The following is a 112,737-nucleotide window of genomic DNA, read 5'->3' as shown; positions in this document are numbered from 1 at the left end:
CATGGTGACGGACTCCCTCGCCCTGGGGCTCGGCGCCCTCGCCTCGCGCCTCAGCCAGCGACCACCAAGCGAGCGCCATAGTTTCGGGTTCCAGCGCGCCGAGATCGTCGGCGCCCTGGTGAACGCGGGCTTCATGCTGGTGGTGGTCGCCTGGATCGCCTACGAGGCCGTCCAGCGGCTGATCCACCCGGTCGAGGTCCAGGGCGGCATGGTCCTGGTGGTGGCGGCCATCGGGCTCGCCATGAACGTCGTGGTGCTGCGCGTGCTACACGGCGGCGAGCAGAACCTCAACACCCAGGGCGCCATCCTGCACGTGCTCGGCGACCTGCTCGGTTCCGTCGCCGCGCTGGCGAGCGGACTGGTGATCGCCCTTACCGGCTGGTTCCCCATCGACCCGCTCCTCTCGCTGGTGATCTCGGCACTGATCCTGATCTCCACCTCGCGGCTGCTGCGCGACGCGATCCACGTGGTGATGGAGGGCGTGCCGCGACACATCGACCTCGAGCGGGTCGGCCATCAGCTGCAGGCGGTGGACGGCGTCGAGAGCGTCCACGACCTGCATGTGTGGACCATCGCCTCCGGGCACTACGCCATCGCGGCCCACGTGCGCATCCGCGACCTCGAGCACTGGCCCCTGCAGCTCGACGGCATGAAGCGGCTGCTGCGCGAACGCTTCGGTATCGAACACGTCACCCTGCAACCGGAGCCGCTCTACGACGTCGCCGTGATCCCGCTCACCGGCCGCGAACGCGCCCGCGAGGAGCACTAGCACGCCCCCCTGATTAAGGCCGGTGTAAGGACGGCGCCGGATACTGCCGGACAGGTCCCCGGGGGCGGGACCGCCGTCCGGGTCATCGGCCCGTGACTCCACCCCCCGGGTCAAACGGTACGGGCGGCGCCGGGGGCAGGCTCCCGGCCCGGGGAGGAGTCTGGAATGGAACGCATGCAGCTACCCGGCGTCCGGGAACGCCTCTGGCAACTGGCCTACCTGCTCAAGCACACCTTCGCTGTCGTAGGGCGCCACCCCGGGATTGTCCGGCCGTGGGTGTACATGGCGGTTTACGCGGCGGTCATGGTGTCCGTGTTCTTCGCCGGCATCGCCGCGATCGCGGTGGACCGCGGCGGGACGGGGACGCTGCTCCTCGTGCTCGCGGTCGTGCTCTTCTTCTACAAGTTCTTCTTCTACAACCGCCTGGAGATCCAGCAGAGCTGGCTGGTGGCGGAGGCGGTCCAGGGCCGGTCCCCCGAGTCCACCGAGGCCCGGGCCCATGCCCGTAGTTGCCGACACGGCTACCGCCGGCTGGCGCTGCTGGACATGGTCTTCGGCTTCGTCGCCTCCCGCCGCAACAGCAACAGCGAGAAGTCCGGGCTGATCTCGGGGCTGGTAACGGCCATGCTTGCCGGTCTCACCGAGGTCTGGGACCTGGTCAACCACTACCTGCTGCCCGCCATCGCGGTGGACGGCGTGGGCGTGCGCGAGGGTATCTCGCAGATGCGTGACCTCCGCGACCGCGTACCGGAGAGCCTGGTGGGCGTGTTCGGCATCGATCTCGCCGCGCGCGCAGCGGGCACGCTGGTGGCGCCGCTCTACCTCCTCGCCGCCGTGGTGGCCGTACTCTGGGGGCTGTGGATCGGTGACGGGATGTCCGCGTTCTACGCCGGCTCGCTGCGTGCCGCGCTGGGTGACTTCGGGGCCGGCTGGCTGCCGGATGGGCCGCTGCACTTCAACTGGCTGCCGGCGCTGGTGGCGATATGGCTGTGCAAGGGGTTCAGCGCCATGTTCGAACGCCTGGTGACGTCGGTGAAGGTGGTCTACTTCACCGTGTTCTACATGCGCATCACTCACCCCGGGGATCTCGACCCGGCGGTACGCGACGAGCTCGAGGCCTACCTCCGGCTGGAAGGCAACGGAGATTCGGCACAGCCGGCGACCGAGCCCCGGTGACCCCCTCCCCGGGGCCGGCGCGGCAACCCCCGCCGGCCCCGGCATCCCATCCGTTTTCCGGGACAGGGCGCTTGACCGTCCCCGCCGCCACGGCTATGTTGCTTCGCCAAACCGCGCTGTGAGGTAGTCGACATCCCGCAGACGCATGGTCACGCATCAGGGACGACCCATGGCCTCCGGTTACCTGCTCAGGCTCTTCATCGCCGGCCATACGCCACGCTCCCGGCGCGCGATCGCCGATCTGCGCCAGATCTGCCAGGAGGACCTGGGCGGCCGCTACGCGCTCGAGGTCATCGACGTGATCGAAAACCCGGAGGCCGCGGAGCACGAGCACGTGGTGGCGACCCCCACCCTCATCAAGGAGCTCCCGCCGCCGGTGCGCCGAATCATCGGCGATCTCTCCGATCACGACCAGGTCCTCCATAGCCTGGCCCTCATTCCCGTGGGCCGGGGACACGCGTAAGCGTGGCATAACGCACCGGCGCAGCAGGCGCCGCCGGCATCCCGGGGGCCCCCGGGAGACAGCGGAGAACAAGCAATGCCGAACTGCCAGATCCCGACAGGCCACTCACCGTCGCGGCGCCCGGTTCCCGGTCTGCCGCCGGCGCTGGGCATCGACGGGGGGCCGCCGGTCATCGCCGGCCCCGACGACGGCGGCCCGGAGCTGCTGCACCGCGTCGTCGAGCACAGCAGCGACGCGCTGGTGGTGATCGACCCCGACGGGATCATCCGCTATGCCAACCCCGCGGCGCTTCGTCTGTTCGGCCGTGGTCACAACGAACTCGTGCACTCGCCATTCGGCTTTCCCCTGACCGCCGCCCGCACGGAGATCGACGTCCTGCCGCCGGAACGGCCGCCCCGGGTCGCGGAAATGGCGGTAGCCGGCATTCCCTGGCAGGGACGGACGGGCTATCTCGCAAGCCTGCGCGACATCACCGAACGCAAACGCCTCGAGCACGACCTGCGCCTGTCGGACCGCATCTTCGAGAACGCCGCCGAGGGCCTGCTGATCACCGGCGCGGACAACCGTGTCCTGCGCGCCAACGCCGCGGTCACGGAGATCACCGGTATCGGGGCCGGCGAGCTGCTCGGCAGCGACATCCTCGGGGCCCTCGCCCCCGCACGGAGCGAAGCGCTCGCCGGCGAGGTGCACCGGGCGCTGGCAGCGGGCCGGCGCTGGCAGGGCGAGATCGCCTCGCAGCGCCCGGACGGCAGCACCTTCGTCGCCTGGGTGAATGTCATCGGCGTCCGCGACAGTGAAGCACCGAACATCCGTAACAACATCGTCACCATTACCGACGTCACCCGCTGGAAAGCCGCCGAGCAACGCCTGGATTACCTGGCACACTTCGACCCGCTCACCGGGGTACCCAACCGCGCCGCGCTGGAGGAACACCTGGCACTGAGTCTCGCTCGCCGGCGCACGGACCGGATGCTGGCGGTACTGTTCCTGGACATCGACGGCTTCAAGCGCGTGAACGACGCCTACGGTCACGACACCGGCGACCGCCTGCTCGCCCACTTCGCCACCACCCTGCGCAACACCCTGCGCGACGGGGACTTCGTCGCCCGGCTGGGCGGCGACGAGTTCACGATCGTGCTGGAGGACATCCGCGAGCTCCGGCACGCGGTGACGGTGGCCGAGAAGCTGCTCTACGCCATGGACTCCCCCGTGACAGTGAACGGCCATACCTTCCGCGTGGGCACCAGTATCGGTATCGCGCTGGCTCCCGGGGACGGCGAGGACGGGCATAACCTCATCCGTGCCGCGGACATGGCGATGTATCGCGCCAAGAGCGCCTCGGGCGACACCTACGCGATCTCGGCCCACCGCCATTGAGCCCGCTCCGGCGGGATCGCCGGTGGTGTTCAGACCGGCCTTTAAAAGGTATATTTGATACATCTTAAAACGTGTCGGTGATCCCATGCCCCGCTCCCATCTACTGGCCTATCCGTTCCGGATCTTCTTTCTCCTGACGGCGCTGTTCGCGGTCGTGGTCATCGCCGTATGGCTCGGTGTGCTCACCGGATCGATCCGGCTGCCGGCAGCGACCTCGCCACTGTGGTGGCACGCCCACGAGATGCTTTACGGGCTGGTGCCGGGCGCGGTCGCCGGCTTCCTGCTCACGGCGATGGCGAACTGGACGGGGGCTCCGCCGCCCACCGGGGCCCGGCTGCTCGGCCTCGCGGCGCTGTGGCTCGCCGGCCGGCTGGCGATGGCGCTGTACGGCGGCGTCATACCCGTGGTCCCGGCGGCCATCATCGACCTCGCCTTCCTGCCGGCCCTGGCCCTGGTGGCACTGCGCACGCTTTGGCGGCACGGCAACCGGCGCAACCTGCCGCTGGTGGCCGTGCTGGCCGTGTTCGCCCTCGGCAACCTGTGCCTGCACCTCGCCATGGCCGGGGTCGCTCCGGGACTGGCGCGCACCGGGGAGTACCTCGCTCTTGATCTCACCGCCATCCTCATGGCCGTGATCGGCGGGCGGATCATACCGGCATTCTCCGGCAACTGGCTGCGGCGTCAGGGACGGGACCCTGAGCTCATACGCCGCCAGCCCCGGCTCGACCGGGCGGCCCTGCTGGCGCTGGTCGCCGTGCTCGCTGCCGACGCCCTCGCCCCCGGCAGCCGCGTGACCGCGGTGCTCGCCCTCGTCGCAGCGGCGCTGCACGCGGCCCGGGTGATCGGCTGGCGGGGCTGGCACACCGTCGGCGATCCGCTGATGTGGATCCTCCACTTGGGCTACGCCTGGATCCCGGTGGCGCTGCTGCTCAAGGGCCTGACCCCGTTCGTCCCCGCCGTGCCGCCGGCGGCCTGGATCCACGCCCTGGGCGTCGGCGCCATCGGCACGCTCATCCTCGGGGTGATGACGCGGGTGGCCGTCGCCCACACCGCCCGGGGGCTGCTGCTGCGCCCGGGGGGACGCGCGATCTACGCGCTGATCACGCTGGCGGTGCTCGCCCGACTCACCTCCGCCGCCACTGGTGCCACCGGCGCCCTGCACCTGGCGGGGGCGGCCTGGATCGCCTCCTTCGGGATCTTCGTCGTCGCCTATGCCCCGGTGCTGAACGCGCCGCGGGCGGACGGCCAGCCGGGATAGCATGCGCCCGTATCGCCGGGTGGCAGCCGCGGGGCAACCCCGGCGGGCTAGGCGAAATCCCGGCTGCGGGTGACCAGCCGCCCGAGGAGCCGGGAGTGATCCTCGATGCGCCCGGCGACGAGGTGCATGACCTCGCCCCGGCGCTCCCAGGTGCCGATCACGCCGAGCAGCCGCCCGCCGACCACGGCGCGACGGAAACGCTCGGCGGTGGCCTGCCAGACGACGACGTTCACCACGCCGGTCTCGTCCTCCAGGGTAAGAAAGGTCACCCCACCGGCGGAGCCGGGCCGCTGGCGGGTAATGACGAGACCGGCCCCCCGCACCAGCCGGCCGTGGCCGACCTCCCGCAGCGCGGCGGCGGTGCGGAAGCGCCGCCGGGCGAGGTGCGGGCGCAGCAGGGCCAGGGGATGGCGGCCCAGGCTCACGCCGGTACTGGCGTAGTCCGCCACCAGGGTCTCGCCCTCGCCGGGGGGCGCCAGCGCCGGGGCCGGCTCCTCGATCGCCGTGCCCCGCAGCACCGGCAGCTCCGGCTCCACACCGAGGACCGCCCAGCGGGCCCGGCGGCGGTGACCGGCCAGCCCGGCCAGGGCCCCCGCCGCGGCCAGGGCCTTGAGATCCCGGCGTTCCAGCGAGGCACGCCGGGCGAGATCCGTGACGTCATCGAAGGCACACCCGCGCCGGGCCGTGAGCAGCCGCTCGATACCGCCCGCGGACAACCCCCGCACCAGGCTCAGCCCGAGTCGTAGCGCCGGCCCGTCGTCCGGCGACGGCTCCAGGGTACAGGCGGCCTCGCTGACGGCCACGTCCACCGGGCGCACGCCCACGCCGTGCTCCCGGGCGTCACGCACGAGCTGGGCGGGGCCGTAGAACCCCATGGGCTGGCTGTTGAGCAGCGCCGCGGTGAACGCCGCGGGGTAGTGGTGCTTGAGCCAGGCGGAGACATAGACCAGCAGCGCGAAGCTCGCCGCATGGCTCTCCGGGAAGCCGTACTCGCCGAAGCCCAGGATCTGCTGGAACACCCGCTCGGCGAAGTCAACGTCATACCCCCTCTCGCGCATGCCCTCCACCAGCCGCTCGCGGAACGGCCCGAGCCCACCCTTGCGGCGCCAGGCGGCCATGGACCGGCGCAGTCCGTCCGCCTCGCCGGGGGTGAAGCCGGCGGCCACCACCGCAAGCTGCATGACCTGCTCCTGGAAGATGGGCACGCCGTAGGTACGTTCGAGCACCTCGCGCACCGCCTCGCTGGGGTAGTCCACCGGCTCCAGCCCCTCGCGACGGCGCAGATAGGGATGGACCATGTCGCCCTGGATGGGACCCGGCCGGACGATGGAGATCTCCACCACCAGGTCGTAGAAGGTCTGCGGCCGCATGCGGGGGAGCATCGCCATCTGCGCCCGGGACTCCACCTGGAACACCCCCACCGTGTCCGCCCGGCCGATCATGTCGTAGACCGCCGGGTCGCCCTCCGGGATGTCGCCCAGGCCCAGGGACCGGCCGTGGTGGCGCGCGACGAGCTCGAAGCAGCGCCGGATCGCGGTGAGCATGCCCAGCGACAGGCAGTCCACCTTGAGCAGTCCCAGGGCCTCCAGGTCGTCCTTGTCCCACTGGATCACGGAGCGCCCGGCCATGGCGGCGTTCTCCGTGGGCACCAGCTCCGCCAGCGGCCCGCGGGAGATCACGAACCCGCCCACGTGCTGGGAGAGGTGACGGGGGAAACCCAGCAGCTCGCGGGCGAGCACGATCAGCCGGTGCACCACCGGGCTCTCGGGGTCCAGGCCGGCCTCGCGCACACGCTCGTCGCCGATGGTGCCCCCGTCCCACCACTGCATGGCACCGGCCAGCCGCTCGAGCTGGTCCTGGCCCAGACCGAGCGCACGGCCCACGTCGCGCAGGGCGCTGCGCGGGCGGTAGGTGATCACCGTGGCGGCCAGCGCCGCGCGCTCGCGACCGTAGCGGCGGTAGATGTACTGGATCACCTCCTCGCGGCGCTCGTGCTCGAAGTCCACGTCGATGTCCGGCGGCTCGCCCCGCTCGGGGGAGATGAAACGCTCGAATAACAGCTGCTGACGGGTGGGGTTCACGGCGGTGATGCCGAGGCAGTAGCAGACCACGGAGTTCGCCGCCGAGCCCCGCCCCTGGCAGAGGATGCCGCGGCGGCGGGCGAATTCCACCACGTCGTGGACCGTGAGGAAGTACGGCTCATAGCCCATGCCGGCGATGACCGAGAGCTCGTGCTCCACCTGCCGGCGCACCTCCCCGGGCACGCCGTCTTTCCAGTGATCCGCCAGTCCGGCCTCCACCAGCGCGCGCAGCCGTTCACCGGGCGTCGCGTATTCCCCTGTCAGCTCGTCGGGGTACTCGTAGCGCAGCTCCGTGAGCGAGAAGCGGCAGCGCGCCGCCACCCGGACCCCCTCCTCCAGCAGGGGCCGCGGGAACAGCCGCGCGAGCTCGCCGCGGGAACGCAGGTGGCGCTCGCCGTTACCGGCCAGGGCCGTGCCGAGCTCGGCCAGCGGACGGCCGAGGCGGATCGCGGTGAGCGTGTCCTGGAGGGCTCGCCGGCCACGGCGATGCATCAGCACCCCGCCGCAGGCGAGTCGCGGTACCCCGGTGGCCGCGGACAGCCGGGCGCTGACACGCAGCCGTTCGGCGTCCGAGCCGTCGCGCAGGGCCCCCACGCCGAGCCAGCCCCGGCCGGGGAAGCATCCGGCAAACCACGCCGCCGTCTCCTCCGTCAGCGCCGGGGTCACCCACAGGATGGCGAAGCAGTCCGGCAACGCCCCGGCCAGCTCCGCGCGCCCCAGGCGGTAGGCCCCCTTCGGGGCCAGGCTCCGCGCCAGGCTGATGAGCGCGCACAGCTGGCCGTAGGCACGGCGGTCGGGGGCGAGCACCACCAGCGTGGTGCCGTCCTCGAGCACGAACTCGCTGCCGACGATCAGCGCCAGCCCCGTCTCCCGGGCGGCCATGTGCGCCCGCACCACGCCGGCGACGGAGCACTCGTCGGTCACCGCCAGGGCCGTGTACCCCAGCTCGGCGGCGCGCGTCATCAGCTCGCCGGGATGGGAGGCCCCGCGGCGGAAGCTGAAGTTGCTCAGGCAGTAGAGCTCGGCGTAGGCGGCGGTCTCGTCGTCCATCACGGGGTTTCGCGGATTGCTGTATATATTTACAGTATTCCCATGAATGCCCGGTACTCAACCGGGCTTGCCAGCCGGCGAAGATACTGTATATTTATACAGTAACCGGAGGATGCATGAACGAACTGACCCCCCGACAGGCCGAGATACTGGCGCTGATCCGCCGCTGCATCGCGGAGACGGGCTACCCGCCGACGCGCAGCGAGATCGCCCGCGCCTGCGGCTTCCGCTCGCCCAACGCCGCGGAGCAGCACCTGCGGGCACTCGCGCGCAAGGGGGTCATCGAGATGCGCCGGGGGGCCTCCCGGGGCATCCGCCTGATCGGTATGGAGACCGATGAAGGCGACGCAGGCGACGACACCGGCGAGGGCCTGCCGGTGGTCGGCCGGGTCGCCGCCGGCAGCCCGATCCTGGCGGAGGAGCACATCGAGCGGCGCTACGCGATCACCGAGGCGCTGTTCGACCGGCGTCCGGACTACCTGCTGGTGGTCCGGGGCGCGAGCATGCAGGACGCGGGGATCCTGGACGGCGATCTCCTGGCGGTGCAGCGCACCGAAGAGGCAAGGGACGGCCAGATCGTGGTGGCACGCCTGCACGACGAGGTCACGGTGAAGCGCTTCCGCCGCCGTGGCCCCCACGTGGAGCTGCTGCCCGAAAACGACGCATTCCGCCCCATCGAGGTGGATCTGCGAGTCGAATCCCTTGCCATCGAGGGCATCGGGGTGGGTGTCATCCGCCCCGCGCTCTGAGGAGAGTCAGCCATGAGTGAAGCGGTCGAGGAGCTGCTCCGTCAGCCCGGTATCTGGCGGGCCGGCACCACGGGGGACGGGCCGGACGGACGTCATGTCACCACCGGCCACCCGGCCCTGGACGCGGTGCTGCCCGGCGGCGGCTGGCCCCGGGGGGCACTCACCGAGGTCCTCCACGAGCACCACGGCATCGGTGAGCTACGGCTGCTGATGCCCGCGCTGGCGGAGATCGCGCGCCAGGGGCGCTGGGTAGCCTTCATCGCCCCGCCCTTCGTCCCCTACGCACCGGCACTCGCCGCCCAGGGACTCGATCTGGGCCGGCTGCTGCTGATCCACCCCCGCAGCGGGACCGACGCCCTGTGGGCCGTGGAGCAGGCCCTGCGCGCCGGGACCTGCGGGGCCGTGCTCGCCTGGCCGCGCCAGGTGGACACCGCAAGCCTGCGCCGCCTGCAGCTCGCCGCCGAGGCCGGGGACAGCCTCGGGCTGATCTTCCGCCGCGAGAGCAACCGCAGCAGCGCCTCGCCGGCAGCCCTGCGGATGCACCTGGACCGGGACGACCGCGGCCTGCGCATGGAGCTGCTCAAGTGCCGCGGCGGCGGCCGGCGCCGGGTCCTCTACCCGGAGACGGACGCCGCCCCGGCGGTGCCCGCCGCGGTCAGCGCACCACCGGCGGCACGCGAGGCGGCCGGACCGGCCCCGGTACGCAATGCCGCGACACCGCGCCCGGCACCGCACCGCCGCGGCGGCGGCCGGCCGCGGGCCGCACAGATCGAGCTGGGGCTGGTGCCCCGGGGCTGAGCGCCGGATGCCGGCGGAGGATCGCCCCATGACGCTGTGGCTGTGCCTGCGGGTGCCGGAGCTGGCGCTGGAGGTCTTCCAGCGGGCCGGAGGCGACGACGATGCCCGCGTGGTCGCCGAAGGCGGTACGGTATCGGCGGCCAACCGGCCGGCCCGCCGCGCCGGGGTGGCACCGGGCCAGCGCGTCAGCGCCGCCCGGGCCCTGGTGCCCCGGCTGCTCTGCCACGAACGCGATCCGGCCGCGGAGGCTCGGGCCCTGCGTCAGCTCGCCGCCTGGTCGCTGCAGTTCACCCCGGTGGTAAGCCCCCAGCGCCCGGACGCCCTGCTGCTGGAGATCGGCGGCAGCCTGCGCTACTTCGGCGGACTGGAGCGGCTGCGCACCACGATCGCCGACGGCGTGGTGGGGCTCGGCTACCGGCCGCTGACCAGCCTCGCCCCGACCCCTACCGCCGCCTGGCTGCTTGCCCGCGCCGGCGACACGACGGCCGCGACGACGCAGACCGAGAGCGATGCGGCACTGACCCAGTTGCCCGTGGCGGTCCTCGCGCTGGAACAGCCCCGCCACCATGAAGAGCTCACCGGCCTCGGCTGCGAGACCCTGGGCGACGTCCTCGCCCTGCCCCGGGACGGCCTCGCCCGGCGCTTCGGCCATGCCCTGCTGCGCCAGCTCGACCGCGCCCACGGCCGTCACGCCGACCCGCGCCACCCCTGGCAGCCCCCGCCGCGCTACCGCGCCGAGATCGCCCTGCCCCGGGAAAGCGGCGACCGGGAGCTGATCGCCCGGGGCCTGGAACGACTGCTCGGCGAGCTCTGCGGCTACCTGAGCGGGCTCGGCCGGGGGGTCCAGCGCCTGGAGCTGCGGCTCCACCACGTCCCCCGCGGGGCGAGCACCGCCCGCGTCGGCCTGCTCGCCCCGAGCCGCGATGCCGCACACCTGCTCACCCTCGCCCGCGAACGCCTGGAACGCCTGGCCCTGTCCGGCCCCGTGCAGTCACTCACCCTGCTGGCCGGCGACCTCCAGCCACTGGCCCCGGAATCGCCGGCACTCCTGCCCGGCGCCCGGGAAGAGACGCCGTGGCACGGCCTGGTGGAACGGCTCTCCACGCGCCTGGGCGAGGAGACGGTCAACGGCCTGCACACCCGCAGCGAGCATCGACCCGAGCGTGCCTGGCATTACGTCGCCCCCGGCCGCGGCGGCGGGACGCCGGCGCCCAACCCCGCACGCCCGCTGTGGCTGCTGGACCCGCCCCGGGCACTGACCGTGAGCGGCGAGACGCCCGCATGGCACGGCCCCCTCACCCTCCACGACGGGCCGGAGCGCATCGAGTCCGGCTGGTGGGACGGCCAGGACGTGGCCCGCGACTACTACGTGGCCAGCAACCCCGGCGGGGAACGGCTGTGGGTCTACCGCGAAAGGGGCCATGCCCGCGGCTGGTTCCTCCACGGGCTGTTCGCCTGAGCCGCCCTATCCCGTCTCCGCGCTCTGGAAGCCACGGACCAGGTAGTCGAACAGCAGCCCGTAGGCGAGCCCCAGCGGGATCGCCACGATCGCCGTCGCCGCCATCAGCGAAGGCCAGAAGTAGACATCGCCGCGGATCAGCTCCGTGGGCACGCCGGCGCTGAGGTTGCGCGAGGCGCTCTCGCTGATGAAGGTCACGGAGTAGATATAATTCGACAGCGACAGCGAGAACGCGAACACCATGCATGCCCCGATGCCCGGCAGGGCCTGGGGCAGCACGACCTTGCGGAACGCGGTGAAGCGCGAGCAGCCGTCCAGCAGCGCCGCCTCGTCGAGCTCCCGGGGCACCGAGCGGAAGAAGCCCAGCAGCAGCCACGTACAGAAGGGCACCGTGATGGTGGGCAGGACCACCACCAGCGACCAGATGCTGTTCGCCAGCCCCAGCCACACCACGATGCGGAACAGCGGGATGAACAGCAGCGTCGGCGGGATGAGGTAGACGAGGAAAATCGCCATGCCCGAGCTCTCGCCCCAGCGCCCGGTGAGCCGCGCGAGGGCGTAGGCCGCCGGCACCGCCAGCACCACCGTGATCGCGACCACGAACACCCCGATCACCAGCGAGTTCCACAGGAAGGTGGGGAACGGCGTGCCCGTGAACAGGAACACCAGGTGCTTGAGGGTCGCGCCCTGCTCGTAGAGGAACGGGTTCGACCCCGGGTCGAAGAGCTCCGACTCCTTCTTGAAGATCGTGAGCACGGCATAGGCGATCGGCAGTATCGAGAACAGTACCAGCAGCACGACCGCCGTGTAGAACCCGGTTTTTCTCGCCTGCCTGCGCATGCCCGTCACCTCAGTCGCGGTGCAGCCGTGCGGCGAAACGCAGCGCCACGATCGCCGCCGCCGCGAGCACGGGGAAGAGAAACAGCGACACGGCGGCCCCCTGGGCGAGGTCGCCGCTCTCGATGCCCTTGAGATAGGCCCAGTAGGGCAGGATCTGGCCCGAGTGCCCCGGCCCGCCCCGGGTGAGCAGTGCCACCGTGGACATCTCGCCGATGACCAGCAGCGCAGTGAACAGGATGGCCACGATGAGCACCGGCGCCAGTGCCGGAATAATGATGCGCAGGAGCACCCGGAAGAATCCGGCGCCGTCGATCTGGGCCTGCTCCAGCCGCTCCCGGGGGATGGACAGCCGGCCGGCGAGGACAATGATCGTCGCCAGCGGCAGGGTGCGCCAGATATCGACGAACACCACCGAACCCAGCCCCAGCCACTCCCGGCCGAGGTAATAGAGGTGCTTTGCCGGCCCCAGCGGTGTGCCCGGCCCGAGCAGGCCGAGCTGTACCAGCAGCCAGTCTATCGGGCTGAACTGCGAGTCCAGCAGCCACAGCCAGGTGATGGCCGCGAGCGCCACCGGCATCGCCCAGGGCAGCATGAACAGCACCTGCACGAGCCGCCGGCCGGGGAATTCCCGCGCCAGGATCTCCACGGCGATAGTCGCCAGCACCACGATGCCCACGACGGTAGCGACGGTGACGATGATGCTGTTGCGCAGCGCGCTCATGAACGCTTCCTGCTGCATCACCGCACGGAAATTCTCCAGGCCGACAAAGCTGCTGATCGTGGGATCGCCGACGGTGGCATCGCTGAAACTCAGCGCGATGGCGATGCAGAACGGCACCGCCACGAAGGCGACGATATAGAGCACCGCCGGCGCGAGCATGACGGTGCCGAGGACCCGTGGCCGCTCCAGGGCGTCCCCCGCGCGGGCGAACCAGCCGCCCTGCGCCGCGGCACTCATGCCGCCACCCCCGACGGGGCAGACCGGCGCTCGCCGCTCTCGGCATCGAAGTAGCGCGCGTTCGCCCGGCGCACGACCAGGGTCCGGCGCTGACCGGTCTCCATGCTCGGCGGCTCCGCCTGCCGCAGCCGCGCGATCACCCGCGGACGCCGCCGCCCGGTCTCGGGGACGCCGGCGCACACGGCAGCGTAGATCAGCCACTCCGCACCGAGGAACTCCAGGTGCTCCAGCTCGACCTCGAGGCGCAGCGCCACCTCCCCGGGGTCCTCCTCGCCGTGCTCGAGAAGCAGGTGCTCCGGGCGCACACCGAGGATGACGTTGTCACCGAGATCGAGACGGTTCATGGGTGGATCACCGATAAAGCCGGCCACGAAGAGGTTGCCGGGATCCTCGTAGAGCGTTCGCGGTGTGCCCAGCTGCTGGATGCAGCCGTTGTGCACCACCGCCACCCGGTCCGCGAGCCCGAGGGCCTCGAGCTGATCGTGGGTGACGTAGAGCGTGGTGATCTGCGTACGGTCGTGGAGCTCGCGCAGCTCCCCGCGTGCCTGGCTCCGGATCTGGGCGTCCAGCGAGGACAGCGGCTCGTCGAAGACGAACAGCTCCGGGTCGCGCACCAGCGCCCGGGCCAGCGCCACCCGCTGCATCTGCCCGCCGGACAGCCGGGTGGGCCGGCGTTCGAGCAGATCGCCGATATCCAGGATACCGGTCACCCAGTCGATCTTCTCACGCTGCTCCGCGGCGGGTACCCGGCGCGCCACCAGCGGGAAACGGATGTTCTCCAGCACGCTCATGTGCGGATACAGCGCGAAGCTCTGGAAGACCATGGCGACGTTGCGCCGCTTGGGCGGGATGCCAACGATGGAGCGTCCGTCCACCAGGATGTCGCCGGCACTCGGCTCCTCGAGCCCGGCAACCATGCGCATCAGCGTGCTCTTGCCGGAGCCGGACGGTCCGAGGATGGCGAGGAGCTCGCCGTCCGTGGACGTGAGGTCGATGCCGTCCACCGCGCGGATGCGGCCGAAGTGCTTCTTGAGGCCACGAGTCTCGAGTACCGCCATGTCGCCGTTCGCCCCGTTAATACAGTCATGGATCATCGCCCGCCGCACCGGAACGGGCCGGCGCAGCGGGACTCATTTCGGGGGAGCCGGCCCGCCCCGGCCGGGGGCGGGCCATGGACATCGGCGCTGCTCAGCCGCCGCCCACGTAGCCGCGTTCGCGCCACTTCTCGAAGATGGCGCGGATCTCCCCGGCAGTGTCCTCCACCGCCTGCTCCGGGGTTTTCACGCCACGGGCGACGTCCGCCATCATGCTGGAGATCAGGTGCGACTGGTACACCTCGCTGACAGCAGGGTTGGCATAGCCCGGGTAGCCCAGCCACGCGGTCCAGTCCTCGGCGGTCTTCAACAGACCGAGCTTGTCCGGGGGCTCCGCGCCCCACGGATCGTCGTTCAGCCAGCTGTCATCACCGAAGAGCTGCGGCACCTGGGAGGTAAAGGCCGGGAAATTGTAGAACTTGGAGTAGTAGCTCGCGGACGGATAGTTGTGCTCGAGATCGAGCATGAACTTCTTCGCCGCCTGGATCTTGGTCTCGTCGGTGACGTACTCCGGCATGGTGTGGATGAACCACACGTGGGCCGGCATCTTCACGTCACCCCGCGGTCCCTTCAGGCCCGGCCGGAAGCCGGTGTCTGCGGCCACGTCCGGCGAGCTCTCCTGGGCACTGCGGTAGAAGGAGATGGAGTTCTGGATATAGGAGGCGGAACCGCCGATGAAAGTCTGGTTATTGGAGGCGGCGTTCCACGCGAAGACCTCCGGGGTCATCGCGTTCTCGAAGAGCTGCTTCTGGAACTTCACGGCCTCGACGACCTCCGGCGAGTCGAAGGTGACATTGCCGTTCTCGTCCTGGATCGAGCCGCCGAAGGACCAGATCAGCGCGCGGGCATAAAACTCGGAGTCGATCTCCGGCGACATCCCCACGGCAACCGGCGTGCCGGTCTTCTGGAAGATCTTGCCGCCGCCCTCGAGCAGGTCCGCGTAGGTCTGCGGGCCATCGGGGTAACCGGCGTCCTTCCACAGAGAGCGACGGTAGTCACCCGGGTCCGGCACCCAGCCGTGGCAGAAGCCGTACCACATGTCCTTCGCCGGCAGGTAACTGGAACGCTCGCAGGTGCCGGCACGCTCGCCGAACTCCGTCGCGGCGGCCTTGTTGACGTCGTTCAGCGGCTTGAGCCCGTCGATGAACGCGGTCGGCGGGGCCACCATCTCGAACAGCGTCGCCCCCTCGCCGGCGGAGATCGACGCGGACAGGGTCGAGGCCAGATCGGCGATGTTGATGAAATTCACCGTGACGTCGACGTTATGCGCGTCACCCCATTCCTGGGCGTACTGCTTGAACCACTGGTCATAGCGGGGCACGAAGTGGCTCCACTGGGTGATGCTGATGCTCGTGCCGTCGGGGAACTGCTCGGGGAAGCTCATGTCCCCGTACTGGGTCTTGGAGAAGTCGGGGGCCGGCGGTTCGCCGGCGGCCCATGCGGTGCCCGTCACCAGGCAGGCGGCGAGGAGCGCAGTGGCACAACGCCGCGGGAAAGAGGCGGATTCACGGGGATAGTTGGACATTTTTGTGTCCTCCTTCGCGAAACGAGGAGTACACTGTGAGTCTAGAATCGCGTGGTGCGCTGTCAACGAACGGCGGAGACAGCGCGAACATGCCATCCCCGGAAACCGTCTTTCCCGGCAATATGCGATGAACCAAAAAAAGGGGCCTTACGGCCCCTTTTTCGCATGTTTCAGAAACCGGCGCCCGTCAGGCGTCGGCCTCCTCCACCGCCTTGATGCTCAGCCGGATCCGGCCCTGGCGGTCCACCTCCAGGACCTTCACGCGCACCACCTGTCCCTCGGAGAGCTCGTCGGCGACGCTCTCGACACGGCGGTTGGAGATCTGGGAGATGTGCACCAGCCCGTCGCGACCCGGCAGTATGTTCACGAACGCGCCGAAGTCCATGAGCTTGATCACCCGGCCCTCGTAGATGCGGCCGACCTCGACGTCCGCGGTGAGCAGCTCGATGCGCCGGCGCGCCTCGTTGGCGGCAGCGGCGTCCGTGGAGGCCACGGTAACCACGCCGTCATCCGAGATGTCGATGCTCGTGCCGGTTTCCTCGGTGAGCTGGCGGATGGTGCTGCCGCCCTTGCCGATGACGTCACGGATCTTCTCGGGGTCGATGCGCAGGGTAAGCAGCCGCGGCGCGTGCTCGGACATCTCCTGGCGGGGCTCGGCGATCACCTCGTTCATCTTGCCGAGGATGTGCATCCGGCCTTCGCGGGCGCGCTCCAGCGCCTTCTCCATGATCTCGCGGGTGATCCCGTTGATCTTGATGTCCATCTGTAGCGCGGTGACGCCGTCCTCGGAGCCGGCGACCTTGAAGTCCATGTCGCCAAGGTGATCCTCGTCGCCGAGGATATCGGTGAGCACGGCGAAGTCGTCGCCTTCCTTGATCAGACCCATGGCGATACCCGCCACCGGCGCCTTGATCGGCACGCCCGCGTCCATGAGCGAGAGGCTGGTGCCACAGACACTGGCCATGGAGCTGGAGCCATTGGACTCGGTGATCTCCGAGACCACGCGGATCACGTAGGGACACTCCTCGCTGCTCGGCATCACGGCCTGGATGCCGCGCTTGGCGAGCTTGCCGTGACCGATCTCACGGCGCTTGGGGCTGCCCATGAAGCCGGTCTCGCCCACGCAGTACGGCGGGAAGTTATAGTGGAGCATGAACGGCTCCTTGCGCTCGCCCTCGATGGCGTCCACCACCTGGGCATCGCGCCCGGTACCCAGCGTGGTGATGACCATCGCCTGGGTCTCGCCGCGCGTGAACAGCGCCGAGCCGTGGGTACGGGGCAGCGCACCGACCTCGATGGTCAGCGGCCGTACCGTGTTGTTGTCACGCCCGTCGATCCGCGGCTCGCCGCGGATGATGCGCCCGCGCACGATCTGCTTCTCGAGGGACTTGAACGCATCGGCGACCTCGCGCTCGCTCCAGCCCTCCGGATTTTCCTCGGTGGCGGTCAGCTCGGCAACGACGCGGTCACGTACGGCACCGACCGCGGCCTGGCGCTCCTGCTTGTCCACCACCTGATAGGCCTCGGCGAGCTCACCGCCCGCGAGCTCCTGCATGCGCGAGACCAGCCCCTGATCCTTGGCCGGCGCCTCCCAGTCCCAGCGGGGCTTGGCGGCCTCGGCGGCGAGCTCCTTGATCGCGCCGATCGCGGCCTGCATCTGCTCGTGACCGAAGAGCACGGCATCGAGCATGGTCTGCTCGGGGAGGCGGTCCGCCTCCGACTCGACCATCAGCACCGCTTCCTCCGTGCCCGCCACCACCAGGTCGAGGTCGGAGGCCGCGATCTGGCTGAAGGTCGGATTGAGCACGAACTGCCCATCCTGATAGCCGACACGGGCCGCACCGATGGGCCCCTCAAACGGGATGCCGGAGATCGCCAGAGCCGCCGAGGTACCGATCAGCGCCGGGATGTCGGCGTCGACCTCGGGGTTCATCGAGATAACCGTGGCGATGACCTGGACCTCGCTCGTAAAGCCCGCGGGGAACAGCGGCCGGATCGGTCGGTCGATCAGACGGCAGACCAGTGTCTCCTTCTCCGAAGGCCGTCCCTCGCGCTTGAAGAACCCGCCGGGGATCTTGCCCGCGGCATAGGTCCGCTCCTGGTAGTTGACCGTCAGCGGCAGGAAGGGACGGGGCTCGCCATCGTCCTGCTTACCCACGACGGTGACGAGCACCACCGTGTCCGACATGTTGACGAGCACCGCGCCGCTGGCCTGCCGCGCGATGCGTCCGGTCTCGAGCGTTACGGTGTGGTCGCCGTACTGGAACGTCTTCTGGACGGGAGTAGGAATCACAGGCCTATCCATTGTCTGGGCAGCTTTCGTTCGGCTTACTTGCGCAGGCCGAGGCGTTCGATGATCGTCTGATAGCGCTCACGGTTCTTGCGCTTGACGTAGTCCAGCAGCTTGCGACGCTGGTTGACCAGCTTGAGCAGCCCACGGCGGGAGTGGTGATCCTGCTTGTGGGTCTGGAAATGCTCGGTGAGGTGCTGGATGCGCGCGGTCAGCAGCGCGATCTGGACCTCCGGCGAACCCGTGTCGCCCTCGGTGCGCGCGAAATCCTTGACGATTTCGTGTTTCTGCTCGGCAGAAAGAGAAGACATCAACTGCTCCTGGTTATCTCGATGTTCCCGAAAGACGCGTATTCTATCCCCGCGGCGGCCTGAGGAACAACCAAAACCGCGGGGAAACGGATCGTTACGTCACCCACGGGCCTCACCCGGTGGCGACGAGACGCTTGGGCGCGATGCGGCCGTCGTCGAGTACCGTGCCCATGCCGAGGAAGCGCTCGCCCTCGGCGAACAGCCGTACCCAGCCCTGCCCCGGCGCCCGCGGCACCCACACCGGCTGCCCCTGGCGGACGTAGGCCGCCAGATCGCCGCTGAGGTGGATGTCCGGCCAGTCACCGAGGGCCTGCTCCATGGGGATCAGGCGCTGCTCCAGCGCGGCACGCCCCTCGTCCCCGTCGAGCGTTTCCAGCGCCGGCAGGGTGACGAGCGCCGCCTCGTCGCGAAACGGCCCGAGGGCCGTACGGCGCAGGGCGGTGACGTGCGCGCCCGGGCCGACGGCCTCGCCGATATCCTCGACCAGGGTGCGCACGTAGGTGCCCTTGCTGCACGCCACCTCGAGGGTGGCGGTATCGCCGTCGATCGCGAGCAGACGCAGCTCGTGGATCGTCACCGGGCGCGGCGGGCGCTCGACCTCGCGGCCCTCACGGGCCAGCTCGTAGAGCCGCCGTCCCTCGTGCTTGAGCGCCGAGTACATCGGCGGCACCTGCTCGATCGCCCCCTCGAAGCGCACCATCGCCGCCCCCAGGGTATCGCGGTCGAGACCGATGACCGGCCGCTCCGCCACCACCTCGCCCTCGGCGTCACCGGTGTCGGTCACGCAGCCGAACCGGGCGGTGACCCGATAGCGCTTGTCCGCATCGAGGAGAAAGGCGCTGACCTTGGTCGCCTCGCCGAAGCACAGCGGCAGCAAGCCGGTGGCGAGCGGATCGAGGCTGCCGGTGTGGCCGGCCTTGCGCGCATCGAGCAGCCGGCGTACCCGCTGCAGCGCGTGATTGGACGTCACGCCGGCGGGCTTGTCCAGCAGCATGATGCCGTGGACGTTGCGTCCCTTGCGTCTGCGACCCATCAGCTGTCCGGGTTGTCGTCGTCCGTCCCGTCGTCCCGCGCGACGGCCTCGTCAATGAGGCGCGAGACACGGGCACCGCGGTCGAAGGATTCGTCGTACTCGAACACCAGCGCCGGGACCTGGCGCAGCCGCACGCGGCGCGCGAGCTGCGAGCGCAGGAAACCGGCCGCGTGATTGAGCGCCTCGACGGCATCAGCGGAGGCCTCGGCGCTCGCCCCGAGCACGGTGACCAGCACCCGCGCGTGGGCGAAGTCACGGGTCACCGAGACCTCGGAGACCGTGACGGAACCGACGCGCGGGTCGCGCACCTCGTCGCGGATGAGCTCGGCGAGCTCGCGCTGGATCTGCTCGCCGACCCGCCTCGTCCGGGAGAAATCACGTGCCATTAACGTCCCCCGTCCCGGCGATCACAGCTCACGCCGGATCTCGACGCGCTCGTAGCACTCGATCTGGTCGCCGACCTTGACGTCATTGTAGTTCTTCACGCCGATGCCGCACTCGGTGCCGGCACGAACCTCATTGACGTCGTCCTTGTGGCGGCGCAGCGACTCCAGCGCACCCTCGAAGATCACCACGTTGTCACGCAGCACGCGGATCGGGTTGTTGCGCCGGACCACGCCCTCCTCGACCAGGCAGCCAGCGATCTGGCCGAGCTTGGAGGAGCGGAAGACGTCCATGACCGCCGCCTGACCGATGATCTCCTCGCGCACCTCCGGCTCCAGCATACCGCTGATGGCGTTGCGGAGCTGATCGATGGCGTCGTAGATCACGCTGTAGTAGTGGAGCTCGACGTCGTTTTCCTGGGCCGCCTTGCGCGCCTTGCCGTCGGCGCGGACGTTGAAGCCGATGAGCAGTGCCTCGGAGGCCAGCGCCAGGTTGACGTCGCCCTCGTTGATCGCGCCCACTCCGCTGCTGACGACCTTGATCTTGACCTCGTCGTTGGAGAGGTTCTGCAGCGACTGGCCGAGCGCCTCCACGGAGCCCTGCACGTCGCCCTTGATCACGAGGTTGACGGTCTTGACCTCGCCCTCGCCCATCTGGGAGAAGAGCTCGTCCATCTTGGCGGCCTTCTGGGCCTGCAAACGCTTGTCGCGGCTCTTCTCGCGGCGGCCCTCGGCGATCTCGCGGGCCTTGCGCTCGTCCTCGAGCACCAGGACCTCGTCGCCGGCCTCAGGCAGACCGGAGAGACCGAGCACGACCACCGGGGTCGACGGACCGGCGTCGTCGACGCGGTTGCCGCCCTCGTCGAGCATCGCGCGGACGCGCCCGTACTCCGTGCCGGAGAGGATGACGTCACCGGTGTGGAGCACGCCGTTGCGCACCAGCACGGTCGCCACCGGGCCGCGCCCCTTGTCGAGGCTGGACTCGATAACCACGCCGTTCGCCGGGCAGTCCACCACGGCCTTGAGCTCGAGGAGCTCCGACTGGAGCAGCAGCGCCTCGAGGAGCGCGTCGATGCCCTGGCCGGTCACCGCGGAGACGTTCACGAACTGGGTGTCGCCGCCCCACTCCTCGGGGATGACCTCGAACTGGGTCAGCTCCTGGCGCACGCGATCCGGGTCGGCGCCGGGCTTGTCGATCTTGTTGACGGCCACGACGATCGGCACTCCGGCCGCGCGGGCGTGCTTGATCGCCTCCTGGGTCTGCGGCATGACGCCGTCGTCCGCCGAGACCACCAGGATGACCACGTCGGTGACCTGCGCACCGCGGGCACGCATGGCGGTGAAGGCCTCGTGCCCGGGGGTGTCCAGGAAGGTCACCATGCCCTGGTCGGTCTTCACGTGATATGCACCGATGTGCTGGGTGATGCCGCCGGCCTCGCCGGACGCCACCTTGGTGCGGCGGATGTGGTCGAGCAGCGAGGTCTTGCCGTGGTCGACATGGCCCATGATGGTGACCACCGGCGCCCGCGGCTCGCGCTCGCCCTCGGGCTCCTCCGCCTGGGCGAGGATCTCTTCCTCGGCGGCGTTCTCGTTGACCACCTTCGGACGGTGCCCCAGCTCCTCGACGAGCAGCACGGCGGTGTCCTGGTCGATGGCCTGGTTGATGGTGGCCATGACACCCTGCTTCATCATCTCCTTGATGAGATCCGCCGCCTTGACGCTCATGCGCTGGGCGAGATCGCCGACGGTGATGCTCTCGGGCACCTCCACCTCGCGGACCACCGGCTGGGTCGGACGCTCGAAGCCGTGCTGCAGCTGCTCGGCGGCGCCACCGGCACGACGCCCCCCCCGGCGACCGCGACCGCCGGCACCCTTGGTCTCGGCGCCCTTCTTACGCGCCTTGCCCTTGCCCTTGGCTGCCTTGCGCGCGGCCCGCTCCTCGGCCTCACGCTCGCGCTTCGCCTCCGCCTCGAGACGCTTGCGCTCCTTCTCTTCCTCGATTTCCTTCTGGCGCTGGGCCTCGGACTCGTTGGCCTCCTCCGTCTCCTCGGCCTCGTCCGCCGCGGTGGCCTCGTCAACGGGCTCCGGTTCGGCTACGGGCTCGGCCTCCTCCGCGGGAGTCTCCTCGGCGGCGGGCGCCTCCTCGGCCTCCGGCGTCGACTGCTCGTCGGCCTCGGCCTGCTCCGGGACGGACGCCTCGCCGGCCGCTTCGGTGGAGACGGCCGTCTCCGATGCCTGCGGCTGCGGCTCCGGCTGGGCGTCCGGACGCGCCAGGGCGTCGTCGAGTGCCTCCTCGAGGACACGGGCATCGCGCTCGTGCTGCTCCGCCTCGACGACACTTCGCTTGACGTACGTGCGCTTCTTGCGAACCTCGACGTTGACGGTGCGCCCGCCGGTGCTGCCCCGGCTGCCGCGCCCACCGGCACCGCCGGGCACGCGGATCTGGCTGTGACTCTTGCGCTTGAGCGTGATCTGCTTGGGACCGGGACCGGCCTCGCTGTCACCGCGACCCGCGGCCTTGCGCAGGTGCTCGACGAGCGTGGACATGTCCTCGCGGGAGAAGGTGGAACTCGCGTTCCGCCCCTCGATGCCGGCCTCATTGAGCTGGGTCAACAGGCGGTCCACGGGGATGCCAGCGGCCTCCGCGAAATCCTTGATCGTCGTATTCGCCATAAACTTCTACCTCCGGTCCACCTGTTGCCGAGCGCCGTTTCCGAGCGGGTAGCGACGACGCCTCCCGTCGCCGCGGGCCCCGTTCAGGACTCCCCGTCCTGCTGCTCGGCGAACCAGGGCTCGCGCGCCTTCATGATGAGCGCCGCGGCACGCTCCTGGTCCATGCCCTCAACCTCGAGCAGGTCGTCCACCGACTGCTCGGCCAGGTCCTCCATGGTGGTGATGCCCTGCTGCGCCAATGCCTGGGCCAGCGTCTCGTCCATTCCTTCCATGCCGAGCAGGTCCTCCGCCGGCACCTCGCCCGCGGCCTGCGCCCGCTCGGCCTCGCGCTCGGCCAGCACATCCCGTGCCCGCGCACGGAGCGCCTCGACGATATCCTCGTCGAAATCCTCGATCTCGAGCAGCTCCGCGGCGGGCACGTAGGCGATCTCCTCGAGGCTCGAGAAGCCTTCCTCGACCAGCACCGCGGAAATGTCCTCGTCCACGTTCAGCGTGTCGACGAACATCTGCAGCAGCTCCGCGGTCTCCTGTTCGCTCTTCTCGCGGGCCTCGTCGGCGGTCATCACGTTCAGCTCCCAGCCGGTGAGCTGACTGGCGAGGCGGACGTTCTGCCCGCCGCGGCCGATGGCCTGGGAGAGCTGATCCTCCGCCACCGCGATGTCCATGCTGTGACGATCCTCGTCGACGACGATGGACTCGACCTCCGCCGGCGCCATCGCGTTGATCACGAACTGGGCCGGGTTCTCGTCCCACAGGATGATGTCGACCCGCTCGCCGGCGAGCTCGTTGGACACCGCCTGCACGCGCGAGCCACGCATGCCGACACAGGCCCCGACCGGATCGATGCGCGGATCCAGGGCATGTACCGCGATCTTCGCGCGCATGCCCGGATCACGCGCCGCCGCCGGCAGCTCCAGCAGCTCCTGGCCGACCTCGGGGACCTCGAGCTTGAACAGCTCCAGCAGGAATTCCGGCGCGGTGCGGGAGACAAAGAGCTGCGGACCCCGATTCTCGGAACGGACCTCCTTGAGGTAGCCCCGCAGGCGGTCACCGGGGCGCACCGCCTCCCGCGGGATCATCTCCTCGCGGGGGATGAAGGCCTCGGCGTTGCCGCCAAGGTCCAGGTAGATATTGCCCCGTTCGACACGCTTGACAATGCCGGTGATGAGCTCGCCCTCGCGCTCGTGATAGGCCTCGACGACCTTTGCGCGCTCGGCCTCGCGGACCTTCTGCACGATGACCTGCTTGGCCGTCTGGGCGGCGATACGACCGAACTCCACCGACTCCATCGGTTCCTCGATGGTCCCGTCGATCTCGGCCTCCGGATCGCGCTCGCGGGCCTGTTCCAGGGTGAGCTCGCGGTCCGGCTCCTCGAGGGCCTCGTCCTCGACCACCGTCCAGCGCCGGAACGTGCTGTACTCGCCGGTGCGACGGTCCACGCTCACGCGCACATCCATCTCGCCGCCATGGCGCTTGCGCGTCGCCGAGGCGAGCGCCGCCTCGATGGCCTCGAAGATGACCTCCTTGTCCACGCCCTTCTCGTTCGAGATGGCATCGACAACCAACAGGACTTCTTTGCTCATTGATTACTCCAGCTCACCGGCCTTCGGGCTCCAGCTCGAGATTGGCGCGATCGACCACTTCCAGCGGCACGAGCACCTCCTCACCGTCTTCGTCGACCGCGACGGCGTCGTCACGCAGACCGCGCAGCACGCCGCGGACACTGCGCCGGCCGTCGTGGCGGCCGCGAATACGGATACGGATCCGCTCGCCCACGAAGCGGTCGTAGTCCGCGGGCTTGAACAGGGGACGCTCGAGCCCCGGCGAGGAGATCTCGAGGTTGTATTCCGCCGGGATCGGGTCCTCGACGTCGAGCACACCGCTGACCTGATGGCTCACCGCCTCGCAGTCGTCGACGTCGATGCCCTCCGGCGTGTCGATGTAGATCCGCAGCAGCCCGCGCTTGCTGTTCGGGTGGTACTCCAGGCCAACGAACTCGTAGCCCATCGCCTCGACCACCGGCTGCAGGATCTCGGTCAGTCTCTGTGCCGCCGCCATGCCGTCTGTATCGTCCCCACAAACAAAAAATGGGCCACGTCGGCCCATTCTTCGAAAAACCGCTGCGGCGGCGCCGTGGCTGCGCCACCTACAAAAAAAGGCCGCAAGCGGCCTTTTCGAAGATGCCTGGTAGCGGGGGCAGGATTTGAACCTGCGACCTTCGGGTTATGAGCCCGACGAGCTGCCAGACTGCTCCACCCCGCATCTGACAAACAGTATTCTAACCGCGGCGTTGCGCCTTTTGCAAGCCCTCTTGCGAGGATCCCGCGGGGCGTTGACCCCGCCGCGGAGGACGTATGATACGCCTCGCGACGGGCAATGCAACCCTCCCGTGCTACCCGCCGAAGGCCGCGCGACAGACCGCGAACAGCGCACCGGGGAACAGCCCGAGACCGAGGATCGCCACGCCGTTGAGCCCGCAGACCCAGCGCACGGTCGCGGAGGCGGGAATCGCCTCGGCCTCGCCCTCGATACGCTCGAAGTACACGGCCTTGAGCACGCGCAGATAGTAGAAGGCGCTGATCACCGCGAACAGCACCGCGACCACCGCGAGCCAGACATGCCCCGTATCGATCACCGCCTTGAGCACCGCCCACTTGGAGTAGAAGCCCACGGTCCCGGGCACACCGGTCATCGAGAACATCACCACCAGCATGACCAGCGCCATACCGGTGCTGCGATCGTTGAGACCGCGCAGGTCGGCGATCTCGTCGGCCTCGTGGCCCCGGCGCGAGAGCACCATGATCATCCCGAACGCCGCCGCCGACATCAGCGCATAGCTGATCGCGTAGAACAGCGACGCGGCATAGCCCTCTTCCGTGCCGGCAATGAAACCGAGGAAGAGGAAGCCGATGTGGGCCACCGTCGAGTACGCCAGCAGCCGCTTGAAGTTGTCCTGCACCAGCGCGAACAGCGAACCCACGGCCAGCGATGCCACCGCCATGAACGTCGCCATGACCTGCCAGTCGCCGTGCAGCGCGCCGAGCCCCTCCGCGACCAGGCGCAGGAACAGCGGCACGGCGGCGACCTTGGACACGGTGCCGATGAACATCGAGGTCGGGGTCGCCGCGCCCTGGTAGACGTCCGGCACCCACATGTGGAAGGGCACCGCGCCGAACTTGAAGGCCACGCCCACCAGCGCGAAGGTCAGGCCGAAGGCGAGGAGCATGTTGTCCGGGCCGCCCGCCGCCTGCGCCGCGATCTCCGCCAGCTCCAGGCTGCCGCTGCCGCCGTAGATCATCGACATGCCGTAGAGCAGCATGCCCGAAGACAGCGCGCCCAGGACGAAGTATTTCATCGCTGCTTCGGAGGCAATACGGCTGTCCCGGTCAAAGGCCACCATCGCGTACAGCGCCAGCGACATGAGCTCGAGGCCGAGATACAGCGTGAGCATGCTGCCCGACGAGGACATGACGAACCCGCCGAGCACCGCAAACAGCCCGATCAGGTAGAACTCGCCACGCAGGAGGTTGCGCTGGCGCAGATAATCACGGCTGTAGGCGAACGCCAGGAAGGCGAAGCCGGCGATGCTCACCTTCAGCGTCGCGGCCAGACTGTCGGCGACGTAGGTACCGTTGAAGTCAACGGTATCCACGCCCCACTGGCTCTGCACGGCGAACCACATGGCGCCGAGCAGCGCGATCTGGCTGAGATAGAACGCCGGGGCGCTCTCGCGCCCGGTGGCGAACAGATCCGCGACCAGGACCACGCAGATCATGGCGAGCAGCCAGATCTCCGGGAGTGCCAGCGAGAAGTTGGGGATCACGAACGACATAGAGTACCTCGAGCCTATTCCTTTGGACGCGCCGTCCCGTTCAACCTCTGGACACTAGTTGGCCGCCATGACGATATTCGCCAGGTGCGAGAGTGTCGGCTCCATGACCTCCACGAGTGGCTGCGGCCACACGCCGAGGGCCAGCACCGCCAGCGCCAGCACGCCCAGGATCAGGAACTCGCGGCGATTGATATCACGGAGCGCCGCCACACCCTCGTTGGCGACCTCGCCGTAGACCACCCGCTTGATCATCCACAGCGTGTAGCCCGCCGCGAGCACCAGCGTAGTGGCCGCCAGGAACGCGAACCAGAAGTCCGCCTGGAAGGCCGCGAGCACCACCATGAACTCACCGACGAATCCGGATGTGCCCGGCAACCCGGCGTTCGCCATCGCGAACATGACGAAGAAGCCGGCAAACATCGGCATGCGGTTGGCCACCCCGCCGTAGTCGGCAATCCGCCGCGAATGCAGTCGGTCATAAAGCACGCCGACGCACAGGAACATCGCCGCGGAGACGAAACCGTGAGAGATCATCTGCACCGCCGCGCCCTCGAGGGCGAGCACCACGCCGGAACCCGAGACCGCCTCGGAACCGGCGATGCGGAAGATGGCGAAGAACCCCAGGGTGACGAAGCCCATGTGCGCGATGGACGAGTAGGCGATCAGCTTCTTCATGTCACTCTGGACGATCGCCACGAGGCCGATGTAGACCACCGCGATCAGCGACAGCGAGATCATCAGCCAGTCGAGCTGCACGCTCGCCACCGGGGTGATCGGCAGGCTGAACCGCAGGAAACCGTACCCGCCGATCTTGAGCATGATCGCCGCCAGGATCACGGAGCCGCCGGTGGGCGCCTCGACGTGGGCATCCGGCAGCCAGGTATGCACCGGCCACATGGGCACCTTCACCGCAAACGCGGCGAGGAATGCCAGGAAGATCATGGTCTGGATGGCCGGGTCCAGGCCCAGTCCGTAGAAGTCCGGGATCGCGAAGCTGCCCGCCTGATAGCTGAGGTAGATCAGCGCGACCAGCATCAGCACCGAGCCGAGGAACGTATACAGGAAGAACTTCAGCGTGGCGTAGATACGGTTCGGTCCGCCCCAGATACCGATGATCAGGAACATCGGGATGAGCATGGCCTCCCAGAACACGTAGAACAGGATGGCATCCAGAGCGCTGAACACGCCCACCATGATGCCCTCCATCACCAGGAAGGCGGCGAGATACTGCTGCGGCTTGTAGCGGATGACCTCCCAGCCGGCGATCACCACGAGCACCGTGGAGAACGTGGTCAGGATCACCAGGGGCATGGAGATGCCGTCGACGCCGAGGAAGTACTCAATGCCGAAGGTATCGATCCAGGTCGTGCGCTCCACGAACTGCATGGCCGCGGTGCCACTCTCGAAGCCCGCCCACAGGGCGAGACTGAGAACGAAGACCACCACACTGATCGCGAGCGCGAGCCGCCGACTGAAATCGGCCGCCCGCTCGCCAGTCATCAGCACCGCCAACCCGCCGAGAATGGGCAGCCAGATCAGCAGGCTAAGCACAGGCCAACCTTCAAACATTCGCTCATTCCTTGCCGTCGTTGTATCGAGATGCGCCGTGCAGCGCGCCGGTCGCGGCGCGCACTAGGCGAACCAGCCCTGCCAGCCGCCCACGAGCCAGGTGAGCAGGATCAGCAGGCCGATGATCATCGCGAACGCATAGTGATAGAGGTAGCCGGACTGCGCGCCACGCACCAGCGCCGCCACCCGGCCGATGGTCCGCGCCGTGCCGTTGATCAGCACGCCGTCGATGAGCCCGGCATCACCGCCGCGCCAGAGCACCCGGCCGATACCGCGCCCGAGGCCAGCGAAGCCATTGATCCACAGCGCATCGAAGCCGTACTTGCGCTCGAGGATCCCCCCGACCGGCCCGAAGGCGCGCCGCACGCCGGGCAGCAGCCCCGGGCGTGCGATATAGAGCACCCAGGTCACCGCGACACCGGCCACGGTGAGCCAGAAGGCGGGGTTGACCAGCGCGTGCACGCCGAAGGAGACCGGGCCGTGCCAGACCTCCTCCGCCATGTGATGGAGGACGTCATGCGCCTCGGCGACGTGGATGGCACCGCCGAAGTAATCGCCGTAGAGCACGGGACCGGTGGTGAACCAGCCGATGACCACCGAGGGGATCGCGAGCAGGATCAGCGGCACGGTCACCACGCGCGGGGACTCGTGCAGGTGCTCGCGGGTATGGGCGTCCATGCGCTCCTTGCCGTGGAAGACGAGGAAGAACAGCCGGAACGAGTACAGCGCCGTGACGAACACCCCGAGGAGCACACACCAGTAAGCGAACTCGGCCCCCGGCCGGCCCTCGGTGGCGGCGAGATGCACCGCCTCGATGATGGCGTCCTTGGAGTAGTAACCGGAGAAGAACGGCGTGCCGATGAGCGCGAGTGTACCGACCAGCATGGTCCAGTAGGTCACCGGCATGTACTTGCGCAGCCCACCCATCTCGCGCATGTCCTGCTTGTGGTGCATGGCGATGATGACCGAGCCCGCGCCGAGGAAGAGCAGCGCCTTGAAGAAGGCGTGGGTCATGAGATGGAACACACCCGCCGCGTAGGCGGACGCCCCCAGGGCCACGAACATGTACCCGAGCTGCGAGAGCGTGGAGTACGCGATCACGCGCTTGATGTCGTCCTGAACCAGGCCCACCAGGCCCATGAAGAACGCCGTGATGCCGCCGATGACCAGGATCACCGACAGTGCGGTGACCGACTGCTCGTAGAGCGGCGACATGCGCGCGATCATGAAGATGCCCGCCGTGACCATGGTCGCGGCGTGGATGAGCGCGGAGATCGGCGTGGGACCTTCCATGGAATCCGGCAGCCACACGTGCAACGGCACCTGCGCGGATTTCGCCATCGCGCCAATGAGCAGCAGGATGCAGGCGACGGTCGCGACCAGCGCCTCCCCGCCGAACAGCGTCATGGTCTCGCCCGTGCTCTGCGCAGCCGTGCCGAACACCTGCGCGTAGTCCAGGCTGCCGTAGTACATGAACACCGTGGCGATGCCGAGCACGAAACCGAAGTCACCGACGCGGTTGACCAGGAACGCCTTGAGATTGGCGAAGGTGGCGCTCGGGCGATTAAGCCAGAACCCGATCAGCAGGTAGGAAACCAGGCCGACGCCTTCCCAGCCGAAGAACAGCTGCATGAAGTTGTTCGCCATCACCAGCATGAGCATGGAGAAGGTGAACAGATTGATGTAGCTGAAGAATCGCTGGTAGCTGGCGACACCGGCACCGCTGCCCGCCGGCCAATTGTGCTCGTCGTCCGCCATGTAACCGATGGTGTAGATGTGCACCATCAGCGACACGAAGGTGACGACCACCATCATCATCGCGGTAAGCCGGTCCACCAGGAAGCCGACCTCGACGGTCAGACCCTGGATCGCGGCCCAGGTATAGACCGCCCCGTTGAACGGCTCCGCCGCCCCGGAGAGCTGGCCGAACAGGGTCACGAACGACAGCGCGCAGGAGATCGCGACCGCGCCGATCGCCACCCGATGGGCCCCCACCCGGCCGAGCCGCCGGCCATAAAGGCCGGTGACCGCGGCCCCGATCAGGGGCGCCAGAACGATGAGCAGATATACCGTCTCCATTCGATCAGCCCTTCATGCTGTCAAGGTCGCCGACATTGATGGTGTCGCGGTTGCGGAACAGCACCACGAGGATCGCCAGTCCGATGGCGGACTCGGCAGCGGCCACCGTAAGGATGAAGAACACGAACACCTGTCCGTGGATATCCCCCAGGGCGCTGGAGAAGGCGATGAAGTTGAAATTCACCGCCAGCAGGATCAGCTCGATGGACATCAACAGGATCAACGCGTTCTTGCGGTTGAGAAAGATCCCGGCCACACCGAGGCTGAACAGGATCGCCCCGAGCACCAGATAATGCGACAGTTCCAGCATGCGTTCGTCCCGACCGTCTTGGGGTTTGCGAGGTCTATCTATCAGTCCCGTTTCTCGGGATTCATGCGCACCACGCGCAGCCGTTCGGCCTTCCTGGTGTGCACCTGTTTGGCGATGTCCTGATGCTTCGTGCCCGAGCGCCGGCGCAGCGTGAGCATGATCGCGGCGATAATCGCGAGCATGAGCACCACGGCGGCGACCTCGAACGGATAGACGTAGATCGTGTAGAGCACGTTGCCGATCAGGGCGGTGTTGCTCTGGGCCGTGCCCACACCGCCGAGCGCCTCACTGGCGCCGCCGGCGAGCCCGACCGCCGAGAGCTCGCCGGAGCCCAGCACGAGCAGCATCTCCAGCAGCATCGCCGCGCCCACCAGCACCCCGACGGGCAGATAGCGGGCAAAGCCCTCGCGCAGCGGTGCGACGTTGATGTCGAGCATCATCACCACGAACAGGAACAGCACCATCACCGCGCCCACGTAAACGAGCACCACGGCGATGCCGAGGAACTCCGCCTGCGCCAGCAGCCAGAGCACGCCGCTGTTGAAGAACGCCAGCACCAGGAACAGCGCCGAGTGCACCGGGTTGCGCGCAGTGATGACCATGGTGGCGGCAAAGATCAGCACCGCCGCGAATACGTAGAAGATGATCAGCTCAATCACGTCGCCTTCTTCCTCGTTGGCCTGTGACGCCCGCGGGGCTCACCGGTACACCGCGTCCGCGGCCCGGTCCCGGGCCAGCTGCGCCTCGTACTCATCACCGAACGCCAGCAGCTGCTGCTTGTTCACGATCTGCTCACCGCGCTCCTCGAAGTGGTACTCGAACTCGCGGGTCTCGACGATCGAGTCCACCGGGCAGGATTCCTCGCAGAAGCCACAGTAGATGCACTTGAACAGGTCGATGTCGTAACGCGTGGTCCGCCGCGTACCGTCCTCGCGCGGTTCGGACTCGATGGTGATCGCCAGTGCCGGACAGACCGCCTCGCAGAGCTTGCAGGCGATACAGCGCTCCTCGCCGTTGGGATAGCGGCGCAGAGCGTGCCGCCCGCGGAAACGCGGCGACTGGGGGGCGCGCTCGTCCGGGTACTCGATGGTGTACTTCGCGTCGAACAGATGCCGGCCGGTGAGCTTCAGGCCCTTGAGCAGCTCGACCAGCAGGAAGCTGTTGAAGAAGTCGCGAATCGCTTGCATGGGAGCCTCCAGCTCAGAACCAGGGGCCGAACCCGGTGAGAATGAACACCGACTCGACGACCAGCCAGACCACGGTCACCGGGATCAGCACCTTCCAGCCGAGCCGCATGATCTGGTCGTAGCGATAGCGCGGGAATGTGCCGCGGAACCAGATGTAGCAGAACAGGAAGAACGCCACCTTCAGGCAGAACCAGATCATGCCCGGGACCAGATCGAAGATCGGGCCGAGCACCGGCAGACCGTGAAACGGCGAGTACCAGCCACCGAGGAACATGATCGCCGCGAGCCCGGAGATCAGGATCATGTTGGCGTACTCGGCGAGGAAGAACACGGCGAACGCCATGCCCGAGTATTCCACGTGGAAGCCCGCAACGATCTCCGACTCGCCCTCGGCGACGTCGAACGGCAAACGGTTGGTCTCGGCAACGCCGGAGATCCAGTAGACGATGAACAGCGGCAGCAGCGGCAGCCAGAACCAGTTCCAGATCGGGCCGGCCTGGGCCTCGACGATCTCACTGATATTGAGGCTGCCCGAGGCCATGAGCACGCCCACCAGGGCGAAACCCATGGCGATCTCGTAGGAAACCACCTGGGCGCCGGCGCGCAGCGCGCCGAGAAGCGCGTACTTCGAGTTGGAGGCCCACCCGGCGACGATAACGCCGTAGACACCGAGCGAGGCCATCGCGAGGACATAGAGCAGGCCGGCGTTGACGTCCGCGATCACCAGCCCCTGGCCGACGGGCAGCACCGCCCAGGCCGCGAGCGCCGGCATGATCGAGAGCATGGGCGCGATCACGAACAGGCCGCGGTTCGCGTTCAGCGGCAGCACGATCTCCTTGAGCATGAGCTTGAGCGCGTCCGCGAACGGCTGCAGCAGTCCATAGGCCCCCACGCGGTTGGGGCCGCGGCGCAGCTGGATCCAGCCGATGACCTTGCGTTCGGCATAGGTCATGTACGCCACGGCGATCAACAGCGGCACCAGCAGCACCACGATTTTCGCCAGAATCCATACTAGCTCGAGTATTTCAGCCATGCCTGTCTCGCTTTGCCCTCGATGCAGCCGCGCATGCTCACACGCGCGTGACCGTGACCTCACCCATCAGCGGCCCCAGGGCCTCGCTGCCCTGCAGCCCGGCATCCACCCAGACGGTCTCCGCCGGGACCGCGGCGTCCACCGTCACGGTCAGACGGCTCGTCGCCTCGCCCTGGCGCACCTCAACGGTCTCGCCCTCGTTGATACCCAGCGCCGCGGCGGTCGCCGGGGCCAGCACCGCACTCGCCGGACGCGCCTGCGAGGTCCGCTGCAGGGCCTCGCCGCGGCGCACCAGCGCGTCGGTGCCATAGAGCGCGACGCCGCCGGCACGCATCAGCCCGGAGGGCGAGCGCGGTTCGAGGGTATCGTTTTCCCACGCGAGCATGTCCGGCTCGCCGCCGCGGACCCGCCCGCGCAGATCGGCGTGGATCTCGTCCGGTGCCTGGTAGTCGTAGCCGTCCAGATCCAGCAGGTTGCCGAGCACCCGCAGCAGACGCCAGGCCGGACGGGCCTCGCCCACCGGACGGCCGACGCCCGCGAAGGTCTGCCAGTCACCCTGGGCGTTGACCAGCGTTCCGGCGGTCTCGCCGAAGCTCGCCACCGGCAGGATGACGTCCGCCCAGGCCTTCATGCGCGGCGTCGCCCAGGGGCTGAGCGCCAGCGCGAACTCCGCCTCACCGAGCGCCCGCTCCGCGGCGGCGCCGTTCCAGAAATCGTGTTCCGGCTCCACGCCCAGGGTGATGAATCCGGACATGCCCTCGCGGATCATCGCCCCGGCATCCCGGCCGCGGCCCTGTCCGCCACCAACCTGACGGTGGGGCACGGCGCCCGCGAGCCAGCCGCCGGCACTGTTGCCCCCGGCCGTCAGGACACCGAAGGACGCGCCGGCAGTGCGGGCCACGTAGGCCGCCAGCGCGCGCAGCTCGGCGCCCGCCGGATGGCCCTCGACGAGCCCGCCGGTGAGCACGGCGGCATCCCCGGCATTGGCGAGCGCATCCGCAATGCGGCGGTGCTCGTCCCCGACCGTGGCACCATAGGCGGCGACCCACTGCGGCAGGGACTCGCCCCGGCTCTCTGCCAGCGCGGTCGCGACGGCCGCTGCCGCCTCGACCATGGCACCGGGATGGACCACGTGCTCCAGGGTCGGACGGAAGTTCCAGTCGTGAGCACGCGGGTTGAGGAACATGACGTCACCGCCGCGCAGGCTGGCCTGGCGGAGCCGGTGGTTGAGCAGCGGCACCTCCCAGCGGGGATAGCCACCGACCACGAATGCCGCGTCCACGCTCTCGAAGTCCGCGATGGGCCGCCCCAGCGACGGGCGCTCGGGGGCGTGATCATCGTCCCGGAAATCGGCCTGGCGCAGGCGATGATCGATGCTGTCGCTGCCCAGGTCACGGACCAGACGCGCCAGCAGGTACATCTCTTCGGTGGTGGCCGAGGGCGAGACCAGCGCGCCCAGGGCCTCGCCGCCGTGGCGCGAGACCACGGACTTGAGCGCCGAGACGGTGTGCTCCAGCGCCGTCTCCCAGTCCGTCTCGCGCCACTGGCCGTCGAGCTTGATCATCGGCCGGGCGAGTCGGTCCTCGCTGTAGACACCCTGGTAACCGAAGCGGTCGCGGTCGGCAATCCAGTTCTCGTTGACCGACTCGTTCTCCCGCGGCACGACACGCTTGATCGTCCCGCGCACGTGATGGAGGTTCAGATTGGCGCCGACGGGGTCATGGGGACTCACCGAGGGGTGACTGAGCATCTCCCAGGCACGGGCCCGGAAGCGGAAGGGCTTGTTGGTCAGCGCGCCCACCGGGCAGAGGTCGATGATGTTGCCCGAGAGCTCGGAGTGAACACCATGCCCGACCCAGGTGCCGATCTCCATGTGCTCGCCGCGGTACATGCCGCCGAGCTCCGAGGTCCCGGCGATTTCGTCGAGGAAACGCACACAACGGGTGCAATGAATGCAGCGCGTCATCTCCGTGGCAACGAGTGGGCCCAGGTCCTCGTCCTTGACCGAGCGCTTGCGCTCGACGAAGCGGGAGACACTCCGGCCGTAGCCCATGGAGACGTCCTGGAGCTCGCACTCGCCGCCCTGATCGCAGATCGGGCAGTCCAGCGGATGATTGATCAGGAGGAACTCCATCACGCCGCGCTGCGCCTTGAGCGCGCGCTCGGACTGCGTGGAGACCGTCATCCCGTCACCTACGGCGGTGGCGCAGGCGGGAAGCGGCTTGGGCGCCGGGCGCCCGTTCATCTCCACGTCCACCAGGCACATGCGGCAGTTCGCCGGCACCGAGAGCTTGCGGTGATAGCAAAAGCGCGGGATGTCGATGCCCTGCTCGTCGGCGACCTGGATGATCGTTGCGCCCTTGGGCGCGGCGACCTCGCGGCCGTCGATGGTGACGGTGACGGTGTCCGGCTTCGTTTCCTCGACCTTCGCGTTCATGCTGCCGCCTCAACCATGGAGCGCTTGTGCTCGATGTAGTACTCGAACTCGTGGCGCCAGTATTTGAGCACCCCCTGCACCGGCCACGCCGCCGCCTCGCCGAAGGCACAGATGGTATGCCCGGCGATCTGGCCCGCCGCCGCCTCGAGCAGCTCCAGGTCCTCGGCGCGACCACGACCCTCGTAGATGCGCTTGATCACCCGGTGCATCCAGCCCGTGCCCTCGCGACACGGGGTGCACTGACCGCAGGACTCGGCGTAGTAGAACCGGGAGATGCGCATCAGCATCTTGACCATGTCGGTGGTCTCGTCCATTACCACGACCGCACCCGAGCCCAGGCCGGACCCGGCCTTCTGGATGGAGTCGTAGTCCATGTTCATCTCCATCAGCACGTCGGCCGGGAGAATGGGCATGGACGAGCCTCCGGGGATCGCGGCCTTGAGCTTGCGCCCACCGCGCATGCCGCCGGCCATCTCCAGGAGGTCACTGAACGGCGTGCCCAGCGGGATCTCGAAGTTACCGGGCCGCTCCACATGCCCGGAGACCGAGAAGATCTTGGTGCCGCCGGCATTGGGGATGCCGAGATCCAGGAACCAGTCCGCACCGTTGCGGATCACGGAGGGCACGGAGGCCAGGGTCTCGGTGTTGTTGATCGTCGTCGGCCGGCCATAGACGCCGAACTGCGCCGGGAACGGCGGCTTGTTGCGGGGCTGGCCCTTCTTGCCCTCCAGCGACTCCATCAGGGCCGACTCCTCGCCGCAGATGTAGGCACCCGCGCCGAGGTGGTTGTAGAGCTCGAAGTCGAAGCCGGAACCGAGGATGTCCTCGCCCACGTAGCCCTGCTCGCGCGCCTCCGCCAGTGCCTGCTCCATGCGCTCGAACGGTTCCTTCATGAACTCGCCGCGCAGGTAGTTGTACCCATGGGTCGCGCCCATGGCGTAGCCGGCGATAACCATGCCTTCGATCAGCGCATGGGGGTTATAGCGCAGGATATCGCGATCCTTGCACGTACCCGGCTCCGACTCGTCGGAGTTGCACAGCAGGTACTTCGGCCCCGGGGCATCCTTGGGCATGAAGCTCCACTTCATCCCCGCCGGGAAGCCGGCACCGCCGCGGCCGCGCAGGGAGGACTTCTTGACCTCCTCGATGACGTCGTCCCGCGACATGCCCTCTTTGAGCACACGCTGCAGCGCCTGGTAGCCGCCGACCTTGAGGTAATTCTCGAGCGTCCACGGCTCGTCGAATTGCAGCGTCGCGTAACAGACCTCGTTAGCCATGGCTACTCCAGGTTCTCCAGGATCTCGTCCACTTTCTCCGGCGTGAGGTTCGTGTGATAGACCTCATCGACAAGCATCATGGGCGCGCCCGTGCAACCGGCGAGACACTCATCCTCGTGCTTGAGGGTGACGCGCCCGTCCGCGGTGGTCTCCCCCACCGTGATGCCGAGACGCTCCTCGATATGGGCGAGGAGCTCCTCGCCGCCGCGGAGCATGCACGAGACGTTGGTGCAGACGTTGACCTTGTGGCGGCCCACCGGCGAGGTGTCGAACATCGAGTAGAAGGTGGCGACCTCATAGACCTTGGTCGTGGGCAGCCCCAGGTACTCCGCCACCGCGTCGATGAGCTCCCGGGACAGCCAGCCGCCGTTACCCTCCTGGGCAATGTGCAGCGCCGGGATCACGGCGGAACGCCGCCCCTTGTCGTCGTCCGGGTACTTCGCGAGCCAGTGGTCGATTTCCTCGCGCTGGTGCGCGGTGAGGTACTTTTCCGCCAGTTGCTCCGAACTCACCGGTCGACCTCCCCGAATACGATATCCAGCGTGCCCATGATGGTCACGACGTCAGCGATCATGTGCCCGCTCGCGAGTTCATCCATCGCCGCCATGTGCGGGAACCCGGGGGCACGGAGTTTCACCCGGTAGGGCTTGTTCGCGCCGTCGGAGACGAGGTAGCAGCCAAACTCGCCCTTAGGGGCCTCGACCGCGGCATAGACCTCGCCCGACGGGACGCTGTAACCCTCGGTGAACAGCTTGAAGTGGTGGATGAGGGACTCCATGTCGTCCTTCATCTGCTCACGGGTCGGCGGCGTGACCTTGTGGTCCTCCAGCCGAACCGGACCGTCGTTGCGCCGCAGCCAGTCCACGCACTGCTTGATCAGGCGCACCGACTGGCGCATCTCCTCGATGCGCACCAGGTAGCGGTCATAGCAGTCGCCGTTGGTGCCCACCGGGATATCGAAATCGAGGCGGTCGTAGACCTCGTAGGGCTGCTTCTTGCGCAGGTCCCACTCGATCCCCGAGCCGCGCACCATCGGCCCGGTAAAGCCGAGCTGCAGTGCGCGCTCCGGCGAGACCACGGCAACGTCGACGAGCCGCTGCTTCCAGATCCGGTTGTCGGTGAGGAGGGTCTCGAACTCGTCGATCACCTTCGGATAGCGCTCGCAGAAGGCGTCGAGGAAGTCGAGCATCGACCCCTCGCGATCACGGTTCAGCCGCTTGAGGTCGGCCTCCGAGCGGTGTGGCGAGGGCTCGTAGCGGCTCATCTGCTGCGGCAGGTCACGGTGGACACCGCCCGGGCGGTAGTAGGTCGCGTGCATGCGTGCCCCGCTGACCGCCTCGTAGCAGTCCATGAGCTCCTCGCGCTCACGGAAGGCATAGAGAAAGACCGTCATCGCACCGACGTCCAGTCCATGGGCGCCGATCCACATGAGGTGGTTCAGGATCCGCGTGATCTCGTCGAACATCACGCGGATGTACTGGGCACGGACCGGCGGCTCGATGCCGAGCAGCTTCTCGATGGCCGACACGTATCCGTGCTCGTTGCACATCATCGAAACGTAGTCGAGCCGGTCCATGTAGCCGATACTGTGGTTGAACGGCTTGGTCTCGGCGAGCTTCTCCGTCGCACGGTGCAGCAGGCCGATATGGGGGTCGGCCCGGCGTACGACCTCGCCGTCCAGCTCGAGCACCAGACGCAGCACACCGTGTGCGGCCGGGTGCTGGGGACCGAAGTTGATCGTATAGCTGCTGATCTCAGGCATCAGCGCCACCCTCCTGCTGCGGCGCGGGCTGCGCGTAGCGATTGTCCTCGCGAACCACGCGGGGCACGGTCACCCGCGGCTCGATACTGACGGGCTCGTAGACCACGCGCCCGCGCTCCTCGTCGAAACGGACTTCGACATTGCCGATCAGCGGGAAGTCCTTGCGGAACGGGTGCCCGACAAAGCCGTAATCGGTGAGGATGCGCCGCAGGTCCGGGTGGCCGTCGAAGACGATGCCGTAGAGATCGAAGGCCTCGCGCTCGAACCAGTTCGCGCAGCTCCAGATCGGAACCACGGAATCGACGACCGGGAAGTTGTCATCCGCGGCATAGCAGCGCACCCGCACGCGGTGATTGTGGCTGAGCGAGAGCAGCTGGTAGACGGCCGCGAAGCGCCGCCCGGTGCTGGAATGGATCTCCTGCACCCCATAGATGCCGGTAAGGCCGAGCCGCCCGGTGGTAAACCCGTCGACACCACGACTGAAGCCCACCGAAGTGGCCTCCTCCGTTATCCACTCGTCGTCACCGTAGGCGGCGTAATCGACGCCGGCGATGTCGATGAGCTGCTCGAAGCGCAGCGACTCGTGGTCGCGCAGCTCCAGCATCGTCGCGTAGAGATCTTCGGGGCGGACCTCGATGTCCACCTCGTCGCGATCGATAACCAGCTTCGCAATCTTCTGCCCAAGCGCCTGCTCGAGACGCCCGGCGAGCTCTTCCGCGGAAAGGGCCATGAGAACGCGCTCTCCTCAGCGGGCGATGGTGTTGGTGCGGCGGATCTTCTTCTGCAGCTGAATGATGCCGTAGAGCAGCGCCTCCGCCGTGGGGGGGCAGCCGGGCACGTAGATGTCCACGGGCACGATGCGGTCACACCCGCGCACCACCGAATAGGAGTAGTGGTAATAGCCGCCGCCATTGGCGCACGACCCCATCGAGATCACCCAGCGTGGCTCCGCCATCTGGTCGTAGACCTTGCGCAGCGCCGGCGCCATCTTGTTGACGAGGGTACCGGCCACGATCATCACGTCGGACTGGCGCGGCGACGGCCGGAAGATGACACCGAAGCGGTCCATGTCGTAGCGCGCCGCACCGGTATGCATCATTTCCACCGCGCAGCATGCCAGCCCGAAGGTCATGGGCCAGAGCGACCCCGTGCGCGCCCAGTTGATCAGCTTGTCAGCAGAGGTCGTGACGAACCCCTGCTCGAGAACGCCTTCTACTCCCATTCCAGCGCCCCCTTCTTCCACTCGTAGAGAAACCCGACCAGGAGGATGCCGACGAACAGGGCCATGGCGCCGAAGCCGAACAGGCCGACCTTGTCGAGCACGATCGCCCACGGGAAGAGAAAGGCGATCTCCAGGTCGAAGATGATGAACAGAATGGCCACGAGGTAGTAGCGCACATCGAACTTCATGCGCGAGTCCTCGAAGGCCTCGAAGCCGCACTCGTAGGGCGAGAGCTTTTCGTCGTCCGGCCGCCTGGGCCCGAGGATGAACCCGAGCACCGGCAACAGCACGCCCAGCCCTACAGCGAGCACGATAAATACGAGGATCGGTAGATACGATTCAACCATGGACCGCCTGCCCCAACACTCAAGGAAAACGCCCGCGAGGATGGATGTGGGCGCCGGCAAACCGGGAGCAGTGTAGGGCAGGAGTGACGCCGCTGTCAACTTGCGGCCTCGCCTTTTTCCCTTTAAAAACAAGGAGATAGCGCGGGGCATAGGCCCCGCGCTCAAGGCGATGGTTGGTGCGGATGGCCGGACTCGAACCGGCACGGCTTGCGCCACTGCCCCCTCAAGACAGCGTGTCTACCAGTTCCACCACATCCGCTTCAGGAAAGCGTGATCGGCTCACCAGCCGAGGAGCGGGCAATATACCAAAGAGCCCGCCCGCCGACAACGCCTATTCGGACGGTGCCGGGGCCGGCGCCGGCTCCCCGCCGCCCGCTGCGCCCGACGAGCCGGAAGACGACGTTTCGGGCTGGGCCGGGGCCTGCTCCGCCGGCGCGGCCTGGTCGGACTGCATGACGCTACCGACCTCGTCGAAACTGCCGGAGAGCATCGCCAGCACCAGGCTGGTGACGAAAAAGCCGGCCGCCAGAACGGCGGTAACCTTGCTGAGGAACGACGCCGCGCCGCGGGCGCCGAACACCGTGCCCGACGCGCCACTGCCGAAAGCGGCACCGGCGTCGGCCCCCTTGCCGTGCTGCAGCAGCACGACCCCGACCAGCGTCAGGCAGACCAGTACGTGGACGGCAAGAAGGATGCTGTATAAGGACATGCGTTGCGCCCCAAGTTAAACGGGACCCGTCCGGTCGCCCTTGACGGCGGCCCGACAGATCGAAAGAAAATCATCAGCGTTCAGCGACGCCCCGCCGATCAGCCCGCCATCGACGTCATCGAGCGAGAACAGCGCCGCCGCATTACCCGGCTTGACGCTGCCGCCATAGAGCAACCGTACGGCGGCAGTGTCCACCCCGGCCGCGGCGAGATGGCGGCGGATCCCGGCGTGAACCGCCTGGACCGATTCCGGGTCCGCGCTGCGTCCGGTACCTATCGCCCAGACCGGCTCGTAGGCGACGACACCGCGGGCCACCCCTTCGGCGCCCACGGCATCAACAACGGCGTCGATCTGACGGGCGATGACATGCGCCGTCTTACCCGCGTCCCGCTCCGCGAGAGACTCCCCCACGCACAGGATCGGTGTCACCCCGGCCGCCAGGGACGCCCGGAAACGTGCGCCGACCAGGGCGTCGGACTCCCCGTAATGCTCGCGCCGCTCGGAATGGCCTGCGAGGGCGTATCGACAACCGAACTCGGCGAGCATCGACGCGCTCACCTCACCGGTGTACGCCCCCTCGTCCGCGTCGGCGACGTTCTGGGCGCCGACGTCCACGGCAGCCCCCGAGAGAAGCCCGGACACATCGGCGATGTGCACCATCGGCGGCAGCACCGCCACCTCGACGCCCCGGGGAACACCCGCCGCGACCGCATTCGCCAGGGCCCGGGCCCCGGAGCGGTCCCCGTTCATCTTCCAGTTGCCGACCACGAGGGGCTGTCGCATGGAGCCGTCCGAAACGAGGCTGAAAGCGCGCAAGGTTACCCAGCACGCCGGTCAAAATCAATCCGCACCCAGGCGCTCGCCGGCCATCTCCTCCGCCACCCGGTCCGCCAGCCAGCGCGCCGCACGCGCGACCGAGCCGGCGTCGGGGGCCTCCACCATCACGCGAATCAGTGGCTCGGTGCCGGAAGGGCGAAGCAGCACGCGACCAGTCTCTCCCAGAGACGCCTCGACCTCCTCGATCGCCGCCACGATGCCGCCAACCCCCAGGGGGTCACGGCGCTCGGCGATACGGACGTTGACCGTCTCCTGAGGCAGGCGCTCCATGCCGCGGCGCAGCTCCGCCAGCGACCGGCCGGTGCGCACGGCGTAGCCCAGGACCTGGAGCGCGGACACGACGCCGTCCCCCGTGGTGGTCCGGTCGAGGCAGACGATGTGCCCGGAGGACTCGCCGCCCAAGATCCCGCCCGCCTCGAGCAGCCGTTCCAGGACATACCGGTCACCGACCCGGGCACGTTCGAAGGCCACCCCGCGGTCACGCAGCGCCAGCTCCAGCCCCAGGTTGGACATCAGCGTACCCACCACCGGGCCACGGAGCTCGTCCCGCTCCTGGCGCTCGCGGGCGATGATCCAGAGCAGGTCATCACCGTCGAGGAGCTCCCCCTCACCGTCGACCATAATCACCCGGTCACCGTCGCCATCCAGCGCAATACCGGCGTCGGCACCGCGCTCGCGCACCTCGCGGCAGAGCGTTCCGGGGTGCAGCGAGCCGCAGTCGACATTGATGTTCAGCCCGTCCGGCTCGGCACCCAGCGCAGTGACCTCGGCACCGAGCTCCCGGAACACCGCCGGCGCCACTTGATAGCCCGCACCGTTGGCGCAGTCCACTACCAGGCGCAACCCGGAAAGGTCGCGATCCGCGCGCAGGGTGTGCTTGCAGAATTCGATATAGCGCCCGGGCGCGTCGACCAGCCGGTAGGCCTTGCCAAGACCCGCCGAGTCCACCGTCTCCAGAGGACGCTCCAGGTAGTCCTCGATGCGCGCCTCGGTGGCGTCGTCGAGCTTGCGCCCCTCTGCGGAGAAGAACTTGATGCCATTGTCGTAGTGCGGGTTGTGGGAGGCACTAATGACGATGCCCGCGTTCGCCTGCAACGTACGCGTTAGGTAGGCGATCGCCGGTGTCGGCATCGGGCCGAGGAGCTGGATGTTCACGCCCGCCGCCGACAGGCCCGCCTCCAGGGCCGATTCGAACATATAGTTCGACAACCGGGTGTCCTTGCCGATGACCACCTGGTTGTTCGCGCCGCGCCCGGCAAGCACACGCCCGGCCGCCCAGCCCAGCTTGAGCATGAAGTCCGCGGTAATGGGATATTCACCGACACGGCCCCGGATGCCGTCGGTCCCGAAGTAACGCCTGCTGTCCTCGCTCATGGGAGCACGCCCTCCGTAGGGTTCACCGCGCGGCCCTACCCGGCCGCCCTGAACGACGCGCCCCGCGACGCCGGATCAGCCATTCGCCGCCTCCGGCACCCCATCATCCGGAGCGGCGACACTGTTGACCACCTTAAGCGCGTCCACCGTGGCTGCGACGTCGTGGACACGAATGATGCGCGCGCCGGCAGCGGCGGCCAGCACCGCAGCGGCGATACTGCCGGCAACCCGCTCCTTGGGCGGGCGGTCGACGAGCTCGCCGATGAAGGACTTGCGCGAGAGACCGACAAGCACCGGGAGGTCCCCGCCGGTCAGCTCCGCGAGACGACGCAGCAGCCCGGCGTTGTGCTCATGGCGTTTACCGAACCCGAACCCGGGATCCAGGATCAGCCGCTCCCGCGGCACACCGCCGGCCACGCACGCGTCGACGCGCTCGCGCAGGAACCGGGCGACGTCGTCGACGATGTCGTCATAGTGGGGATCGCGCTGCATGTTCCGCGGCGTGCCCTGCATGTGCATCAGGCATACCGGCAACCCGGTGTCCGCGGCGGCCACCACTGCGCCGGGCCGCTGCAACGCCATCACGTCGTTGATCAATCCGGCGCCGGCGCCAGCCACGGCGCGCATGACCTCCGGCTTGGTCGTATCCACCGACAGCGGCACCGGCAGCTCGCCGGCCAGCGCCTCGACCACCGGGACGACCCGGGCCAGCTCCTCGTCCACCGGCACGTCCTCGGCCCCAGGGCGCGTGGACTCGCCGCCGATATCGATAATGTCGGCGCCCTCGGCGACCATCGCCCGCGCCCGGGCGAGCGCGTCGTCCCGGGCAACGAAATCACCCCCGTCCGAGAACGAATCGGGGGTGATATTGAGAATCCCCATGACCGCCGGCCGGGAGATATCCAGCGGCCGGCCGCCACAGTCGATGACCCGTCGTGTCATGTCCGTAGTTGCAATCCCCTTGGTGCGAACCACGGCACCGGGCGCGCTCGCCCGGTGCCGCCTACTGCTTCAGTGCTCGCTGGCCGGGCGCCCGACCTTGCCGGAGTCGGACTCCGACTCGCCGGCGCCCTCGCCGCCCGTGCTCGGCTGCGCCGGCCCCTGGGTATCCTCCGGGGGCCGCGGCGGGCGACCGTTCATGATGTCCTGGATCTGCTCATGGTCGATGGTCTCGTACTTCATGAGCGCATCGGCCATCGCGTGCAGCTTCTCCATGTTCTGCTCGAGCAGGTTCTTGGCGTGACGGTAGTTCTCGTCGATGATCCGCCGCACCTCCTCGTCGATCGCATGGGTCGTCTCGTCGGAGACCTGCTTGTGCTGCGTGACCTGATGGCCGAGGAAGACCTCGCCCTCGTCCTCGCCGTAGGACTGCGGCCCCATGCGGTCCGACAGACCCCACTTGGTCACCATGTTCCGGGAGATCTCCGTCGCGCGCTGGATGTCGTTCTGGGCGCCCGTGGTCACCCGGTCCGCGCCGAAGATGATCTCCTCGGCCAGCCGGCCGCCGAACAGGCTGGCGATCTGGCTGTTGAGACGGCGCTTGGTGTAGCTGTAACGGTCCTCCTCGGGGAGGAACATGGTCACGCCGAGCGCCCGCCCGCGCGGGATGATGGTGACCTTGTGCACCGGATCGTGCTCCGGGGAGAGCAGGCCCACGATGGCGTGGCCGGACTCGTGATAGGCGGTCAGGCGCTTCTCGTCCTCGGTCATGACCATCGACTTGCGCTCCGCGCCCATCATGATCTTGTCCTTGGCGTCCTCGAAATCGTGCTGGTCCACCACCCGCTTGTTGCGGCGCGCGGCGAACAGCGACGCCTCGTTGACGAGGTTCGCCAGGTCGGCACCGGAGAAACCGGGCGTGCCCCGGGCGATGATCCGCGCGTCCACGTCGTCGGCCACCGGCACCTTGCTGATGTGCACCTTGAGGATGTGCTCGCGACCGCGCACATCGGGCAGCGGCACCACCACCTGACGGTCGAAGCGGCCCGGGCGCAGCAGCGCCGGATCGAGCACGTCCGGACGGTTGGTGGCGGCGATGACGATCACGCCCTCATTGCCCTCGAAGCCGTCCATCTCGACGAGCATCTGATTGAGCGTCTGCTCGCGCTCGTCGTGACCGCCGCCGAGGCCCGCGCCGCGCTGGCGGCCCACCGCGTCGAGCTCGTCGATGAAGATGATGCACGGCGCGTGCTTTTTGGCCTGGGCGAACATGTCGCGCACGCGGGAGGCACCGACGCCGACGAACATCTCGACGAAGTCCGACCCGGAGATGCTGAAGAACGGCACCCGGGCCTCACCGGCGATGGCCTTGGCGAGCAGCGTCTTGCCCGTGCCGGGCGGACCGACCATGAGCACGCCGCGCGGGATCTGGCCGCCCAGGCGCTGGAACTTGGAGGGATCACGCAGGAACTCCACAAGCTCCATGACGTCCTGCTTGGCCTCCTCGACGCCGGCGACGTCGGCGAACGTGACCTTCACCTGTTCCTCGGACATCATACGCGCCCGGCTCTTGCCGAACGACATGGCACCGCGGCCACCGCCGCCGCCCTGCATCTGGCGCATGAAATAGATCCACACGCCGATGAGCAGCAGGAACGGGAACCAGGAGATGAGGATCTGCAGCAGGATGCTGCGCCCCTCCTGCGGCTCGGCGTTCACGGTCACGCCGTTGTCGAGCAGCGTACCGATCAGCGCCCCGTTATCCGTCTCCGGGCTGTACGTGGTGAACTGCTGACCGTTGCCCTGCTGACCGCGGATGACGGGGCCCTTGATGGTTACCCGCTCGATGTTCCCCTGCTTCACGTCGGAGAGGAACTGGGAGTACGGGATCTCCCCCGGGCTCATGCTGTTGCCCTGGAAATTGCTGAACACGGACATCAGCACAATGGCGATGACCACCCAGAGGATTAGATTTTTCGCCATGTCGTTCAAGGCTCGTCACCTCGATCTGGTGCCATGCGCATGCCGCGCAAGGCACAAAATGTCTGCCACCGGCCCGCACGCCGGGCCGCCTTCGGCGTTGCCGCAACGTTACTACGAGTGTAACTGACGCGCCAACAGAAAGACCTCCCGGCTGCGCCCCCTGGAGGCGCCGGGCTTACGTGTCGCCACGCTCGAGAAGGAGCGCCGCAGCTCACCGAGGAAGGCATCGAACCCCTCCCCCTGGAAGGTCTTGACCAGGAAGTCGCCACCCGGTTCCAGATTGTCCGTCGCGAACGCCAGCGCCAGCTCCGCGAGGTACATCGCCCGGGGCTGGTCCACGGCCTTCTGCCCGGAGATATTGGGGGCCATATCCGAGAGCACAAGGGAGACCGGTTCGCCGGCCAGTGCCTCATCCAGTGCCGCGAGGGCCTCGTCCTCGGTGAAATCCGCCTGGATGAAGGTGACATCCGGCAGCGGATCCATCGGCAGGATGTCCAGCGCGACCACCCGGCCGCGCCCCCGGAGGCGATGGGCGCAGTACTGTGCCCAGCCGCCGGGCGCCGCCCCCAGGTCGACGATATTCCGTCCGGGCCGCACCAGGCGGTCCCTGCCGTCGATCTCGGCGAGCTTGAACGCCGCCCGCGAGCGCCAGCCCTCCTTCTGGGCTCGCTGCACGTAGGCGTCGTCGAAATGCTCGCGCAGCCAGCGCCGGCTACTCTTGGTGCGTGCCATCGCCCGTCTCCGCCTGTTCGTCGGCCAGCGCCCGCTGCTCGGCGAGCCGAACCCGCACGGCGATCCAGCCCCCGGCGCCGAACCCCACGACGGCGAGCAGGACCAGCTCGACCCAGCGCCCGAGGTCCAGACCGACGATCAGCAGTGCCGCCACGACACCAAAGATCATGACCACGCCCAGCTCGTAGCGCAGACCGGCGAACGCCGCCGGTCGGCGATCGCCATCGTCGCGTGCTACCATCTCGTCACCGCGCTTTCCGGACATCGGGATCAATCACCAGCATGCAGTCTCTTACCGAAACCCAGCGCCGCTATCTGCGCCGCATGGGCCATGACCTCAAACCCGTCGTTCGCACCGGCAGCGCCGGACTGACCGAGGGTGTGCTTACCGAGCTCGAGCGCGCCCTGCACGACCACGAGCTGGTCAAGGTCAAGCTCGTCGCCGACGACCGCGCCCAGCGTCGTGCGTTCATCGAGCGCATCGTCGAGGCCACCGGCGCCGTCGAGGTTCAGGCCATCGGCCACGTCGCGCTGTTCTACCGCCGCAACCCCGAGCGGCGCGAGCCCATCGCGCTGCCCTGAGGCGGCGGCCCCGCCGCCGCGGGGCGGCGTCCGCTCACTCGTAGCGCACCGCCACGATCTCGTAGCTGCGGGTCCCGCCCGGGGCCTGCACCTCGGCGATGTCGCCCTCCTCCTTGCCGATCAGGGCGCGGGCGATCGGCGACTGGATGGAGATCAGGCCCTGCTTGATGTCGGCCTCGTCCTCGCCGACGATCTGATAGGTCTTCTCCTCGCCGGTGTCCTCGTCGGCGAGATCGACGGTCACGCCGAAGACCACCTTCCCGTTGGCCGGCAGGCTCGCGACGTCGATCACCTGGGCGTTGGCGAGCTTGCCCTCGATATCGGCGATCCGGCCCTCGATGAAACCCTGCTGTTCGCGGGCGGCATGGTACTCGGCGTTCTCCTTGAGATCGCCGTGCTCGCGCGCTTCCGCGATGGCCTGGATGACCCGCGGGCGATCCTCGTGCTTGAGGCGGTCGAGCTCGGCGCGGAGCTTCTCCGCGCCCTTGACCGTCAGCGGCGTCTTGCTCATGCGCTCGCCTCCTTATAGAGGTCCTGAAGGGCGTTCACGTCGCCGTGCTCGGAGTAGCCCAGTGCCTGGACGGTGGCGCGGGCACCCGACAGGGTCGTGGTGTAGCAGACCTTGTGGTGCAGCGCCTCGCGCCGGATCGAGAACGAATCGGCGATGGCCTGACGCCCCTCGGTGGTATTGATGATCAGCGCGATCTCGTCGTTCTTGATCGCATCGACAATGTGCGGCCGACCTTCCGTGACCTTGTTGATCACCTCACAGTCGATCCCGGCCTCCCGGAGCACCCCGGCGGTGCCCTGGGTGGCGACGATGGTGAAGTCGCGGCGGAGCAGATCGCGGGCCACCGCGACCACGGCCCCCTTGTCCGCATCGCGGACGCTGACGAACGCCTTGCCCCCGTCGCGGGGCAGCACCACGCCGGCGCCGACCTGGGACTTCGCGTAGGCCTCGCCGAAATCCCGGCCCACGCCCATGACCTCGCCGGTGGACTTCATCTCGGGGCCGAGGATCGGGTCGACCCCCGGGAACTTGATGAACGGGAAGACCGCTTCCTTCACGCTATAGTAGGCCGGAACCGCCTCCCGCGTGTAGCCCTGCTCCGCCAGGCCGCAGCCGGCCATGCAGCGCGCGGCGATCTTCGCCAGCGGCACGCCCGTCGCCTTGGAGACGAACGGCACGGTGCGCGAGGCCCGCGGATTGACCTCCAGGACGAAGATCTCCGGCCCCTTGATCGCGAACTGCGTGTTCATCAGCCCGACCACGCCGAGCGCCCGGGCCATCGCCCGGATCTGCTCGCGCAGGCGGTCGATGGTCTCCGGCGCCAGCGTGTACGGCGGCAGCGAGCATGCGGAGTCGCCGGAGTGCACGCCGGCCTGCTCGATGTGCTCCATGATGCCGCCGATGAGCACGTCCTCGCCGTCACAGATGGCGTCGACGTCCACCTCGACGGCATCGTCGAGGAAGCGGTCGAGCAGTACCGGCGACTCGTTGGAGACCTTCACCGCCTCGTTCATGTACTGCACGAGCTCGGACTCTTCGTAAACGATCTCCATGGCCCGGCCACCGAGCACGTAGGAGGGCCGCACCACCAGCGGATAGCCGATCTCGGCGGCCAGCCGCAGGGCCTCGTCGGCGCTGCGGGCGGTGCGGTTCGGCGGCTGCTGCAACCCGAGCTCGCCGATCATGCGCTGGAAGCGCTCGCGGTCCTCGGCGAGGTCGATGGAGTCCGGCGTCGTGCCGATGATGGGTGCCCCGAAACGCTCCAGGTCACGGGCGAGCTTGAGCGGCGTCTGCCCACCGTACTGGATGATGATGCCCTCCGGGCGCTCCGTCTCCACGATCTCGAGCACGTCCTCGAGGGTCAGCGGCTCGAAGTACAGCCGGTCGGAGGTGTCGTAGTCGGTGGACACCGTCTCCGGGTTGCAGTTGACCATGATGGTCTCATAGCCATCGTCGCGCATGGCGAGTGCGGCGTGGACGCAGCAGTAGTCGAACTCGATGCCCTGGCCGATGCGGTTGGGACCGCCGCCGAGCACCATGATCTTGGCCCGGTCCGACGGCGCGGCCTCGTCCTCCTCCTCGTAAGTGGAGTACATGTAGGCCGTGGCCGTGGCGAACTCGGCGGCACAGGAGTCGACCCGCTTGTAGACCGGGCGGATGCCCAGCCGGCGGCGGTGGGCTCGCACCTCGTGCTCGTTCCAGCCCACCAGGCGCGCGATCCGCGCGTCGGAGAAACCTCGGCGCTTGAGCTGGAACAGCCGCCGGGCATCGAGGGCGTCGGCGCCCTGCTCGGCGATATGCCCCTCCCAGGCCATCAGCTCCTCGAGCTGGGCCAGGAACCAGCGATCCACCCAGGTGTGCTGGTAGACCGCCTCCAGCTCGAAGCCGGCGCGGAAGGCGTCGGCGAGCCAGAGCATGCGCTCGGGCCCGGGCAGGCGCAGCTCCTGGGTAATGCGCTGGGCGGCGTCGTCGCGGCCCGCCTCGATGCGCGGGTCGAGCCCCTCCAGGCCGTTCTCCAGGCCGCGCATCGCCTTCTGCAGCGATTCCTGGAAGGTCCGGCCGATGGCCATGACCTCGCCCACCGACTTCATCTGGGTGGTGAGCACCGGCTTGGTCCGGATGAACTTCTCGAACGTGAACCGCGGGATCTTGGTGACCACGTAGTCGATGCTCGGCTCGAACGAGGCCGGCGTCCGGCCGCCGGTGATCTCGTTGCGCAGCTCGTCGAGGGTATACCCCACCGCGAGCTTGGCCGCGACCTTGGCGATCGGGAAGCCGGTGGCCTTGGAGGCCAGCGCGGAGGAACGCGACACCCGCGGGTTCATCTCGATGACCACCATGCGCCCGGTCTCCGGGTCGATGGCGAACTGCACGTTGGAGCCACCGGTCTCGACGCCGATCTCGCGCAGCACCGCCAGCGAGGCGTCGCGCATGATCTGGTACTCCTTGTCCGTGAGCGTCTGCGCCGGCGCCACGGTGATGGAGTCGCCGGTGTGCACGCCCATGGGATCGACGTTCTCGATCGCGCAGACGATGATGCAGTTATCCGCCTTGTCGCGGACGACCTCCATCTCGAACTCCTTCCACCCCAGAACCGACTCCTCGATGAGCAGCTCGTTGGTGGGCGAGAGGTCGAGGCCGCGCTCGCAGATGTCGACGAACTCCTCCTTGTTGTAGGCGATGCCGCCCCCGGAGCCGCCGAGGGTGAACGAGGGCCGGATGATCGTCGGGAAGCCGATCTCCGCCTGCACCTCCAGCGCCTCCTCCATGCTGTGGGCGATGCGCGCGGTGGCCGTGGCCAGGCCGATGTTCTCCATCGCGGCGCGGAAGGCCTCCCGGTCCTCGGCCTTGTCGATGGCGGACTTGGTGGCGCCGATCATCTCCACGCCGTGACGCTCGAGCACGCCGTAGCGGTCGAGGTCGAGGGCGCAGTTCAGCGCGGTCTGCCCGCCCATGGTGGGCAGCACCGCGTCCGGGCGCTCCTGCTCGATGATCCGCTCGACGGTTCGCCAGTTCACCGGCTCGATGTAGACACGATCGGCCATCTCGGGATCGGTCATGATGGTCGCCGGATTGGAGTTCACCAGGATGACCCGGTAACCCTCCTCGCGCAGGGCCTTGCACGCCTGCGCGCCGGAGTAGTCGAACTCGCAGGCCTGGCCGATCACGATCGGGCCGGCGCCGAGGATAAGGATGCTCTGGATATCGGTACGCTTGGGCATCGTCGCTCTCTGCTGTGCCGGCGGGCCGCCTCAGGCGGTCTCGCCGCGATAGGCGCGAATGAGGTCCACGAAGTGCTGGAACAGCGGTGCCACGTCACGGGGCCCGGGACTCGCCTCGGGGTGGCCCTGGAAGCTGAACGCGGGCCGGTCACTCAGCTCGATCCCCTGCAGGGTCTCGTCGAACAGCGAGCGATGGGTGACGCGCACGTTCGCCGGCAGCGTGGTCTCGTCGATGGCAAAACCGTGGTTCTGGCTGGAGATCATGACCCGGCCCGTATCGACGTCGAGGACCGGGTGGTTCGCGCCGTGATGGCCGAACTTCATCTTCTCCGAGCGCGCGCCCACGGCAAGGCCCAGGATCTGATGGCCCAGGCAGATGCCGAACACCGGCACGCCGGCATCCAGGAACGCCCGGGTCGCCTCGATGGCATAATCACAGGGCTCCGGGTCACCGGGCCCGTTGGACAGGAACACCCCGTCCGGCGCCATCGCCATGACCTCGGCGGCCGGCGTGGTCGCCGGCACCACCGTAACGCGGCAGCCGTAGTCGACCAGCAGCCGCAGGATGTTGCGCTTGATGCCGAAATCATAGGCGACGACGTGCCAGGAGAGCTCGTCGTCGCCACGGGGGCTGACCTCCACCTCGCCGTCGTCCAGCGACCAGGTGCCGAGGCGCCACTCGTAGGGCCGGGCCGCCGAGACCTCGCGCGCGAGATCCATGCCCTTGAGACCGGGGAAGCCCCGTGCACGGGTCACCGCCGTCTCGTGATCGGCATCGCCGGTGATGATGCAGCCGTTCTGCGCGCCCTTCTCGCGGAGCAGCCGCGTCAGGCGGCGGGTATCCACACCGGCGATCGCGACGATCCCCTGTCGCGCGAGGTAGGCCGGCAGGTCCTCGCGGGAGCGCCAGTTGCTCACCCGCGGCGGCAGGTCACGGATGATCAGCCCGGCGAGCTGAACACCGTCGGCCTCCTCGTCCAGCGGGGTCGTGCCCGTGTTGCCGATGTGCGGATAGGTCAGGGTCACGAGCTGGCGGCTGTACGACGGATCCGTGCAGATCTCCTGGTAACCGGACATCGCGGTGTTGAAGCAGACCTCGCCGACGGTCTCACCGTCCGCGCCGATCGCCTCTCCCTCGAAGACCGATCCGTCCTCCAGTGCCAGAATGGCAGGCGTGTTCAAGGGGGATCCTCCACTGCTCGCAAAAACGGGAGGGATCCGCCGTCAGATCGCCTCCCGTTGGCACAGGTTTGGCATTAGCGCCGATTCGGAGTGTAACGCCGTAATTTTACGGGGACACCGCCGAGGTGTCCATCCTGCCGGCCGCCCGCTTCCCGGGGCGGGCAAGTAGCCTTCTACCGGTCGAATGCCGTATGATCGCCGCTCATTGGCATTCCCCGCGGGCGTCCGCCACGTCCGTGCGGTGATGCCCATGCCCCGCACCCGAAACCCACTCATCTCGACCCCGGGACATCACGCATGAAGGCGCTATCGCTGCGTCAGCTCAACAAGACCTATGCCGGCGGCGTGGTCGCGCTGCGCGACGTCAACCTCGACGTCGAGCCCGGCGACTTCTTCGGCCTGCTCGGCCCCAACGGCGCCGGCAAATCGACCATCATCGGCATCATCAGCTCGCTGGTACGCAAGACCAGCGGCGAGGTGGAGGTCTTCGGCCACGCCATCGACCGCGACCCCTGGGGGGCGAAGACCAATATCGGCCTCGTGCCCCAGGAGTTCAATTTCAATCACTTCGAGACCGTCAGCCAGATCGTGCTCAACCAGGCCGGCTACTACGGTATTCCGCGGAAGGTGGCGCGTGAACGCGCCGGGCGCTACCTGCGCGAGCTCGGCCTGTGGGGCCGGCGCAACGTGGTCTCGCGGACCCTGTCAGGCGGCATGAAGCGGCGCCTGATGATCGCCCGCGCGCTGATCCACGAGCCGCAGGTGCTGATCCTCGACGAGCCCACCGCGGGCGTGGATATCGAGCTGCGCCGCTCGATGTGGGAGTTTCTGCGCAAGATCAACAGCGAGGGCACCACCATCGTGCTCACGACCCACTACCTCGAGGAGGCGGAGTCGCTGTGCCGCAACATCGCGATCATCGATGACGGGCGCATCATCGAGAACACCAACGTGCGCGCGCTGCTGCGCCGGCTGTCCACGCAGAGCTACATCCTCGACATCGACTGCCCGATCGAGCAGGTACCGAGCATCGAGGGCTACCGTGTGTTGCCGCTCGACGACGGCACCCTGGAGGTGGAGGTCCACGTAGAGCAGGGGCTCAACCCGCTGTTCCGCGCCCTGGACGCCGCCGGCGTCGGTGTGGTGAGTCTCAAGAACAAGGCCAACCGCCTCGAGGAGCTGTTCGTGCGCATGCTCGAACGCAATGCACCCGAGGAGTCCGGCGCCGCCGCGCCGGCGAACCGCTAGGGGGAGATCGCGTGCAACCCGCCTACCTTCAACAGACCCTGGTCGCACTGGCGACCATCGCCCACAAGGAAACCACCCGTTACCTGCGCATCTGGGTGCAGACCCTGGTGCCGCCGGCGATCACCATGTCGCTGTACTTCGTGATCTTCGGCAACCTCATCGGCTCCCGCGTCGGACCGATGGCGGGCTATTCCTACATGCAGTTCATTGCCCCCGGCATCATCATGATGTCGGTGATCACGAACAGCTATTCCAACGTGGTTTCCTCGTTCTTCGGCGCGAAATTCCAGAAACACATCGAGGAGATCCTCGTTTCGCCTACGCCGAACTACACCATCCTGATCGGCTACCTCGCCGGCGGTGTCGGCCGCGGCCTGCTCACCGGGCTGATTGTGACCTTCATCGCCACCGGCTTCGCAGATCTCAGCGTACACAATGTCTGGATCACCGGCTCGGTGGTCTTTCTCACCGCTGTGCTGTTCTCGCTGGGCGGCTTCATCAACGCCGTGTTCGCGCGCAAGTTCGACGACATATCCATCGTGCCCACCTTCGTTCTCACGCCCCTGACCTATCTCGGCGGTGTCTTCTATTCGATCCAGCTGCTGCCGGACTTCTGGCACGGGGTATCGCTGGTGAACCCGATCCTCTACATGGTCAACGCCTTCCGCTACGGGATTCTCGGCACCTCGGACATCCCGATCGGGACCGCGTATGGCATCATCATCCTGTTCATCGTCGGCCTCACCGCATTCAGCCTCTATCTGCTGAACCGCGGCGTGGGGCTGCGGACCTGAGTCCCGGCGGGCCACGCTGTTTGGGAGGACATTGATGGAACTGGAGCGTTCGCCGCTGCTCACCGACCTCTACGAGCTGACGATGCTGCAGACGTACTACGAGCACGGCATGACGCAGCCCGCCGTCTTCGAGCTGTTCCTGCGGCGCTCGCCCCGGCGCGGCTGCTTCCTCGCGGCGGGCCTGGAGCAGACACTGACGTGGCTCGAGGGCCTGCGCTTCGACGAACGCGAACTCGCATGGCTCGACGACAGCGGCCTGTTCAGCGCGGCGTTCATCCGCCGGCTCGCGGACCTGCGTTTCACCGGCGAGGTCCGCGCAATGCCGGAGGGGACGATCTGCTACCCCGAGGAGCCGCTGGTGCAGATCATCGCCCCGCTACCCGAGGCGCAGCTGGTCGAGTCGCGCCTGATGAACATCGTCCACTTCCAGACACTCATCGCCACCAAGGCGCTTCGCTGTGTCGAGGCCGCCGGCGGCCGGCGCGTGGTGGACTTCGGTCTGCGCCGCGCCCACGGCGGCGAGGCCGGTATGTGGGCGGCCCGGGCCTGCTATCTAGCAGGCTTCGGTGCCACCGCCACCACCCTCGCCGGGGCCGCCTACGGGATCCCGGTGACCGGCACCATGGCGCACTCGTTCGTGCTCGCCCACGATGACGAGGCGACCGCCTTCGAGCGCTTCGCCCGCAGTCACCCGGACAACGTCGTCCTGCTCATCGACACCTTCGACGTCGCCGAGGGGGCGCACAAGGCCGTCGCTCTCGGGCACCGGCTCGCCGACAGCGGTATCCGTGTCCAGGGCGTGCGCATCGACAGCGGCGACCTGAGCGCCCACGCCCGCACGGTGCGCCGGATCCTCGACGACGGCGGCCTCACCGACACCCTGATCCTGGTCAGCGGCGGCCTGGACGAGGAGCGCATCGCCGCGATCGTGGCCAGCGGCGCACCGGTGGACGGCTTCGGTGTCGGCTCCAAGGTCGACACCTCCGCCGACGAGCCCTTCCTCGACTCCGCCTACAAGCTCCACCACTTCGGCGAGCGGGCGCGCGCCAAGCATTCCGAGGGCAAGACGGACCTCCCCGGCCTCAAGCAGGTCTACCGCCGGTACGACGACGGCGGCCGATTCGCCGGCGACGTCATTGCACTGGCGGACGAGGGCTACGAGGGTGAGCCGCTGCTGGTGCCGGTGATGCGAAACGGAGAGCGCCTGGACGGCGGTGCGGAAAATGGACTGGAGGCGGCACGGGCACGCACCCGCGAGCAACACGGCCTGCTGCCTCCGGGCGCTGGCGCGCTGGCCGCGCCGGGGGAATCCCCGGTAACGGTCAGCCCGGCCCTGCAACGGCTGGCGGCGCGGACCTAGGCATCCCGCGCCATGCCGGAGGGCCGGTGTGGTGCGGCCCGGCCGCACCACACCGCGGCGGATCACTTGATCCGCAGATCCTCGAGTGAGCGGCCCGCGGCCTCCCATTCCTTGACCCAGACCGGCTTACGGCCGCGACCGGACCAGGTCTTGGTCTCGTCCTCGGGATGGCGGAACTGGGCCGGCGCCTTGCCGCCACTGCGGCGGCGCGTCTGCTTGGTGCCCTGCCCGGCCACCAGCTCGTTGAGATTGAAGCCATAGCGCTCGGCCACCTGCTTCAGCTCCTGCTGCGCCTTTTTCGCGTCGTCACGGCGACGGGACTCCAGCGCCTTGTCGATGTCCTTTTTCAGCTCGCGAAGCTGCTGGGAGTCGTACTTCGAGAGATCCAGATCCGCCATTTTGTTCTTTCCTCTGCAATAACCAGCCAGTGTGTTCGAAAAATTCGCCTCCCCACGCGATAACCGGCCGGCGGTATCCGGGGGTGACGAAATATGACCGTGGCGGCAACACCCCATACTCCCCGTTAAACGATCGAGTGAAGTGCCGGTTTCACGATCCGATCAATCCATGATCGCATATTATTAAATCGCAGACAGAGGCGGGAGACAATTGTAATTTTTTGAGATTGTTCACGTCCTTGAATTCCGACGCCCTGATTTCCATCAATTAGACGAAAAAGGACGAAACGCCCCGGGCATAATGCCGCGGTCCACGCAGGATACGGCTTAATTCGGCACGCGCAGGCGGGCATAATGGGTGCCGCTGATTCGGGGCCGCGCCGTTACGCCTGACCCCGACCACCGCCCAGATGCCGATCACGGAGATACGCCAGATCATGCAAGCCGCCCTGTCCGCGACCCCCGCCGTGCTCACCATCGAACTCGATCCGGAGGTCGTCGCCCGCGGTGCCCGCCCCCCGGAGCCGCTCAGCCGGGACGCCGCCGAGGTCCTCGGCCAGGCCGTCGCCGCCGACCTCCACCGCATTCTCGGCGAGACCGTGACCGAGGCCGGGCTCATCATCGCCGGCGGCCTGTACGACCTCACCGAGCTGCTCCAGCCCGGCCTGCCCATGACCGAGGCCCTGCTGGAGGTCTACCGCGGCAGTCTGCGCGGCGCGCCGTTCACCCCGCACCGGCTGAGCCTGGGCTGCGCCGGCGGGCGCTTTCCGCTGCCGGCAGTGGCGCCGCGCCGCAGCCCGGGCGCCGGCCCGATGCTCGCCCTGCCCTTTGCGCTGGTCGCGCCGGGCCCGACACTCGATACCGTGCGGCAGGTGGTCGAGGAGCGGCTGCTCGAGCGTGGCGCGCCGGCCCTGGCCACGGACCAGGTCGTGCGCCAGCAGTTCGGCCTGGAGCCGGTCAACCTCGCCTACGCGAGCTTTCACGACCTCAGCGCCCTGCTCAAGGTCCAGCTCGAGCACGCCGGGTTCGGATCACTGTGGGCCCTGCTGGAAGGCGCGCTCTACCGCCCGGACGAGCCGGTGGCGATACATACGGAAGAGGGTAATACCTTTCTCGGCCTCCACGGCCGTGCATGGACACCGTTCCTCACCCTGGACGAGTGGGCCCGGCACATGGGCAGCGACGACCCTGCCGGCTACGACGACTGGCTGCGGCGCCAGCGTCAGTACACCGCCGGACTGACGGCCCACGGCGTCGAGGTGACCCCGACGCTCCCGCGTCCGGGGGTGTTCAGTGATAATGCGGAGATGGCCATCACCGTTGCGGATCAGGCCTCGCTGGCGGATACCACACAGCGCCGCGAGCCCCGCGACGGGGACCCGGCCTTCGGGAACGCCACGGCGATCACGCTCACCGAGCAGCGCCTGCCCGGCGTCGGGCCCTTCGCCTACACGGTGCTCGCCCAGCGCGATGACGGCGCCATCGCCTATCTGGGTAACGACTACCCGATGGCGCCCGAGGCGGTGCCGGCGATCCAGGCCCACTGGCGGGAACGCGCCGAGGCCCTCGGCGCGGGCTTCCACGTGGAGCAGCCGGCCACGGCGGTCACCGGCGGCGAGCCGCCGCAGCTCATGCCCTGGCTCGATTACCAGGGCAGCGCCTGAGCGGGCGGGTCAGGGGTTGAGCAAGGTATGGTGCCAGGCGCTGTCCTCGCACCAGAAGCGCTCGCGGTGATGTAGCCGGCCGTTGCGCCCGGACCAGAACTCGATCATCTCCGGAACCAGGCGGTAGCCGCTCCAGTGCGGCGGCCGCGGCACTTCCCCGTCGGGATAGCGCTCCTCATAGTGGCGGACACGTTCGTCGAGCTCGGCACGGGTAGTCAGCGGCTCCGACTGGTGGGACGCCCAGGCCCCGATCTGGCTGAGCCGCGGGCGTGACGCGAAGTAGGCGTCCGCCTCGGCGTCCGTGACGGGCTTGACCGGCCCCTCCACGAGCACCTGCGCGAGTAACGGCTGCCAGAAGAAGGTCAGCGCTGCGACCGGATTCTCGGCGAGCTGCCGGCCCTTGCGCGAGCGCGTGTTGGTGTAGAACACGAAGCCGTCCTCATCCACCTGCTTGAGCAGCACGATACGCGCCGAGGGCCGCCCGTCCGCACCCGCGGTGGCCAGGGTCATCGCCGTAGGCTCGCCCACGGCCTCGTGGGCCCGCGCCCGGTCGAACCACTCCCGGAACTGGGCCAGCGCCCGCTCAAAGGTCTTATCGCTCATAGATCCTCGCTGTCTGCTGACTCGGCTGTGGAATCGGCCGGCTCCACGTGCAGGCGCAGTCCGTCGACGGCAACCACGCGCACCGGCGCGCCGGCGGTCATCGGCGTGTCGCAGTCGGCCCGCCAGAGCTCGCCGAACACGCGGACGTGACCCGCCCCGGGGAAGCCGCTGACAACCCGCCCGCGGGCGCCAACGAGCTGCTGCTGCCCGGAGACCACCGGGCGGCGGTACGCCCGCGCCGCGAGCGTACCGGTCGCGAACAGCAGTATCGCGCTACCCAGGGCCACACCGACCACCAGCGCCAACGATAACCGAAATCCCGGCGCCTCCGTGTCGAATAACATCAAGGAACCGGCGACGAACGCCACCGCGCCGCCCAGGCCGAGGATTCCGAACGAAGGCGCGAATGCCTCCGCGAGCATGAGACCGACCCCGAGCAGGATCAGCCCGAGCCCGGCATAGCTCACCGGCAGCACCTGCAGCGCGTACAGCGCCAGCAGCAGCGCGATGCCGCCGATCACGCCGGGCACCACCGCGCCGGGGTTGGCGAGCTCGAAGATCAGCCCGTAGATGCCGATGAGCATGAGGATATAGGCGAAATTGGGATGGGCGATAGCCGCCAGCAGCCGGGTCCGCCAGTCCGGGCTGCGGTCCACGACCGTGGCGCCACGGGTGTGCAGCGTCCGCTCGCCGGCGGCGGTCTCCACGCGCCGGCCGTCCAGGGTGGCGAGGAGCTCGTCGCGGTTGCCGGCGAGGAGCTCGACCACCCCGGCCTCGCGGGCGGCGCCGGCCTCCAGGCTGGCACCCTCGCGCACCGCCTTCTCCGCCCAGTCGCCGTTACGCCCGCGCAGCTCCGCCAGGCCGCGGATGTAGGCGACGGCGTCGTTCACCATCTTCCGGTGCAGCGCATCCCCGTCGCCGCTCCCGCCCTCGTCACCCGAGGGCGTGGCACCGCCGCCACCGAGACGCACCGGGGTCGCTGCCCCGAGGTTCGTCGCCGGGGCCATCGCGGCGACATGGGAGGCATAGAGGATATAGGTCCCCGCGCTGGCCGCGCGGGCCCCGGCAGGGGCGACCCAGGCAACGACCGGCGTGCGCGCGGCGAGGATCCTCTGCACGATCCCGCGCATGGCCTGGTCCAGCCCGCCGGGCGTGTCCAGGCGCAGGATGACCGCCTCGACGCCGGCCTCGTCCGCGGCCGTTATCTCCTCGTCCACGTAGGCGGAGGTGACCGGCCCGATCGGCCCCTCGACCGACAACTCCCAGACAGTGGACGCCGCCGCACGCCCGGCTGCCGCAAGGGCGAGCACGGTGAGGACCATTGCGATCAGGGCTGTACGACGACAGGCTTTCATGCCCCAATGATGGCACACGCGGCGCCGTCGGGTGCGGATATGACAGGGGCCGGAAAAACAAAACCCCCGGACGATACCGGGGGTCGGGTCCGCGAAGGGCGGCGGCAGGCGCCCGCCCTGCGGCCTCAGCCCACGGGGACGGGCTGATCGAAGGAGATCGGGGCGTCCTCGACCTCGTCGAAGGTCACGGCCTCCCAGGCATCCGCCTCCTGGAGCAGACGCCGGAGCAGGCGGTTGTTCAGTGCGTGGCCGGACTTGTAACCGGTGAAGGAGCCGACCAGGCTATGGCCGAGGAGGTAGAGATCGCCGATGGCGTCGAGGATCTTGTGCTTGACGAACTCATCGGCGTAACGAAGCCCGTCCTCATTGAGTACGCGATAGTCGTCCACCACGATCGCATTGTCGAGGCTACCGCCAAGCGCGAGATTGTTCTGCTGCAGGTACTCGATGTCCCGCATGAAGCCGAAGGTCCGCGCGCGACTCACCTCCTTGACGAAGGAGGTCGAGGAGAAATCGAACTCCGCGCGCTGGAGACCGTCGCTGAAGATGGGGTGATCGAACTCCAGGGTGAAGCCCACCTTGAAGCCGTCGAACGGCTCGAAGGCGACCCACTTGTCCCCTTCCTCGATGCGAACGGGGCGCTTGATCCGGATGAACCGCTTGGCGGCATTCTGCTCCTGCACGCCCGCGGAGCGGATCAGGAACACGAACGGGCCGGCGCTGCCGTCCATGATCGGCACCTCGGGGGCGGAGAGATCGACATAGGCGTTGTCGATCCCGAGGCCCGCCAGGGCCGAGAGGAGATGCTCCACGGTGGAGATACGCACACCGTCTTGGATCAGGCACGTGGAAAGCTGGGTGTCGCCGACGTTTTCCGGGTGGGCGCGAACCTCCACGGGCTCATCGAAATCGACACGGCGGAACACGATGCCGGTATCCGGTGCGGCCGGTCGCAGCGTGAGATAGACCTTCTCGCCCGTGTGCAGGCCGACACCCGTGGCACGGATGCTGTTCTTGAGCGTTCGCTGGCGGATCATTCGCTTGAGCTTCCCCCGGTGGCGCCGCGGTGGAGAGGGACATCCGTGCCGGCGCGTACGCAGATGCGGCCCGATACATTACGCAGACACATAATCACGCTAATTTAACAGACCGGTCCATAATTGTACACCTGGAAGGGAACGAGTTTCGTTCTCTTCCCCCAGAACGGGCCGGGTCCGCAAGGGGACCCGGCCAAGCGCTCGGAGAGACGACACTCAGGACAATTCGAGCCGGCCCGCCGCCTAGTCCGCCTGGCGGCGCAGGAAGGCCGGGATGTCGAGATAGTCCATGTCGCCCTCGTCCTGGCCCGACGGCCGGTCATTGGCCGCCTTCTTGCGAATCACCGTCGGACGATCGAGCTGCTGGTAGTCCACCTCGCCGGTCGAAGACCGCGCGACCGTGCGGGGCGCCTCCGCCGGCGTCTCGGCGGCGGGCTGGCCGGCACCGAGGCCGGTGGCAACCACCGTCACGCGCAGTTCGTTCTCGAGCTCCGGGTCGATGACGGTGCCCACGACCACCGTCGCGTCGTCGGAGGAGAACTCCTTGACCGTGTTGCCGACCTCCTCGAACTCGCCGATGGACAGATCCATGCCGGCGGTGACGTTGACCAGAATGCCCCGGGCGCCGGAGATGTTGGTGTCCTCGAGCAGTGGCGAAGCGATGGCCCGCTCCGCGGCCTCGCGTGCACGGCCTTCCCCGGAGGCGTAGCCCGAGCCCATCACGGCCATGCCCATCTCGGACATGATCGTGCGCACGTCGGCGAAGTCGACGTTGATCAGCCCGGGGCGGGTGATCAGCTCGGCGATGCCCTTGACCGCACCGAGAAGCACGTCGTTCGCGGATTTGAAGGCGTTAAGCAGCGTCAGCTCCTTGCCCAGCACCGAGAGCAGCTTCTCGTTGGGGATGGTGATCAGCGAGTCGACCTGGCGGCCGAGCTCCTTGATGCCCTCCTGCGCGACGCCCAGACGCTTGCCGCCCTCGAAGGGGAACGGCTTGGTCACCACGGCGACCGTGAGGATGTTCATCTCCTTGGCGACCTCGGCGACCACCGGCGCCGCCCCGGTGCCGGTGCCACCACCCATGCCGGCGGTAATGAAGACCATGTCGGCCCCGTCAAGGACCTCGGCGATGCGGTCGCGGTCCTCCATCGCGGCCTCGCGGCCCACCGTCGGGTCGGCGCCGGCGCCGAGGCCCTTGGTGATGTTCGCCCCGAGCTGGAGCGTGGTCTTCGCGGAGGTGTTGCGCAGTGCCTGGGCGTCGGTGTTGGCGCAGATGAAGTCCACGCCCTCGACGTCGGCGGACACCATGTGCTGGACGGCGTTGCCGCCACCGCCGCCGACACCGATCACCTTGATTACGGCGTTCTGGCTGAACGAATCCATGAGCTCGAATTTCATGTCGCGTCTCCTTTCCATTCGCAGCGTTTCAGCTGTTGTTCTGCTCTACCCGTGCCTCGTCAAAGATTCCCCTGGAACCACCCCTTCATGCGCGTCCAAAGCTGGTTGAATGCGCCACCCTCCGCCGTCTCGTCGGCGGGGAGTCCATGCCCGGCGTGGCGCTGCCGGCTGCCGAAAAGCAGCAACCCCGTTCCTGTCGCGTGGATGGGATTGCGCACGACGTCGGTGAGACCGGTGACACCCTGGGGCAGACCCAGGCGCACCGGCATGTGGAAGACTTCCTCGGCGAGCTCCACGGCGCCCTCCATCTTCGAGCTCCCGCCCGTGAGCACGACGCCCGCGGCCATGAGGTCCTCGAAGCCGCTGCGCCGCAACTCGTTCTGCACCAGCGTCATCAGCTCCTCGTAGCGGGGTTCGATCACCTCCGCGAGGGTCTGGCGCGAGAGCCGCCTCGGGGGCCGGTCGCCCACCGAGGGGACCTCTATGGTCTCCTCCGGACTCGCGAGCTGGGAGAGCGCGCAGGCGTACTTCACCTTGATCTCCTCGGCGTGCTGCGTGGGGGTACGCAGCGCCACGGCGATGTCGTTGGTGACCTGGTCGCCGGCGATGGGGATAACGGCGGTGTGCCGGATCGCGCCCTCGGTGAATACCGCGATGTCGGTGGTGCCGCCGCCGATGTCCACCAGGCACACGCCGAGCTCCTTCTCGTCCTCGGTGAGAACCGCCTGCGCGGAGGCGAGCTGCTCGAGGATGATGTCGTCGACGTCCAGCCCGCAGCGGCGCACGCACTTGACGATGTTCTGCGCCGCGCTGACCGCGCCCGTGACCATGTGCACCTTCGCCTCCAGGCGCACCCCGGACATGCCCACGGGCTCACGGATGCCCTCCTGGCTGTCGATGATGAATTCCTGGGGCAGGATATGGATGATGCGCTGGTCCGCCGGGATGGCGACCGCGCGGGCAGCGTCGATGACGCGGTCCACGTCCCCCTGGGAGACCTCGCGATCCCGGATGGCGACGATCCCGTGGGAGTTCAGGGAGCGCACGTGGGAGCCCGCGATGCCGGCGTAGACCGAGTGGATCTCGCAGCCGGCCATCAGCTCGGCCTCCTCCACCGCGCGCTGGATGGACTGCACGGTGGACTCGATGTTGACCACCACGCCCTTCTTCATCCCCCGCGAGGGATGCGAGCCGATGCCCACGACCTCCAGCTCGCCGGTATCCTTGAGCGCACCGACGATGGCGACCACCTTCGAGGTGCCCACGTCCAGGCCCACCAGCAGATTGCTGTCCTGCTTGCGACTCATCGCTTGGAATCCCCTCCGGTTGTCGGTTCCGAGGCCGGCGGTCCCCATTCCACCGCCAGGCCGTTCGGGTAGCGCAGATCCACGGCGGCAATGGCGCGGTCACCGGCGCGGCGTTGCACCGCCGGCCACGCTGCGAGCAGCCGCTGCAGGCGCTCGTCGAAGTCGTCCCGCCCGAAACGCAGGCGCATGCCGTTGTCCAGCCGCGCGACCCAGGCGCGGCGCTTGTCCAGGGTCAGGGCCACCGGCCGGCCCAGCTCGCCCAGGGCCTCGCGCAGCTGCTCGAAGCGCGCCCACACCAGCGACGCGCTACCCGCCGGCCCGCCGAGCTGCGGCAGTCCCTCGGGACGCTGCGGCGGAGTGAAACGCTCGCCCTTGGCGGAGAGCACGCCACGCTCGCCCCAGGCGGCGATGGGCTCGTGCTCCTGCACGCGGATCCGCAGCCCGGTGGGCCAGACCCGCCAGACCGCGGCGCTGGCGACCCACGGCAGGGCGGTTACCGCGTCGCGGATGGCGTCCAGGTCCACGAACAGCAGACCGTCACCCAGGTGCGGCGCCACGGCGGCACGCAGGTCCGCGTCCGCCACGTGGGCCAGGTCGCCCTCCAGACGCACCGCCTGGACGGGAAACGGGTCACTGCGGCGCAGGTGCGACCAGAACAGCGACGCGCCGGCGGCGACCATCACGGCCAGCACCGCACCGACGAGCCATCGCGTCGGTGTCCGCCGCCGGCCGGCGCCGCCGTCGACGCCGACCGGCCCGTTCATGCCCATGACCGCGCTCATCGCTCCCCGCCCCTCGCGCGGCTGGTGGCAAGGATCCGCCAGACCAGCTCACCCATGTCCAGCCCGGCCACCCGCGCCGCCGCGGGTACCAGGGAGTGGTCGGTCATGCCCGGCACGGTGTTGACCTCGAGCAGCCAGAACCGCCCGTCGCCGTCGCGCATCAGGTCCACGCGCCCCCAGCCTTCGGCTCCCGTCGCCTCGAAGGCGGACAGCGCCAGTTCGCCCAGGGCCCGCTCGGTGTCCGCCGGCAGACCGCAGGGGCAGTGCATGCGGGTATCCTCGGCGACATACTTGGCGTCGAAGTCGTAGAACCCGCGGGCCGACTCGATACGGATCGCCGGCAGGCACTCGCCGTCGAGGACCGCGACGGTGTATTCCTCGCCGGTGATCCAGCGCTCGGCGAACACCGCGGTGTCGTAGTCCGCGGCCCGGATCCAGGCCGCCTCCAGACCGTCGCGCTCGCCCACCCGGGACATGCCCAGGCTCGAGCCCTCGTTCGCCGGCTTGACCATCAGCGGCAGGCCCAGCTCGTCGACCACGCCGTCCCAGTCGGTGGCGTGGCCGAGCATGCGGAACGGCGGCGTCGCCAGGTCCAGGCCGCGCCAGATGAGCTTGGTGCGCAGCTTGTCCATCGCCACCGCCGAGCCGAGCACCCCACTACCCGTGTAGGGGATGCCCAGGGTCTCGAGGGCGCCCTGAATGGCACCGTCCTCGCCGCCGCGCCCGTGCAGCGCGACCAGGGCGCGGTCGAAGCCGAGCAGGTCCGGCAGTGCCCGGTCGCGCGGGTCGAAGGCATGGGCATCGACGCCGCGGCCGCGCAGCGCCTCCAGGATCGCCGCCCCACTCTTGAGCGAGATATCGCGCTCGGCGGACCAGCCGCCCATGAGCACGGCCACCCGGCCCGCATCGGCGGCGCTCTGCCACGTATGCTCAGTCATGACGCGCCTCCTCCCCGATGATGCGTACCTCCGGCTGCAGCGAGACACCGAAGCGCTCGCGCACGCACGCGGCGACATGACCGATCAGCGTTTCTATGTCCGCCGCGGTGGCCTCGCCGGTGTTGATGATGAAGTTCGCGTGTTTGTCGCTGACCCGCGCACCGCCGATGGCATGGCCCTTCAGGCCCGCCGCCTCGATCAGCCGCGCGGCGTGATCCCCGGGCGGGTTGCGGAACACCGAGCCGCAGCTCGCCTGCCCCATGGGTTGGCGCGCCGCGCGCTCGGCGAGAAGCTCGCGCACCCGATCGGCGAGCGCGGCGTTGTCGCCCCCCGGGGCGAATGCGAGACGCGCCCCCAGGAACCACTCGCCCGTCGGACCGGCCACACTGCGGTATCCGATCTCGAACTCCGAGCACGCCCGCCAGCGCCGCCCGCCGGCGTGGTCGACGGTCTCGACCTCGAGCACGTGGGCCCAGGTCTCGCCGCCCCACGCCCCGGCATTCATGGTCAGCGCGCCACCGAGCATCCCCGGGATGCCCGCAAAGAACTCCGCACCCACCAGCCCTGCCCGCCCGCAGGCCCGGGCGAGCTTGGCACAGGGCACCCCGGCCCCGGCCGTTACCTCGCCGGAGGCCTCCACATCCAGCCCCGCCAGCCCGCGGCCGGCCTGGATGACGACACCCGGCAGCCCTCCGTCGCGGACCAGCAGGTTGCTGCCGAGCCCCACCCAGTGCACCGGCGTGTCCGCCGGCAGCGCGGCGAGGAAACGGCACAGGTCGTCCGCATCCGCCGGGCGGTAGAGCCACTCCGCCGGCCCCCCGACCCGCCACGAGGTATGCCGGGCCATGGGCTCGTCGTGCAGGAGCTGGCCGGCCGTGCGGGTCATGCGCGCTCCTCCCCGTCACCGAACCGGGCGACCAGCGCCGGCGCGACGCCGCCGATGCTGCCCGCGCCCAGGGTGATCAGCAGGTCGCCGTCCCGGACCACGTCCGGGACCAGCGCACCCAGCTCCTCGACATCCGCGGCGAACACCGGATTCACCTGGCCCCGGGCACGCACGGCCCGGCACAGCGAGGCGCCGTCGACACCGGGCAGCGGCGCCTCGCCGGCGGCGTAGACCTCGCTGATCAGCAGCGCGTCCGCCTCCGAGAGCGCCCGCGCGAACTCGTCGAACAGCTCCTGGGTGCGGCTGTAGCGGTGCGGCTGGAACGCCACCACCAGTCGCCGCCCGGGCCAGCCCTCACGCACCGCGTGGATCACCGCGGCGATCTCCCGCGGGTGATGGGCATAGTCGTCCACCAGCAGCGCGCGGCCGCCGGGCAGCGCCAGCTCACCGTAGACCTGGAAACGCCGGCCGATGCCCTGGAAGTGCGCCAGCGCCCGCTGCATCGCCTCCTGCGGGATCTCCAGCTCGGCGGCGATGGCGATCGCCGCCAGCGCGTTCTGGGCGTTATGCCGGCCGGGCAGGTTGAGCGTAACCTCGAAGGGCTCGCCGTCCTCCACGGTGACCGTGAAGCGCGTGGCGATGCCGTCCTGACGGATATCGGTGGCGCGCACGTCGGCGTCCTCGGCGAAGCCGTAGGTCCGTACCGGGCAGGTCACCCGGTCCACGAGCTCGCGCACCTGCGGGTCGTCGATGCACATCACCGCCAGTCCGTAGAAGGGCAGGTGGTGCAGGAACTCCAGGAACGTCCCGCGCAGGCGCTGGAAATCGCCCTCGTAGGTGCCGAGATGGTCGGCGTCGACATTGGTCACCGCCGCGATCATCGGCTTGAGGTAGAGGAACGAGGCGTCGCTCTCGTCCGCCTCCGCCACCAGGTAGCGCCCGGCGCCGAGACGGGCGTGACTGGCCGCGCTGTTGAGCCGGCCACCGATGACGAAGGTCGGGTCCTGGCCACCCTCGGCGAGGATGCTCGCCACCAGGCTGGTGGTCGTGGTCTTGCCGTGGGTGCCGGCAACCGCGATCCCGAAGCGGAAACGCATCAGCTCCGCGAGCATCTCCGCGCGGGGCACCACCGGCAGCCGACGGCGCCGCGCCGCCTGCACCTCCGGGTTGTCCTCGCCCACCGCGGAGCTGATCACCACCGCGTCCGCGGCGGCGACGTGACCGGCGTCGTGACCGATGTAGACCGTCACCCCGAGACCGGCCAGCCGGCGCGTGATCGCATTCTCGCGCAGATCCGAGCCGGTGACCGTATAGCCGAGGTTGCACAGCACCTCGGCGATGCCGCCCATACCGGCGCCACCGATACCCACGAAATGCAGGTGTCGCACCCGGCCCATCGCGCCCGGCGCGTTCGGGTCCATGGCACCCTGCGGCATATCGCTCATGCCCCTACCTCCAGACAGACATCCGCCACCGCGCGCGCCGCATCCGGCCGGCCCTTCTCCCGGGCCCGGACGGCCATGGCGCGAAGACGATCGCGGTCGCCAAGCAGTTCCGAGAGCACCCGCTCCAGCGCCCCCCGCGCGAGCTCCGGCTCGCGCAGCATGAAGGCCGCCCCCGCGTCCACCAGGAACGCCGCATTCGCCGCCTGGTGGTCGTCCACCGCGTACGGATACGGCACCAGCACCGCCGCGCAGCCCGCCGCAGCGAGCTCCGCGACCGTGAGCGCACCGGCGCGGCAGATCACCAGGTCCGCCCAGGCGTAGGCGGCGGCCATGTCCTCGATGAACGGCATGACCTCGGCGTCCACTTCCGCCTGCTCGTAGGCCTGGCGGGCGACCGCGAGGGTGCGTTCGCCGGCCTGGTGCCGGACCTCAGGGCGCACCCCGCCCGGCAGGCCCGCAAGCACGCGGGGCACGGTCTCGTTGAGGGCCCGGGCACCGAGGCTGCCGCCGAGCACCAGCACCCGCACCGGTCCCTCGCGGCCGGCGAGACGCTCCTGCGGCGGCGCCACCGCGGCGACCGCGGCGCGTACCGGGTTGCCCACGAAGCGCGCTGCCGGCGCCCCCGGGAACGGACGGTCGAAACCGGTGAGCACCTGCGCCGCCATCCGGGCGAGGCGCTGGTTGGTCATGCCGGCGACGGCGTTCTGCTCATGGATGATCAGCGGCCGGCGCAGGAGCCAGGCGGCGATCGCCCCCGGCCCGCTGGCATAGCCGCCCATGCCGAGTACCGCGCGCGGCGAGCGCCGCCGCACCGCGGCGAGCGCCTGGAGCAGCGCCCGCAGGAGCATCCATGGCGCGGTCAGCGTGTCCCGCAGGCCGCGGCCGCGCAGCGCGCGCACGGTCACCGGCTCGAAGGGGATGCCAGCATTGCCGGCCACCCGCGCCTCCAGCCCGTGGGGCGTGCCCATCCACACCACCAGAACATCCGCCTCGCGCAAGGCCTCCGCCACCGCCAGGGCCGGGAACACGTGGCCGCCGGTACCGCCGGCGGTGATGATCACGGGCGCCGTCATGCCGCGACCCTCCCCGGCTCGTCCGTGGCCGCGGCCGCCGCGGCCCGACGCTCCCAGTCGACCCGGAGCACGAGCCCCACAGCGGCGAGGGTGACGACCAGGCTGCTCCCGCCATAGCTCATCAGCGGCAGGGTCAGGCCCTTGGTCGGCAGCAGGCCGAGGTTCACGCCCATGTTGATGAACGCCTGCGCCCCCAGCCAGAAGCCGACGCCCCAGCATACGTACGCGCCGAACGGCCGGCCCTCGTTGAACGCAGCCACGCCGATGCGCAGGATGCGCCAGACCATGAACGTGAACAGCGCCACCACCGCCGTCACGCCGAGGACGCCGAGCTCCTCGGCGAGCACGGAGAAGAGGAAGTCCGTGTGCGCCTCGGGCAGATAGAACAGCTTCTGCACGCTGTTGCCGAGCCCCACCCCGAACCAGCCGCCGCGGCCCACCGCGATGAGCGCCTGGGTGAGCTGGAAACCGCTGTCGAACGGGTCCGCCCAGGGGTTGAGAAAGCCGGTCAGTCGCTCCCAGCGGTACGGCGAGCTGACGATCAGCCCGGCCGCGGCAATGACGCCCAGGGCGGCCAGCAGCAGCATGCGGGACAGCGGCGCCCCGCCCAGGAACAGCACCACCGCACCGGTGGCGAGGATCACCGCGGCGCCGCCGAAATCCGGCTCCATGAGCAGCAGGCCCGCCACCAGCGCCAGGATCGCCACCGGCACCAGGAATCCGCTGAAGCGTGTGCGCAGTGCCTCGCCCCGGCGTACCACATAGCCGGCGAGATAGATCAGCACCCCGAGCTTGGCGACTTCGGAGACCTGCAGGTTGACCACACCGAGGGGCAGCCAGCGCACCGCGCCGTTGACCTCGCGGCCGACCCCGGGCAGCAGCACGACGACCAGCAGCAGCAGGCTCACGCCGAGCAGCCCCGGTCCGGCCGCCTCCAGGTCGGTGGTGCGGACCAGCATCAGCCCGAGGGTGACGACGATCACCCCCATGACGGTAAAGAACCCCTGGCGATAGAACAGCGAGAGGGCGGCCCCGGTCTCGCGCTCGGCCACGGCCATGGATGCCGAGGCGACCATGACCAGACCGAAAACCAGCAGCACCCCCACCGTCGCCACCAGCGGCCAGTCCAGCGCGGCCGGGATATCCCGCCCCTGCGGCGTGAATCGGGCCAGGGCGCGCTCAATCATGGCTCAGCCCCTCCACGCACGCCTGGAACGCACGTCCGCGCTCGGCATAGTCCGTGAACATGTCCTGGCTGGCGCACGCCGGGCTCAGGACCACCGCGTCCCCGGGACGGCTCAGTGCCGCCGCCCGGTGCACGGCCCCGTCCATATCCACCGCGGTCTCCACGGGGCAGACATCCGCCAGCACCGCCGCGATCGCCGCCGCATCGGTGCCGATGAGCACCGCAGCGCGAACCCGGCCGCGCAGGGCCGCCGCCAGCGGTGCGAAATCCTGGTCCTTCCCCTGACCGCCGGCGATGAGCACCAGCGGCTGCGCGATCCCGGAGACGGCGGAGACCGTGGCACCGACATTGGTGCCCTTGGAATCGTCGTAGTAGTCACGACCGGCCACGTGGGCGATGTGCGCCATGCGGTGCGGCAGCCCGCGGTAACGCGACAGGGCGCGGGCCATCGCCGCCCAGGCCAGGCCGATGGCGTCACCCAGCGCCAGCGCGGCCAGGGCGTTGGCACGGTTGTGCGTGCCCGGCAGCGCCAGCGCCTCCACCGGTGCGCACGGGCTGTGGCCGCGGGTGAAACGGCCGTCGGCAATCCCCCAGTCACAGCCCTGCGGCCGCCCCGTGGTAAAGCCCACGGAGTGCGGACCGTGGGCCATGGCGGCGACCACCCGATCGTCGCGGTTGATCACGGCGGTCGCCGCGCGCTCGTAGATCCGCGCCTTGGTGGCCGCGTAGTCGCCCAGCCCGTCGTAGCGGTCCATGTGATCGGCGCTGACGTTGAGTACCACCGATGCCGCCGGCGCCAGGCTGGTGACGGTCTCGAGCTGGAAACTGGAGAGCTCGAGGACGTAATAGTTCGGGACCGGACGCTCGAGCAGTGCCAGCGCCGCAGGCCCCAGGTTTCCGCCCGCCGCGGCATTCAGCCCCGCCTCCTGGATCATCGCGGCGACGAGCGTGGTTACCGTGCTCTTGCCGTTGGAACCGGTGACAGCGATCACCGGGGCCTCGGCCGCGCGGGCGAACAGCTCGATCTCGCCGATCACCTCCACGCCGGCGGCCCGGGCAGCGGCGATCGCCGGCACCCTGGGATCGACCCCGGGGCTCAGGACCACGGTGTCGCCCCCCCGCAGCAGCGCGGCATCGAGGTCACCGACGGCCTGGATGATCTCCGGGTGCTCGTCACGCAGCCGGGCCGCATACGGCGGCTCGGCACGTGTATCCGTTACCGCCACCCGCCAGCCCTGGCGCCGGAGATGGCGCGCACAGGCGTAGCCGGTCTCGCCGAGGCCGACCACCGTCGCGCGGCGCGCGTTCTCCGGGTTGTGGTCCTTTATTGCCATCATCAGCGCAGCTTCAGTGTTGCCAGACCGATGAGCACGAGCACGACCGTGATGATCCAGAACCGCACGATGACCCGCGGCTCCGGCCAGCCCTTGAGCTCGAAGTGGTGATGCAACGGCGCCATGCGGAAGATCCTCCGCCCGGTAAGCCGGTACGAGGCCACCTGCAGCATCACCGAGACCGTCTCGACGACGAACACGCCGCCCATGATGAACAGCACCAGCTCCTGGCGGACGACCACCGCGATGGTGCCCAGGGCCGCCCCCAGCGCAAGCGCGCCGACGTCGCCCATGAACACCTGCGCCGGGTACGTGTTGAACCAGAGAAAGCCCAGCCCCGCCCCCACCAGGGCACCGCAGAACACCACGACCTCGCCGACGCCGTGGATGAACGGGATGCCGAGGTAGGTGGCGAAGTTGGCATGGCCGGTGGCGTAGGCGAAAACGCCCAGTGCGCCGCCCACGAGCACGCTGGGCAGGATCGCGAGGCCGTCGAGGCCATCGGTGAGGTTGACCGCATTGGAGCTGCCCACGATCACGAAATACGCCAGCGGCAGAAACAGCCAGCCCAGCGGCAGCACGACGCTCTTGAAGAAGGGCACGATCAGCGAGGTCTCCACCGGCGTCTGCGCGCTGGTGAACAGCACCAGCGCGGCCACCAGGCCGACCGCGGACTGCGCCAGGTACTTCGCCCGGGCGGACAGGCCGTGGCTGCTGCCGCGGGTGAGCTTGAGCCAGTCGTCGGCGCCGCCGATGACGCCGAACGCCAGGGTGACCAGCAGTACCATCCACACGAAGCGGTTGGTGAGGTCGCTCCACAGCACCGTGGCCACGGCGATCCCCACCAGGATCAGCGCACCGCCCATGGTGGGTGTGCCTGCCTTGGAGAGATGGGTCTGGGGGCCGTCCTCGCGGACGTACTGCCCGATCTGGTAACGCACCAGACGGCGGATCAGGACCGGGCCGACGAGCAGCGCAATACCGAGCGCGGTGAGCGTGCCGAGGATGGCCCTGAACGTGAGGTACTGGAACACGTTGAAGCCGCTGTAGAAGCCCTCGAGCCAGTTCGCCAGTGCCAGCAGCATGGTCACGCCCCCCCTGCGATGCCGTAGCGCTGCCTCAGCGCCTCGCAGACGCGCTCCATCGCCGCGGAGCGCGACCCCTTCACGAGCACACGCACGCCGGCGCGCCAGTCGCGGGCCATGGTGTCGACCAGCGCAGCGACGTCATCGAAGGACCCGCCGCCCTCGCCGAACGCCGCCGCGGCCTCCGCGGCCAGCGGCCCGAGGGCGAACACCCGCTCGATACCCGCCCGGCGCATGGCTTCGCCGGCCTCGGCGTGCAGCCGCCCGGCCGACTCGCCGAGCTCGCCCATGTCGCCGAGCACCACCCAGGCCGGCGGTGTCTGCGCGAGCACCTCGACCGCGGCGCCCAGCGACCGGGGGTTGGCGTTGTAGCTGTCGTCAATGAGGATCACACCGCCCTGCAGGACCTCCTCGCTCCAGCGCCCCGGCACCGACGCCATGCGCTCGAGCCCCGGCACGATCCAGGCCGGCGAGGCGCCGGCGGCGAGCGCGGTCGCGGCCGCCGCCGCCGCGTTGAGCCGGTTGTGCGCACCGGGCAGCGGCAGGCGCACCCGCAGGTGCTCGCCGCCAGGCAGGACCAGGATCGTGGTGCCGTCCGCCTCCGCGGTGGCACGAATGTCAGCATCCCCTCGAGTTCCGAACATCACGCTGCGTCGTCCGTCCGCCAGTTGCCGCCAAAGCGGCGCATAATCGTCGTCGGCATTGATCACCGCAACCCCGTCACGCGCGATCCCGGCAAACAGTTCACCCTTTGCCCGGGCCACGCCGGCGATGTCTCCGAACCCCGACAGGTGCGCCGGCCCGGCATTGGTCACCACCCCCACGTCCGGCGCGGCGAGCGCCGCCAGCCGGGCGATGTCCCCGGGGGCATTGGCCCCCATCTCGATCACCGCGTAGCGGTGCCCGGCGTTGAGCCGGCACAGCGTCAGCGGCACGCCCAGGTCGTTGTTGAGGTTGCCGCGGGTGGCGAGCGTCTCCGCCCCCTGCGAGAGGATCGCGGCGATCATCTCCTTGACCGTGGTCTTGCCGTTGGAGCCGGTCACACCGATCACGGTCGCCGGCGCCTGGGCCCGCACCCGGGCACCGAGGCGCGCCAGCGTGGCGGCCGGATCCTCGACCACCCACTGCGGCAGCGGGTCGTCCACCACCCGGGCCACCAGCGCGGCGGCGGCGCCCGCGGCCCGGGCAGAAGCGATGAAATCGTGGCCGTCGACGTGGCGCCCCGGCAGCGCCACGAACAGCGTGCCCTCGCCGGCGATGCGGGAATCGATGACCACGCCGGTGACGATGGCGTCGGCGCCGCGGTGGCGCCCCTCACCGAGGGCCACCACGAGCTGCGAGAGCTTCACCGGCTCCATGGGCCCTCCCCGGCGGCCAGCGCCGCCTCGACCGCCTCGCGGTCGCTGAAGGCACGTACCTCATCACCCACGATCTGGTAGGCCTCGTGCCCCTTGCCGGCCACCAGCACGACGTCGCCGGCGTGTGCACCGACCACCGCCGTGCGGATGGCCTCGCCACGGTCCGGGATGGCCCGGGCCGCGTCCGGGGCCGGCAAACCGGCCCGGATCGCGTCTATGATCGACTCCGGGGGCTCGCCCCGGGGATTGTCGCTGGTGAGGATCACGTGGTCGGCGAGACCGGCTGCCGCCCGGCCCATCGGCGCACGCTTGCCGGTATCCCGGTCACCGCCGCAGCCGAACACGCACCACAGCGCCCCCGCGCAGTGCTGCCGGGAGGCGGCGAGGGCGGCCTCCAGCGCCGCGGGGGTGTGGGCGTAGTCGACGATGACCAGCGGCCGGTCACCGCCGCCGAGCGCCTGCATGCGGCCCGGGACCGGCCGGCAGGCGGCGAGCGTCGCAGCGATCGATCCGGCAGGTTCGCCCAGGGCCAGCAGCACCCCGGCCGTGGCCAGGAGATTGGCGACGTTGAACAGCCCGAAGACCGGGACCGCCACGTCGACGGCATCGCCGTCGATATCCAGGGTGAACGCCAGCCCCTCGTCACCGGCATGCACCCCGCGGGCCCGGATTCGGGCGCCAGGCGCATCAGCGAGGCTGTAACCGATCACCGCCGCCCCGGTACGCGCCGCCATATCCCGGCCGAAGGCATCGTCGAGGTTGAGCACGGCGGCCGCCGGCTCCGTGTCCAGGAACAGCCGCGCCTTGGCAGCGGCATAGGCCGCGTCGCTGCCGTGATAGTCGAGATGGTCACGGCTCAGATTGGTGAGCACCGCCACCTCGAAATCGAGGCCCTGCGTACGGTCCTGGTCAAGGGCATGGGAGGAGACCTCCATGGCGACCCCCTCGACCCCGTCGTCGACGAGCGCGGCGAGGCGGCGCTGCAGACCCACCACATCCGGCGTGGTATGGCGCGTCTCCCGCAGTGCACCAGGCCGGCCCCAGCCGAGCGTGCCGATGCTCGCCCAGGGGTGACCGGCCCGGTCCAGGGCAGCGGCGACAAACTGGGTGGTGGAGGTCTTGCCGTCGGTACCGGTCACTCCCACCAGGCGCAACCGCCGACCGGGATCACCGAAGAACCGCGCCGCCAGCTCGCCGACCCGGTCACCCAGCCCCGGCACCGCGACCGCGGCCACCCCGGCCCGTTCGCAGCGCTCCAGCACGGCGTAGGCGTCCGGCGCGCCCTCCGGGTCCCACAGCACCGCCGCGGGCTTGCGCGCCAGCGCGTCCTCCAGGTGCGCGAGGCCATGCCCGCCGGCGCCCCGCACCGCGAGGAACACGCCGCCTTCAGCCACCTCGCGGCTATCCAGGGCGAGGTCAGTCAGCGCGAGCGCCGGGGCGTCGATCCCCAGGGGCGCGAGCAGTCCGTCCAGGCGCCGCTCAGTCATGGCCGCGCCCTCCCGCGATCATCAGCGGCCCGAGGCCGCCGTCCTCGTCCGGCGGAATGTTGTACAGCCGCAGCGCCTGGGACATGACCTCGCGGAACACCGGAGCGGAGACGGTACCACCGTAGTAGCTGTCGCCCTTGGGCTCGCGCACCACCACGACGCACACGAAGCGTGGATCGCTCGCCGGGACGATGCCGGCGAACAGCGCGAGGTAGTCGTCGTCGGAATAGCCTCCGGCCACCGCCTGCTTGGAGGTGCCGGTCTTGCCCGCAACCCGGTAGCCGCTGATGTCGGCGCGCTCGGCGGTACCCTCGGGCGTGACCACCCCCTCGAGCATGTGCAGGACGCTGTCCGCGGTCTTCTCGCTCATCACCCGCTTCGCCGGCTCCTGGGAGCCGCCGCGCAGGAACGAGATCATCGGCATCCGCCCGTCGTTGGCGAAGGCCGTGTAGGCGTGGGCGATCTGCAGCGGCGTCGCCGACAGGCCGTAACCGAAGGCAAGCGTCGCCCGCTCGAAATGGCTGTCCGGTGGCACCGGTGCGAGGTGGCCCCCGGCCTCGCCGGGATAGCCGCTGGCGGTGGAACGCCCGAAACCGGCGGCGTCGACCATCCGCCAGATGCGGCCGCGCTCAAGCGACAGGGCAATCTTGGTGACACCAACGTTGCTGGATTTCTGGAGGACCGTGGCGACGTCGATGGCGCCATAGTTGTGGACGTCCTGCACCGTGTTGCCGCCCACCATCATCCAGCCGGGATCGGCATTGATGGGCGTGCCCGGCTCGAACTTGCCCGTCTCCAGCGCGGCGGCGACGGCGAACGGCTTCATCGTGGAGCCCGGTTCCACCACGTCGGTGACCGCACGATTGCGGTAGAGGGGCCCACGCAGCTGGCTGCGGTCGTTGGGGTTGAAGCCCGGCTGACTGGCCATGGCGAGCACTTCGCCGCTGCGCGCATCGAGCACCACGATCGAGCCGCTCCTGGCCTGGAAGCGCTGCACTGTCGACTTCAGAGAGCGGTAGGCGATGTACTGCAGGCGGCGGTCCAGACTCAGGGCCAGGTCCTTGCCGGGCTCGGGCTCACGCAGCTGCTCGATGTCCTCGATCACGCGCCCGAGGCGGTCACGCATGACCCGCTTGGCTCCGGACTGACCCGACAGCCAGGAATCGTACGCCCGCTCCAGGCCGGTCTGGCCGCGGTCGTCGATGTCGGTGAAACCGAGCACGTGACCGCTAACCTCGCCGGTGGGGTAAAAACGCTGGTACTCGCGCCGCAGCGAGACCCCCGGGATGCGCAGATCCATGACCTGCTCGCCGAGCGCCGGCGGAATGTGCCGGCGGATGTAGACGAACTCGCGGCCACGCTGCGCCTCCGCCTCCAGGCGCCGGCGCAGCTTCGCGGGATCGAGGCCGAGTGGCCTGGCGAGCTCGTCGAGGCGGTCCACGGCAGGCAACAGCGCGGAGGGATCGGCCCAGACCGAATCCACCGGCGAGCTGATCGCCAACGGCTCGCCGAAGCGGTCGGTGATCATGCCGCGGTGCGCCGGCACGGTATTCACACGCACATGGCGGGCATGCCCCTGCCCCTCGAGGAAGGCACGCTCGACCACCTGGATCTCCACCGCCCGCGCCACCAGCACGAAGGCGAGCAGACCCAGCACACCGGCGACGGCAACGAGCCGCCAGCGCCCGGAGCCGCGTGTGCTGTCTGTCCTGTGCGGCGTACCGCTCAATGCGTTGCCTCCCCGGCCACGCGCGTCGCGCGGATAATGACGATGTCGTCGCGCTCCGGCATCCGCATGCCGAGGCGTTCGCGGGCGATGCGCTCGATACGCCCGTGAGTCGCCACGGTGCCCTGTTCGATGCGCAGCCGACCCCATTCGACGTTCAGCGTGTCGCGCTCGCGCTGCAGCTCCTGCAGCGCCACGAACGCCTTGCGGCTCTCGTGGGTGCTGTACACCACCGCCACCGCGCTCGCGGCCACCGCCAGGATCAGCACACCGATCGCCCAGCCCGACCTCACGGCAAGCGCTCCGCACAACGCATCACCGCGCTGCGTGCGCGGCGGTTGTCACCGAGCTCGGCCTCGTCGGCACGGACCGCCCGGCCGATGCGGCGCAGCCACGGCTCGAGCTCCGGCGGCGCCTGGGCGACCCCCGGGGGGAGCTCACCCACCCGGCTGGCGTCGCGGATGAAACGCTTGACCCGCCGATCCTCCAGCGAATGGAAACTGATCACCACCAGCCGGCCTCCCGGGGCCAGGAGCCGGCGGACGGCAGCCAAGCCAGCATCCAGGGCACCGAGCTCGTCGTTGACCGCGATACGCAGAGCCTGGAATGTGCGTGTCGCCGGGTGCTTGTGGCGTTCATGGCGCGGCACCGCCGCCCCCACCAGCTCGGCGAAGGCGGCGGTGCGCGCCGGCAGCGTCCCCGCGTCGCGATGGCGCACGATCGTCGCGGCGATACGCCGGGCGAAACGCTCCTCGCCGTACTCGCGCAGCACGCGAACGATCTCGCGTTCCGGCGCCTCCATCAGCCACTCCCGGGCGGTCGGCCCGGCCCCGGTGTTCATTCGCATGTCCAGCGGGCCGTCGTGCTGGAAACTGAACCCCCGCTCCGGCTCATCGAGCTGGGGCGAGGACACCCCGAGGTCCAGCAGCAGACCGTCCACCGCGCCCCCCAGACCCTCCTCGTCGGCAAGCTCGGCAAGCCGCGCGAACGAGGTGTGGCGGATCCTGCAGCGCGGGTCGTCACCGAAGCGGGTGCGCGCGGCCTCGATCGCGGCCGGGTCCTGGTCCAGCAGCCACAGCCGCCCCCCCGGGCCAAGTCGCGCGAGCAGCTCGGCACTGTGCCCGCCGCGCCCGAAGGTCGCGTCGATATAGGTGCCGTCCCCCCGCACCGCCATCGCCTCGACGGCGGCGTCCCGCAACACCGGGCGGTGTGCGTCGTCACGGGGGGTTGCCTCGGCGGTCACAGCGACAGGGCCTCCAGTTCCTCGGGCAGATCCTCCTCCTCGGAGGCCTCGGCGAGCCATTCGTCACGACGGCGCAGCCATTCATCCTCGTCCCAGAGCTCGAACTTGTTGCCCTGGCCGATCAGCACGGTCCGCTTATCGAGCCCGGCGAACTCGCGCAGCGGCGGCGGCACCAGGATTCGGCCGTTGCCGTCCAGCTGACAGTCCGTGGCATGGCCGATGAGCAGCCGCTGCAGCCGGCGTGCGGTGCGGTTGAGCGCGGGGAGCTCCACAAGCTTGCGTTCGATGGTCTCCCACTCGGGCATCGGGTAGACGAGCAGACAGTGATCGCGGTCCACGGTCAGTACCAGCTCACCGTCACAAAGGGACTGCAGCCGCTCGCGGTAACGGCTGGGGAACGCCATCCGGCCCTTCGCATCAAGATTGATATGGGCGACACCGCGAAACACTCGCTACCCCTTTTCGGCCCGGGAGTTCCATTTCCCACCACTTTCTCCCACTTAGCGACACACTATAGGCACCCCCTATCGCACCGTCAAGGAGCGACGGGCGCGTTTTTCCCTTCCACTCAGGAACTTACGAAAGAAGCCACAGGGCGCACGACAGACGGTCGGGAAGCACCGAAAACCGGCGCTGAAACATGCCACTAGGAACGAAAAGGAGAGTCGACACTAAAGTGTTCGACGGAGTGCCGCGGAATAGCAGGAAAAAGAAGGCCACGACCGCAACGCCGATACCTCCGGGGACACCCCGGAAGCACCGTCATGCGGGGGAAAAGTGGGGAGCCGGCCTGTAAGCCGGGTTCTGTCGGGGACGATCATTCCTCTGGGATGTGCGTCACCGCACACCTCAAGCGACCTACCCGGGAGCCGTGCGGGCCACACGTACGCCCCCCTATTTGGTCTTGCTCCGGGTGGGGTTTACCGTGCCGCGGCATGTTGCCACCCGCGCGGTGCGCTCTTACCGCACCTTTTCACCCTTACCTGTGCCCCGCACGGGGCCATCGGCGGTGTATTTTCTGTGGCACTTTCCGTCGGCTCACGCCGCCCAGGCGTTACCTGGCACCCTGCCCTGTGGAGCCCGGACTTTCCTCCACGTCGAAGACGCAGCGACCATCCGGCCGACTCCCCGGCGCAAGGATACCAGATTCACCCGTCCTCCCGGGCGAGGCGCCGATAGAATGTATTGGCACTCCCACCGGTAAGCCGGGCGAGCAGCCGTGCCGCCCGGCGCGGCGGCATCTCCCCCGCGAGCTCATCGATCAGCGCATCCACCGTCACGGTGTCCGCAACGGCCTGAGCCTCGACACCGCGGACCATGAGCACGAACTCGCCACGCCGCTGGTTCGCGTCCGCCGCGACCCACGCGGCCAGCTCATCCAGGGTGGCGAGCCGGACCGTCTCGAAGCGCTTGGTGAGCTCCCGCGCCAGGCAGGCCTCCCTGTCGCCGCCGAACGACGCCGCCATCGCCTCCAGCGACGCCGCGATACGGTGGCCGGACTCCAGCATCACCACGGTGCGCGCCTCCGCGGCCAAAGCCTGGAGGCGCCGGGCACGCTGCTGCGCCTTCGCCGGCAGGAACCCCTCGTAGACGAAACGGTCACTGGGCAGACCGGCGACCGACAGCGCCGCAATCACACTGCACGCCCCCGGCACCGGCGTGACCGCGTAGCCCTGGTGACGCAGCTCGCGCACCAGGCGGTAACCCGGGTCGCTGATCAGCGGGGTGCCGGCATCGCTGACCAACGCCACGTCCTCGCCCGCGGCCAGGGCCGCGACCACCCGTTCCACCCGGACGGCCTCGTTGTGCTCGTGGAGGCTGAGCAGCGGACGGCGTATACCAAGATGACTGAGCAGCGCGGCGGTATGACGGGTATCCTCGGCGGCGATACGTCCCACCCCACCGAGAACCGCTACCGCACGGGCGCTGATGTCCTCGAGGTTGCCGATGGGCGTGGCGACGACGAACAGCCGTCCGGGGTTATTTGACACGCTGATTCCACCCTGCGGATACTCATACAGGCGACCGGCGGCGGCCGCCGCCAGGCGCAGTCTAACCATTGCGCCGGCACGGGGCGAGGGATCCGTGCCGCGCGGCACAACCCCAGGACACCCGCACAATGCCCCGGACCACCCCGAGCAGGCTACTGATCGCCGCCGTCCTTGCCGTGCTGCTCCATGGCTGCGCCACCACCCCGACACCGGGGCCGCCGACACCGGCGCCGTCGCCCGCACTCACCGAGGCCGCGCGGCTCGCCGGCGACGGTCGGATGGACGCGGCGGCGGCACGGCTCGAGCAGGCCGCCGGCGAGGCGTCGTCACCGGCACGGGCGAACGCACTGCGCCTGCAGGCGGCCATTCTCTATGCGCGCGCGGGCGACGACGCCACCGCATCCACTCTTCGCGACGATGTGGGCGACGCTGACGCCGGCGAGGCCGGCGCGGGCCTGCGGCTGCTGCTGCGCATGCGCCTGGACGGCGAGACGCTCGCCCCCGCCACGGTGATCCGCCGGCTCACGCCGGTACCGGACGGCCTCGCTCCGCCGGTAGCCGCGGCCTGGCTGGATCAGCGCGCCGAGGCCCGGCGTGCGGGCGGCGAGCCGCTCGCCGCCGCCCGGGATCTCATTCGCGCGCAGGTGCTCTCCGGGCGCACCGACGGTGCCCGCTCGGAACGCATCTGGTCCATACTCCAGCAGATTCCGCCGGACCGCCTCGAGCAGGCGGCAGGCCGCGCGGACAGCGGCGCAGAGGCCGGCTGGTTGTCACTCGCCAACCGTGTGCGTGACGCCGGGGACGACACCGATGCGGTGGCATCCGCGGTATCGTCATGGCATTCACTTTACCCGGATCATCCGGCATCGGACTTCGCCGACCAGCTGGTCGAGCGGCGGCGGGCGGCCCTCGCCCCGCCGAAACGCATCGCGCTGCTGCTGCCGCTGTCCGGCGACCTCGCGGAGGTCGGCAAGGCGATCCGGGACGGCTTCCTGACCGCTTACTACGCCGCGGGGGACGAACGCCCCGCCCTCGACATCCTCGACACCAAAGGCAGCGTCGCCGGCGCCGTCGCCGCCTACCAGCATGCCGGCAACGCCGACATGGTGGTCGGTCCGCTTACCAAGGCCGGCGTGCGCGCGGTGAGCTCGCGCCGCAACGACGACCGACAGGTCCTCACCCTCAATACCGTCGACGGCGAGTCGTCGCCGGAGGGCGTATACCACTTCGGCCTCTCGCCGGAGGACGACGCCCGTACCGCCGCACGCGCCGCCTGGGCCAGCGGCAAGGACCGCGCGGTGGTGCTCGTGCCCACGGGGGAATGGGGATCGCGCGTGGCCGGCGCCTATACCGAGGCGTTCGAGGACCTGGGCGGAAAGATCCTGGAGACTGCCCGTTACCCCGAGGACGAATCGGACTACAGCACGACCCTCCGTCAACTCTTCAACCTCGATGTCAGCGAGCGCCGCTACCGTGAGCTACGCCGGCTGCTGCGGCGGGACATCGAGTTCTCGCCGCGCCGCCGCCAGGATATGCAGGCGGTGTTCATAGGCGCGTTCCCCCGGCAGGCACGGCTGATCATGCCGCAGATCCGCTTCCATCACGGCCTGGGACTGGCGGTGTACGCAACCTCCCACGCCTACCCGCGCACGGCGGACGACGCCGTACGCCAGGACCTCGAGGGCCTTCGGCTGGTGGAGCTGCCCTGGCTGCTGGGCACCCTCGACGACCCCTCTCTGATGGCACTGCACACCAGTGCGGTCGACCAGTGGTCACAGAGCATGGACGCCCTGCCCGGGCTCCTCGCCTTCGGCGTGGACGCCTACCGTGCCATCGGCCTCGTGCGCGGCAGCGCGCGGGCGAGCGGGCTACCCGGCGCGACCGGCACCCTCACGATTGACGACGCGGGGATCGTTCACCGCACGCCCACCCCCGTACGCGTCGCCGCCGGCGGGCTTCGGCCGACCGCCCGGGAGAACATCCAGCGCCGGCCCGGGCCGCTCGATCCGCTGCCGCCGCTCCCGGGCCTTGCCCCGGCGTCCGGAGACGGCCAGGCACCCGCGGTCTGGACGACCCCCGCACCGCGACAATGAGGCCGCGCCGACCCACACGGGAGCGCGGCGCCGATGCCGAGGCACTGGCGCGACGACACCTGGAACGCCAGGGCCTGCGTTTCCGCGCGGCCAACGTTCACTGCCGCGGCGGCGAGCTGGACCTGGTGATGGACGACAACGGCACACTGACCTTCGTCGAGGTGCGCCAGCGCAGCCGCAACGACTTCGGCACCGCGGCGGAGAGCATCACGGCAGGCAAGCGCCGTCGCCTGGTAACGGCGGCGCGGTACTATCTCCACAGCAACGGCGCCGACGACGCCCCGTGCCGCTTCGACGCGGTCACCGTGGACGGCGACGGACGCATCGAATGGCTCCGCGACGCATTCCGCGCGGACGAGTGACGATCAGGCAAACAAGGCAAACGATGGATCTACACGAGCGCGTCTCGCAGCAATTCCACGAGAGCATCCGCACCAAGCAGATGGCGATGGACCGGCTTACCCCGGCCATCATCACCGCCGGCCAGCGCATGGCCGCCGCCCTGCAGGCCGAGCACAAGGTCCTCTCCTGCGGCAACGGCGGCTCCGCCGCAGACGCCCAGCACTTCTCCTCGGAGCTTCTGAACCGCTTCGAAATGGAGCGCCCGGGGCTGCCCGCAATCGCGCTGACCACCGACAGCTCCACCCTCACGTCGGTGGCGAACGACTACAGCTACCGGGACGTCTTCGCCCGCCAGGTCCGGGCACTCGGCCAGCCCGGGGACGTGCTGCTCGCGATCTCGACCAGCGGCAACAGCGACAACGTGGTTGCCGCCGTGGGCGCGGCGCGGGAGCGTGGCGTGCACACCGTGGCCCTGACCGGGCGGGACGGCGGCATTATCGCCGGTCAGCTGGGCGAGGGGGACGTCGAGATCCGGGTGCCGGCCACGGTCACCGCCCGCATCCAGGAGGTGCACCTGCTGGTCATCCACTGCCTGTGCGATCTGATCGACCACACCCTGTTCGGTACGGACTGAACGGGAAGGAAGCGCCGCCGGGGCCGGCGGCGCTGCGGGATCACTACTTCACGACGCGCAGCTGGGGCTTGCGGCCGCCGCCGTCCCCACCGGTGCCGCTACCGTCGCCGTCGCCGCCGCCATCCGGCGGCGGATCGTGATCGTCACCGCCTTCGTCCTCTTCACCGAAGAGCATGCCCTGGCCGTTCTCGCGGGCGTAGATCGCCAGGACCGCGGACACCGGCAGGAATACGTCCCGCGGAGCACCACCGAAGCGGGCATTGAAGCTGATCCACTCGTTACCGAGATCGAGCCCGCGGACCGCCCGGGGCGCGACATTGAGCACAAGCTTGCCCTTGTCCGCATACTCCAGCGGTGCCTCGATACCCGGCACGCTGGTGTCCACGAGGAGATAGGGAGTCAGGCCATTGTCCGCTATCCACTCGTAGAGTGCGCGGACAAGATACGGTCGTTTCGGGGTCATGAGCCCTCGTCGGTCGCAGTCGGCTAAACGGCCTGCATGGCCCGCTCGGCGTCGCTCAGGCTCTTCTGAAACGCCTCGCGGCCGAACAGGCGCTTGGCGTAGGCTTGGATGTGTTCCGCACTCGCCGGAATCTCCACCCCGTAGTGGTGAAGTCGCCAGAGCAGCGGCGCGAGGACGCAGTCCATCATCGACAGCTCCTCGCTGAGGAAGAACGGCAGGCCTGAGCCAAAGACCTCGTCGCTGGCGACGAGGCTTTCGGCCAGGGCCTTGCGGCCCTTCTCCGCGTCCTTCCCGGTGAGCTCGTCGAGCGCATCCAGGCTCTGCACCCAGTCACGCTCGATCCGCGAGATCACGAGCCGCGCCTTCGCCCGCGAAACCGGGTCCACGGGCATCAGCGGCGGATGGGGGAAACGCTCGTCGAGGTATTCCGCGATCACCTTCGTGTCGTAGAGCACGAGATCACGGTCCACCAGGGTCGGCGCCTCCCCGTACGGATTGAGATCCGCGAGGTCCTCGGGGATCGGCGCCCCGGGCTCGACATCGACGATCTCCACCGAGATGCCCTTTTCGGCGAGCACCAGACGGATCCGGTGGCTGTAGATACACGTCGGCCCCGAGAAGAGCGTCATCACCGAGCGTCGACTAACCGCTGCCATCTAGCGCTCCCAGGCCGGCACGCATGCCACACCAGCCATAATCAATGCACGTCCTTCCAGAACTCGCGCTTGAGCAGGTAGGCGAGTGCGGTGAACACCGCGATGAACAGCAGGACCCAGACGCCGAGCCGCTCCCGCTCAGCCTGCACGGGCTCCGCCGCATAGGCGAGGAAATTCGTGATGTCACGGGTGACCTGGTGATATTCCTCCTCGCTGAGCAGCCCGGCCCCCTCGGGGACCTCGACCTCCTTGACGTGCAGCGAACCACCGCTGCCCTCGCCGTAAACCGGCTCCGGCATGCCCTGCAGCTGCCACAGCACGTGCGGCATGGACGCCCCGGGCAGGGTCAGGTTGTTAACCCCGGTATCCGACTCGGGATCACGGTAGAAGGTGTTGAGATAGGTGTATACCCAGTCCGCACCCCGCGCACGCACGGTCAGCGAGAGGTCCGGCGGCGCGGCGCCGAACCAGTTCTTGCCGTCATCGCTGGCCATCGCACTCATCATCTTCGAGTGCACCTGCCCGCCGTCCCAGATCATGGTCTTCTCGACCACGTCCTCGGGGATGTTCAGGTCCTCGGCCATGCGGCTGTAGCGCAGGTACTTCAGGGAATGACAGCCCATGCAGTAGTTCGCGAAGTACTTCGCCCCGCGCTGCAGCGATGCCGTGTTGGAGACGTCGACATCGGGGTTCATCAGGTGCTGCCCGCCTTCCGCGCCGAGAGCGATCCCCGGCAGCAGCGCGATCAGCAGTGCCACGGCAAACTTTCTCATTAGTGCTTCACCCTTGCCGGCACCGGCTTGGTCTTCTCCAAACCGAAGAACGTGTAGACCCACAGGAACACGAAGAACGCGAAGTACATGACCCCGCCGATTCGTGCCCACCCCTTCACGGACAGCCCCATGATCATCATCGACGGGGACTGCAGCCCGAGGTAGCTCAGCACCACGAAGGCGACGGCGAACAGCGCCAGAGCGACCTTGTAGCTGAACCCACGGTAGCGGATCGAACGCACCGGCCCGCGGTCGATCCACGGCAGCACGAACAGGAGGAAGATCGCCGTGCCCATCGCGATGACGCCCATGAGCTTGTCCGGCACCGCGCGCAGGATCGAGTAGAAGGCGGTGAAGTACCACACCGGCGCGATATGCGCGGGGGTCTGAAGCGGGTCCGCCGGCTGGAAGTTCGGCGGCTCGAGGAACAGCCCGCCGAACGACGGCATGAAGAACACCACGGCGGCGAAGAAGAACAGGAACACGCCCACACCGAAGAGGTCCTTGACGGTGTAGTACGGATGGAAGGGAATACCGTCCTTCGGCACGCCGTTGGCGTCCTTGTTCTTCTTGATGTCGACCCCGTCCGGGTTGTTCGAGCCCACCTCGTGCAGCGCGAGGATGTGCGCAACCACCAGGAAGACCAGCACCAGCGGCAGTGCGATCACATGAAGCGCAAAGAAACGGTTCAGCGTGACGCCGGAGATGTTGAAGTCACCCCGGATCCAGGTCATCAACGCGTCGCCTACGCCCGGGATCGCGCCGAACAGGGAAGTGATCACCTGTGCGCCCCAGTAGGACATCTGGCCCCAGGGCAGCAGGTAGCCCATGAAGGCCTCCGCCATGAGCGCCACGTAGATCAGCATGCCGAAGATCCACAGCAGCTCGCGCGGCTTCTTGTACGAGCCGTAGAGCAACGCGCGGAACATGTGCAGGTACACGACCACGAAGAAGGCCGAGGCCCCCGTGGAGTGCATGTAGCGGATAAGCCAGCCCCACTGCACGTCGCGCATGATGTAGAGCACGGAGTCGAAGGCGCCCTCCGCGCTCGGGTTGTAGTTCATGGTCAGCCAGATACCGGTGAGGATCTGGTTGACCAGCACCAGCAGTGCCAGCGAGCCGAAGTAGTACCAGATGTTGAAGTTCTTCGGCGCGTAGTACTTCGACAGGTGGTCTTCCCAGAGCTGGGTCAGGGGGAAACGCCGATCGATCCAGCCCACGAACCCCGTCGTCTTCGTGCCTTCACTCATCAAGCTGCCCCCCCATCCTGATGCTCACCGACGATCAGCTTATTCTCCGCGGGATACCAGTACGGCGGCACCTGGAGGTTCAGCGGTGCCGGCATGCCCGAATAAACGCGCCCGGCGAGGTCGTACTTCGAGCCGTGGCACGGACAGAAGAAGCCGCCGGGCCAGGAAGCCTCGACGCTACCCTCCTCCGGGCGGTACAGCGGGATACAGCCGAGATGGGTGCAGATGGGGATGAGGACCCCGATCTCCGGGCGTATCGACCGGGTGATGTTCTGCGCGTACGGCGGCTGCTGGGAAGGCACCTTGGACTGCGGATCGCTCAACCGCTCGTTGAGCTGCGGCAGCTCATCGACCGCGGCCTCGCTGCGCCGGTATACCCAGATTGGTTTGCCCCGCCAGACAACGGATATGCGCTGCCCGGCCCTGAGCTTGCTGATGTCCACCTCCACCGGCGCTCCAGCGGCCCTGGCCCGCGCGCTGGGTTGCCAGTAGGACAGAAACGGGACAGCCGTCGCCACGACGCCCGCACCGCCCACGACGGTTACAGCGCCGGTGAGGAAGCGGCGTCTGCTCCTATCCGCGCCATCCTGATTCATGCACGTCCCCCTGACGTTGGGTTAAGGCTGGAGATCCAGCGACGCCGCGGTCTGCGCAAACGCGGCGCTCGGCTACAATCGCCCCATCGAAGGCGCCTTAGGATCCAATATCGACCGCGAAGCGTCAAGCGAAAAGGCCAAAGGTTGTTGTTTTTTCCCTTTTTATACAGATTCTTATGGTTCTTTCCAGATCCCCCGCTGGCTGTTCAGACGGGGTTGTCGTCCTCGATATAGCGATGTTCGAGGCCGAACACGTCCGCGAGACGGGCACCCAGGGCCTGCACGCCGTAGCGCTCGGTGGCGTGGTGACCGGCGGCGAAATAGTGGATACCCAGCTCACGGGCCTCGTGGGTGGTCCGCTCCGAGACCTCCCCGCTGATGAAGGCGTCCGCGCCGTGGGCGACGGCCTCGCCCAGGAAGCCCTGGGCCGCACCGGTGCACCAGGCCACCCGCCGCAGCTGCCCGGGTCCCGCCCCCACCTGAAGGGGCGCGCGCCCGGTGACGGTCTCGATACGGGAGGCGAGCGCTTCGGGCCCCGCTTCCGCGGGTGTGCCGAACCAGAGCAGCCCCGGCACGCCGCCGGCCGGCTGTACCGACTCGACCTGCAGGCCGAGACGCTCGCCGAGACAGGCATTGTTGCCGAGCTCGCCGTGGGCATCCAGCGGCAGGTGATAGGCGAGCAGCGAGATACCCGCGGTCATCAGCCGGCGCACCCGCTCCCCCTTCATTCCGGTCAGCGCCGCCGGCTCCCCCTTCCAGAAATAGCCGTGATGCACCAGTAGCGCGTCCGCGCCGGCGGCCTCGGCCTCCTCGATCACGTCCCGCGTGGCCGTGACCGCCGAGACGAGGCGGCGCACCGGCCGGGTGCCCTCGACTTGCAGCCCGTTGGGTGCATAGTCACGGAAATCCGCGCTCGCGAGCAGCTCGTCACAGTAACGAACGAGCTCCGGAATCTGTACCATAATGCCTCCCGTCACCGCGCAGACGGCCATGGTAGCGCGGCTGCCGGGTCCGGGCACACCAGGAGATATCGCTATGCCAGGCAGCCGCATCGGCCGCTTCGTACTACGCTACGTCGTCGTCGGCGTCCTCGCCGCGCTGGCGGCGGTATGGCTCGCCCCCGAGGTGTTCACACCGCCGGCACCGGTCGTGCGGGTCAGCGAGGCCCCGTCGGCGGACGGCTCCGCGCCCACGCCGCCGCGCCCGGCGTCATACGCCGACGCCGTGGAGCGCGCCGCACCCGCAGTCGTCAACGTCTATACCACCCGCGCACCAGAGCAGCGCCACCACCCGTTCTTCGACGACCCGCAGCTGCGGCGGTTCTTCGGCGCCCCCAAGGAACAGCGCCCGGAGCGCTCGCTGGGCTCCGGCGTCATCGTCAGCCCCGACGGCTACGTGCTGACCAATGAGCATGTGGTCCGCGACGCCGACGCCATCGAGGTCCTGCTCAGCGACGGACGCGCGGCAACCGCCGAGGTGGTGGGCAGCGACCCGGACACCGATCTCGCCGTACTCGACGTCGGCCTCGGAGAACTCCCCCACGCCACCTTCGGTGACTCGACGGCGCTGCGGGTGGGCGACATCGTCCTCGCCGTGGGCAACCCGTTCGGAGTCGGCCAGACCGTGACCCAGGGGATCGTCAGCGCCACCGGCCGGGACCACCTGGGGCTGGCGACCTTCGAGAACTTCATACAGACCGACGCGGCAATCAACCCGGGCAACTCCGGCGGCGCACTGATCAACGCCGCAGGCGAGCTGGTGGGGATCAACACCGCGATCTACAGCCGCTCCGGCGGTTCCATGGGCATCGGCTTCGCCATCCCGGTGAGCCTCGCCCGCGGCGTGATGCGCGAGCTCATTGAACAGGGGCATGTCACCCGCGGCTGGATCGGCGTGCAGGTCCAGCCGATGACGCCGCCGCTGGCGGATACGCTGTCACTGCCGGACGTCGGCGGGGTACTGATTGCCGGGGTGCTCCGCGGCGGCCCTGCGCACGAGGCCGGCATCCAGCCCGGGGACGTCATCCTCTCCATCGATGAACACCCGGTGGACGGACCGACCCAGCTGCTCAACCGTATCAGCGGACTGAGCCCGGGCAGCGAGGCCGTTGTCGCCGGGATCGGCCGGGACGGGCGCTTCAACCGGCGCGTGACCATCGGCCGGCGCCCGACGGGCGGGGGCTGAACGCGCCCCGCCGCCGGACCTACTCGCCGCGCATCTCTGCGGAGCGGGCGTGAGCGGTGAGCCCCTCACCGCGTGCGAGCTCGCTGGCCACCCGGCCGAGCGCGGCCCCGCCGGCCTCGGAGCACTCGATCAGGCTGGTGCGCTTCTGGAAGTCGTATACGCCGAGCGGCGAGGCAAAGCGCGCGGTGCGCGAGGTCGGCAGCACGTGATTCGGGCCGGCGCAGTAATCGCCCACCGCCTCCGGCGTGTAGCGCCCCAGGAAGACCGCTCCGGCGTGACGGATACCCGCGGCCATGCGCCGCGGTTCCACCACCGAGAGCTCTAGGTGCTCCGGGGCAACGTGGTTGGCGACCGCCGCCGCCTCGGCGAGGTCGCGCACGTAGATGAGCGCGCCGCGGGCAGACAGGGCCGCGCGGATGATCTCCGAGCGCTCCATCTCCGGGAGCAGCCGCTCCATCGACGCCTGCACCTGATCGAGGAACAGCGGGTCCGGACAGACCAGGATCGCCCGGGCGTCCTCGTCGTGCTCGGCCTGGGAGAACAGATCCATGGCGATCCAGTCGGCCTCGGTCTGGCCATCGCAGATCACCATGATCTCGGACGGACCGGCGACCATGTCGATGCCCACCCGCCCGAAAACGCGGCGCTTGGCCTCCGCGACGTAGGCGTTGCCGGGACCGACGATCTTGTCCACCGCCGGGATGGTGTCCGTACCGTAGGCGAGCGCCGCCACCGCATGCGCCCCGCCGAGACGGAAGACCCGGTCCACGCCCGCGATGCGTGCCGCGGCGAGCACCAGCGGATTGACCACGCCGTCCGGCGCCGGCACGACCATGATCACCTCGTCCACGCCGGCGACCTTGGCCGGCAGGGTATTCATGAGCACGGACGAGGGATAGGCCGCCTTGCCGCCGGGCACATAGACACCCACGCGCCCCAGCGGCGTCACCTGCTGTCCCAGGCGGTTGCCCTGACCGTCCTCGTAGTCCCAGGACTCGGCAAGCTGGCGGCGATGATAGTCGCGGATACGCTCGGCCGCGGTCTCCAGCGCCTCGCGCTGGGCCCCGGGCAGCGACGCCAGGGCCTGATCCTGCGCGACCCGGCCCACCTCCAGCGCGGCCACGCTGTCCACGCTCAGGCGGTCGAAACGCGCGCTGTAGTCGAGCAGCGCCGCGTCCCCCTCCGCCGCCACGCGGGCGAGGATCTCGGCGACGGCCTCCTCCACCCGGGCGGTCGCGCCGTCGTTCCACTCCGTGAGGGCGCCCAGGCTCGACCAGAAGTCGGGCTGGGTAGTGCTCAGGCGCGTGATCTCAAGCATCGGCAGATGGCTCCTTGCCCGGTCAGGGCGGGTGTTCGCTGCTGGACGCCGCCCGGGCTCACGCCGCGGTGGTCACCGCGCGGCGGAGATCCTCGATCAGCGGCCGGATCCGGCGGTACTTCATCTTCATCGAGGCCTTGTTGACCACCAGGCGCGAGCTGATGTCGGCGATCGGTTCCAGCGGCTCAAGGCCGTTGGCACGCAGGGTGTTGCCCGTATCGACGAGGTCGACGATGAGATCCGCCAACCCCACCAGCGGCGCCAGCTCCATGGAGCCGTAGAGCTTGATCAGCTCCGCCTGACGCCCGCGATCGGCAAAGTACCGCCGGGTGATATTCACGAACTTGGTGGCGACCCGGGGCCGGCGCAAGGCCTCGTTGCCCGGACGCCCCGCCACCATCAGCCGGCAACGGGCGATGCCCAGGTCCAGCGGCTCGTAGAGCCCCTGGCCGCCGTATTCCAGGAGCACATCCTTGCCCGCCACCCCGAGGTCCGCGCCGCCGTACTCGACATAGGTCGGCACATCGGTGGCGCGGACAACGACCAGGCGCACCGCCGGATCGTTGGTGGGCAGCACCAGCCGGCGGCTGGCCTCCGGGTCCTCCGCCGGCTCAATGCCTGCCGCCGCAAGCAGCGGCAGGGTCTCCTCGAGGATGCGCCCCTTGGAGAGCGCGATGGTCAGCATGTCTTGGTCGTGCATAACCGTCCGGTTGATCGGCCGCGGGCCTCAGGCCGGCACGCGGCGGATGTTGGCGCCCAGCTGCGCGAGCTTCTCCTCGATGCACTCGTAGCCGCGGTCGATATGGTAGATGCGGTCGACGCAGGTCTCGCCGTCCGCCACCAGGCCGGCGAGCACCAGGCTCGCCGAGGCCCTGAGGTCCGTGGCCATCACCGGTGCGGCGGTCAGCCGGGGAACGCCGGTGGATATCGCCGTGTGCCCCTCCAGGCGGACGTCGGCGCCCATACGCTGGAGCTCGAGCACGTGCATGAAGCGGTTCTCGAAGACCGTCTCGGTGACCATGCCCACGCCCTCGGCCACGGCATTGAGGGCACAGAACTGCGCCTGCATGTCCGTGGGGAAGGCGGGATAGGGTGCCGTGCGCACGTTCACCGCCCGCGGCCGGCGCCCGCCGGGCATTGCGAGGTCGATGGTGCGCCCCTCGACGGCGATCTCCGCACCCGCCTCACCGAGCTTGGCGAGGACCGCGTCCAGCAGCTCCGGGGCCGTATCCTTGAGCCGGACCCGCCCGCCGGTCATCGCCGCGGCCACAAGGTAGGTCCCGGTCTCGATGCGGTCTGGCAGGACGTCGTAGTGCGTGCCGTGGAGGCGCTCGACGCCGTGTATCTCGATGGTGTCCGAGCCGGCGCCGCGTACATCCGCCCCCATGGCATTGAGGCAGTTCGCCAGGTCCACCACCTCCGGCTCGCGCGCCGCATTCTCGATGACGGTCACGCCCTCGGCGAGGGTCGCGGCCATCATCAGGTTCTCCGTGCCGGTGACGGTCACCAGGTCCATGACCAGGCGCGCCCCTTTGAGCCGGCTGCAGCGTGCGCGGATATAGCCGCTGTCGACGCTGATCTCGGCCCCCATCTGGCGAAGCCCCTCGACGTGGAGGTTCACCGGCCGCGAGCCGATGGCGCAGCCGCCGGGCAGCGACACATCCGCCTCGCCGTAGCGCGCGAGCAGCGGCCCGAGCACCAGGATGGAGGCGCGCATGGTCTTCACCAGCTCGTAGGGCGCGTAGCACTCTCGGATGCCGGTCGGGTCGACCTCGATGCGCATGCGCTCGTCGACGGTGAGACGCACGCCCATGCGCCCGAGCAGCTCCATCGTCGTGGTGATGTCGTGCAGGTGCGGGATGTTGCCCACCATGGTGGGCCCATCGGCGAGCATGGTCGCGGCCAGGATCGGCAACGCCGCGTTCTTGGCCCCCGAGATACGGATCTCGCCGTCCAGCGGCTCGCCGCCGCGAATGATCAGACGCTCCATTACGCCCCGCCCGGCCGGCCGTGCCGGCCCCCGTCCATGGCCACCGTTAGCACGCCCTCAGCCATTGGACGCGTCGTGCTGTCCGGGCGTCCGGGTCACCAGCGAGATCGCATGCAGCGCCTCGCTGTCGATATGATCGCGCAGCAGCTCGTTGACCATCCGATGCTGTCGGATCCGTGGCACCCCCTCGAAATCGGGGCTCACGATCAGCGCCCGGAAATGCACGCCGTCCCCATCCACCTGCACGGTGGCATCGGTCAGGCCGGCCTCGATGATCTCGCGAATGCGTTCGGAATCCATGATGCTCGCTCGTTTGCTCTGCGGTGCGATTGCCGGTTACGGACCGCTCAGGCCCGCCCACCGGTATCGGACGGCGTATTCTGATCCAATGCCAGGATCTCATCCACCCCGCTCACCCGGGCGATCGCGCTGAGCTGCCCCGGAACACCCTGGAAGACGACACTCCGGCCCCGGGCCCGCGCGGTGCGCACCCATTCCAGGAGCAGCGCGAGGCCCGCACTGTCGACGCGCTCCACGGCGGAGAGGTCCGCGACCACGTCCCCATCCCCGGGCAACGAGGCCGGCAGCTGCGTCACCGTGTCGAAGCCGAGGGCACCGCTGACGCGGCACACCCCGGCGTCGTCGCTACTCAGCGACGCCGAACTCACCCCGGCACCCCCCGCTCGGCATTGCGTTCGGCGAGGCGTTTGATGAGCGCGTCCAGCCCGTTGCGGCTGACCTCGTCGCCGAAGCTGCTGCGGTAGTTCTGGACCAGGCTCACACCCTCGATGACCACGTCGAAGACCTTCCATTCCCCGCTGTCGTTCTTGTAGAGGCTGTAGTTCACGGGGACCGGCGGACCGTCGCTGCGCACGATCTCGGTGGGCACGGTCACCCGCCCGCGCGAAGTATCCGCGTTCATGGGCGGGAACTTCACCTTTTCGTTGCTGTACTCCGACAGCGAGGTGCCGTAGGTGCGGATCAGCAGGCCCTTGAACTCCTCGACGAAACGCGCGCGCTGCTCGGCGGAGGCGTCGTTCCAGTGGCGACCGAGCACGAACCGACTCATCAGCTGGAAGTCGAAGCGCGGCAACACCAGGTCCGAGACGAAGCGGTAGACCGCACCGGGATCACCCTTGATCTCCTGCTTGTGCGCCTCCAGCGCAGCGAGCACCTCGTGGGTGGTGTCCTTGACCAGATCCTGCGGGGACTGCTGCGCCGCACCGGCCAGAGCCGGTGCGAGCACGACCGGAAGCAGCGCGAGTGTCAGGCATAACCGTCGCAACATCACTTACCCTCCGTGCCGCCATCCGAGCCCGAGTCCGAGCCGGACGCCTTATTGTAAAGGAACTGCCCGATGATCTTCTCCAGCACGATCGCCGACTGGGTGAGCATCAGCTCGTCGCCGGGCTGCAGCGCGGTGGGCATGCCACCCGCCTCCAGCCCCACGTACTGCTCACCGAGCAGCCCCGAGGTCAGAACGCTCGCACTGGTATCCATGGGCAGGTCGTCGAACCGCGAATCGATGGTCAGCTCGACACGCGCCTCGTAGGTGTCGGTGTCCAGGCTGATGCCGCTCACCCGGCCCACCTGCACCCCGCCCATCTTCACCGGCGCGCCCTCGCGCAGACCGCCGACGTTGCGGAAGTGGCCGATCACCGTGTAGCCCTCGGTGGTCTGGAACGCCGTGATATTGCTCACCCGCATGGCGAGCACCGTCAGCGCCGCCAGGCCGGCGACCACGAACAGCCCCACTGCGATCTCTATGGCGCGTGTCTTATCCATGATGCCCCAAACCCGGAAATAGGCCGCCCTAGTCGAACATGAGGGCGGTGAGAATGAAATCGAGCCCCAGCACGGCCAGCGAGGTATTCACCACCGTGTGGGTCGTGGCCCGGCTGACGCCCTCCGACGTGGGCATGCAGTCGAAGCCCTCGAAAACGGCGATCCAGCTCGCCACGACGCCGAATACCAGGCTCTTGATGATGCCACTGGCGATGTCGTCGTAGAACGAGACATTGGCCTGCATCTGCGACCAGTAGGCCCCGGCGTCCACGCCGAGCAGCTCGGTGCCCACGACGTAGGCCGACAGGATGCCGAGCAGCGTGAAGATGGCCGAGAGCAGCGGCATCGCGATCACACCGGCCGCGAGCCGCGGCGCGACCACGCGGCGATGGGGATCGACGGCCATCATCTCCATGCTGGAGAGCTGCTCCGTCGCCTTCATCAGGCCGATCTCGGCGGTCAGCGCCGAGCCCGCGCGCCCGGCGAACAGCAGCGCGGTGACCACCGGCCCGAGCTCGCGGGTCAGCGACAGCGCCACGAGGGTGCCGAGGGAGTCCTCGGCCCCGAAGTCCACCAGGGTGTTGTGTCCCTGAAGCCCCAGCACCATACCCACGAAGATGCCGGAGACGACGATGATGACCAGCGAGAGCACGCCCACCGAGTAGAGCTGGTGGACGAGCAGGCGGAAGCGCGCGAGCAGCCCGGGCAGCCCCGCGAGCACCCGCAGCAGGAAAAGCGAGGCCCGGCCAAGCCGGGCCATGCGCGCGAGGGTCCAGGCCCCAAGGCCCTGCAGCCAGCGGATCACGGCGCCTCCCCGCCGAGGGTCTCGGCGGCCAGCGACGGTGCGGGATAGTGGAAAGGCACGGGACCATCGGGCCGCGCATCCATGAACTGGCGCACCCACGGCGAGTCCGTGTCGCGCAGCGCCTCGGGCGAACCCGAGGCGATCACCTCGCCATCGGCGATGACATGGATGCGGTCGGCGATGGCGGCCGTCTCTGCGACGTCGTGGGAGACCACCACGCTGCTGAGCCCCAGGGCATCATTGAGTTCGCGGATCAGCTTCACCAGCACGCCCATGGAGATCGGGTCCTGGCCGGAGAAGGGTTCGTCGTACATCACCAGCTCCGGGTCGAGGGCGATCGCCCGCGCGAGTGCCACGCGCCGCGCCATGCCGCCGGAAAGTTCGGCCGGATAGAGATGACGGGCGCCGCGCAGGCCGACCGCCTCGAGCTTGAGCAGCACGAGCTGGTGGATCAGCGCCTCGGACAGCCTCGTGTGCTCGCGCAGCGGGAAGGCGACGTTCTCGTAGCAGGTGAGATCGGTGAACAGCGCGCCGGCCTGGAAGAGCATGCCCATGCGCCGGCGCAGCCGGTAGAGGGCGCGGCGCGAGAGGCGGTCCACACGCTCGCCGGCGACCCGGATCTCGCCCGCGTCCGGGCGCAGCTGGCCGCCGATGAGCCGCAGCAGCGTGGTCTTGCCCGTGCCGCTGGGGCCCATGATGGCGGTCACCTCACCGCGGTAGACGGTGATGTCCACACCGCTGAAGATCGCACGCTCGCCGCGTGCGAAATGGAGGTCCCGGATCTCGATGAGCGGCTCCTCGGCCGGGGCGGTATCAGTACCCATCAGAATCCTTCCCGGAAGGGGCTGGCCGGAATGCGGCGCCCGGCGTGGCAAGCGGCGGGCAGTATCAGCCACCCTCGCGAACCAGTCAACACGCCCCACCACCCGGGCATACTGGCCCACGCGGGAGCCGGGCCGTATCATGGCCGGCTTTGAACACCCGAACCGGGACGACACCGCCCATGCTGCCAGCCCTGCTCACCATCGTCGTCGGCTTCATCGCCCTCACCTGGAGCGCCGACCGCTTCGTCATCGGTGCCTCCGGCACCGCGCGGCACCTGGGCATACCGACGCTGATCATCGGGCTGACCATTGTCGGCATCGGCACCTCGGCGCCGGAGATGCTGGTCTCGGCGATCGCCGCCTGGCAGGGCAACCCCGGGCTGGCGGTTGGCAACGCGCTCGGCTCGAACATCACCAACGTCGGGCTGATCCTCGGCGCCACGGCGCTGATGGTCCCCCTGCAGGTCCGCTCGCGGCTGCTGCGCCGCGAGATCCCGATGCTGTTCGCGATCATGGCCATCGCCTTTCTGTTCCTGCTCGGCGGACGGCTCGAACGGTGGGAGGGACTGCTCCTGCTCGCCGGCATGGGGGCCCTGCTCGCCTGGATGGGGATACAGGGCCGCAACGGCGAGGAGCCGGACCCGCTGAGCACCGAGTTCGAGAGCGAGATCCCGACGGACCAGCCCCTGGGCACCAGCGTCCTGTGGCTGATCATCGGCCTCGTGGTACTGCTCGCCAGCTCCCGCGCGCTGGTCTGGGCGGCGGTCAGCATTGCCGAGGCCCTCGGCGTGAGCGACCTGGTCATCGGCCTGACCATCGTCGCCCTCGGCACCAGTCTGCCAGAGCTCGCCGCGAGCTTTGCCAGCGCACGCAAGGGCGAGCACGACATCGCCATTGGCAACGTCATCGGCTCCAACATGTTCAACCTGCTGGGCGTGATGGGCGTCGCCGGGGCCATCAACCCGCTGGACAGCGACCCGGCGACCCTGTACCGGGACATCCCGGTGATGGCCGGCATAACGCTGGTGTTCGCGGTGATGGCGTTCAGCCGCTACGGTCACGGGCGGATCAACCGCATCGAGGGCGCGCTGCTGCTGGCAGCGTATATTGGATATCAGGCGTTACTCTACGTGTGTGAGACATAGCAGCATGAGCGAGAGACAGCTCCCCCGGGACGAGGACGCGAACCTCTGCAGCCTTGGCCAAGCGGTCATCGAGGTGGAAACCGAGGCAGTCCGCGCCCTCGCCTCACGCATCGACGCCGAATTCGCCCGCGCGTGCCGGTACATGCTGGCGTGCGAGGGGCGGGTGGTGGTCCTGGGCATGGGCAAGTCCGGCCACGTCGGCGGCAAGATCGCCGCCACCCTAGCAAGCACGGGAACGCCCGCGTTCTTCGTCCACCCGGGCGAGGCCAGCCATGGCGACCTCGGCATGATCACCCCGCGGGACGTCGTGCTGGCCCTGTCCAACTCCGGCGAGACCGACGAGATCACCACCATCCTGCCGCTGATCAAGCGCCTGTCGGTGCCGCTGATCGCCCTCACCGGCCGCCCGGAGTCCACCATGGCCCGCTCGGCGAGCGTACACCTGGACGTCAGTGTGGCCGAGGAGGCCTGCCCGCTGGGCCTCGCCCCCACCGCGAGCACCACCGCCGCGCTCGCCATGGGCGATGCCCTGGCGGTGGCACTGCTGGAGGCGCGAGGGTTCACCCGCGAGGACTTCGCGCGCTCCCACCCCGGCGGCCGACTGGGACGGCGGCTGCTGCTGCGCATCGAGGACATCATGCACGGCGGCGAGCGCATACCCCGGGTCCAGGCGGGGACCCCGCTCGGCGAGGCCCTGGTGGAGATGACCAACAAGGGCCTGGGCATGACCGCGGTGGTCGACGCCGAGGATCACCTGCTCGGCGTGTTCACCGACGGCGACCTGCGCCGTGCCCTCGACCACGAGGTGGACGTCCATCGCACCCCGGTGGACAGGGTGATGACCCGCGGCGGGCGGACCATCAGCCGGGACCGCCTCGCCGCTGAAGCCCTTGCCCTGATGGAGAATCACGGTATCAACGCGCTGCCCGTGGTCGACGAGCAACGCCACATCGTCGGGGCGCTGAACATGCACGACCTGCTGCGCGCGGGGGTGGTGTAGTGGACGCCTTCGAGCACGCCTACTGCGGCACGCCACCGGCGGCGGTGGCCGAGCGCGCCGCGCGTATCGGGGCGCTCGCACTGGACGTGGACGGCGTACTCACCGACGGCGGCGTCTACATCAGCGGCGACGGCGAACCCTTCAAGCGCTTCAACATCCACGACGGCAAGGGCATCGCCATGCTCCGGGAAGCGGGCATCGCGGTGGCCATTGTCACCGCCCGGCGCTCCGGCGCGGTCGAGGCCCGGGCCCGTGAGCTGCGCATCGAGCACGTCCACCAGGGCGTGCGCGACAAGGCCACCGCTCTCGCGGGGCTGGCGGATGCGCTCGGCCTGGCCACGGAATCATGCGCCTTCGTCGGCGACGACCTGGTGGACCTTGCCCCCATGCGCACCGCCGGGCTCGCGGTGGCCGTCGCCAATGCCCACCCTGCGGTGTGCGCCATCGCCCACTGGGTCACCCGGCGCGGCGGCGGGGACGGCGCCGTCCGCGAGGTCTGCGAGCTGCTCCTCGGTGCGCGCGGTGCCCTCCGGCCATGGCTGAGCGACGATGCGCGAGCGTAGCCGCCGGACATTCCCGCTGGTCGTCACCGCGCTGCTGGTGGCCTTGGCGTGGTTCTCCTTCGGCGGCCGCGACGACGGCGGCACCGGCACGGCACCGCCGGTACGCGAACCCGAGGCCCGCTATTACGCCACCGAGGTCCGCATCGTCGCCACCGACGCGGACGGCAACCCCAGCGACGAGCTCCGTGCGCAGCGCGCCGCCTACTTCCCCGGCGCCGATCGCTGGGAGATGCAGCAGCCGCGCTGGCAGGGGCGCCGCAACGGGCGGCCGTGGCACGGCCGCGCCCGGCGCGCGGAGGCAACGCCCATCGGCGATCACGAGCGCCGCATCGTGCTCAACGGCGATGTCGAGCTCCACCGCGAGGCGCCGGACCCACTCACCCTGCTCACCGACACCCTCACCCTGGAGCCTGCCCGGGACTATGCGGAGACCGACGCGGCGGTGACACTGCGCACCCCCGCGAGCGAGATGACCGGTGTCGGCGCGCGGGCCTGGATGGACCGACAACAAGTGAGACTCCTCGCCAAAGTCAGGGGGACCTATGCGACCGAATAGCCTGATTCGCCTGCTCGCGGCCTGCCTGCTCGCCGTGGCCGGCTGCGCCCTCGCCCAGCAGGACAGCAGCAAGCAGCCACTGCACCTGAGCGCCGACACCGGCGAGCTCGACAACGTGCGCGGTGTAAGCACCTACACCGGCAACGTCGTCGTCACCCGCGGCCAGATGCGCATCACGGGCGATGTCCTGCGGGTCTACCGCGGCGACGGCGACACCCTGGACCGGATCGAGGTCGAGGGTGAACCCGCGACCTTCCACGACGAGTCGCCGCAGCGCGAGACGCCGGTGGACGCCGAGGCGCCGACGATGACCTACTACTCCGGGCCGCCGGAGCGCATCGAGCTCTCCGGCGGTGCCACGCTCACCCGCGGGCGCGACGAGTTTCGCGGCGAGACAGTCAACTACGACATTGCCGCCGACCAGGTGAAAGCGGACAGCAGCAAGGACCAGCGCGTTCAGGTCACGCTCTTCCCCAAAAAGGACGACAGCGGCAACAACAGCGGCGACGGGCAGTGAGCATGGGGGAGACGGGACGCCTCGAGGCCACCGGCCTGATCAAGCGCTATCGACGGCGCAGCGTGGTCAGCGACGCCGCACTCGCGGTCGCCCCCGGCGAGATCGTGGGCCTGCTCGGGCCCAACGGCGCGGGCAAGACCACCTGCTTTTACATGATCGTCGGCCTTATCCGTCCCGATGCCGGACAGATCCGCCTGGACGGTCGCGAGATCGGCCGGCTGCCCATGCACCGCCGGGCCCGGCTCGGCCTGGGTTACCTGCCCCAGGAGGCGTCGATCTTCCGCAAGCTCTCCGTGGCTGACAATCTCCTCGGGGTGCTCGAGCTGCGCCGCGATCTCGACCGCGGCCAGCGCCACGACGAGATGGAGGAGCTGCTCGAGGAGTTCAGCGTCGGCCACCTCCGCGATCAGCCCGGTATCAGCCTCTCCGGCGGCGAGCGCCGCCGGGTGGAGATCGCCCGGGCGCTGGCGGCCCGCCCCCGCGTGATACTGCTCGACGAGCCATTCGCCGGGGTTGACCCGATCTCCGTGCACGACATCCGCCAGATCATCCGCCACCTGGCCGAGCGCGGTATCGGCGTGCTGATCACCGATCACAACGTGCGCGAGACCCTGGGCATCGTCGACCGCGCCTACATCCTCAATGCCGGCGAGGTGATTGCCGAGGGCGACGCCCAGACGGTGCTCGCCGACGAGCAGGTCAAGCGCGTCTATCTGGGCGAGGATTTCCGGCTGTGACCGCCCGCGCTCAGGTGCAAGGCCGCTGCCTGTTGCATTACGATGGCGGCAAGCGGGCGCGGGCCGCCCGGCCAGCGGAGAGCTGACGAACGACCCATGAAACAGACGCTCCAGCTCCGACTCGGTCAGCAGCTGACAATGACACCCCAGCTGCAGCAGGCGATCCGCCTGCTGCAGCTGCCGACGCTGGAGCTGCGTGCCGAGATCCAGGAAGCGCTCGACTCCAACCTCATGCTCGAGACCGAGGACGAGCACGAGGCGGCCACCACCGAAGAGGCCCTGCGGGACGCCGGCACCGGGGACAGCGCCGGGCAGGCGGACGGCGAGCCGGCCGCCGAAACGACGGACACCGAGGATACGCGCCTGGGCGACGACCTGCCGGTGGACGGCAGCTGGGACGACATCTACGACGGCACCACGGCCTGGAGCCGCGGCAGCGGCGAGGACGATGACTACGATCCGGTCTCCCGCCTGGCCGCCGCCAGCGAGAGCCTGCGCGAGCACCTGATCTGGCAGATCCAGCTCGGCGAATTCACCCCCCGCGCATTCGCCATCGCCGAGGCGATCATCGACGCGGTCAGCGACGACGGCTACCTGAACACCGACGAGGCCGACATTCTCGCGGCCCTGCCCGGGGACTGGGCGGTGGGCCACGAGGAATTCCTCGAGGTGCTCGGCGAGGTGCAGCGACTCGACCCCGTGGGCGTGGCCGCGCGTGACCCCCGGGAATGCCTGGCCCTGCAGCTCGAGCAGCTGCCGGAGGACACCCCGTGGCTCGCGCAGGCACGGTTGCTGCTCGACGAGCACCTGGATCTGCTGGTCAACCGGCAGCTCGCCCAGATCAAGCGCCGCATGCAGCTCGACGACGAGGCCCTGGGCGGCATCATCGAGCTGATCCGGGGGCTCGACCCCCACCCGGGCCTGCGCTACGGTAGCAACAATACGGAATACGTCATCCCCGACGTCTTCGTCCGCCGCGAGGACGGGCGCTGGCAGGTGGAGATCAACCCGGATGCCTTTCCCCGTGTCCGCATCAACGCCGACTATGCGGCCATGGTCCGCCGCGCCGACCGCAGCCGCGAGAACAGCCTGATGCGCGAGCACCTCCAGGAAGCGCGCTGGCTGATCAAGAGCCTGCGTTCGCGCAACGACACCCTCCTGCGCGTGGCCCATTTCATTGTCGACCACCAGCACGACTTCCTCGAACGCGGCGAGGAGTTCATGCAGCCGCTGGTGCTGCGCGAGGTCGCCGAGGCCGTGGAGATGCACGAATCCACCATCTCGCGGATCACCAACCGCAAGTACATGCACACCCCGCGCGGGACCTTCGAGTTCAAGTACTTCTTCTCCTCGCACGTGCAGACCGCCGACGGCGGCGAGTGCTCCGCCACCGCGATACGGGCGCGTATCCGCCGCCTGATCGCCGGCGAGGACCCGCGCCGCCCGCTCAGTGACAGCCGCATCGCCACCATCCTGCAGGACGAGGGGATACACGTCGCCCGCCGCACCGTGGCGAAATATCGCGAGGCCATGGCGATCGCGTCCTCGACGGACCGAAAGCGCCTCGCCTGAGAACCACAAAGGAGGCTCTATGCAGATCGACATCACCGGCCACCACATCGAAGTGACCGACTCGCTGCGCGACTACGTCAACGAGAAGTTCCAGAAACTCGAGCGTCACTTCGACAACGTCGTCGATGTGCATGTCATCCTCACGGTCGAGAAGCTGACCCACAAGGCGGAAGCCACCCTTGTCCTGAGCGGCGCCCGCTTGTTCGCCGACGCCACCGATGAGGACATGTACGCCGCCATCGATGCACTCACGGATAAACTCGATCGCCAGGTGGTCAAACACAAGGAGAAACGCGCGGATCATCGCCGTAACGAGGGGCCGGTGAGCCAGGCCCTCGAGGAATGATCCATCGTTGCCGGCCGGGGTGGCCGGCAGACCAGTGACCACGCCGGCGGCGGGCCTGCCAGACCGGGCGCAGGGAGGTGCCTCGGGCCCGTACCGCCGCCGACGTGCCGGACAACGCCAGTTCAGGGCCGGGGCACCATGAACATTGCAGCACTGCTCTCCCCCGAGCGGGTTCGCTACGGGGCGCATGCCACCAGCAAGAAGCGCAGCCTGGAGCTGCTCTCGGAACTGCTCAACGAGGATGCGACCGGTCCGGACACCCGCAGCATCTTCGAGAGCCTGATCGGACGCGAGCGGCTCGGCAGCACCGGTCTGGGCCGGGGCGTCGCCCTGCCACATGCCCGGCTGCCGGGCCTGGATGCCCCTGTGGCGGCGGTGCTCAACCTCGACACGGGCGTGGATTTCGACGCCGTCGACCGTCAGCCGGTGGATCTGCTCTTCGCGCTGCTCGTGCCGGAAGAGTCCACCGACGAGCATCTGCGCATCCTCGCCACGCTGGCGGAGATGTTCAGTGACACGGCCTTCTGCGAGCATCTCCGTGCCAGCGGCACCGACCGTTCCCTCTACGAGCAGGTGTCACAACGGCTGGTGGACGGCGCGCCGGCATGACGCCTCGGCTGCGCATCCCCCGCACCGCCCTGGCACGGGCGCTCGGGGCCGCGGCGCACGGCGGCGGCGAGACCGTCGAGCTACCCGTGGATGCACCGCGCTGGCTCGGTGGCGACGCCCCGGTACGCCGTGGCACCACCGACGCGGACGGCGCCTGCCTGATCGTCTGCGAGTCCGCCGACGCCGCGCCGGCCGACGGCACGCCCTGGATGACACTGGAGGCGGACGACGAGGCCCTGGCCTGGCGAATCGATCGCGCCCTCGTCCGCCTTGCCGGGCGCCCCGGAGTCCCCGGCACCCTGGTTCGCATCCATGGTCACGGGGTCCTGCTCAGGGGGGCCGAGGGCACGGGCAAGAGCCACACGGCACTGGCCCTGCTCGATCGCGGGCACGCCCTGGTGGCCGACGACCTGGTGACACTCGCCGCCGCCAGCGCCACCCCCGAGGGCCGCGCCCCCGACGAGGGCCCCCGCGGACGGCTCGCCGTACGCGGCCTCGGCGTGATCCGGGTGGACGAGCACTTCGGGGATGCGGCGCTGGCACGGCGTGCCCCGGTGGTCCTGGAAGTGGTACTCGCGCCCGGGGCGAGTGCGGACCCGCTGACCGGGGGCTGGGCCACCGGCGGACTGCTCGGACGCCCCCTGCCCCGGCTGACCCTGGCCCCGGGCCCCATGACCGCCCTGCTCATCGAGGCAGCGGTACGCGAGTGCCGTCAGGCCGGCGGCATTACGCACGGCCAAGCGAGCGCGGAGGACCGACTGAATGCGGCTCGTCATCATTAGCGGGCTGTCCGGATCGGGCAAGAGCGTGGCACTGAGCACGCTGGAAGACACCGGATTCTACTGTATCGACAACCTGCCGGTGGACCTGCTGGAGGCCTTTGGCCGCCACATTACCGCCGTTGCCGGGGACGAGCCCGGCAACGACCGCTACGCCGTGGGCGTGGACGCGCGCAACCGCCCATCGGACCTGGCACGCATCCCGGCGATACTGGATCAGCTGCGCGCCAGCGGCATCAACTGCGAGATCCTCTTCCTCGACGCCGAGCGCGACACCCTGCTCAAGCGCTTCAGCGAGACCCGCCGGCGACACCCGCTGAGCGGCGAGGACACCTCCCTGGACGAGGCCATCCATCGCGAGCGCGAGCTGCTCGAGCCGCTGCTCGAGCGCGCGGACCTGACCATCGACACCACGCGCACCACCGTCCACGAGTTGCGTGACCTGGTCCGGGCCCGCCTGGTCCGGGCCCCCTACACCCTCTCGCTGATGTTCGAGTCCTTCGGCTACAAGCACGGCCTGCCGCCGGATGCGGACTTCGTCTTCGACGCGCGCTGCCTGCCGAATCCCCACTGGAACGCCGAGCTGCGCCCGCTCACCGGACGCGACGAGCCGGTGGCGGCATTCCTCGAGGCGCAGGAGACGGTCACCGCCTTCCACACCCAGGTGCGGGATTTCCTCGCCGAATGGATTCCGCGCTTCCAGCAGGAGAACCGCAGCTACCTGACCATCGCCATCGGCTGCACCGGGGGACAGCACCGCTCCGTCTATCTCGCCGAGCGGCTGTGCGGGGACTTCCGCGGCCGCCTCGGGCAGGTCAACGTCCGTCACCGGGAGCTGCCATGAGTGTCGGGCTGCTGATCATCACGCACAACCGTGTGGGCCAGGAGCTGCTCAACACCGCGCGCACCATCCTCGGCGCGTGCCCGCTGGAGACGGCGCACCTCAACGTCCCCCAGGACAGCAGCCCCGAAGCGATGGTCCACCGGGGCACCGAGCTGCTCACCCGCCTCGACAGCGGCGACGGCGTGCTCATCCTCACCGACGCCTTCGGCGCGACCCCCAGCAACGTGGCGGTGCGCCTGGGTGAGCGCATGGGTACGGCGGTGGTTTCGGGGCTGAACCTGCCGATGCTCCTGCGCGTGCTCAACTATCCGGACCTGCCGCTGGCGGCCCTTAGGGACAAGGCCTACACCGGCGGTCGCGACGGCGTGCTGCTCGTCGAACCCACCCCCGCGGAGCAAGACAGGCACCATGAGCGACACCGCTGAACCGACCCGGATCCGCCGCGAGGTGGAGATCGTCAACCGCCTCGGCCTGCATGCCCGCGCGGCCGCCCGGTTCGTGAGTACCGCGGGGCACTACGACGCCGACATCCAGGTCACCCGCGACGAACGCACGGTCAACGGCAAGAGCATCATGGGCATGATGATGCTCGCCGCCGCCCAGGGCAGCTGCATCCTCATCGAGGCCGAGGGCAGCGACGCGGCGCAGGCAATGGAGGCGCTGGAGGCCCTGATCGCCGAGCGCTTCGGCGAGGACAGCTGAGCCGGCCACCCGCCTCTCAGCCGGCGCCGCCGACGAGCTCGCGGAAGGCGGCCTCGTCCAGCACGCTCACCCCCAGGCGCTCTGCCTTGTCCCGCTTGGAGCCCGGGTCCGCGCCAGCGACGACGTAGTCGGTGCGCCCGGAGACACTGCCCGTCACCTTGCCGCCCAGGGCCTCGATCCGCGCCCGCGCCTCGTCGCGGGTGAACCCCTCCAGGGTGCCGGTCAGCACGAAGGTCCGGCCCGCCAGGGGCGCCTCATCACCGTCACGCCCCTCCGGGGCCGGCCAGTGGACACCGGCGTGGAGCAGGCCGTCGATGACCTCCTGATTGTGGGGCTGGGCGAAGAAGTGCGCCACGCTCTGCGCGACCACGGGCCCCACGTCCGGCACCGACTCAAGGGCCTCCTCATCCGCCTGCCTGATGGCATCGAGCTCGCCGAAGTGGGCCGCCAGGGCCTTGGCGGTGACCTCACCCACGTGATTGATCCCCAGGGCATAGAGGAACCGCGCCAGGGTCGTCTCGCGGGAGGCGTCGATGGCGCGCAGGAGGTTCGCGGCGGAGCGCTCGCCCATGCGCTCCAGCCCGCTCAGGCGCCGGGCATCGAGGTGATACAGGTCGGCGGCGGTGCGCACCAGGTCGCGCTCGACGAGCTGCGCGACGAGCTTCTCGCCGAGCCCGTCGATGTCCATGGCCCGGCGCGAGACGAAGTGCAGCAGCGCGCCCATGCGCTGGGCCGGGCAGTACAGCCCGCCGATGCAGCGGTGGGCGGCCTCCTCGTCCAGGCGCAGCACCTCGGAGCCGCATACCGGACAGGCCTCGGGCATCTCCCAGGGCTCGACGCCGGCAGGCCGCCGCTCGGTGATTACCGCCGTGATCTCGGGGATGACATCACCGGCACGGCGGACCATGACGGTGTCCCCCTCGCGCACGTCCTTACGGCGCACCTCATCGAGGTTGTGCAGCGTGGCGCGGCTGACGGTCACACCACCGACCTCGACGGGCGCCAGCTCGGCCACGGGGGTGATCACGCCGGTGCGTCCCACCGAGGCCGCAATGGTCTCGACCACCGTGGTCGCCTCCCGCGCCGGGAGCTTGTGCGCGGCGGCCCAGCGGGGTGCACGGGCGGTGAAACCCAGGCGCTCACGCAGGGCTAGATCGTCGACCTTGTAGACCGCGCCGTCGATCTCGTAGCTCAGCGTCTCGCGGTTCTCCAGCAGCCACTGGTAGTAGTCCAGGCAGCCGTCCACGTCGTCGACGCGCTGGACGTGCTCATTGACCCGGAACCCCCAGCCCTCGAGCCGCGCGAGCACATCGCTGTGGGTAGCTGCCAGCGCCTCGGAACTGGCCCCGGTGCCGAAGGTGAAGAAGGTCAGCGGCCGGCGCGCGGTGATCCGGGAATCGAGCTGGCGCAGGCTGCCGGCGGCGGCGTTGCGGGGGTTGGCGAAGGTCCGCTCGCCGGCGGCCTCGCGCCGGGCGTTGAGGCGTTCGAAGTCCGCCTTGCGGATGACGACCTCGCCACGGACCTCCAGCAGCGACGGGGCCTCGCCGGTGAGGCGCAGGGGCACCGAGCGGATGGTGCGCACGTTGGCGGTGATGTCCTCGCCGACCTCGCCGTCGCCCCGGGTGGCGGCACGCGCGAGCAGGCCGTCCTCGTAGCGCAGGTTCACCGACAGGCCGTCGAGCTTGGGCTCGCACACGTAGGCGACCCCGTCACCGGCGGCACGCTCGTGCACCCGGCGGTCGAACTCGCGCAGCTCCTCCTCGCTGAAGACATTGCCCAGCGAGAGCATGGGCTGCTCGTGGCGTGCCGGCTCGAAGGCCTCCAGCGGCAGCGCACCGACCCGCTGGGTGGGCGAGTCCGGGGTCGCCAGCGACGGCCATCGCCGTTCCAGGTCCTGGAGCTCGCGCAGCAGCACATCGTACTCGGCGTCGGAGACGGCCGGCTCGTCGAGGACGTAGTAGCGATGGTTGTGGTAGGCGAGGGTCTCGCGCAGCTCGGCGGCACGGCGTTCCGCCTCGGGGAAGGCGTCGTTGGACTCGCTCATGGGTTCGGGGTGGTCACTCTCGGTGCTGCCGGCGGGCGAGATGCGCGCGCCGGCGGTATTCGATCATCTCCTCGCGCAGGTGCTCCACGGCCTGGTGGGTGAGGTCGCAGCGGCGCGCGTCCAGAAGCTGGCCGTCGAGCTCGCCGGCCACGTGGCGCGCGGCCTCCAGCATCTCCTCGAAGGCCGTCACGGCGTCGAACGGCCCCGGCAGGCGGAGAAAGAACGCGAGTCCCGGGGTCTCGAACCCCTCCATGCGCTCCAGGTCGAACCAGCCGGGGTTGAGGATGTTGGCGACGCTGAACTCCGCGACCCGGCCGCGGCTGCCCTCGATGTAGCGATGGAAGATGCCGTGCTCGCCGAAGGTCAGGCCGGCGGACTGCAGGGCATCCTGCACCGCGGGCCCGAGGAATCGCTCGCCGTTGGGGGCGAGCACGTTGATGACGACGATCTTCTCCTCCAGCCCCGGGGGCACGTCCGCCTCGGCCTCGCCCCCGCCACGGCTGCCGTCGCCACCGCCGTCCGTGCCCAGGGCCCGGCGCAGGCGCTCGGCGAGCCGGCCACGGCGGGCGGGCTCGCGTTCGCCGCCACCGTCGCCGAGCGCACCGGCGTCGCTGCCCTCGACACCCTCCTCGATTTCCGGCGCGTCCGGGCTTCCGTCATCCGGCGTGCTGCCAACGGGAAGGTCATCGTCCGGCCACCAGTCGTCGTCGTCCGCCTCCGGCACGGGCCACTCCTCGGCCCGGGAGCGTGAGCCTTCGACGCGGCTGTGGGCCCAGGCGGGGAAGTCACGTTCGTCGCGGCCGGCGGGGAGGTCGTCACCTTCGTCCATGCCGGCTTCGGGATCGGCCTCCGCCCCCACGTCGTGAAACGGCGACACCCGGTCGTCATCGTCACCCTCCCGGCCCAGGTCCCCGGTCTCGCGCCCGGTTTCCAGCTCCGGATCGAACTCGGGCAGCTCGTCGTCCAGGTGGGGCTCCTCGACACCACCGCCGGCGAACGGCTCGCGCTGGTTGCGACGGTTCCGGGACCAGGGCAGGCCGTCATGGCGCCAGTTCTGGAACGTGCCATGCAGGTAGATGGCCACAATGACCAGGGCACCGAGAATGATCAAAAGCCAGCGCAGTTCGTCCATCTTCCCGTCCGATCGCTCACCTGGATGCCATGGCCGAGGGCGCTCGCCATGCTCGGAACAGCCTGCATGGCGCGTGCATGAAGCTCAAGCCCCGTCCCCCGGGGTGTCCACCAGCGCGGTCGCCGCCTCCATATCCACGGCCACCAGCCGGGAGACTCCGGGCTCGTTCATGGTCACGCCGGCAAGGTGGCTGGCCGCGGCCATGGTCACCTTGTTGTGGGTGATGACGATAAACTGCACCCGGTCCGACAGGGCCTGGAGCATGTCGCAGAAACGCCCGACGTTGGCCTCGTCCAGCGGTGCGTCCACCTCGTCGAGCATGCAGAACGGCGCCGGGTTGAGCTCGAAGATGGCGAACACCAGGGCCACTGCCGTGAGCGCCTTTTCGCCGCCGGAGAGCAGGTGGATGTTGCTCACCCGCTTGCCCGGCGGGCGCGCCATGATCGCCACACCGGTTTCGAGCAGATCCTCGCCCGTGAGTTCCAGGTAGCCGCTGCCGCCGCCGAAAAGCCGGGGAAAGAGACGCTGCATGCCCTCGTTGACCTTCTCGAAGGTCTCCTTGAAACGCTGGCGCGTCTCCCGGTCGATGCGCCGGATCGCGGACTGCAAGGTTTCCAGGGCCTCGTTGAGGTCCTCGTACTGGCTGTCGAGGTAGCCCTTGCGGGATTCGAGCTCGCGGTACTCGTCGATCGCCGCCAGGTTGATCGGCCCCAGGCGGCGGATGCGCTCATCCAGGCGCTCCAGCTCCGCCTCCCAGCGCTGCTCGTCGGCGTCCTCCGGCAGCGCCGTGGCGGTCTCGGCGCGATCCACCTCCATCTCCGCGAGCTGCTCGGCCTGGGTCTGAATGCGGATCTTGAGCTCGTAGCTGCGGTAACGCGCGGACTCCGTGCCCTCGCGCAGCTCGGTGACCGAGCGCTCGGCCTCGCCGCGGCGGGTCTCGAGATCGCGCAGCCGTTCCTCCGCGTCACCCAGGCGGGTGCGGGCCTCGCCGAGCTCGTGTTCCACGGACTGGCGACGCTCCAGCAGGCGCTGGCGTTCGGCCTCGGCGGCCTCGTCGTCGACCTCGGCGGGCTCGTCGTCCGCTGCTGCGAGCTCCGCGAGCCGCGCCTCGAGGCGTTCGCACTGGGCCTTCTGGCGCGAGACGGACTCCGCCAGGGACTGTCTGGCCGTGGTCGCGCTCTCCAGGCGCAGTGCCACGTCGTGCCGGCGCGAGCGCACGTCGGCCAGGCGTTCGCGCGCCGCATCCAGCTGGTCCTGCAGACCGAGCTTCTCCTCGTTGAGCCGCTCCCGGGTCTCGTCCAGGGCCTCACTGCGATCCAGCGCCTCGGCTTGGCGCTCGCGAGCGGCACGGACGTCCGCATTGATCTCCTCGATGGCCTCGGCAAGGTCCTCGAGCTCCGCCTGGCGGGCGCGGCGGCGCTCCCCGCGCTCCTGCTGCTGGGCCCGCTGGTTGTCCACCTGCGCCTGCAGGCTGGCGCGCTCGCGTTCGGCCTCGTGGAGGGCATCGCGGTCGTCGTCCCGTCGTTCGGTGAGATCGGCGATGCGCTCACGCAGCTCGCCGCGGCGGGCCTCCTGTTCGGCGAGCCGGGCATCCAGCGTCTCAAGCGCCTCCCGCGTCTCCGAGAGGTCGCGCTCCCGTGCCAGCACGCCGGTGTCGTCACGGGCCTCGCCGCGGGCGTGCACCCAGTCCGGTCCGAAACGGGTGCCGTCCGGCGTGACGATCTCCTCGCCGGGCGCGAGGTCGGGGGCTCGGGCCAGTGCGGCATCCACATCCTCGGCGGTATGGACCCCCGCGAAGAGCCCCGCCACCGGCCACGGGGCGCTTACCCGCCGCGCAAGCCCGTCGCCGGGCGATGCCCCATCCGGCACCCCGTCCGCGGGCCGCTGGAGCACGATCTCGTCACCCTCCAGGGCCGCTAGGGCGGCCACGTAGCGCCCGGGATCCGTGACCAGGACCGCCTGCAGGTGGGCCCCGAGGACCGCCTCCACGGCCCGCTCCCAGCCCGGCTCGACGTCGAGGCGGCGGGCCAGCCGCTCGCCGTCGTCCAGGCCCTGCGCGGCAAGCCAGCGCCCCGCCGCCTCGCCCTCGCCGAGGGCGGCCTCCTGCAGGGTCTCCAGGGAGGTGAGCCGTGCCGCGGTACGGTGGCGCTCTTCCCGGGTCCCTTCCAGGGACTCGTCCAGCTCGGTGGCCTCGTCCTCGAGTGCCGTCAGGGCCTCGTCGCGTTCGTCCAGGCGCTCGCGCAGGCCCTCCAGGCGCTCCTCCAGGGCCTCCAGACGCTCCGCGCCGGCCTCGTCCGACTCGCGGGCCAGGGCCTCGTCCAGGGACTCGATCGCCTGGGCGAGGCGCTCTCGCTGACGGATCCGCTCCTCACCCTGACGTTCGAGCTGCTCGATACGGGCACGCTCGACTTCGGCGGTACGCGCCGGCTGCTGGGCGTCCTCGTTGAAGCGCTCCCATCGCTCGCGCCAGTCCTCCAGTGCCTGCTGGGCCTGCTGCACGCCCTCGTCGGCACCGGCCTCGGCCTCGGCAAGGGCCTCGTGTTCCGGCTCCAGCTCGGCGACGCGCTCCTCGGCCAGGCGCAGCTTCTCGCCGTCCTGCTCCAGGCTGGCCCGGTGCTCATCCAGCGCCTCACGGGTACGCGCCTCCTCCGCGCGGCGTGCCTCACGCATCTCACGCTGGTGCTTCATGCGCTGCTCGAGGCGGGTGATCTCGGAGCCAACACCGTAGTACTCGGCCTGGATCTCGTTGAGGCGGTCGCTGTCCTCGGCGTGGCGTGCGCGCACGCTCTCGGTCTCGCGCTCGAGCCGGCGCTGCTCGGCGACCGCGGCCTCGACCTCGGTGTCGCGGCGCCGCAGCTCGCCTTCCAGGCGCTCGCGCTCGGCCTCCAGACCCTGCAGGCGCAGGACGTGCAGCTCCGCCTGGCGCTGGCGCTGCTCGGCCCGCAGGCCCTTGTAACGCTCGGCGGTGTCGGCCTGGCGCTTGAGCTTCTCGAGCTGGCGCGCGACCTCGTCGCGAACGTCCTCGAGCCGCTCCAGGTTCTCCAGGGTGTCGCGGATGCGCCGCTCGGTCTCACGCCGGCGCTCCTTGTACAGGCTGATGCCCGCCGCCTCCTCGAGGTAGCGGCGCAGCTCCTCGGGGCGCGCCTCGATCACCCGCGAGATCATGCCCTGCTCGATGATCGAGTAGCTGCGCGGCCCGAGACCGGTGCCAAGGAAGATGTCGGTGATGTCGCGCCGGCGGCAGCGTGTGCCGTTGAGGTAGTACGCGGACTGGCCGTCGCGGTTCACCTGGCGGCGCACCGCGATCTCGTTGTAGCCGGCGTACTGCCCGGTGATGGTGCCGTCGCTGTTGTCGAAGACGAGCTCGATCGAGGCGGCACCCACCGGCTTACGGCTGCCGGAACCATTGAAGATGACGTCCGCCATCGACTCGCCGCGCAGGTGCTTGGCCGAGCTCTCGCCCATGACCCAGCGCACGGCATCGATGATGTTGGATTTGCCGCAGCCGTTCGGCCCGACGATCGCCACGAGATCGCCGGGAAGCGTCACCGTGGTGGGGTCCACGAACGACTTGAAGCCGGAGAGCTTGATCTTCGCCAGCCGCATTACGCGTTCCCAGCAAGCGCGGGTACCGCCGTTGGCCTGCCCCCCCGGGTGGCGGGGGCATCAGACCACCATGCGCTGCCTGCCGGGACGCACTCGCCCGGCAGGTCCGTCCTCGCCGTCACTCGCGGTGTCAGAACGGGATGTCGTCGTCGAAATCGTCCTGCGGCGGCTCCGGCTGACGGCCGCCGCCGCCACCGTAGCCCCCGTCACCGCCCTGGGGCTCGGGCCGCGGGCCGCCTCCGCCGCCGCCACCACCGGTGGTACGGGTATCGAGCATCTGCATCTCGCGCGCCACCACCTCCGTGGTGTAGCGGTCCTGACCGTCCTGCCCCTGCCATTTGCGGGTCTGGAGCTGGCCCTCGATGTAGACCTTAGAGCCCTTGCGCAGGTACTCCCCGGCGATCTCTGCCAGGCGGTTGAAGAACACGACGCGGTGCCAGTCCGTGCGCTCCTGGCGATCGCCGCTCTGGCGATCCCGCCACTGCTCGGTGGTCGCGACCCGGATGTTGGTGACCGCGCTGCCCGAGGGCGCGTAACGCACCTCCGGATCCGCCCCAAGATTGCCGATCAGGATGACCTTGTTGACCGAGCCGCTTGCCATTATTCCCTCTCCGCGAATTTCCGACGTGATGGCCTGTCCGTGGCCGTTGAAGACAGGCCGTCACTGTACCTGATTTACCTCTGCCAAGGGAGGCGCGCACACCTGGCTGCCCCCATCCCGTACGAGCCGGGGTAAACCAATTACGCCGGCCGCGGGGCAGTATCCGGGGCCGAGGGGCCCCTGCGGCGTACCGCGGCACCTGACAAATTTGCATAAAAAAACCCCCGGCCATTAATGGCCGGGGGTTTAGGGATAAGAGCCTGGCGATGACCTACTTTCGCACCACAGCGAGGCGGCACTATCATCGGCGCGGAGTGGTTTCACTTCCGAGTTCGGTATGGGATCGGGTGGTTCCCACTCGCTATATTCGCCAGGCGAGCCGGTTGGCCTGAGCGCGGTTTTTTGGGCCGCGCGGGCCGTTTGATCGGGAAGTCGCACGCGCACTTGGACATGCGCATTGGTCTCAGACTGCTTGGGTGTTATATGGCCAAGCCGCACGGGCAATTAGTACCGGTTAGCTTCATGCATTACTGCACGTCCACACCCGGCCTATCAACGTGGTGGTCTTCCACGGCCCTTCAGGGGGATCGAGTCCCCGGGGAGATCTTATCTTGAGGGGGGCTTCCCGCTTAGATGCTTTCAGCGGTTATCCCGTCCGTACGTAGCTACCCGGCAGTGCCACTGGCGTGACAACCGGAACACCAGAGGTACGTCCACTCCGGTCCTCTCGTACTAGGAGCAGATCCTCTCAAATCTCCGACGCCCACGGCAGATAGGGACCGAACTGTCTCACGACGTTCTAAACCCAGCTCGCGTACCACTTTAAATGGCGAACAGCCATACCCTTGGGACCTGCTACAGCCCCAGGATGTGATGAGCCGACATCGAGGTGCCAAACTCCTCCGTCGATGTGGACTCTTGGGAGGAATCAGCCTGTTATCCCCGGAGTACCTTTTATCCGTTGAGCGATGGCCCTTCCATGCAGAACCACCGGATCACTAAGGCCGGCTTTCGCCCCTGCTCGACGTGTGTGTCTCGCAGTCAGGCACCCTTATGCCTTTACACTCAAGGCGCGATTTCCGACCGCGCTGAGGGTACCTTCGCGCTCCTCCGTTACTCTTTGGGAGGAGACCGCCCCAGTCAAACTACCCACCACACACT

The 112,737-nt window shown here is 69.1% G+C and carries 106 protein-coding genes, 2 tRNA genes, 2 rRNA genes and 1 other RNA gene (1 of these 111 only partly in view); 30 read left to right on the top strand and 81 right to left on the bottom strand.

Annotation, left to right across the window (positions count from 1 at the left end; translation table 11 throughout):
* From C516_RS0107360 to C516_RS0107340, 5 genes are all read left to right on the top strand, one after another.
* A protein-coding gene (locus tag C516_RS0107360; protein WP_018717720.1) for a cation diffusion facilitator family transporter crosses the window boundary here: on the top strand, nt 1-769 show its 3' portion. It extends 191 nt beyond the left edge of the window; only the last 769 of its 960 coding nucleotides appear in the window; its start codon lies off the left edge, out of view; its stop codon occupies nt 767-769.
* A 165-nt stretch (nt 770-934) separates the two neighbouring features.
* On the top strand, nt 935-1,945 hold the full coding sequence (locus C516_RS20455) for a hypothetical protein (protein ID WP_018717719.1): 1,011 nt from the start codon (nt 935-937) through the stop codon (nt 1,943-1,945).
* Nucleotides 1,946-2,114: 169 nt separating this feature from the next.
* Nucleotides 2,115-2,408: a circadian clock KaiB family protein gene (locus C516_RS0107350; RefSeq protein WP_018717718.1), complete on the top strand. Its 294-nt coding sequence runs from the start codon at nt 2,115-2,117 to the stop codon at nt 2,406-2,408.
* Between the two features lie 75 nt (nt 2,409-2,483).
* Complete coding sequence (locus C516_RS18890; RefSeq protein ID WP_018717717.1) at nt 2,484-3,785, top strand: diguanylate cyclase domain-containing protein; 1,302 nt, start codon at nt 2,484-2,486, stop codon at nt 3,783-3,785.
* Between the two features lie 85 nt (nt 3,786-3,870).
* Nucleotides 3,871-5,043, top strand: a complete 1,173-nt coding sequence (locus C516_RS0107340) for an NnrS family protein (protein WP_018717716.1) — start codon at nt 3,871-3,873, stop codon at nt 5,041-5,043.
* A gap of 47 nt (nt 5,044-5,090) precedes the next feature.
* Here C516_RS0107340 and C516_RS0107335 read toward each other — a convergent pair whose 3' ends face one another.
* Nucleotides 5,091-8,174 (bottom strand): error-prone DNA polymerase, encoded by a 3,084-nt coding sequence (locus C516_RS0107335; RefSeq protein ID WP_018717715.1) that lies wholly within the window; start codon nt 8,172-8,174, stop codon nt 5,091-5,093.
* A 116-nt stretch (nt 8,175-8,290) separates the two neighbouring features.
* On the opposite strand from C516_RS0107335, the gene lexA reads away from it, so the two are divergent.
* The 3 genes from lexA to C516_RS0107320 are packed head-to-tail and all read left to right on the top strand — an operon-like array spanning nt 8,291 to nt 11,180.
* Nucleotides 8,291-8,923: a transcriptional repressor LexA gene (lexA, locus tag C516_RS0107330; protein ID WP_026321010.1), complete on the top strand. Its 633-nt coding sequence runs from the start codon at nt 8,291-8,293 to the stop codon at nt 8,921-8,923.
* A gap of 12 nt (nt 8,924-8,935) precedes the next feature.
* Entirely contained in the window at nt 8,936-9,721 is a 786-nt protein-coding gene (imuA, locus tag C516_RS0107325; RefSeq protein ID WP_018717714.1) for a translesion DNA synthesis-associated protein ImuA, read from the top strand.
* Between the two features lie 28 nt (nt 9,722-9,749).
* Complete coding sequence (locus C516_RS0107320) at nt 9,750-11,180, top strand: Y-family DNA polymerase (RefSeq protein ID WP_018717713.1); 1,431 nt, start codon at nt 9,750-9,752, stop codon at nt 11,178-11,180.
* Between the two features lie 6 nt (nt 11,181-11,186).
* On the opposite strand, the gene C516_RS0107315 is transcribed toward C516_RS0107320, so the two are convergent.
* From C516_RS0107315 to C516_RS0107150, 34 genes are all read right to left on the bottom strand, one after another.
* Nucleotides 11,187-12,020, bottom strand: coding sequence for a carbohydrate ABC transporter permease (locus tag C516_RS0107315; RefSeq protein WP_018717712.1), 834 nt, complete (start codon nt 12,018-12,020; stop codon nt 11,187-11,189).
* A gap of 10 nt (nt 12,021-12,030) precedes the next feature.
* A complete protein-coding gene (locus C516_RS0107310) occupies nt 12,031-12,978 on the bottom strand; it encodes a carbohydrate ABC transporter permease (RefSeq protein ID WP_018717711.1) in 948 nt (315 codons plus the stop codon).
* A complete protein-coding gene (locus C516_RS0107305; protein ID WP_026321008.1) occupies nt 12,975-14,036 on the bottom strand; it encodes an ABC transporter ATP-binding protein in 1,062 nt (353 codons plus the stop codon). The genes C516_RS0107310 and C516_RS0107305 overlap by 4 nt, the downstream gene beginning before the upstream one ends.
* A gap of 130 nt (nt 14,037-14,166) precedes the next feature.
* Nucleotides 14,167-15,597, bottom strand: coding sequence for an ABC transporter substrate-binding protein (locus tag C516_RS18885; RefSeq protein ID WP_018717709.1), 1,431 nt, complete (start codon nt 15,595-15,597; stop codon nt 14,167-14,169).
* Between the two features lie 187 nt (nt 15,598-15,784).
* Nucleotides 15,785-17,902, bottom strand: a complete 2,118-nt coding sequence (pnp, locus tag C516_RS0107295; RefSeq protein WP_040409327.1) for a polyribonucleotide nucleotidyltransferase — start codon at nt 17,900-17,902, stop codon at nt 15,785-15,787.
* Between the two features lie 23 nt (nt 17,903-17,925).
* Nucleotides 17,926-18,198: a 30S ribosomal protein S15 gene (gene rpsO, locus C516_RS0107290; protein ID WP_018717707.1), complete on the bottom strand. Its 273-nt coding sequence runs from the start codon at nt 18,196-18,198 to the stop codon at nt 17,926-17,928.
* 112 nt (nt 18,199-18,310) lie between these two features.
* Nucleotides 18,311-19,231, bottom strand: coding sequence for a tRNA pseudouridine(55) synthase TruB (gene truB / locus C516_RS0107285; protein ID WP_018717706.1), 921 nt, complete (start codon nt 19,229-19,231; stop codon nt 18,311-18,313).
* Nucleotides 19,231-19,617: a 30S ribosome-binding factor RbfA gene (gene rbfA, locus C516_RS0107280; protein WP_018717705.1), complete on the bottom strand. Its 387-nt coding sequence runs from the start codon at nt 19,615-19,617 to the stop codon at nt 19,231-19,233. Before rbfA ends, truB begins: the two co-directional genes overlap by 1 nt.
* Before the next feature lie 21 nt (nt 19,618-19,638).
* Nucleotides 19,639-22,287 carry a translation initiation factor IF-2 gene (gene infB, locus C516_RS0107275; RefSeq protein WP_018717704.1) on the bottom strand — a complete coding sequence of 883 codons (2,649 nt, stop codon included), beginning with the start codon at nt 22,285-22,287 and terminating at the stop codon, nt 19,639-19,641.
* 83 nt (nt 22,288-22,370) lie between these two features.
* Nucleotides 22,371-23,870: a transcription termination factor NusA gene (gene nusA, locus C516_RS0107270; protein WP_018717703.1), complete on the bottom strand. Its 1,500-nt coding sequence runs from the start codon at nt 23,868-23,870 to the stop codon at nt 22,371-22,373.
* A gap of 13 nt (nt 23,871-23,883) precedes the next feature.
* Nucleotides 23,884-24,345 carry a ribosome maturation factor RimP gene (rimP, locus tag C516_RS0107265; protein WP_018717702.1) on the bottom strand — a complete coding sequence of 154 codons (462 nt, stop codon included), beginning with the start codon at nt 24,343-24,345 and terminating at the stop codon, nt 23,884-23,886.
* Between the two features lie 127 nt (nt 24,346-24,472).
* Nucleotides 24,473-24,549: transfer RNA gene (locus tag C516_RS0107260), tRNA-Met, on the bottom strand.
* A gap of 130 nt (nt 24,550-24,679) precedes the next feature.
* Complete coding sequence (gene nuoN / locus C516_RS0107255; protein WP_018717701.1) at nt 24,680-26,119, bottom strand: NADH-quinone oxidoreductase subunit NuoN; 1,440 nt, start codon at nt 26,117-26,119, stop codon at nt 24,680-24,682.
* A gap of 54 nt (nt 26,120-26,173) precedes the next feature.
* The gene (locus C516_RS0107250) at nt 26,174-27,688 is read right to left on the bottom strand and encodes an NADH-quinone oxidoreductase subunit M (RefSeq protein ID WP_026321007.1); all 1,515 of its coding nucleotides are present in this window, start codon (nt 27,686-27,688) and stop codon (nt 26,174-26,176) included.
* Nucleotides 27,689-27,751: 63 nt separating this feature from the next.
* The gene (gene nuoL / locus C516_RS0107245; protein WP_018717699.1) at nt 27,752-29,767 is read right to left on the bottom strand and encodes an NADH-quinone oxidoreductase subunit L; all 2,016 of its coding nucleotides are present in this window, start codon (nt 29,765-29,767) and stop codon (nt 27,752-27,754) included.
* Nucleotides 29,768-29,771: 4 nt separating this feature from the next.
* The gene (gene nuoK / locus C516_RS0107240; RefSeq protein WP_018717698.1) at nt 29,772-30,077 is read right to left on the bottom strand and encodes an NADH-quinone oxidoreductase subunit NuoK; all 306 of its coding nucleotides are present in this window, start codon (nt 30,075-30,077) and stop codon (nt 29,772-29,774) included.
* Nucleotides 30,078-30,118: 41 nt separating this feature from the next.
* On the bottom strand, nt 30,119-30,733 hold the full coding sequence (locus tag C516_RS0107235) for an NADH-quinone oxidoreductase subunit J (RefSeq protein ID WP_026321006.1): 615 nt from the start codon (nt 30,731-30,733) through the stop codon (nt 30,119-30,121).
* A 42-nt stretch (nt 30,734-30,775) separates the two neighbouring features.
* Nucleotides 30,776-31,264: an NADH-quinone oxidoreductase subunit NuoI gene (gene nuoI / locus C516_RS0107230; RefSeq protein ID WP_018717696.1), complete on the bottom strand. Its 489-nt coding sequence runs from the start codon at nt 31,262-31,264 to the stop codon at nt 30,776-30,778.
* 13 nt (nt 31,265-31,277) lie between these two features.
* Nucleotides 31,278-32,297, bottom strand: coding sequence for an NADH-quinone oxidoreductase subunit NuoH (gene nuoH / locus C516_RS0107225; RefSeq protein WP_026321005.1), 1,020 nt, complete (start codon nt 32,295-32,297; stop codon nt 31,278-31,280).
* Nucleotides 32,298-32,334: 37 nt separating this feature from the next.
* On the bottom strand, nt 32,335-34,734 hold the full coding sequence (gene nuoG / locus C516_RS0107220; protein WP_018717694.1) for an NADH-quinone oxidoreductase subunit NuoG: 2,400 nt from the start codon (nt 34,732-34,734) through the stop codon (nt 32,335-32,337).
* A complete protein-coding gene (nuoF, locus tag C516_RS0107215) occupies nt 34,731-36,011 on the bottom strand; it encodes an NADH-quinone oxidoreductase subunit NuoF (protein WP_018717693.1) in 1,281 nt (426 codons plus the stop codon). Before nuoF ends, nuoG begins: the two co-directional genes overlap by 4 nt.
* Nucleotides 36,012-36,013: 2 nt before the next feature.
* Entirely contained in the window at nt 36,014-36,523 is a 510-nt protein-coding gene (nuoE, locus tag C516_RS0107210; protein WP_018717692.1) for an NADH-quinone oxidoreductase subunit NuoE, read from the bottom strand.
* On the bottom strand, nt 36,520-37,773 hold the full coding sequence (locus tag C516_RS0107205) for an NADH-quinone oxidoreductase subunit D (protein WP_018717691.1): 1,254 nt from the start codon (nt 37,771-37,773) through the stop codon (nt 36,520-36,522). Before C516_RS0107205 ends, nuoE begins: the two co-directional genes overlap by 4 nt.
* Entirely contained in the window at nt 37,766-38,503 is a 738-nt protein-coding gene (locus C516_RS0107200) for an NADH-quinone oxidoreductase subunit C (RefSeq protein ID WP_018717690.1), read from the bottom strand. The genes C516_RS0107205 and C516_RS0107200 overlap by 8 nt, the downstream gene beginning before the upstream one ends.
* Nucleotides 38,504-38,518: 15 nt before the next feature.
* Nucleotides 38,519-38,995, bottom strand: coding sequence for a NuoB/complex I 20 kDa subunit family protein (locus tag C516_RS0107195; protein WP_018717689.1), 477 nt, complete (start codon nt 38,993-38,995; stop codon nt 38,519-38,521).
* A complete protein-coding gene (locus C516_RS0107190) occupies nt 38,986-39,342 on the bottom strand; it encodes an NADH-quinone oxidoreductase subunit A (RefSeq protein ID WP_018717688.1) in 357 nt (118 codons plus the stop codon). The genes C516_RS0107195 and C516_RS0107190 overlap by 10 nt, the downstream gene beginning before the upstream one ends.
* Nucleotides 39,343-39,516: 174 nt before the next feature.
* Nucleotides 39,517-39,601, bottom strand: a tRNA-Leu gene (locus C516_RS0107185).
* Between the two features lie 72 nt (nt 39,602-39,673).
* Nucleotides 39,674-40,051: a preprotein translocase subunit SecG gene (secG, locus tag C516_RS0107180; protein WP_018717687.1), complete on the bottom strand. Its 378-nt coding sequence runs from the start codon at nt 40,049-40,051 to the stop codon at nt 39,674-39,676.
* Nucleotides 40,052-40,066: 15 nt separating this feature from the next.
* A complete protein-coding gene (gene tpiA / locus C516_RS0107175) occupies nt 40,067-40,834 on the bottom strand; it encodes a triose-phosphate isomerase (protein ID WP_018717686.1) in 768 nt (255 codons plus the stop codon).
* Nucleotides 40,835-40,891: 57 nt separating this feature from the next.
* Entirely contained in the window at nt 40,892-42,262 is a 1,371-nt protein-coding gene (glmM, locus tag C516_RS0107170) for a phosphoglucosamine mutase (RefSeq protein ID WP_018717685.1), read from the bottom strand.
* Between the two features lie 75 nt (nt 42,263-42,337).
* Entirely contained in the window at nt 42,338-43,204 is an 867-nt protein-coding gene (folP, locus tag C516_RS0107165) for a dihydropteroate synthase (protein WP_018717684.1), read from the bottom strand.
* 69 nt (nt 43,205-43,273) lie between these two features.
* The gene (ftsH, locus tag C516_RS0107160) at nt 43,274-45,184 is read right to left on the bottom strand and encodes an ATP-dependent zinc metalloprotease FtsH (protein ID WP_156831160.1); all 1,911 of its coding nucleotides are present in this window, start codon (nt 45,182-45,184) and stop codon (nt 43,274-43,276) included.
* Nucleotides 45,185-45,295: 111 nt separating this feature from the next.
* A complete protein-coding gene (gene rlmE / locus C516_RS0107155) occupies nt 45,296-45,916 on the bottom strand; it encodes a 23S rRNA (uridine(2552)-2'-O)-methyltransferase RlmE (protein WP_018717682.1) in 621 nt (206 codons plus the stop codon).
* Entirely contained in the window at nt 45,897-46,157 is a 261-nt protein-coding gene (locus C516_RS0107150; RefSeq protein WP_156831159.1) for a hypothetical protein, read from the bottom strand. The genes rlmE and C516_RS0107150 overlap by 20 nt, the downstream gene beginning before the upstream one ends.
* A 41-nt stretch (nt 46,158-46,198) precedes the next feature.
* Here C516_RS0107150 and yhbY point away from each other — a divergent pair, with 41 nt between their 5' ends.
* Entirely contained in the window at nt 46,199-46,498 is a 300-nt protein-coding gene (yhbY, locus tag C516_RS0107145) for a ribosome assembly RNA-binding protein YhbY (protein ID WP_018717680.1), read from the top strand.
* A 34-nt stretch (nt 46,499-46,532) separates the two neighbouring features.
* Here the strand turns inward: yhbY and greA are convergent, their stop codons facing one another.
* From greA to carA, 3 genes are read right to left on the bottom strand one after another with little or no spacing between them, the layout of a single operon-like run.
* A complete protein-coding gene (greA, locus tag C516_RS0107140; RefSeq protein ID WP_018717679.1) occupies nt 46,533-47,009 on the bottom strand; it encodes a transcription elongation factor GreA in 477 nt (158 codons plus the stop codon).
* Complete coding sequence (gene carB / locus C516_RS0107135) at nt 47,006-50,230, bottom strand: carbamoyl-phosphate synthase large subunit (protein WP_018717678.1); 3,225 nt, start codon at nt 50,228-50,230, stop codon at nt 47,006-47,008. Before carB ends, greA begins: the two co-directional genes overlap by 4 nt.
* A gap of 30 nt (nt 50,231-50,260) precedes the next feature.
* Complete coding sequence (gene carA / locus C516_RS0107130) at nt 50,261-51,412, bottom strand: glutamine-hydrolyzing carbamoyl-phosphate synthase small subunit (RefSeq protein WP_018717677.1); 1,152 nt, start codon at nt 51,410-51,412, stop codon at nt 50,261-50,263.
* Nucleotides 51,413-51,709: 297 nt separating this feature from the next.
* Between carA and C516_RS0107125 the strand changes: the two genes are divergently transcribed.
* Genes C516_RS0107125 through C516_RS0107115 form a run of 3 tightly spaced genes read left to right on the top strand, consistent with a single transcriptional unit; the run spans nt 51,710 to nt 54,814 of the window.
* Nucleotides 51,710-52,660 carry an ABC transporter ATP-binding protein gene (locus C516_RS0107125; protein WP_018717676.1) on the top strand — a complete coding sequence of 317 codons (951 nt, stop codon included), beginning with the start codon at nt 51,710-51,712 and terminating at the stop codon, nt 52,658-52,660.
* A gap of 11 nt (nt 52,661-52,671) precedes the next feature.
* The gene (locus tag C516_RS0107120; RefSeq protein WP_018717675.1) at nt 52,672-53,454 is read left to right on the top strand and encodes an ABC transporter permease; all 783 of its coding nucleotides are present in this window, start codon (nt 52,672-52,674) and stop codon (nt 53,452-53,454) included.
* 34 nt (nt 53,455-53,488) lie between these two features.
* The gene (locus C516_RS0107115; RefSeq protein WP_018717674.1) at nt 53,489-54,814 is read left to right on the top strand and encodes a nicotinate phosphoribosyltransferase; all 1,326 of its coding nucleotides are present in this window, start codon (nt 53,489-53,491) and stop codon (nt 54,812-54,814) included.
* A gap of 62 nt (nt 54,815-54,876) precedes the next feature.
* Here C516_RS0107115 and C516_RS0107110 read toward each other — a convergent pair whose 3' ends face one another.
* Nucleotides 54,877-55,212: an H-NS histone family protein gene (locus tag C516_RS0107110; protein WP_018717673.1), complete on the bottom strand. Its 336-nt coding sequence runs from the start codon at nt 55,210-55,212 to the stop codon at nt 54,877-54,879.
* A 437-nt stretch (nt 55,213-55,649) separates the two neighbouring features.
* Between C516_RS0107110 and C516_RS0107105 the strand changes: the two genes are divergently transcribed.
* On the top strand, nt 55,650-56,876 hold the full coding sequence (locus C516_RS0107105) for a hypothetical protein (protein WP_156831158.1): 1,227 nt from the start codon (nt 55,650-55,652) through the stop codon (nt 56,874-56,876).
* A gap of 9 nt (nt 56,877-56,885) precedes the next feature.
* Here C516_RS0107105 and pdxH read toward each other — a convergent pair whose 3' ends face one another.
* The 21 genes from pdxH to rsmI form a co-directional block, all read right to left on the bottom strand.
* Nucleotides 56,886-57,479 (bottom strand): pyridoxamine 5'-phosphate oxidase, encoded by a 594-nt coding sequence (pdxH, locus tag C516_RS0107100; RefSeq protein ID WP_018717671.1) that lies wholly within the window; start codon nt 57,477-57,479, stop codon nt 56,886-56,888.
* Entirely contained in the window at nt 57,476-58,834 is a 1,359-nt protein-coding gene (locus tag C516_RS0107095) for an NfeD family protein (protein ID WP_026321004.1), read from the bottom strand. Before C516_RS0107095 ends, pdxH begins: the two co-directional genes overlap by 4 nt.
* 125 nt (nt 58,835-58,959) lie before the next feature.
* Nucleotides 58,960-59,871 carry a UDP-3-O-acyl-N-acetylglucosamine deacetylase gene (gene lpxC / locus C516_RS0107090; protein ID WP_018717669.1) on the bottom strand — a complete coding sequence of 304 codons (912 nt, stop codon included), beginning with the start codon at nt 59,869-59,871 and terminating at the stop codon, nt 58,960-58,962.
* Between the two features lie 243 nt (nt 59,872-60,114).
* Nucleotides 60,115-61,269, bottom strand: coding sequence for a cell division protein FtsZ (gene ftsZ, locus C516_RS0107085; protein WP_018717668.1), 1,155 nt, complete (start codon nt 61,267-61,269; stop codon nt 60,115-60,117).
* A gap of 59 nt (nt 61,270-61,328) precedes the next feature.
* Nucleotides 61,329-62,576 carry a cell division protein FtsA gene (gene ftsA, locus C516_RS0107080; RefSeq protein WP_018717667.1) on the bottom strand — a complete coding sequence of 416 codons (1,248 nt, stop codon included), beginning with the start codon at nt 62,574-62,576 and terminating at the stop codon, nt 61,329-61,331.
* Nucleotides 62,573-63,358, bottom strand: coding sequence for a cell division protein FtsQ/DivIB (locus C516_RS18880; protein ID WP_018717666.1), 786 nt, complete (start codon nt 63,356-63,358; stop codon nt 62,573-62,575). The genes ftsA and C516_RS18880 overlap by 4 nt, the downstream gene beginning before the upstream one ends.
* Nucleotides 63,355-64,296: a D-alanine--D-alanine ligase gene (locus tag C516_RS0107070; protein WP_018717665.1), complete on the bottom strand. Its 942-nt coding sequence runs from the start codon at nt 64,294-64,296 to the stop codon at nt 63,355-63,357. Before C516_RS0107070 ends, C516_RS18880 begins: the two co-directional genes overlap by 4 nt.
* Nucleotides 64,289-65,182 (bottom strand): UDP-N-acetylmuramate dehydrogenase, encoded by an 894-nt coding sequence (gene murB, locus C516_RS0107065; RefSeq protein WP_018717664.1) that lies wholly within the window; start codon nt 65,180-65,182, stop codon nt 64,289-64,291. Before murB ends, C516_RS0107070 begins: the two co-directional genes overlap by 8 nt.
* A complete protein-coding gene (gene murC / locus C516_RS0107060) occupies nt 65,179-66,627 on the bottom strand; it encodes a UDP-N-acetylmuramate--L-alanine ligase (protein ID WP_018717663.1) in 1,449 nt (482 codons plus the stop codon). The genes murB and murC overlap by 4 nt, the downstream gene beginning before the upstream one ends.
* Complete coding sequence (murG, locus tag C516_RS0107055) at nt 66,624-67,700, bottom strand: undecaprenyldiphospho-muramoylpentapeptide beta-N-acetylglucosaminyltransferase (RefSeq protein WP_018717662.1); 1,077 nt, start codon at nt 67,698-67,700, stop codon at nt 66,624-66,626. Before murG ends, murC begins: the two co-directional genes overlap by 4 nt.
* The gene (gene ftsW / locus C516_RS0107050; RefSeq protein WP_018717661.1) at nt 67,697-68,887 is read right to left on the bottom strand and encodes a putative lipid II flippase FtsW; all 1,191 of its coding nucleotides are present in this window, start codon (nt 68,885-68,887) and stop codon (nt 67,697-67,699) included. Before ftsW ends, murG begins: the two co-directional genes overlap by 4 nt.
* Nucleotides 68,880-70,223, bottom strand: a complete 1,344-nt coding sequence (murD, locus tag C516_RS0107045) for a UDP-N-acetylmuramoyl-L-alanine--D-glutamate ligase (RefSeq protein ID WP_018717660.1) — start codon at nt 70,221-70,223, stop codon at nt 68,880-68,882. The genes ftsW and murD overlap by 8 nt, the downstream gene beginning before the upstream one ends.
* Nucleotides 70,223-71,305: a phospho-N-acetylmuramoyl-pentapeptide-transferase gene (mraY, locus tag C516_RS0107040; RefSeq protein WP_026321001.1), complete on the bottom strand. Its 1,083-nt coding sequence runs from the start codon at nt 71,303-71,305 to the stop codon at nt 70,223-70,225. Before mraY ends, murD begins: the two co-directional genes overlap by 1 nt.
* Before the next feature lie 2 nt (nt 71,306-71,307).
* A complete protein-coding gene (locus C516_RS0107035) occupies nt 71,308-72,663 on the bottom strand; it encodes a UDP-N-acetylmuramoyl-tripeptide--D-alanyl-D-alanine ligase (protein WP_018717658.1) in 1,356 nt (451 codons plus the stop codon).
* Entirely contained in the window at nt 72,651-74,150 is a 1,500-nt protein-coding gene (locus C516_RS0107030) for a UDP-N-acetylmuramoyl-L-alanyl-D-glutamate--2,6-diaminopimelate ligase (protein WP_018717657.1), read from the bottom strand. Before C516_RS0107030 ends, C516_RS0107035 begins: the two co-directional genes overlap by 13 nt.
* Nucleotides 74,143-75,879 (bottom strand): peptidoglycan D,D-transpeptidase FtsI family protein, encoded by a 1,737-nt coding sequence (locus tag C516_RS0107025; RefSeq protein WP_018717656.1) that lies wholly within the window; start codon nt 75,877-75,879, stop codon nt 74,143-74,145. The genes C516_RS0107030 and C516_RS0107025 overlap by 8 nt, the downstream gene beginning before the upstream one ends.
* The gene (ftsL, locus tag C516_RS0107020; RefSeq protein ID WP_018717655.1) at nt 75,876-76,169 is read right to left on the bottom strand and encodes a cell division protein FtsL; all 294 of its coding nucleotides are present in this window, start codon (nt 76,167-76,169) and stop codon (nt 75,876-75,878) included. The genes C516_RS0107025 and ftsL overlap by 4 nt, the downstream gene beginning before the upstream one ends.
* Complete coding sequence (gene rsmH, locus C516_RS0107015) at nt 76,166-77,119, bottom strand: 16S rRNA (cytosine(1402)-N(4))-methyltransferase RsmH (protein WP_018717654.1); 954 nt, start codon at nt 77,117-77,119, stop codon at nt 76,166-76,168. The genes ftsL and rsmH overlap by 4 nt, the downstream gene beginning before the upstream one ends.
* A complete protein-coding gene (gene mraZ / locus C516_RS0107010) occupies nt 77,116-77,568 on the bottom strand; it encodes a division/cell wall cluster transcriptional repressor MraZ (RefSeq protein WP_018717653.1) in 453 nt (150 codons plus the stop codon). Before mraZ ends, rsmH begins: the two co-directional genes overlap by 4 nt.
* A 328-nt stretch (nt 77,569-77,896) precedes the next feature.
* An RNA gene (gene rnpB, locus C516_RS20460) (RNase P RNA component class A) lies at nt 77,897-78,247 on the bottom strand.
* Between the two features lie 20 nt (nt 78,248-78,267).
* A complete protein-coding gene (gene rsmI, locus C516_RS0107005) occupies nt 78,268-79,110 on the bottom strand; it encodes a 16S rRNA (cytidine(1402)-2'-O)-methyltransferase (RefSeq protein WP_240466050.1) in 843 nt (280 codons plus the stop codon).
* Between the two features lie 128 nt (nt 79,111-79,238).
* Between rsmI and C516_RS0107000 the strand changes: the two genes are divergently transcribed.
* The 3 genes from C516_RS0107000 to C516_RS0106990 are packed head-to-tail and all read left to right on the top strand — an operon-like array spanning nt 79,239 to nt 82,179.
* Nucleotides 79,239-81,203: a penicillin-binding protein activator gene (locus tag C516_RS0107000; RefSeq protein ID WP_018717651.1), complete on the top strand. Its 1,965-nt coding sequence runs from the start codon at nt 79,239-79,241 to the stop codon at nt 81,201-81,203.
* On the top strand, nt 81,200-81,565 hold the full coding sequence (locus C516_RS0106995; protein WP_018717650.1) for a YraN family protein: 366 nt from the start codon (nt 81,200-81,202) through the stop codon (nt 81,563-81,565). Before C516_RS0107000 ends, C516_RS0106995 begins: the two co-directional genes overlap by 4 nt.
* Nucleotides 81,566-81,588: 23 nt before the next feature.
* Nucleotides 81,589-82,179: a phosphoheptose isomerase gene (locus C516_RS0106990; protein WP_018717649.1), complete on the top strand. Its 591-nt coding sequence runs from the start codon at nt 81,589-81,591 to the stop codon at nt 82,177-82,179.
* 43 nt (nt 82,180-82,222) lie between these two features.
* Here C516_RS0106990 and C516_RS0106985 read toward each other — a convergent pair whose 3' ends face one another.
* The 6 genes from C516_RS0106985 to C516_RS0106960 form a co-directional block, all read right to left on the bottom strand.
* The gene (locus C516_RS0106985) at nt 82,223-82,642 is read right to left on the bottom strand and encodes a ClpXP protease specificity-enhancing factor (RefSeq protein ID WP_018717648.1); all 420 of its coding nucleotides are present in this window, start codon (nt 82,640-82,642) and stop codon (nt 82,223-82,225) included.
* A gap of 23 nt (nt 82,643-82,665) precedes the next feature.
* Complete coding sequence (locus tag C516_RS0106980; protein WP_026320999.1) at nt 82,666-83,298, bottom strand: glutathione S-transferase N-terminal domain-containing protein; 633 nt, start codon at nt 83,296-83,298, stop codon at nt 82,666-82,668.
* Nucleotides 83,299-83,339: 41 nt separating this feature from the next.
* Nucleotides 83,340-84,071, bottom strand: a complete 732-nt coding sequence (locus C516_RS0106975; protein WP_018717646.1) for a cytochrome c1 — start codon at nt 84,069-84,071, stop codon at nt 83,340-83,342.
* Nucleotides 84,071-85,321 carry a cytochrome b gene (locus C516_RS0106970; protein WP_018717645.1) on the bottom strand — a complete coding sequence of 417 codons (1,251 nt, stop codon included), beginning with the start codon at nt 85,319-85,321 and terminating at the stop codon, nt 84,071-84,073. The genes C516_RS0106975 and C516_RS0106970 overlap by 1 nt, the downstream gene beginning before the upstream one ends.
* Nucleotides 85,321-85,917, bottom strand: coding sequence for a ubiquinol-cytochrome c reductase iron-sulfur subunit (gene petA / locus C516_RS0106965; protein WP_026320998.1), 597 nt, complete (start codon nt 85,915-85,917; stop codon nt 85,321-85,323). The genes C516_RS0106970 and petA overlap by 1 nt, the downstream gene beginning before the upstream one ends.
* Nucleotides 85,918-86,123: 206 nt before the next feature.
* Nucleotides 86,124-86,879, bottom strand: a complete 756-nt coding sequence (locus C516_RS0106960) for a Nif3-like dinuclear metal center hexameric protein (RefSeq protein WP_018717643.1) — start codon at nt 86,877-86,879, stop codon at nt 86,124-86,126.
* A 73-nt stretch (nt 86,880-86,952) separates the two neighbouring features.
* On the opposite strand from C516_RS0106960, the gene C516_RS0106955 reads away from it, so the two are divergent.
* The gene (locus C516_RS0106955; RefSeq protein WP_018717642.1) at nt 86,953-88,101 is read left to right on the top strand and encodes a trypsin-like peptidase domain-containing protein; all 1,149 of its coding nucleotides are present in this window, start codon (nt 86,953-86,955) and stop codon (nt 88,099-88,101) included.
* A gap of 19 nt (nt 88,102-88,120) precedes the next feature.
* On the opposite strand, the gene hisD is transcribed toward C516_RS0106955, so the two are convergent.
* The 9 genes from hisD to C516_RS0106910 are packed head-to-tail and all read right to left on the bottom strand — an operon-like array spanning nt 88,121 to nt 94,823.
* The gene (gene hisD / locus C516_RS0106950; RefSeq protein WP_018717641.1) at nt 88,121-89,419 is read right to left on the bottom strand and encodes a histidinol dehydrogenase; all 1,299 of its coding nucleotides are present in this window, start codon (nt 89,417-89,419) and stop codon (nt 88,121-88,123) included.
* A gap of 58 nt (nt 89,420-89,477) precedes the next feature.
* On the bottom strand, nt 89,478-90,119 hold the full coding sequence (hisG, locus tag C516_RS0106945; RefSeq protein WP_018717640.1) for an ATP phosphoribosyltransferase: 642 nt from the start codon (nt 90,117-90,119) through the stop codon (nt 89,478-89,480).
* A 27-nt stretch (nt 90,120-90,146) separates the two neighbouring features.
* Nucleotides 90,147-91,409 carry a UDP-N-acetylglucosamine 1-carboxyvinyltransferase gene (gene murA, locus C516_RS0106940; protein WP_018717639.1) on the bottom strand — a complete coding sequence of 421 codons (1,263 nt, stop codon included), beginning with the start codon at nt 91,407-91,409 and terminating at the stop codon, nt 90,147-90,149.
* Nucleotides 91,410-91,466: 57 nt separating this feature from the next.
* Nucleotides 91,467-91,709: a BolA family protein gene (locus C516_RS0106935; RefSeq protein WP_018717638.1), complete on the bottom strand. Its 243-nt coding sequence runs from the start codon at nt 91,707-91,709 to the stop codon at nt 91,467-91,469.
* Nucleotides 91,710-91,756: 47 nt separating this feature from the next.
* Nucleotides 91,757-92,077 (bottom strand): STAS domain-containing protein, encoded by a 321-nt coding sequence (locus C516_RS18875; RefSeq protein ID WP_018717637.1) that lies wholly within the window; start codon nt 92,075-92,077, stop codon nt 91,757-91,759.
* Nucleotides 92,074-92,697, bottom strand: a complete 624-nt coding sequence (locus C516_RS0106925; protein ID WP_018717636.1) for an MlaC/ttg2D family ABC transporter substrate-binding protein — start codon at nt 92,695-92,697, stop codon at nt 92,074-92,076. The genes C516_RS18875 and C516_RS0106925 overlap by 4 nt, the downstream gene beginning before the upstream one ends.
* Nucleotides 92,697-93,194, bottom strand: a complete 498-nt coding sequence (gene mlaD, locus C516_RS0106920; RefSeq protein ID WP_026320995.1) for an outer membrane lipid asymmetry maintenance protein MlaD — start codon at nt 93,192-93,194, stop codon at nt 92,697-92,699. Before mlaD ends, C516_RS0106925 begins: the two co-directional genes overlap by 1 nt.
* Before the next feature lie 28 nt (nt 93,195-93,222).
* Nucleotides 93,223-93,999, bottom strand: coding sequence for a lipid asymmetry maintenance ABC transporter permease subunit MlaE (gene mlaE, locus C516_RS0106915; RefSeq protein WP_018717634.1), 777 nt, complete (start codon nt 93,997-93,999; stop codon nt 93,223-93,225).
* A complete protein-coding gene (locus tag C516_RS0106910; RefSeq protein ID WP_018717633.1) occupies nt 93,996-94,823 on the bottom strand; it encodes an ABC transporter ATP-binding protein in 828 nt (275 codons plus the stop codon). Before C516_RS0106910 ends, mlaE begins: the two co-directional genes overlap by 4 nt.
* A 179-nt stretch (nt 94,824-95,002) precedes the next feature.
* Between C516_RS0106910 and C516_RS0106905 the strand changes: the two genes are divergently transcribed.
* The 13 genes from C516_RS0106905 to C516_RS0106845 all read left to right on the top strand — a co-directional run bounded on the left by C516_RS0106905 (nt 95,003) and on the right by C516_RS0106845 (nt 104,193).
* Nucleotides 95,003-95,968: a calcium/sodium antiporter gene (locus C516_RS0106905; RefSeq protein ID WP_018717632.1), complete on the top strand. Its 966-nt coding sequence runs from the start codon at nt 95,003-95,005 to the stop codon at nt 95,966-95,968.
* A gap of 4 nt (nt 95,969-95,972) precedes the next feature.
* Complete coding sequence (locus tag C516_RS0106900; RefSeq protein WP_018717631.1) at nt 95,973-96,968, top strand: KpsF/GutQ family sugar-phosphate isomerase; 996 nt, start codon at nt 95,973-95,975, stop codon at nt 96,966-96,968.
* Nucleotides 96,968-97,531, top strand: coding sequence for a KdsC family phosphatase (locus C516_RS0106895; protein WP_018717630.1), 564 nt, complete (start codon nt 96,968-96,970; stop codon nt 97,529-97,531). Before C516_RS0106900 ends, C516_RS0106895 begins: the two co-directional genes overlap by 1 nt.
* On the top strand, nt 97,518-98,087 hold the full coding sequence (gene lptC, locus C516_RS0106890; RefSeq protein ID WP_018717629.1) for an LPS export ABC transporter periplasmic protein LptC: 570 nt from the start codon (nt 97,518-97,520) through the stop codon (nt 98,085-98,087). Before C516_RS0106895 ends, lptC begins: the two co-directional genes overlap by 14 nt.
* The gene (gene lptA / locus C516_RS0106885; RefSeq protein ID WP_018717628.1) at nt 98,074-98,604 is read left to right on the top strand and encodes a lipopolysaccharide transport periplasmic protein LptA; all 531 of its coding nucleotides are present in this window, start codon (nt 98,074-98,076) and stop codon (nt 98,602-98,604) included. Before lptC ends, lptA begins: the two co-directional genes overlap by 14 nt.
* A gap of 2 nt (nt 98,605-98,606) precedes the next feature.
* Nucleotides 98,607-99,341 (top strand): LPS export ABC transporter ATP-binding protein, encoded by a 735-nt coding sequence (gene lptB, locus C516_RS0106880; protein WP_040409324.1) that lies wholly within the window; start codon nt 98,607-98,609, stop codon nt 99,339-99,341.
* Nucleotides 99,342-99,437: 96 nt separating this feature from the next.
* On the top strand, nt 99,438-100,913 hold the full coding sequence (locus C516_RS0106875; RefSeq protein WP_018717626.1) for an RNA polymerase factor sigma-54: 1,476 nt from the start codon (nt 99,438-99,440) through the stop codon (nt 100,911-100,913).
* 19 nt (nt 100,914-100,932) lie between these two features.
* Nucleotides 100,933-101,259 (top strand): ribosome hibernation-promoting factor, HPF/YfiA family, encoded by a 327-nt coding sequence (gene hpf / locus C516_RS0106870; protein ID WP_018717625.1) that lies wholly within the window; start codon nt 100,933-100,935, stop codon nt 101,257-101,259.
* Between the two features lie 138 nt (nt 101,260-101,397).
* Entirely contained in the window at nt 101,398-101,868 is a 471-nt protein-coding gene (locus tag C516_RS0106865) for a PTS sugar transporter subunit IIA (RefSeq protein WP_018717624.1), read from the top strand.
* Complete coding sequence (locus tag C516_RS20450) at nt 101,865-102,650, top strand: HPr kinase/phosphorylase (protein ID WP_018717623.1); 786 nt, start codon at nt 101,865-101,867, stop codon at nt 102,648-102,650. Before C516_RS0106865 ends, C516_RS20450 begins: the two co-directional genes overlap by 4 nt.
* A complete protein-coding gene (gene rapZ, locus C516_RS0106855; protein ID WP_018717622.1) occupies nt 102,631-103,491 on the top strand; it encodes an RNase adapter RapZ in 861 nt (286 codons plus the stop codon). Before C516_RS20450 ends, rapZ begins: the two co-directional genes overlap by 20 nt.
* Complete coding sequence (locus C516_RS0106850) at nt 103,488-103,916, top strand: PTS sugar transporter subunit IIA (RefSeq protein ID WP_018717621.1); 429 nt, start codon at nt 103,488-103,490, stop codon at nt 103,914-103,916. Before rapZ ends, C516_RS0106850 begins: the two co-directional genes overlap by 4 nt.
* Nucleotides 103,900-104,193: an HPr family phosphocarrier protein gene (locus C516_RS0106845; RefSeq protein WP_018717620.1), complete on the top strand. Its 294-nt coding sequence runs from the start codon at nt 103,900-103,902 to the stop codon at nt 104,191-104,193. Before C516_RS0106850 ends, C516_RS0106845 begins: the two co-directional genes overlap by 17 nt.
* Nucleotides 104,194-104,209: 16 nt before the next feature.
* Here C516_RS0106845 and ligA read toward each other — a convergent pair whose 3' ends face one another.
* From ligA to C516_RS0106815, 6 genes are all read right to left on the bottom strand, one after another.
* Nucleotides 104,210-106,237 carry an NAD-dependent DNA ligase LigA gene (ligA, locus tag C516_RS0106840; RefSeq protein WP_018717619.1) on the bottom strand — a complete coding sequence of 676 codons (2,028 nt, stop codon included), beginning with the start codon at nt 106,235-106,237 and terminating at the stop codon, nt 104,210-104,212.
* A gap of 13 nt (nt 106,238-106,250) precedes the next feature.
* The gene (zipA, locus tag C516_RS20445) at nt 106,251-107,369 is read right to left on the bottom strand and encodes a cell division protein ZipA (RefSeq protein ID WP_018717618.1); all 1,119 of its coding nucleotides are present in this window, start codon (nt 107,367-107,369) and stop codon (nt 106,251-106,253) included.
* 84 nt (nt 107,370-107,453) lie between these two features.
* Nucleotides 107,454-110,975 carry a chromosome segregation protein SMC gene (smc, locus tag C516_RS0106830; protein WP_018717617.1) on the bottom strand — a complete coding sequence of 1,174 codons (3,522 nt, stop codon included), beginning with the start codon at nt 110,973-110,975 and terminating at the stop codon, nt 107,454-107,456.
* Between the two features lie 130 nt (nt 110,976-111,105).
* A complete protein-coding gene (gene ssb, locus C516_RS0106825; protein WP_018717616.1) occupies nt 111,106-111,576 on the bottom strand; it encodes a single-stranded DNA-binding protein in 471 nt (156 codons plus the stop codon).
* Between the two features lie 258 nt (nt 111,577-111,834).
* Nucleotides 111,835-111,951 (bottom strand): 5S ribosomal RNA (gene rrf, locus C516_RS0106820).
* A gap of 108 nt (nt 111,952-112,059) precedes the next feature.
* Nucleotides 112,060-112,737 (bottom strand): 23S ribosomal RNA (locus C516_RS0106815); the annotation flags it as partial.

It is taken from the genome of Arhodomonas aquaeolei DSM 8974 (assembly GCF_000374645.1).
GTDB classification, from domain to species: domain Bacteria; phylum Pseudomonadota; class Gammaproteobacteria; order Nitrococcales; family Nitrococcaceae; genus Arhodomonas; species Arhodomonas aquaeolei.
Note: the sequence above shows the minus strand (reverse complement) of the source record. Positions and strands in the feature narration are given on the sequence as shown.

Excerpts from the sequence above, each read along its gene's own strand:
- murD (WP_018717660.1), bottom strand. The coding sequence starts at position 70,223 with ATGATGGCAATAAAGGACCACAACCCGGAGAACGCGCGCCGCGCGACG.
- ftsW (WP_018717661.1), bottom strand. The coding sequence starts at position 68,887 with ATGATTGAGCGCGCCCTGGCCCGATTCACGCCGCAGGGGCGGGATATC.
- folP (WP_018717684.1), bottom strand. The coding sequence starts at position 43,204 with ATGACACGACGGGTCATCGACTGTGGCGGCCGGCCGCTGGATATCTCC.
- C516_RS18885 (WP_018717709.1), bottom strand. The coding sequence starts at position 15,597 with ATGTCCAACTATCCCCGTGAATCCGCCTCTTTCCCGCGGCGTTGTGCC.
- lptB (WP_040409324.1), top strand. The coding sequence starts at position 98,607 with ATGGGGGAGACGGGACGCCTCGAGGCCACCGGCCTGATCAAGCGCTAT.
- C516_RS18880 (WP_018717666.1), bottom strand. The coding sequence starts at position 63,358 with ATGAGCGCGGTCATGGGCATGAACGGGCCGGTCGGCGTCGACGGCGGC.
- C516_RS0107200 (WP_018717690.1), bottom strand. The coding sequence starts at position 38,503 with ATGGCCCTTTCCGCGGAAGAGCTCGCCGGGCGTCTCGAGCAGGCGCTT.
- truB (WP_018717706.1), bottom strand. The coding sequence starts at position 19,231 with ATGGGTCGCAGACGCAAGGGACGCAACGTCCACGGCATCATGCTGCTG.
- C516_RS0107110 (WP_018717673.1), bottom strand. The coding sequence starts at position 55,212 with ATGGCGGATCTGGATCTCTCGAAGTACGACTCCCAGCAGCTTCGCGAG.
- yhbY (WP_018717680.1), top strand. The coding sequence starts at position 46,199 with ATGCAGTCTCTTACCGAAACCCAGCGCCGCTATCTGCGCCGCATGGGC.
- zipA (WP_018717618.1), bottom strand. The coding sequence starts at position 107,369 with ATGGACGAACTGCGCTGGCTTTTGATCATTCTCGGTGCCCTGGTCATT.
- rbfA (WP_018717705.1), bottom strand. The coding sequence starts at position 19,617 with ATGGCACGTGATTTCTCCCGGACGAGGCGGGTCGGCGAGCAGATCCAG.
- hisG (WP_018717640.1), bottom strand. The coding sequence starts at position 90,119 with ATGCACGACCAAGACATGCTGACCATCGCGCTCTCCAAGGGGCGCATC.
- C516_RS0107125 (WP_018717676.1), top strand. The coding sequence starts at position 51,710 with ATGAAGGCGCTATCGCTGCGTCAGCTCAACAAGACCTATGCCGGCGGC.
- pdxH (WP_018717671.1), bottom strand. The coding sequence starts at position 57,479 with ATGAGCGATAAGACCTTTGAGCGGGCGCTGGCCCAGTTCCGGGAGTGG.
- greA (WP_018717679.1), bottom strand. The coding sequence starts at position 47,009 with ATGAGCAAGACGCCGCTGACGGTCAAGGGCGCGGAGAAGCTCCGCGCC.
- C516_RS0107030 (WP_018717657.1), bottom strand. The coding sequence starts at position 74,150 with ATGACTGAGCGGCGCCTGGACGGACTGCTCGCGCCCCTGGGGATCGAC.
- glmM (WP_018717685.1), bottom strand. The coding sequence starts at position 42,262 with ATGAGCGAGGACAGCAGGCGTTACTTCGGGACCGACGGCATCCGGGGC.
- nuoN (WP_018717701.1), bottom strand. The coding sequence starts at position 26,119 with ATGTCGTTCGTGATCCCCAACTTCTCGCTGGCACTCCCGGAGATCTGG.
- C516_RS20455 (WP_018717719.1), top strand. The coding sequence starts at position 935 with ATGGAACGCATGCAGCTACCCGGCGTCCGGGAACGCCTCTGGCAACTG.
- carB (WP_018717678.1), bottom strand. The coding sequence starts at position 50,230 with ATGCCCAAGCGTACCGATATCCAGAGCATCCTTATCCTCGGCGCCGGC.
- C516_RS0106995 (WP_018717650.1), top strand. The coding sequence starts at position 81,200 with ATGAGGCCGCGCCGACCCACACGGGAGCGCGGCGCCGATGCCGAGGCA.
- smc (WP_018717617.1), bottom strand. The coding sequence starts at position 110,975 with ATGCGGCTGGCGAAGATCAAGCTCTCCGGCTTCAAGTCGTTCGTGGAC.
- C516_RS0107115 (WP_018717674.1), top strand. The coding sequence starts at position 53,489 with ATGGAACTGGAGCGTTCGCCGCTGCTCACCGACCTCTACGAGCTGACG.
- pnp (WP_040409327.1), bottom strand. The coding sequence starts at position 17,902 with ATGGATAGGCCTGTGATTCCTACTCCCGTCCAGAAGACGTTCCAGTAC.
- nuoH (WP_026321005.1), bottom strand. The coding sequence starts at position 32,297 with ATGGCTGAAATACTCGAGCTAGTATGGATTCTGGCGAAAATCGTGGTG.
- infB (WP_018717704.1), bottom strand. The coding sequence starts at position 22,287 with ATGGCGAATACGACGATCAAGGATTTCGCGGAGGCCGCTGGCATCCCC.
- C516_RS0106935 (WP_018717638.1), bottom strand. The coding sequence starts at position 91,709 with ATGGATTCCGAACGCATTCGCGAGATCATCGAGGCCGGCCTGACCGAT.
- ftsZ (WP_018717668.1), bottom strand. The coding sequence starts at position 61,269 with ATGAAATTCGAGCTCATGGATTCGTTCAGCCAGAACGCCGTAATCAAG.
- C516_RS0107205 (WP_018717691.1), bottom strand. The coding sequence starts at position 37,773 with ATGCCTGAGATCAGCAGCTATACGATCAACTTCGGTCCCCAGCACCCG.
- C516_RS0107070 (WP_018717665.1), bottom strand. The coding sequence starts at position 64,296 with ATGACTGAGCATACGTGGCAGAGCGCCGCCGATGCGGGCCGGGTGGCC.
- C516_RS0107190 (WP_018717688.1), bottom strand. The coding sequence starts at position 39,342 with ATGGTTGAATCGTATCTACCGATCCTCGTATTTATCGTGCTCGCTGTA.
- rpsO (WP_018717707.1), bottom strand. The coding sequence starts at position 18,198 with ATGTCTTCTCTTTCTGCCGAGCAGAAACACGAAATCGTCAAGGATTTC.
- hpf (WP_018717625.1), top strand. The coding sequence starts at position 100,933 with ATGCAGATCGACATCACCGGCCACCACATCGAAGTGACCGACTCGCTG.
- ftsH (WP_156831160.1), bottom strand. The coding sequence starts at position 45,184 with ATGGCGAAAAATCTAATCCTCTGGGTGGTCATCGCCATTGTGCTGATG.
- C516_RS0107320 (WP_018717713.1), top strand. The coding sequence starts at position 9,750 with ATGACGCTGTGGCTGTGCCTGCGGGTGCCGGAGCTGGCGCTGGAGGTC.
- C516_RS0107315 (WP_018717712.1), bottom strand. The coding sequence starts at position 12,020 with ATGCGCAGGCAGGCGAGAAAAACCGGGTTCTACACGGCGGTCGTGCTG.
- C516_RS0107195 (WP_018717689.1), bottom strand. The coding sequence starts at position 38,995 with ATGGGAGTAGAAGGCGTTCTCGAGCAGGGGTTCGTCACGACCTCTGCT.
- C516_RS0106980 (WP_026320999.1), bottom strand. The coding sequence starts at position 83,298 with ATGGCAGCGGTTAGTCGACGCTCGGTGATGACGCTCTTCTCGGGGCCG.
- ssb (WP_018717616.1), bottom strand. The coding sequence starts at position 111,576 with ATGGCAAGCGGCTCGGTCAACAAGGTCATCCTGATCGGCAATCTTGGG.
- murB (WP_018717664.1), bottom strand. The coding sequence starts at position 65,182 with ATGACCCGCACGGCCGGCCAGCTCCTGCACGACGAGCCCATGGCCCGG.
- lpxC (WP_018717669.1), bottom strand. The coding sequence starts at position 59,871 with ATGATCCGCCAGCGAACGCTCAAGAACAGCATCCGTGCCACGGGTGTC.
- C516_RS0107340 (WP_018717716.1), top strand. The coding sequence starts at position 3,871 with ATGCCCCGCTCCCATCTACTGGCCTATCCGTTCCGGATCTTCTTTCTC.
- C516_RS0107035 (WP_018717658.1), bottom strand. The coding sequence starts at position 72,663 with ATGGAGCCGGTGAAGCTCTCGCAGCTCGTGGTGGCCCTCGGTGAGGGG.
- hisD (WP_018717641.1), bottom strand. The coding sequence starts at position 89,419 with ATGCTTGAGATCACGCGCCTGAGCACTACCCAGCCCGACTTCTGGTCG.
- C516_RS0107350 (WP_018717718.1), top strand. The coding sequence starts at position 2,115 with ATGGCCTCCGGTTACCTGCTCAGGCTCTTCATCGCCGGCCATACGCCA.
- ligA (WP_018717619.1), bottom strand. The coding sequence starts at position 106,237 with ATGAGCGAGTCCAACGACGCCTTCCCCGAGGCGGAACGCCGTGCCGCC.
- imuA (WP_018717714.1), top strand. The coding sequence starts at position 8,936 with ATGAGTGAAGCGGTCGAGGAGCTGCTCCGTCAGCCCGGTATCTGGCGG.
- C516_RS0107310 (WP_018717711.1), bottom strand. The coding sequence starts at position 12,978 with ATGAGTGCCGCGGCGCAGGGCGGCTGGTTCGCCCGCGCGGGGGACGCC.
- murC (WP_018717663.1), bottom strand. The coding sequence starts at position 66,627 with ATGAGCGATATGCCGCAGGGTGCCATGGACCCGAACGCGCCGGGCGCG.
- tpiA (WP_018717686.1), bottom strand. The coding sequence starts at position 40,834 with ATGCGACAGCCCCTCGTGGTCGGCAACTGGAAGATGAACGGGGACCGC.
- C516_RS0106910 (WP_018717633.1), bottom strand. The coding sequence starts at position 94,823 with ATGGGTACTGATACCGCCCCGGCCGAGGAGCCGCTCATCGAGATCCGG.
- petA (WP_026320998.1), bottom strand. The coding sequence starts at position 85,917 with ATGAATCAGGATGGCGCGGATAGGAGCAGACGCCGCTTCCTCACCGGC.
- nusA (WP_018717703.1), bottom strand. The coding sequence starts at position 23,870 with ATGAGCAAAGAAGTCCTGTTGGTTGTCGATGCCATCTCGAACGAGAAG.
- murA (WP_018717639.1), bottom strand. The coding sequence starts at position 91,409 with ATGGAGCGTCTGATCATTCGCGGCGGCGAGCCGCTGGACGGCGAGATC.
- nuoL (WP_018717699.1), bottom strand. The coding sequence starts at position 29,767 with ATGGAGACGGTATATCTGCTCATCGTTCTGGCGCCCCTGATCGGGGCC.
- C516_RS0106990 (WP_018717649.1), top strand. The coding sequence starts at position 81,589 with ATGGATCTACACGAGCGCGTCTCGCAGCAATTCCACGAGAGCATCCGC.
- lexA (WP_026321010.1), top strand. The coding sequence starts at position 8,291 with ATGAACGAACTGACCCCCCGACAGGCCGAGATACTGGCGCTGATCCGC.
- C516_RS0107335 (WP_018717715.1), bottom strand. The coding sequence starts at position 8,174 with ATGGACGACGAGACCGCCGCCTACGCCGAGCTCTACTGCCTGAGCAAC.
- C516_RS0106970 (WP_018717645.1), bottom strand. The coding sequence starts at position 85,321 with ATGAGTGAAGGCACGAAGACGACGGGGTTCGTGGGCTGGATCGATCGG.
- rimP (WP_018717702.1), bottom strand. The coding sequence starts at position 24,345 with ATGGCGGCGGCACAGAGACTGACCGAGATCCTGCAGCCGGTGGTCGAG.
- C516_RS0106925 (WP_018717636.1), bottom strand. The coding sequence starts at position 92,697 with ATGTTGCGACGGTTATGCCTGACACTCGCGCTGCTTCCGGTCGTGCTC.
- C516_RS0107150 (WP_156831159.1), bottom strand. The coding sequence starts at position 46,157 with ATGGTAGCACGCGACGATGGCGATCGCCGACCGGCGGCGTTCGCCGGT.
- C516_RS0106955 (WP_018717642.1), top strand. The coding sequence starts at position 86,953 with ATGCCAGGCAGCCGCATCGGCCGCTTCGTACTACGCTACGTCGTCGTC.
- secG (WP_018717687.1), bottom strand. The coding sequence starts at position 40,051 with ATGTCCTTATACAGCATCCTTCTTGCCGTCCACGTACTGGTCTGCCTG.
- murG (WP_018717662.1), bottom strand. The coding sequence starts at position 67,700 with ATGACGGCGCCCGTGATCATCACCGCCGGCGGTACCGGCGGCCACGTG.
- C516_RS0106845 (WP_018717620.1), top strand. The coding sequence starts at position 103,900 with ATGAGCGACACCGCTGAACCGACCCGGATCCGCCGCGAGGTGGAGATC.
- C516_RS0106905 (WP_018717632.1), top strand. The coding sequence starts at position 95,003 with ATGCTGCCAGCCCTGCTCACCATCGTCGTCGGCTTCATCGCCCTCACC.
- ftsA (WP_018717667.1), bottom strand. The coding sequence starts at position 62,576 with ATGAGTCGCAAGCAGGACAGCAATCTGCTGGTGGGCCTGGACGTGGGC.
- C516_RS0107305 (WP_026321008.1), bottom strand. The coding sequence starts at position 14,036 with ATGGCGGTACTCGAGACTCGTGGCCTCAAGAAGCACTTCGGCCGCATC.
- C516_RS0106900 (WP_018717631.1), top strand. The coding sequence starts at position 95,973 with ATGAGCGAGAGACAGCTCCCCCGGGACGAGGACGCGAACCTCTGCAGC.
- C516_RS0107250 (WP_026321007.1), bottom strand. The coding sequence starts at position 27,688 with ATGTTTGAAGGTTGGCCTGTGCTTAGCCTGCTGATCTGGCTGCCCATT.
- C516_RS0106985 (WP_018717648.1), bottom strand. The coding sequence starts at position 82,642 with ATGACCCCGAAACGACCGTATCTTGTCCGCGCACTCTACGAGTGGATA.
- nuoF (WP_018717693.1), bottom strand. The coding sequence starts at position 36,011 with ATGGCTAACGAGGTCTGTTACGCGACGCTGCAATTCGACGAGCCGTGG.
- nuoK (WP_018717698.1), bottom strand. The coding sequence starts at position 30,077 with ATGCTGGAACTGTCGCATTATCTGGTGCTCGGGGCGATCCTGTTCAGC.
- C516_RS0107095 (WP_026321004.1), bottom strand. The coding sequence starts at position 58,834 with ATGAAAGCCTGTCGTCGTACAGCCCTGATCGCAATGGTCCTCACCGTG.
- rapZ (WP_018717622.1), top strand. The coding sequence starts at position 102,631 with ATGCGGCTCGTCATCATTAGCGGGCTGTCCGGATCGGGCAAGAGCGTG.
- nuoG (WP_018717694.1), bottom strand. The coding sequence starts at position 34,734 with ATGAACGCGAAGGTCGAGGAAACGAAGCCGGACACCGTCACCGTCACC.
- nuoI (WP_018717696.1), bottom strand. The coding sequence starts at position 31,264 with ATGCAAGCGATTCGCGACTTCTTCAACAGCTTCCTGCTGGTCGAGCTG.
- C516_RS18890 (WP_018717717.1), top strand. The coding sequence starts at position 2,484 with ATGCCGAACTGCCAGATCCCGACAGGCCACTCACCGTCGCGGCGCCCG.
- C516_RS0106865 (WP_018717624.1), top strand. The coding sequence starts at position 101,398 with ATGAACATTGCAGCACTGCTCTCCCCCGAGCGGGTTCGCTACGGGGCG.
- C516_RS0106875 (WP_018717626.1), top strand. The coding sequence starts at position 99,438 with ATGAAACAGACGCTCCAGCTCCGACTCGGTCAGCAGCTGACAATGACA.
- C516_RS0107000 (WP_018717651.1), top strand. The coding sequence starts at position 79,239 with ATGCCCCGGACCACCCCGAGCAGGCTACTGATCGCCGCCGTCCTTGCC.
- lptC (WP_018717629.1), top strand. The coding sequence starts at position 97,518 with ATGCGCGAGCGTAGCCGCCGGACATTCCCGCTGGTCGTCACCGCGCTG.
- rlmE (WP_018717682.1), bottom strand. The coding sequence starts at position 45,916 with ATGGCACGCACCAAGAGTAGCCGGCGCTGGCTGCGCGAGCATTTCGAC.
- mraY (WP_026321001.1), bottom strand. The coding sequence starts at position 71,305 with ATGCTGCTGGCACTGGCGAACTGGCTCGAGGGCTTCTACAGCGGCTTC.
- C516_RS0106975 (WP_018717646.1), bottom strand. The coding sequence starts at position 84,071 with ATGAGAAAGTTTGCCGTGGCACTGCTGATCGCGCTGCTGCCGGGGATC.
- lptA (WP_018717628.1), top strand. The coding sequence starts at position 98,074 with ATGCGACCGAATAGCCTGATTCGCCTGCTCGCGGCCTGCCTGCTCGCC.
- C516_RS0106850 (WP_018717621.1), top strand. The coding sequence starts at position 103,488 with ATGAGTGTCGGGCTGCTGATCATCACGCACAACCGTGTGGGCCAGGAG.
- mlaD (WP_026320995.1), bottom strand. The coding sequence starts at position 93,194 with ATGGATAAGACACGCGCCATAGAGATCGCAGTGGGGCTGTTCGTGGTC.
- C516_RS0106960 (WP_018717643.1), bottom strand. The coding sequence starts at position 86,879 with ATGGTACAGATTCCGGAGCTCGTTCGTTACTGTGACGAGCTGCTCGCG.
- C516_RS20450 (WP_018717623.1), top strand. The coding sequence starts at position 101,865 with ATGACGCCTCGGCTGCGCATCCCCCGCACCGCCCTGGCACGGGCGCTC.
- C516_RS0107105 (WP_156831158.1), top strand. The coding sequence starts at position 55,650 with ATGCAAGCCGCCCTGTCCGCGACCCCCGCCGTGCTCACCATCGAACTC.